Origin of the sequence: Legionella nautarum (genome assembly GCF_001467895.1) — a bacterium.
Lineage (GTDB): Bacteria > Pseudomonadota > Gammaproteobacteria > Legionellales > Legionellaceae > Tatlockia > Tatlockia nautarum.
This window is the reverse complement of record NZ_LNYO01000024.1, coordinates 230,687-346,029: the sequence shown is the minus strand read 5'-3', so window position 1 is coordinate 346,029 and position 115,343 is coordinate 230,687. Positions and strand designations below refer to the sequence as shown.

Genomic DNA, 115,343 nt, shown 5'->3' with positions numbered 1-115,343 from the left:
GCCTTTTTCTTGCTTATATAGTTTGTGCTCCAATTCACTTAAAAGGCTAAGGTATTCCTCTGACAATAAATCATTATTAGCGGTTGAGGAAATCTCCTGTTCTAGCTCGGATAATCGAGTAATTAAACTATTAATTTCTTTTTCTAATAATGCAAATTCAATTTTTTTTTGTGAAATTTTCAACTTATTCTGTAAATTAATTTCATCATAAATTCGGATAGTTAGCGTAGCAATAAAATAAATGACACAAAAAATGGTGATAAAAGATAAGGCATGTGGCATGAGCAAACCTAAGGCTAAAACACCGATATAGGGATTGATGCCATCGATCAATCCGCATAATAATGAAGAAAGAAACGATAGAATTTTAAGTTGAGTCGAGGGCCTGCATATTTGGTCTCGGATTAGTTCAATATCTTCTCGAGATAACTCTGATAAATTGCGGATCTCAGCTAGCAAGATTTTATTAGTATCAAGCATTTCATTTTGAAGGTTTGTTTTATAACGAAACCAAATGCGGTTTAGTATCGATAGAATGCCTATCATCAGCCCCAGAGGCATAATAAGATGGCGAATGTCGGCAAGATCGAGTAAAAAAATTAAGGTAAGAGTACTAGTCACTCCCCGTAAAGCATTGCGTAAACTTTTTAAGGAGTCGCGGATATAGGGCCAACTAGTCGCAATCAAGCGTTTTAACGCGTTGTCATCTCCCTTATCAAAATAAGTGGCTAGCAGTGCGAAACTAATTAGACTTGTGGCAGCCAATAGACCAATTGCTATACCAGCGGGCGAGCTGAGCCACTCTTGCATTTCATGGGCTGAAAATTCACTATCTGCAAAAAATAGGTCAAAACAGTACCTAATCATGGCAAAAGATAGCCTATAACTGTCTAGGCCGATATAAAGAGAATAAAGATAAATATATTTGTGACGCTTTTTTGTTTTTGGAAGCATTTAGCGAAGATTAATCACAAAAATAAATAATGGTGGACTATACTGAGGCAGATAGTAATAATCAATAACAAATTTAGTCTATTAATTTAGGCTCTTAAAGCTTCCGAAGGAGAAGTATCTATCTCCGGCCAAATTTCCCCGCGACAGGTTTCTATAATCTTATCGAACTCTCCTTTAATATAATGGCCAGCCTTTTTATAGATACCATGAAGCTGTTTTTCTCCGTCTGCAAGGGCTTTTAATAATTCGGTTAAATTATCCCCGAGTCCATATTTGTCTAATTTTTGTAATTTCTTCTGTATTACTTCTGCCAACTTTACTTTATCCGGAGAGAAAAATGGTGGTATTTTAATAGGACTAATGGTAGATAAAATAGTATGCACGGTTCCCCAAAACTCACTTCTTTTTTGATAGGCAGAGAAGCGCTGAGCCATTGTATAGGCAAGAGTAGATTCTCCAAAACTGGGTGATGATAGGCGATTGATAGATGAAATCAATTTCTTATAGGTATAAGGATGATTTGAAAGCCTGTAGTGTGAGTCTGCCTGCTGATTAAAAATGAAGACCTCGTCGGTTCTATTATCTAATTGTAATAGCATTCCTCTAACTATCCGTTTTGCTTGCCTAAGTTTTTCGTAAGTAGGAATCTCAGGATTATTTTTTAAATCTTTGAGAGACTTATTAACCTCCTTTAGATAAGCTATTTGACTTTCATGAAGATAAAGATTGTAGCCAATGTTCTCTTTAAACAAGTTCATTGCCTCATCAATAAATTGATTAGGACCGACACTTAATTTTTTTAATTGGCGCGCCATATAGCTTCTTGGCTCCGTCTGCGATAAGTAACTTGATGCAGTGCAAATCGTTTTTTGTAAAAGTTGAGTTGCAGCTTCCCGTGAATTACTCGCTTTAGCTTGTGCAAGCCTATCTTGTAATAATCTGATAACCGCTCTCGTTTCCATAGTATTTTCTTGGCGGTGATGAATATTATAATTAATAATCGCTAAGATAGAGTGTTGTAGAAAACTAAAATCATCGCTTACTAGCGTTTCTCCTAGCTTTGGATAAGGAAAGAGTAGTTTCTTGCGGGGCTCTGGTATCTTGCCGTCTTTAATCCCACAACTTTTACAAAATGCCTCATAGAATTGAGGGTGGGTTTCTTTTAACTTTTCAAGATCGGCCAGTACTGGAGGCAGCTCTTGATTTAGCGAATTATTATAAAACCAATCAGCTAAATGGGGGTAGATTTGTTCAAATAATTCCCAATGCTCTTGATTAACAAATAATTCTAAATTTCGGACATAGCGTCTATGCTCAGTTAAAACTCGTCTTGTATTAAGTTCAGTACCTTTAGAGTAAAACCACCAGTGCTTTTGCATTTCCACATATTCTGTAAACCGCTCTTCTGGCGTTAGCAATTTTGCTTTACGCTCAGTATAATTCGTCCAGCTATGCATGACCTTATAATTAGGTACTGGTGCATCCACTGGTAAACTACCTGTTTCTTTAGTGAAGCGGAAAAAATCATCATGCACTAATCTAGGTACATGGTTTGTATTTTCATTTTCTGTGAGATACATAGCTGTACCATGCCAACCGGGATAAATTTTAGTTGACATTTTGGTCTTTCGAGCATTAGAAATGACGTATCTATCCCTATCTTGAGGGTCAAAGCCGGGCTTAAATTCATGTAGCATCGTTGCTGATTCAAATTTTGCGACATTAGGTGGGATAGTATAGGAGTTTGGATCTTCTAAACGTCCGGGTCCTGCAACATGCTCGACTAGAAACATATTCACATCGATATCGGGATACATGGTATTTAATAAATGAGCAAGTCGCATGCAGGCATCCGCTCCGCGACTATAACCATGCAAATTAATGGCTTTTGGAGCCTCGCCATTTTTCCTAATTTGTTCTTCAATATAGAAAATGGCCTCAAGCAATAATTCATCCATGCCTTCGCCTGCAAGACAACCTTGCAATTGATGCATAAGATCTCTAACTTTTTGGAGTAATTTTCCTGGTATAGGGATTTTTTCGTCTGTTTGTGGGTTATAAATGTATCGTCCTGGGCTAGGATTCTTTTTTGCTTCTTCTGCGTTTGCGGCCACTGAACCCACGCCATCGAATAAACGAGCAGGCGTTTTTTCCTCGGATACCTTTTGATAAAAATGAGTCAAAGCATCTTGATAACAGCTTCTATGACAGGCTGTGCCTAGAAAGAAAAAACTAATTACGTTCTTTGGCATGATGTATCACATTAATTTTCGACTTAATCTAATAATACACGATGAACATTAATGTTATATTATGTATAAAAATTAAACCAAAAAAGATTGGCCAGATCTTTCGTTTCCAGGCTTTTGGAGCAGAAAATTAGGGGTAAATGATTAAAAAGAATGATTTAATTTTGTGCATTATTGTTTTTTTTCACTACAATTAAACCAAATGAGGATGAGTAGTTAAAATCAAGGTAATGGATTATCGATGATTAAATTATTATTCCTTTGGGCTTCCTTAATTTGTTCCTCAGGTTTTGCACAAGGGCGAGAAATTGCAATAACTATTGATGACCTACCGCTTGTCGCTTCAAAAATGAATACCATGAACGATAAGCTATTAGCGATGGAGCGTTTTACCCGTATTGTAGAGGCATTTACAAAGTACAAAGTGCCTGCTACTGGTTTTGTGATTGCTGGGTCCATTGAGAAAGGACAGTGGGTTTTTTTAAATCAATTTCGCCAAGCTGGCCTCACGCTTGGTAACCATACTTATTCGCACTATAATCTTGATGAAATTAGTGCAGAAAAGTACATTGCTGATATTGACCGTGCCGATAAAATTTTAGAACCTGTCATTTCAAAGCCTAAATATTTTCGTTATCCCTATCTCGCCGAAGGTAGTCCGGCTACCCAAGAAAAAGTCAGCGCTTATCTTAATGAACACAATTATCTTATTGCGCCAGTCACCATCAATAGCAGAGATTATGATTTCAATGCTTTAATTTATAAAGTTCCCCTTCATTTGCGCGAAAAATATATTAAAGGAATTAAACCATTCTATTTAATTTTTATTTGGCAGCAAACGTTGCAAGCAGAAAAAAGAGCACAAGAAGAAGGGCAAGGAACAAAGCAAATATTATTGCTCCATGCCAATCTAATCAATAGCTATCTATTAAAAGATGTTTTGGAGCTGTATCAACGCAATGGCTATAAATTTATTAGTTTGAAGGAGGCTTTGGAAGATCCTGCGCCCCTGCTTACCGTACCTACCAGGGAAGAGAAGAGAAAAATGAAGTTGGAAAATAATCCCACACTCTTTAATCCACATTATAGGCAGTGAAAAATGGATATTAACCTGTTGAAAAAGAAGCTTTTGCTCCTTTGAGCTTGAGGAGTTCTCCCGAATTTAGAAATGATTGCCTAACGTCTATAATCCAGGTTCGAGCAGCACAGCCTCTCCAACCTCTCCAACTGCTGCTACCTTAATCGTTCTCCTCGATATAACCACATAAGCTAAAGGAACAATAAACAACGAAAACAACGTTCCTACCATCATTCCTCCTATAATAACCAAGCCCAATTGCTGGCGACTTTCACCGCCTGCGCCGGAGGCGAGGGCTAAAGGTAGCGCGCCCAAAATCATCGCTAGGGTAGTCATCAGGATAGGGCGTAAGCGTATTTTTGCGCTTTCTACTACGGCATCTCTTTTAGTTCGTCCCAACCTAATTTGATGATTAGCAAATTCTGTAATCATAATTCCATGTTTGGTAATCAGACCGATCAAAGTAACCATACCAATGTTACTGTAGATTGATAAATTTTCACCAAATAAATAGAGTGCAGTGATCGCCCCGACTAAGCAAAGTGGAACACTAAAAAGGACGATAAGGGGGTCAATAAAACTTTCAAATTGCGCGGCCAGTACCAGATATATGAACAATAAGGCGAGCAAAAAAGCATATAAGCTGCTGTCAGATGATTCAATATAATCCCTAACTGCGCCAATAAAACGATATTGAATATCATCAGGAAGTTTTTCTTTAAAAAGAGCTTTAACATCTTTGATCACTTCATTGAGGCGCGCGCCTGGGGTTAATTCTGCACTAATGTTCGCTGCACGCAAACGATTGAGATGTGGAAGACTATCAGGGCCTATGGTGTTATTAATTTGAATAAGAGTGGATAAAGGAATCATTCGGCCTCGACCACTTTGTACATAAAGTTTATTCAATACTGACACATCTCTTCGATCGGATTGCTGTAGTTGTAAAATCACTTTGTAGGATTGGCCATCAAAATTAAAATTCACAGGATTAGAGCCGCCCAGCATCGTCGAAAGCAATTCGGCGACATCGGCTAAATTAACATCTAAATCTGCTGCTAACTGGCGATCTATTTCAATATCGACTTGCTCGCTATCCAGGGCTAAATTATTTTTCACATGTCTTAAACGAGGATCGTCCGCTAAGATTTTTACAATTTCACTACTGATGTCATTGAGTTTTAAATAAGAAATATTGCCTAAAAGTGCGACGCTAAATTGACTGTTGTTTCCACCTCGATGGCCAAAAGGATTAGGGCTTACAGGGAATGCACTAACGCCGGTGATTTTTTGCATTTTATCGCTAAGTTCATTAGAGATTTCTTTTTGTGAGCGCTTTCGTTTATCCCAAGGAACTAATTTTAATAAGGTAAACGCCGAGGTGGGTTTGACTGAGGTGAGGTAAGTTGCTTTTTCTGGAATGGTTTCATAAATCGCTTCAAGCTTACGACTATAGTGATCAGTGTAGCTGGTACTGGAGTTAGTAGGCGATGAAATAGGGCCGATAATATAGGATTGATCTTCAATCGGAGCGAGCTCTGCACCTAAATGGAAATAGCAAAAAAGGCCGATCAGGCAAGAGAATAATAAGATAGTCGACAAACGCAGAGGATGATTAAGCGCAAAATTTAAACTCTGCTGATAACTAGCGCTTAATTTATCAAATTGTCGATCGAGCCAACGACTATAACGACCATCTTCCGGTTTTAATAATTTAGAGCACATCATTGGCGACAAACTGAGGGCAACAATCCCTGAAATAATGACGCTGAGCGCAAGGGTAGTACCGAATTGTAAAAATAATTTTCCAGTAAAACCAGCGACAAATCCCATGGGAGCATAAACTGCAGCGAGGGTAATGGTCATTGCTAGTATCACAAAAACAATTTCATTGGAGCCTCGGATGGCTGCCTGAAGCGGATTCAGACCGTTTTGCATATGCCGGTGACAGTTTTCAAGTACCACAATCGCGTCGTCGACAACTAAACCGATTGCTAAAACCATAGCTAAAAGAGTAAGGGTATTGAGTTCAAATCCAAGCCAATACATGGGCCAAAAAGCGCTTACTAAACAAATCGGGATAGTAATAATCGGAATAACAGCAGCACGCAGATTCCCTAAAAATAAAAAAACCACGAGGCCAACAAACAGGATGGCTTCAATAAATGTTTTATACACCTCATGAATGGATTGTTTGATATAACGCGTTGAATCAAAAACAAATTGGATATTAAAACCAGGAGGGAGGGTTTGTTTTAAGGAATTAATTGTCTTATGCACTGCTGCAGCCACTTCAACTGGATTAGCTGTCGATTGAGCAAGGATAGCGAGGCCGACGGCGGGTTTGCCATTAATTCGCAGTAAGTTATCCTCATTTTCGCTGCCGACTGTGATCCTGGCGATTTCGCCCAGGCGAATAAGCTGATTATTGCGTTGAGCAATGACTAAATCTGAAAAATGCTTGGCATCTTGTAAACGAGCATGAGTGACTACCGTATAATAGCGGTTAGTACTTTTGATTTGTCCACTAGGGACGTCAATATTCTGCTGCATCAGGGCAGATTTTACTTCCGCAACGGTAACCTGATGAGCCGCCATTCTGACTGGTTCTAGAGCGATCTTAACCGCATAATCTCGACCCCCGTGGTAGGTTACTTCCCCCACTCCTTTAATTTCTTGCAGAATAGGTTTGATATTACGTGTCACATAATCGGTAATATCGAGCGGTGTTTTTGATTTATCATTAAAACCAATGACCGCTACAGGATTGGCGTCCGCATCATTTTTGCTAACAGTAGGGGGATGGCTATCCTTAGGTAACTTTGCTTGCAACGCAGAAAGTTTATTGCGAATATCATTGACCGCTTCATTAATATCCACACCGAGTTGAAAATCGATATTGATGCGGCTCTTGCCCAGAAGACTAGTAGAACGAAGGGTATCAATGCCTGAAATACCGGAAATGGTGTTTTCAATGGGGATAGTGATTTCTTTTTCCATGAGTTCAGGGCTTGCTCCGTCAAAATCGGTAGCAATGTGAACAACGGGTTTATCAATATTGGGTAAATGCCTGAGAGGGAGTTTGCTGAAGTTAATTAAACCGGCGATAATCAAAATGAGAGTTAGAACTACTGTAAAAACAGGACGTTGAATACAGCGTTCAGGAAAATTTACCATAAGCCTTATCCTTGATGAATATCAATCACGCGGCTACCTTCTTTTAGCTTGTGTTGACCACGAATGATGACGATATCTTCAGGATTTAGCCCGCTACAAATTTCGGTCATTGAAGCATGATGAGCCCCTGTTTTGACGCGCACAGCGACTGCTTTTTTGCCGCGTAAAACAAAAATTTTCTGACCATTAATAGTGGGGATTAGACTTTCTTCAGGGACAAGTAGTCGTTTCTTTTTTTCGCCAAATTGATGGCTTACCCTTACAAATAAACCAGTCGATAATAGGCGTTCTACATTGTCGATTAGCGCTTCCACAGCGATAGTACGTGTTTCTTTATCGATGGCAGGGGCGACGTAATTAACGATACCGACATAGGTTTTATTAGGGAAAGCATCTGAACGGATGCTGACTTTTTGTCCAAGATGAAGTTTGGGCAAATAACGTTCTGGTAAATTATATTCAACGCGCAATTTTTGATTAGCAACCAAGTGAAGTAGTGGTTGGCCGATTTTCACATATTGACCGGCACTCACTTGTCTTGAGCCCAAGGTGCCTGAAAAAGGAGCGCGTAGGCTTAGTTTCTCAAGTTGAGCTTGCTTAACTTTGACCGTATTTTCTTTTTCTTGTAAATCAGCCAAGGTCTTATCCAGAGCCTGTTCAGAGGCGAGGCTTCGCTTTGCTAATTCTTTGGTGCGAATATAATTGGTTTCACTCAAAGTGAGATTAGCTTTCGCACTCGCTAATTCACTTTTCAAGACAGTATCATCTAATTGAATGAGTAAGGTTCCTTTTTTAACATAAGCGCCAGGTGTGAAATGAATGGCTGCAATTTGACCTGCAAGTTCGGAGCTAATGTCGATGTTATCTGTGCTCGCTAGACTGCCAATCGTTTCAAATTTCTCAGCAAGAATTTTTTCAGTAACAGGCGCAGTTTCTACGGTAATCGCTTTAGGTTCATTCGTATTTTTGTTGGTCACTTTATGATGACTGGCGAAGATATAACAGAGCGCTGTAAAAATTATGAGTGTCGAAAGCAAGACTTTAGATCGGTATTTCATGCAATAAGCACCCAAGTATTGAAGACCGGAAGATTATAATTCACTTTGGATAAAGATTCAAAAGCTCTCCAGTAAGCGAATAACAGTTAGCTTACCATTATTTCATGAATAATTCGGTGAAAATAGTCTATTCTAAATTGAAAGGATGTTCTCATCAAAGGAATGAACGATGATAAGGAAATATCGCTTAGCCGCCCTAATAGTTATTTTTCTATCCGGGCTATTGATGTCGCAAGCACAGGCAACAGGAACTACTATATCGGGACCTGATAGCTCTACTTACAGTACAGACCCTAAAATCCAAAAACTTTTACAGGATGAAGCTAACAATTTAAAGGCCGATTTCCCTTACCGCATCAATTTATTTAAACAAGGTCAGATTGATAAAAATAGTGCCGGAATAAGAATTGCAGAAACAGCAAAACAGTTGCTTTCTAATGAAACAGGCTTGCTGTTTTACTACGAAGTAGTCACCGACGCGATGCGAGTTCCGCATTGGCATGCTAATGCGACAGAGATAGGTACCGTTCTCGAAGGCAAAATGCGGGTCACCATCTGGGAAGGCTCAGGTAAAACTAAAATGTACACAGTGGAGAAAAACGGCACATGGATTATTCCCAAGGCTAAACTCCACTCCTTAGAAAATGTGGGTCAAGACAAGATGAAATTTCTTGTTGTTTACGATTCGCCAATCGCTGCAGATAGAGATTTTTTAACTGCTTGGGCTTCATTGCCTGATACAATACTAGCACGGGCTGTTGGTCTTACCGAAAGTGATATTGCTAGTATTAAAAAAACGACTGTTAATAAATTAAGTGCCTTTGATCCGGCAGCTACACCTGATAAGGCTGAGGTCTATAGTGTGTTAGCGAATAATTTTAAAACAACTAAACCGGTTTATCAGTCAGCACTGGGTTCTATCACAAGAATCGACCCTAAAATTAACGCTAACATGAAGAACATGGCTTTACAAAGAACGATCATGAAGCCTAAAGTCTTACGTATTCCTCATTGGTATACCTCCGGTGATGTGTTGTTATTTGTATTAAGAGGCGATGCGTTTTTCACTATGATGAATGATGATGGAAAAGTATTTCACACGCTTATTCATCGAGGTGATTTAATTTCAATTCCTATCGGGAATTTTCATAGCTTTTTGAATGTTGGTAATGACGACTTAGAAGTTTATGAAGGTTTCAATCGTGTTGATGACATCAATGAAATCACTTTAATGAATGGGGTACAACATTTTAATTTAGGTACAATCGTAGGCGCTACGGGATTAAGTAAAGATGTGATTCAAAAGATAAATCAGGATAAACCTGAAGCTTATATGGTGAAATTTTAGGAACTAGCGTAGGTTGGGTCAAGGCCCATAGCAGTAAGGCTAAGAGAATTTACCTAACTCCGTTCGGGCTCTGAGGGATCCCCACAACATTAAATAGACTGTTCAATTCATTGATCGCTTTGTTTATCCCGTTCGCACAGAGGAAGCGCGCAGCGCTGTCTCGAAGTGCCGCAAAAGCCCCCCTTCGAGAGCCTCAGGGCAGGCCTTCGAGTACCTCAAGCCTTCGAGACGCACGCCTGCGTGCTCCTCAGGTTGAAGGGAATAAAATGAATACAAATTCCTTAGATGGGGATAAAACAGAGTCCAAATGGTTAGAATATAAGATCAAATTATAAGCTAGGCACGGCTTTAGCCTGACGGCCAACCCCAAACTTTTTCACTCTAGGCCTTATCTCTAGCCAACCAATCGCTCAACACCTCAATAATTTTACGTGCCTGATCTTCACTAGAAATATTAAACTTTGATTTCATCCAATATTGATTGTTTCGCTTTTGATAGCGTCTGATTGAATATTTCACCGGTCCAAAATCATTTTTGCTGTTATCCCAATCTTGGTAACGATACATAATTGTCGTCCAAGCACCTTTCGATAAAACATGTTTTCCCAATTCTTTAGTTGTTTCCGTACTACCATCTTCGCTGTAAGCGATAGTTAAATCATCGATTGATTCGCTCATAATAGATATTCCAAAAGGTAACTTAATCGATGGATTGTAGTTTGCCGTTAACAAATGTCAAGGTGACTGGCGATTGATAATCACCGGCTTGATAGATCCATACCTGTGGTTTTTGGTTAGACTGGATTGGCTCATTGATGTAGCTATTGTTGACTACAGAAGGATTGCCACAAGAGCCATAAACTTTAGAAACAGGATCACCGACTTGGATACTAGTTCCGCCGCAAACGGAAAAGGCGTTCGTTCCAGAGCCATTAATATTAACAGATTTGACCTTACCATCAACGACATTCACTTGCAGTTGTGCGCCGGTGTTGGTACCTGTTGGTATTTGCCATACGCCATAAAAAGCGGTTGGGGCACCTGCATTGTTATACATCAGTTGTTGTACAGGTACCCTTTGCATAACGGGTTGACTCGATTGTTGTTGGCTGATCGGTTGGCCGCAAGCAGAGATGACTTGGTCTGGAGTCATGCCAATGCTTATGTAGCCGCGGTTTTGTGGGCAATAATAGGATTGTACACCAGCCATTGCATTCAATGAGAAAGTAATCACTCCCAAAGTTACCACTAATCGGCTACTCATGAGCTCATCTCAAATAATTCCAACTTGATTCTAGTATAGCTCTCTCTTCATTTTTTTGCTGTTAATTTGTTGTTAAAAAGAGAAAGTTTTTCTCAAGCTGATTAGTAAATTTCATCAAGAAATAATAATTAGTCAACTTGATAAATATTTACCAATCAGCAAGGCTTAAATAAGTCTTATCGGTAGTGAAGCACTCATGAATAAAGTAATTACTTTCAAGAGGATAAGGATAATAAAGGGCGAGAAATCAAAGCCGGAAATATCGGGTATTAGAGAGCGTCCGAATGCTAATAAAGGATCGCTAATCTTCCTCATCACTTCCACAACGGGATGGTGCCAGGTGGGGTTAACCCAACTCATGATGACCCGTATTAAGATAATGTAAAAAAGTAGATTGCAGGGTTGTACAATAAGGTCGGCAAAAACAAATAATAATAAATAGCCCAAAGGCATCATCGCTTTATAAAGCAAGAAGCTAAGTAGAGTAAATTTAATGATTTCAACAATCACGATGACTATAAAACAAGGCCAGTCATAGCGAGAAGGTTTGGTTTTTTTTGCAGGGAATAAGCTTTCCAGTGGTTTGACCAGCGGATCCGTGAACGTTTTTACCATTTGGTAAATTGGATGGAGGGGGGAAATTTTGCAAAAACGCAAAAACACACGTGCCCATAACAACAATAGTAATAAGCCAAAAATGAGTGATACTAAAAAATGACCAACAGCTATAAATCCTGACATGTTATCCTCACAATAAATAGTTAACGCAGAGTGGGTGAAGCACCGAGCTCTCTAGCACGCTCATAAGCTGCTTCCATTGCTTTTAAGACTAGTTCAGAAAATCCCTGTTGCTGAAGTATATCGATTGCAGCCGCTGTTGTCCCTGCAGGCGAGGTAACCTTTTTTCGCAATTCGCTGATTTCAAGCTTGGTGTGTGTTGCTAAATTTAGAGCCCCCGTCATTGTTTGTAAAGCGAAGGTTTTTGCTATTTCTTCACTAAGACCTAAGTGCTGTGCCGCGTTAATCATTGCCTCCAAAAAGAGAAAAACATAGGCTGGGCCACTGCCGGATAGGGCGGTAAAGATATCAATCTCTTTTTCCTCAGTTGCCCAAGAAACGATTCCCGAGCGTTGAAACAGTTGCTCAGCATCCTGTTTCTGCTTTTGACTGACAAAAGGGTTAGCAATTAATGGAGTGGCTCCTTTACCCACCGTAATTGCTATATTAGGCATTGAACGAATGATAGCTTGATTGGGGCGGCAATGCTGTTCTAACCAGCTCAAACTGAGACCTGCTGCGACTGAGATAAGTAGGCAAGACTTGGGCAGTTCTGCCTTAATTTCAGCTAAAACATCCGCCATTTTAGCGGGTTTAACGGCCAATATAACGAGATCAGCTTCTTGAAGCCCTGTTAAATTATTCGCATTGGTGATAATGCCTTCCGGAGTTTTTCCTGTTTTCAACGAAGGGGAACTCGCTCTAATCTGAACGCTTTCATCTTGGGTAGCTAAGCTCCCAGCGATGGCTTTTGCCATATTTCCAAAACCAATAAAATGGATTTTCATTGTTCTAACCTTATTGTCTCTCGCCAAAAATGGCTCTACCAATGCGAACCATTGTACTTCCTGCACGAATAGCCGCAACCAAATCGTCGGTCATGCCCATCGATAAACTGTCCATCGATAAATTAAGTTCTTGATTCAATTGGTTAAATAATTTTGTTAAACGCAGCAAACTCTCATACTGTTGTTGCTCATCGGACCGCGGTTTGGGAATAGTCATTAAGCCACGCAAATTTAAGCGGGGTAGTTCCGTGACCAGCAAAGCTAATTGTTTAAGTTGCTCAGGAGCAAGGCCAGATTTACTGTCTTCTTCATCGAGATTAACTTGGAGGCAAATATTGAGCGCAGGTAAATGATCGGGTCGGTGTTGTGATAGAAGTTTTGCAATTTTTTCTCGATCAATACTATGTACCCAACTAAAGGTTTCAGCAATCGCTTGCGTTTTATTACTTTGGATGGGTCCTATAAAGTGCCAGCATAGAGATAGATTTTTTAATGCGTGAATTTTGGTTTGGGCTTCTTGGAGATAATTTTCTCCGATGTTACGAATGCCTGCTGTATATGCCTCTTGAATTGCACTCGCAGGTTGCCCTTTGCTGACTGCTAATAATTGAATTTCTTCGGGAGAACGCTGGCAGGCTTCTGCTGTAGCTGCAATAAGTTGGCGAATTTTTTCGATGCGTTCGGTAATTGTCATAATAAGCTAATCTATTAGAGTTTGCCTGTAATTATCTTTTATTGATCCGTTCGGGCCGAGCTTGTCTGCCATTGTTTTACTTAGCCCGTTCGGGCCGAGCTTGTTTGCTATCGTTTTACTTAGCCCGTTCGGGCTGGGCTTACCTGTCATTGTTTTTACTTAGCCCGTTCGGGCTGAGGAGGCCGTAAGGCCGTCTCGAAGCCTCGCCCGAACGGTTACAAGGTTAAATAAGATTTAGCTTAATGGTGAGGGTATCTAATCAAGCATTCTTTTGTAATTCAATGAGCTGCGCAATACCGCCCTCGGCCAAGGCTAACATGCTATTTAATTGTTCCCGTGTAAAACTTCTGTCTTCAGCAGTACCTTGAACTTCAATGAAATGACCTTCTTCGTTCATCACCACATTCATATCCGTTTCAGCAAGCACATCTTCAGCATAATCTAAATCCAATACCGGTTGACCCCGATAAACACCTACTGAAACTGCTGCTACATAATTAAAAGCAGGCGCTTTGCGTATTTTTTCTCTGGCAACCATCCAATTCAAAGCATCTTTCATAGCAATACATGCCCCCGTTATGGCGGCAGTGCGTGTACCCCCATCCGCTTGGATGACATCACAATCGATGGTTAAAGTGATTTCACCTAAAGCTTTCAGGTCGATACAGGTGCGCAAGGAGCGGCCAATTAGGCGTTGAATTTCCAGCGTACGACCACCTTGTTTTCCTTTGCTTGCTTCTCGTTCCGTGCGACTGTGGGTGGCACGAGGTAGCATACCGTATTCAGCTGTAACCCAACCTTGATTTTTGCCTTTAAGAAAACGGGGTACCCCATCGATTACAGAAACATTACAGACCACGCGAGTTTGACCAAATTCGATGAGTACCGAGCCTTCGGCATGAGCAGTAAAATTTCGTGTGATTTTAATAGGGCGTAATTGATTCGGTTCACGGTTACTAGGGCGCATGTGATAATCCTCGGTAAAATGAGCAAGTATAAACCTTTCATTTTCTTCATGCATCCTTTTGCCTTATCAAAACTTGCATTTGTACAAATTTAGTTTATAGTCGCGCCATCTTAGACTAGTTAGTATCATTATGACTCATAGCATGACAGCCTTTGCCAGAGTTCAAAAACAACTGGATACGGGTATATTTTGTTGGGAAATCAGATCAGTAAATCATCGATATCTGGATGTGTCTTTTCGACTTCCCGATGCGTTTCGATTTTTAGAAACTTCGTTGCGCGCAATGCTGCGTGATCACTTAAGTCGTGGTAAATTAGAGTGCCAACTCAAATTTCAAGATATGACTAGTGATAATCAAGTGATGCATATTAATGAAAATTTAGTGAATGGCTTGATTGATGCAGGCAATAAACTATCTGCTGCAAAGCATTTAGCTAATGATTTGACATTGAACGCTGTTCTTACCTGGCCTGGCGTTATCCAAGTTACTCAACCAGATATTGAAATTCTAGGTCGACATGCGGAACAATTATTCGGCGAAGCACTTATTCAGTTGGTTGCTGTGAGAAAAACTGAAGGGCAGGCATTACGATCCCTTGTGCAAAACCGTTTACTAAGCTTAGGCACCGAAGTTAAGAACGCGCAGCTCCATATTGTTTCTAATACTGAGCAAGCTCGAGATAAATTATTAACCCGCCTAAGGTCGCTGCAATTAGAAGTGGATAGTACTCGTATTGAGCAGGAACTTGCTTTGCAACTTGCTCGATTAGATGTAAGTGAAGAATTAGATCGCTTAGAAACCCATATTGCCGAGGTGGCGAAAGTGTTAAAAAGTTCTGAAGCTGCTGGTCGGCGATTGGATTTTTTAATGCAAGAGCTAAATAGAGAAGCAAATACGTTAAGCTCCAAATCGGATTCTGTGGCTTTAACTCAGAGTGCTGTAGAGATGAAAGTGCTAATCGAACAAATGCGTGAACAAATTCAAAATATAGAGTGAAAAGATGGGTGATTCATATCCAGGTAACTTAATTATTGTTGCGGCTCCATCGGGTGGCGGCAAAACGAGTTTAGTTAAAAAATTAGTAAGGACTTTGCCTGATATCGAGGTATCTATCTCCCATACCACGCGTAAGATGCGTCCTGGTGAAAAAGACGGGGTAGATTATTTTTTTATTAGTGAACAGCAATTTCTCGATATGATTGCTGTGAATGCATTTATTGAGCATGCCCAAGTGTTTAACCATCATTATGGTACTTCGGTAGCGCAAATCAATGCACGCTTAATAGCCGGCATTGATGTGGTGTTAGATATTGATTGGCAGGGCGCCCAGCAGATTAGAACCATTTTCCCTGAGGCAATTTCAGTATTTGTTCTTCCACCTTCTTTGACTATTTTGCAGCAACGTCTGCTTGATAGGCGTCAAGATGATGAAGAAGTCATTGGCAATCGTATGCAACGTGCACAAGACGAATTAAGTCATTTTTCTGAATTTGATTATCTGATAGTTAATGATGATTTCGAAAAAGCGTCTTTAGAATTGCAAGCAATCGTGGTTGCAAACCGCCTGCGCATGAAACGTCAACAGGTAGAGCAAGGAAAATTACTTTCTTTCCTGCTTGCATCGCAGTAAAATAGAATGTTTTAGCCAGTTTTTCGCTAGGAATTAAATCTTAGCGCTTGGTTATTTCAGTGACAATGAGCAATTCACCTAGAGTTTGCTCTTTATTTTGGAGGCTTAATAATGGCGCGTGTAACCGTAGAAGATTGTTTAGAACATGTAGCAAACCGTTTTGAATTAGTTATGGTGGCTACCAAGCGCGCGCGTGATATAGCTGTGCGTGGGGAACAACCCTTGGTTGAGTGGGAAAATGATAAACCTACTGTAGTCGCTCTACGAGAGATTGCCGAAGGTTTAATAACTCCAGAGATCTTGGATAAGGATTAAGCCCCTCTCTCCCTCGATTTACTATATTACTATAAAAGGCTCGCGTTAAAACGCTTGAAAAACGCTGTTTTGGACATATTTAGTTTTTATTGGAATATAATCATCTGTTTGACTGGGGGCTTTAGCCTAGGTGAAGTTAGTGGTAGTGGAATGTGGGGAGTGCGGCGTGAGCTACTTTAAGGAGCTGGACGAAGAGCTTAAATGCTACCTTGAGCAACCGCTTATTGAAAAATGTTACCAAGCCTATTTGGTCGCTGAAAAAGCACATCATGGTCAGATGCGTCGCTCTGGTGAGCCCTATATCACTCATCCAGTGGCGGCAGCGCTTATCCTTGCACGTATGCGCCTTGATTATCAAACCATTATGGCAACCTTACTCCATGATGTGGTTGAAGATACTTCCATTAGCAAAGATGATTTAACCCAGCAATTTGGCGAAGATGTTACTGCTCTCGTTGATGGAGTAACAAAGTTAACCAAAATCAAATTCGAATCGCGTGCCGAAGCGCAGGCAGAGAATTTTCGCAAGATGGTGTTGGCAATGGTGAAAGATATTCGGGTCATCATCGTCAAACTTGCCGATCGCTTTCATAATATGCATACCCTGGGTGCGATGCCTGCCGTGAAGCGAAGACGCATTGCAATTGAAACTTTGGAAATCTATGCACCCATCGCCAACCGCTTAGGCATGCATGCCATATATACTGGTCTTGAGGATCTTGGATTTCAAGCCCTTTACCCTATGCGTTACCGTGCGATTAAATCGGCAGTTGAAAAATCGCGGGGCAACCGTCGAGAATTAACGCAAAAAATCGAACAAGATTTGCAAGAAGCCTTGCATGAACTCAACATACCCTACGAACATGTTTTTGGTCGACAGAAGCATCTATACAGTATTTACCGCAAAATGCGCCAAAAAAAAGCGTCGTTCACTGAAATTACCGACGTCTTTGCTTTTCGCGTGATCACTGAAGATATTGATTCCTGTTACCGGGTTATGGGGGCTTTGCATCGAACTTATAAGCCTGTGCCTCAGCGTTTTAAGGACTATATTGGAATTCCAAAAGCAAACGGTTATCAATCCTTACATACTACTTTGTTTGGTCCTTTTGGTGTTCCATTGGAAGTACAAATTAGGACCCGCGATATGGATAAAGTGGCTGAAAATGGAGTTGCGGCTCATTGGATTTACAAATCCTCGGGCCTCGAAGTCAACGAAGCACAACTACGTGCTCGAGAATGGGTACAACGCTTACTTGAAATGCAACGAAGTACCGGAAGCTCCTTAGAGTTTATCGAAAATGTGAAAATAGACCTGTTCCCAGACGAAGTGTATGTATTTACTCCCAAAGGCCACATCATGGAGCTGCCGAAGGGGGCTACGCCAGTGGATTTTGCTTATACCGTCCATTCAGGGGTAGGAAACAGTTGCGTGGCTGTAAAAGTGAATCGTCGATTAGTTCCTCTGAGTATACCGCTGACTAATGGTCAAACAGTAGAAATTATCACTGCACCGGGGGCCCATCCTAATCCAGCTTGGTTGAATTTTGTGGTCACTGGTAAAGCCCGTTCAAACATTCGTCATTTTCTTAAAAGCCAGCAGCATGCCGAATCGATTGTGTTGGGTAAACGCTTATTGGAGCAATCGCTGACGGAATTAACTAGCGATTATGCGAAAGTACCGCCCGAAACTTTGCAGGCATTGCTTCATGATTTAAGTTATAAATCGGCAGATGAATTGCTTTATGCGATTGGCATAGGGAACCAGATGCCCATGGTGATTGCTAAACGATTAGTGAGCACCCAGGATATGGCTGAGCTTGATAAAACAGCAAGGAGTCGTCCTTTAGCAATTAAAGGAACTGAAGGAATGGTGGTGCATTTTGCCGATTGCTGTCAACCTATTCCTGGTGATAATATTGTCGGCCGCTTCCAACAAGGGCGCGGAATTATTGTGCATGCTAGTGATTGTTCCAATATAAATCAAGGGCGCAGCCACCCTGACCAATTGATTTCTTTGCGTTGGGATGAACAGGTTGAGGGTGAATATTGGGTTGATATCACCGTTGAGGTGGCGAATCAACGCGGTGTGCTTGCTGCATTGGCTACCGCTATTTCTGAAGCAGAATCCAACATTGGGAATATCAATGTTGATCCTAGGGATGGACGTCATAATGCGGTGACTTTTTCCATAAGTGTACGCGACAGATCCCACTTGGCGCGGGTGATGCGTCGTTTGCGTGCCAATAAAGTAGTAATGCGCCTTTATCGTAAAAAGCAGGGAGATTAATCGATGCAACCTATTCATACTGATTTGGCACCGGCAGCAATTGGCACTTATAGCCAAGCAATCCGCTGCGATAATACTGTGTATTTATCAGGGCAAATACCTCTGGATCCTAAAACGATGCAACTCTGTAGCGATGAAATTCGTATGCAGATTAATCAGGTATTTGATAATTTAGCTGCCGTTTGTGAAGCAGCCGGTGGTAGTTTAGCGGATTTAGTTAGAATCACTGTTTATCTTACTGATCTCAATCATTTTCCATTAATTAATGAAGCAATGACCCGTTATTTTGCTGAGCCTTATCCAGCTCGGGCGGCAATAGGAGTCTCTGCTCTGCCCCGTGGTGCTCAAATTGAAATCGATGGAATTATGGTGCTTAAAGCAGCAAATCGAGGCTAGGCCATGAGTGATAAACAATACGCCCAAACTGGGCGTTTCATGTTTATTATTGCTTGGTTAATATTTTTTGTTCTGTTGTTTATATTTTTTCGCTATTACAATCAAGAGGAAAAAGGCTCCTATCAAGTTGAGCATGGAACAGTGACAATTACTCCCGATGCTCAGGGGCATTACCGTATTGATGGATATATCAATGATTCTCCTGTTAAGTTTATAGTGGACACAGGAGCTAGTTTGGTGGCAATTCCGCAAACGCTAGCCACGGAACTGAATTTGCAGGGTCGTTATCAAGTTAATCTGCAAACCGCTGGTGGCGAAGTGACAGGTTCACTAACACGATTACAACAACTGACTTTTGCGGGGTTTACCTTCAGTAATGTAAAAGCAGTGATTGTACCTTCCGAGGGGGATCTTGTTTTATTGGGTATGAATGTATTGTCCCAATTTAATCTATCACAACAAGATAAACGTTTAGTTATAAAGAAATAAGAAGGTTGTATGAGTATAGTTTCCCTCCACAATGTCACCTTAAACTTGGCTGGTAATCGCTTACTCGATCAAGTTGATTGGCAAATTCAGCCGCAGGACCGCATTGCACTAGTGGGACGCAATGGAGCTGGAAAATCAACCTTATTGCGCTTACTGCAGGGAGAGTTAGTCGCGGATCAGGGGCAAGTCAATAAAATCAATGGGTTGCGGGTCGCTGGTTTAATGCAAGAAGTACCCCTTAATGCCAATCAAGAATCGGTGTATCATTTTTTAGTCAAGAGTTTAGGGGCGGTTGGTGACGTCCTTACAGAATTTCATCGTCTATCAAAATCAAATGATTTAGCGGCTTTAGCTCAATGTCAACAGCAAATGGATAATTTGCATGGCTGGGATTTGCTACCCCGTGTGGAAATGATGGCAAGTCGTTTAGGGGTCGATGCTGATGCTGAAATGAGTCGCCTCTCCGGTGGTATGAAGCGTCGAGCGCTTTTGGCTGCAGCACTGATTGCTGCTCCCGACTTGTTGATTCTTGATGAGCCGACTAACCACTTGGATGTCAACGCCATTGAATGGTTGGAATCTTATCTCAAATCGTACACGGGTAGTTTGTTAGTGGTGACGCACGACCGTGAGTTTTTAAATCAAGTGGCAAATCGGATTGTCGAGATCGACCGTGGGAAACTTTATTCTTACGACTGTGATTATGAGACTTATTTGGATAGACGGGAAGCGATGCGTCTCAGTGAGCAAAAGCATAATGAATTATTCGACAAACGTCTTGCAGAAGAAGAAGTTTGGATAAGAACGGGAATAAAAGCGCGTCGCACACGTAATGAAGGTCGAGTTCGTGCATTAAAAGCCATGCGTGAACAATATAAAGCCCGACGTGAACAATTAGGCAAAGTACAGTCTTTAACCCTGGATGTCACGCGCTCCGGTGCGATTGTGATTGACGCTAAAAATCTTAATTATCGCATCGCCGATAAAACCCTATTGAGCAATTTTTCACTGTTATTGACCCGCGGTGATAAGATTGGCATTATCGGCCCGAATGGCTGCGGCAAAACAACCTTAATCCGTTTATTACTCGGCGAACTTAAGCCTGACTCGGGAACAGTCAAGCAGGGGACTGCGCTGGAAGTCGCGTATTTCGATCAATTACGTCGTCGGTTGGATGAGCAACAAACCGTCATGGACAATGTCGGTGATGGTGCCGATTATGTCACTATCAATGGCAAGCAAAAGCATGTGGCCTCTTATTTGCGCGAATTTTTATTCCCACCGGAGCGTTTTAATCAAACTGTGGCAACACTCTCTGGGGGCGAAAGAAATCGCTTATTACTGGCTAAATTATTTGCAAAACCAGTCAATCTTTTGGTGATGGACGAACCGACGAATGATTTAGACATCGAAACTTTGGAGTTACTTGAGACAATGCTCATGGAATACCCAGGTACTTTATTATTAATTAGCCACGATAGAGCATTTATTAACCAAGTTGTTACTTCTGTCTTGGTTTATGAGAAAGAGGGGCAGTTTAATGAATACGTTGGTGGCTATGATGATTATCGTGCTCAGAAAAAACAGCAGCGCGAACAAGTCCCTACGCCTAAACCTGCCAAAAAATCAGGTGGCTCAACTAAATTAAGTTTCAACGAACAGCGAGAGTTAGCGCAATTACCGCAAAAAATTGAAATTTTAGAAGAAAAAATTTCTGCTTTACAGCAAAAGATGGCTGAGCCTGAATTTTATCAACAAGACGCTCAGGCAATTAGCACCTACAACCAGCAGCTAGCAGGGGACGAAGAAGAATTAGCAACCCTTTATGCACGCTGGGAAGCTTTAGAGGAAAGAGGGTAACCTTATGGACGATATGTTAAAGGTAGCCTTAGTTGTGTTACTGAGTTCGATTGTCGTCTTTTTTTCGAAAGAATTTAGCGATCTTTTCAAAAAAATCTTTGCTATCGCGGGTATGAAACTCCTTTTACCCTTGCTTCTAGTCACAGCGTTAATAGTTAATTTTGAACCTTGGATTTACATGCTGCTTACTCATATCCAAGGATTTTTATGGGCTTTAAGCACAAAATTAGCAAGCTGGATGCCTTTCCAGCGTGGCGCGAATTATGTGGCGAATATTTTGGTTTTAATGGCGTTTAGTTTTCTTCCAGTGATGGGATTGCAGTATTGGGTAAAAAGAAAAAGCTATCACAGTTTTCCGTATGAGGGTTTAACTATTACGGTACTATGGCTATTTTTTGCGGTGTTGCTGACCATTGCTCCGCACTATTATTAAACCGATAAAAACTGTTGATCAAAATTGGCTAAGAACTCTTTTTTTAATTCTAAAAATTCCTCATCGCTTTGATTATTGACAGTGCTTATTGGCGGTGCTTTAAATACATCAAAAATATAACGACTATAAGAATGCTTACGATAGCCTGAATCTTCAACGGCTGATTTCACTTCTTGCATTAATTGAGTGGGTGAAACCCCGCTATTGATTGATTGCAGGATATTTTCTGTGCGCTTAATACCATTTGTTCCATGATACCAATGAGTAAAACGGTTAAGGAGACGATGTCCTGGCGCTTCAGTTGCTCTCCAATTTAGATAATCCACTGTTGCTCTACTCACCATTTCAACTTGAAGAAGATTAACCACCTCAAGCTGACCTTTCATAGTTGCTCTGGCTAATGCTTCTGCTTTTTGAGCATGACTAACGCCGCTTTTTAGAAGGAGAGCGACGATCTGGAAGTGGCCTTCCTCTGCAGCGCTTATCAACGCGGTATTATTCTCATCATCAGTGGCGTTTACATTGGCTCCCTTTTCCAAGAGAAGCTCAACCAATTTTAAATTACCTCCTTGAGCGGCGTGCATCAGTGCTGTCTTCTTTCCTCTAAAGGGAGTATTGATATCGGTCCCTTTTTCCAAAAGAAATTTGATTTCCTTAAGGTATTGAACATAAATATTTACATAAAAATGTTCAGCCATTGCGTTGATTTTTCCAATATGAGCAATCAAGTGCCTTAGAGCGGCTTCCTTGCTATCATTGATAGCTTCAATCTTAGCGCCGTGGTTATTCAGTATTTCAATAAGATCAAAATACCGATTAGCTTCCTCGCTAGTTTCCGATAAATCATCCCTATGCAAAACAGCAATTGTTAGGAGTGTTTCTAAAGTAGAAGAGATGGTATCGGAATTAAAATTAACACCAGCCAAAAGGGGCAGGACCATGCTTGGTCTTGTTAACGCTGTGTCTAATAGGCGTTCTTCAAAAATATTGGAGCCAATCGCATCCTCATGGGCAGTATTTTCCACAAAAAATCTAACCATCTCAGACCTCTTCCAGCTAACAGCCATGAACAAAGCCATAGTCCTTAGATCAATGTTAGTTTCTTCAAAAATGATTTTAAACATTTCCACTTGGTCAAGACTAACCGCAGCCATCAATGCAGTCTGATGGTCGTATGTGACATGATTGGCATTGGCACCTTTTTTCAGCAGAAGCCCAACAATCTCAACATGGCCATTGCTAGCGCCTAGCATCAACGCTGTTTCCCCATTTACCCCCCGTGCTACATTAACATCAGCCCCTTTTTCCAGAAGGAAGTCGACCATGTCATAATCACCATTTCCAACTGCTATCATCAATGCCGTTTCACCTTGGTGCTCGATAGGATCGAGTTCAGCACCGTGGTTAAGAAGCACTTCGATAATATCAAAATGGCCCTGACGAGCTGCAGATTTTAAGGCTCGATTCTTTTCTATAGTCCATCCTTTACTCTTGGCTGTAACGTTGTCTTCATCGATTTTTGCCAGAATTTCATTGACTAGTTCGAGATGACCATGCTGAGCTGCAATGACCAAAGCTGTTCTGTTCGCATTATCGCGACTATCTATAAGCAATTGGTCAGCTTTTCTAAATTCAGGCAATTGATTGCATATAGCTGCCCAATGATTCTGAGTGCGTCCCTCCGAATCGCAGGTCTTATCCTTCTCTTTCCATTTGTTATAACGAGTTACAACCACCCAATGATAAAAAGAGTCTAATATACTCTGACTTTTATTACGTATGGCCCAGTTGATAATACGATTAAGCCAACTCTCCAAGTAACCGGAAAATACCCAGAAATACGATGTACTCCATAGAGAGGTGTTTTCTTCACGTCTAAATACCATTCGCCAAAAAGCAATATCATGAGAAAGGGTGTAAAGTTTCCGTGAAACTAATTTTAAACTGTTCAATATGTCGCGGGGGTGCAGATGAGAAATTACTTTAATTAAGAGTTCATCTGGAAGTGTTAGAATTTTTGCTTCTTCATTAGTGTCTTCTTGTTCAGTTTTTTCGTACACAAAAATAGCTTAGGTTTGAAGGATGAATGCAAATAGTATATTGAAAGGTCATAAAAGTCAAAAAAAAACCAGCAAAAAAGTTGTTAAATTCTTACAATATACAATAAATATAAGTGCAACAGAAATATAAGTGCAACAGGGAACAACTATTAAACCGATAAAAACTGTTGATCAAAATTGGCTAAGAACTCTTTTTTTAATTCTAAAAAGTCTTCATCACTTTGATTATTGACAGTGCTTGTTGGAGGCGCTTTAAATACATCAAAAATATAACGACTATAAGAATGCTTGCGATGACTTGAATCTTCAACGGCTGATTTCACTTCTTGCATTAATTGAGTGGGTGAAACCCCGCTATTGATTGATTGCAGGATATTTTCTGTGCGCTTAATACCATTTGTTCCGTGATACCAATGATTGAAACGGTTAAGAAGACGATGTCCTGGCGCTTCAGTTGCTCTCCACTGTAGATAGTCCACTGTTGCTCTTTTTACCATTTCAACTCGAAGAAGATTAACCACCTCAAGCTGACCTTTCATAGTTGCTCTGGCTAATGCTTCTGCTTTTTGAGCATGACTAACGCCGCTTTTTAGAAGGAGAGAGACGATCTGGAAGTGGCCTTCCTCAGCAGCACATATCAATGCGGTATTATTCTCATCATCGGTGGCGTTGACATTGGCGCCCTTTTCCAAGAGAAGTTCAACCGCTTTCAAATGACCTCCTTGAGCGGCGTGCATCAGTGCTGTCTTCTTTCCTCTGGATGGAGTATTGACATTGGCACCGTAGTCTAGGAGAAATGAAAGGATTTTCAGCCCTCCTTTCTTAGCGACTAAGCTTAACGCGGTTTCACCGTATTCATCAGTGGCATTAGCATCGGTACCTTGTATCAAAAGAAATTTGATTGCCCTATGGTAGCGATAATATAAATCGTATGAGTAATCGACCTTAAATTTGGTATTTTGTTCAGACGTTGTTTTCAGTCTTTCAAGATGAGTAATCAAGTGGATAAGTGCGGTTTCTTTATCATTGATAGCTTGAATCTTGCCACCATGGCTGCTAAGGATTTCAATTATCTCAATATATCCAGGATTAACTTCAGTTGTCGAAGGATCATTCACACACAAAACGGCGATTGTCAGGAGTGTATCTAAAGTAGTATGGATTTTATCTGAACTAAGAACAGGCAAAAGGGCCTTGAACTTGGTTGAATTCCCTCCCAAAGTTGTGCTTAATAGGAGTGCTTCAAAAATATCGTAACTAATCGCATCCTTCAGGGTACTATTTTCCGCAAAGAAGCTAACAATCTGAAGTCTCCACTGTACAAATGCGTCTATTAAAGCCATACCCTTTACATAACTATCGTTCGTGTTTTCAAAGAGGATCTTAATCATTTCCATTTGGTTATTTATAACCGCAAGGTACAATACAGTTTGTCTCTGTGCGGAGATGATATTGGCATTGGCACCATTTTTCAGCAGCAGCCGAACTATCTCAAGATAACGTCTGTCAACAGCCACCGTTAACGCAGTTAGTCCATCGTTCGTGCTCACATTAACATCAGCCCCTTTTTTCAGAAGGAAGTCGACCATATCATAATGACCGTTTGCAACTGCTATCATCAATGCTGTTCCCCTTGGGCATTCAATGGCATTGAGTTCAGCACCATGGTTAAGAAGTACTTCGATAATGTCAAAATGGCCTTTATCAGTTGCATATATCAAAGCTAAATTCGTTTCTGCAGTCCATTTTTCTGTAGTCCATCCGTAACAGACACTATCTTTGGCATCGATTTTAGCCAGAATTTCGTTGACTAGGTCAAGATGACCATGCTGAGCTGCAATTACCAAGTCTGTTCTGTCCTTACTATCGCGAATTCCTATAAGCATGCTGTCAGCTTTTTGGTATTCAGCCAATTGATTGCATATAGCAGCCCAATGGCTTTGAGTGCGCCCATTTCTATCGTTAATATCTCCCTTCTTTTTCCATGCCTGATAACGAGTAACAATCACCTGTTGATAAAAAGAGTCTAATAGGCTCTGACTTTTATTACGTATAGCCCAGTTGATAATAAGATTAAGCCAACTCTCCAAGAAACCGGATCCTCGGGTTCTGCTGTCTGTTAGATAGCGTTCTTCACGGAAATAAGTGGAAGAATGTTGTCTAAACTCCATTCGCCAAAACGCAATATCATGAGAAAGGGTGTAAAATTTCCGAGAGACTAATCTTAGAGTGTTCAGTATTACTTTAGGATGAAGATAAGAAATCACTCCAGTCAGTAGTTCATCTGGAAGTGTTAGAATTTTTGCTTCTTCATTAGTGTCTTCTTGTTCAGTTTTTTCGTACACAAAAATAGCTTAGGTTTGAAGGATGGATGCAAATAGTATTTTGAATGGTCATAAAAGTCAAAAAAAAACCATCAAACAATTGTTAATCACAGAATATACAATAAATATCACTAATGCGTTTGCATCTCTCCTAAATGGAAAGGATACTGATAACGGCAACGCTTAAACGAATGATAAACATATTGCGGATCTTCCGAGTAACTATAGTGGGTCGCATCATAAGCACAACAGGGTATCGAACTCATAAAACAACCGCGCTTGGCATTCCAAACGAAACCAGTCGAACTGGTAGAGAGCGTTCTCCCATCAAAGCAAACATAACGTGGGCGATCCGGTTTATTACCGATGATGCAACCTTGTGCATATAAAAAGCTTGGAAAAAGTAAAAAGCAAAGGGAAAAAATTCTGTTCATGCTACGGCCCTGTAGCTCTGTTATACTATACAAATTATACGAACTTTTTTTCATTTCAAAGACTTTTCTTAAAAAACCTGAAGGAAATTTAAGGTAGAGTTAAGAAATAAAGTTTAAAATTAATTATAATTATTGCTATTTGTGAATTTGGAGTACGCACATGCCAAAAAATAACGAGTTTCTTGCCGCATTAAACGACCCTTTATTGGCAACGCGACCAAATGTTATTCTCGCATTAAATGAATTAATAGAATCCCTTGCTGCTAACAATGATGATACTTTTAGAGCTGCAGTGATTAAGCACTATCAGGTTTGGAATGGTTTAGGAGGAGGGTCTCGATTCCAAGTACGTAAGGATGAAACCAATGATCCTAATTTTCTGCAAAACCAGGGAGCTAACAATTTTGTTGCTTTAGCACAGTTTGTGGCTGAAAAGCGCGTGCTTTTTACTCTCAGAGAGGCGAATGAGGCACAGCTTGAAGCGATTTTAGATCCAACAAATAACCATCCTGCCGTCCGCGAAAAACTTTTCGGGCGTGACGGGGTAGCTATTTTTGGCGCTCCACCGCTAACAATACACCCTGCACCAGCTCCTAGTACATGGACATGGGATCCGAATACTGCGACAGTAATTGACGGCCTTGCGATTCCTCGAATTAAAAAAGAAGCACAACGTCAATTGTTAATAAAAAAAATCGCTGCGTGTAATGATAGAAACCTAATTGAAAATCTACTAAGAAGCGCTGATGATCCAACTTTTAAACAAGCAGCCAGAGCGGTTTGCGGCGTTCCACCAGGACATCCTCATTTTACTGATTCTATGGCTCGTTCTGATCTTGCTGGTGCAATAGAAGACTCTGCTGTTAAAAAAGCGGTGGCTTTAGATATTAAATCCTTAGATTTAGACGAACCTCAAAATAAAAAAATTGCTCGGAGTATTCTTGTCAACGGTAAAGATTTTAAAGGTATAATGCCCTCATCTGCCGCTCAATTTCTTGCTGATAGTGATGTTGATGAGCTGAAAGGTCAGCTCGGTACTCGTTATTTAATCTCTGTCTATTCTAATTTACAAGCAAAATATCTCGATGATTTAAAGGCTATTGCCAGTGCTGCGAATGTTGTAACCCTTCGAGGAACAATTTCAGGAATGCCTGAAAATGGTACTTATCTAGATCATGCAGTAACAGATGATACTTTTGCGGCTATTCGTCAAGCTGCAGCAAATCAAGCTTTGAAGTTAAGCATTGATACTTGTGAAGATGAGGCGGTACTTAATGAATTAATATCAGTACAAGACAATAATGAATTAAAGCAAAAATTAGCGACTGCAGAGTCTCTTGGTTTTTCAGGTGTTATAGGAGCTCCATTCCGTGAAGCTTTTACTAATCCGAAGGTTGAAGATATCGTCGCTCGTGCCCATATCCGAAAAAATGTAACCATTTTACCAACAAAAACCGATGAAAAGAATGAGCGCTTAGATGTGCTTGGGTTGCTTATCTCTGATCCTTCAAAATTTTCTGCTAATTATCTCAATCATCTTGCAGACCAGCAGCCTCCCTCTGTACAACAAGCGCTACAAGCCTATTTTGCAGATAAAGGCAAGGTGTATGAGGCCTGTGATGAGGCTTTAATTACTTACTTAGAACAAAAGCTTCCTTTATTGGGTGACATTGCTCTGACAAGCTTAATGAATGCACATAATGGTCTTCCCGATATAATAGCTCCTGTTCATCGATTACTAGGATTTCCTCCTACAAACACTGCATTACAAAATATAATAACAAATCCTGATAGAGGTATAGGATTACGAATTCGTGCTTATGCTGCTGCTGAGCAAGAGATAGGAAGATCGAAGCAACCAATTGATTTAACTAAAGCCACTGGAGATGCTGAGCATACAAAGTTGCTAGATAAAATTAATAATCCAAAAAGCGCTGATCTTGATGACTTAATTAAGGATTCCATCTTTCCAGATAAAGGGAGGGAAAGAGTTAGAGCTAGTTTAGTCGAATCTCTAATTCGCAATTTCCCTAATGATAGAATTCCTAAAGCCCCTGCGCCCAATCCATTAGAAATCTTAGCTAAAGCAGCGAGTATTGATGAGTGTAAAGCAGCACTTAGCACGCTTGGAGTAGCTGATTATAGCTGGGTAAACACTGAAACAATGGAGCAGATCCAAAAAGCGGCCTGCACGCAGCTCATCAAACTAGATCTGGATTGGCGTTTATCGTTCTCTGGTGATCGACATCAAAACTTACTGAAGTTAGTAGATAGCCTGCCCTTGGACAAACAACGTGCCTTGCTCGCAAATCCTAAAGCACTAGTTGCTTTAAGTGAAGCGAAAGAAGATAAAGAAGTTTTTCGTATCCTAGATAGTAAACTTGTTGATGCTCGTTTAGTTGATGCCTTGGTTGAAGAAAATAAATATTTAACTGCTATTGCTAGCATTCCAAATAGTGTATTGGCTCATGTACTAGTCAATATACAGCCAGCTTTAACTGAAGCTCAAGTTGCTCAAGTAACTGACTATATTTTGAGGTTTGATCAGCCGACTGATTTTGATGCAACTAACTATAATGCTCGAGTCAAATATATCATTTACAACGTAATGGGTTTGGTTAAACCAGCTAATAATGCAGAAATTAAAAAAATAAAGGATGCTTTTAGAACTAATCCTCAAACTCAGCGGGAAATTGAAGCTCAATATAACTACAATAAGCATGTATCAGCAGCCTATCGCAATGCTCCAACTGCAAAAGATAAAGCAGTCTATGCGATGATAGCTGCACTGCATAAAACTGCTGAATTATCAGCAGCAACAACTCCAGCTACTCCAGGAGAGCCAAAATTACTTTATGCGGCTTTGAATGGCACTTACAGAGAGTTTATTGAGAAGATTAATAAGAAGCCGCCCCCTAGCTATGCAGCGAAATTTACCCCTCCTTTAGATAAGCAAATCACGCCAAAACGTTTTTCCGAGATTAAAATTGCCGGAAGAAAACAAACTCTACTGAACCCAAGAGACTATCAGGCAGAGCTTGATGCCCAATTGAGAAAACTGACAACAACTCAAATAAAGCAATTTACCGACATAAAATTAAAGTCTCCTCTGCCGTTAAAGCGGCTCGCTATAGCTAAACCTTTGTATTGGCTTAATCCGGCGTTTCAGGCTGCTTCGAAAGAAAATGCAAAAAAGATGGGTAACCAGCTCCGCGAATTATCTGCAACTTGCGATACCATGGTAATCCATCTTAGAGACCAACTTAGACAAGCTCAAGAAGAGCTTGACAGTCTGCCTTCTAATCTGGAAATTCTAAATAACGGTGCTACCGCTGCTGAACAAGAGGCGATGACAAAGGCGACCAATAAAAACAGAGAACAAATAACTAATCTAAGAAATCAAATTAGAAAAGAACTAAACGAATACGAAAAATTACAGACCTTATTTAGAGGGGACCCTGCGCTTAAAGACAGCAAAAACGTAGCTCTAGTTATCAGACAAGGCATTTTAGCCACCCTCAAGCAAGCGGAAGAAGGTAAAACAGATATTCGAATAAAGGGTTATAAAAGCTACGCGAAGGATTATCCCAATGCTGACCGGGCAAAGCATTTTGATGCAACCTGGAAAAGTGAGGGTGCTCCCACTGCGGAGGATAAAAAACTTCAGCTACAGTCAGCAGTGTCTCCCGATTGTTTTGATTCGGTAGATATGGTTGAGCCAGGTAAATTCCGCGAATATACTGTTTATTATGAAACAATAAACCCGCGTACCGGAGCCCTCGTAGAAGTTAAAAGTTCTTACATAGAGGAGCGTGGGGCTGGTGATTTAAAGGGCGTAGTCGACAATAAAGGGGTTACTCAATACCAATCGGCAATGACCATAACCGCTAATAGTTTTCCTCCTCCGAGTGAGCCTGAAGCCAGAGTTCATCAAGCGATGGAAATGGCAACACGAATGATCGCTGCACGTGGAAAACCACCGACTCCCGGTGATCCAATTCTTTTAAAAGGCCCACTTGACCAAGTGAAATATGCATGGACGGCGTTAATGATAATCGGAAAAAATGATCCCAATATGAGATTTGATGAAAACTCAATCATGATAGATAACGCAGCATTTAATCCTGAAACAGAGTTTAAAACAGTCTTTGGAAAAAGAATACCTGGATTTGTGTTTGCTAGTGACTCTCTGTATAAAACGCAATTTGAAAAGCATCCTAGTGTCACTACCTTACTGAAGAACATAAAGAAAATAGATGAACTAAAATCAGATAATACAGAGCGCAAATCGAAGCAAGTAACTGAAAAAGATACGGCTTATTTGTCAAAATTTTATTCAGACAAACTAAAAGCAATTAAAGACAGTAACAAAGAGATAGATGATACTATCGGGCCAGCCCCGGTTGCTTAAAAGTGGAAAATGGATTTTTAAACAATTAAGAAGAATAAAATGAATAAAAATAATTTGCCTATTGGTGTCTTTGATTCAGGAATGGGTGGTTTGACTGTACTGCGTGCATTAAAGACTACCCTTGCAAAAGAGTCTTTTATTTATTTAGGCGACACGGCGCGACTACCCTACGGAACTAAAAGCCCTAATACTATCCAGCAATACGCGATTCAGATGGCACGTGTCCTCGTAGAGAGACAAATCAAAGCCTTGGTGATTGCCTGTAATACAGCAACCACGGCCGCCTTGCCGCATTTGCAAGCGATGCTCCCAGATATGCCAGTGATAGGCGTGGTGACACCTGGAGCCTCCGCAGTAGTTGCTGCCACTAAAAACCATCGCATTGTCGTATTAGCGACTGAAACCACGATTGCGTCGAATGCTTACCAGAGCTTAATTACAGCCCATTTACCGCAAGCAACGATAAATGCGCGTGCTTGCAGCCTTCTAGTCGCTTTGGCAGAAGAGGGAATGATTGGAAATGCGATTGCGCGTGAAACTTTAAAACATTATCTAGCGGATTTTGGTAGTGAAGATACCTTGCTTTTAGGTTGTACCCACTTCCCGGTTTTTAAACCCTTACTCGCAACGCTTTTGCCAAAAGGGGTTACTATCGTGGATTCGGCTGAAGCCACCGCGAAGGAACTACAAAAAGTGCTAGGAGAGGCTGATTTGTTTAGCAATGAGCAAGCCTCAGACAATCGAATCAATTATTTAGTGACTGATTCTGTCAAGCGCTTCCAAGCGGTAGGCGAAATCTTTTTAGGCGAACCCTTGCAGGTCCATCAAATAGAATTGGTCGACGCTCAAAGCCCTGCTTAGATTTTACGTAGGGTAGGCCTTGGTTTTATAATAGGACTACCTAAGGGTTTCCCTTCCTACGTACCGCAGTTTGTCCGGCTTGTGCGCGGGATCCAGAGCTCTCGGCATGAAATGATCGCTTGGATATCGCGGAAAAGCCGCGGGACGGAGACAGGAGGAGCCATTGGACCATCAATCCCGCCCCTAAACTATTCAACCAACTCCTTCTTCCCCCGTTTTTTATGCGCAATTTGCTTTCCACGCGCCGATTGATAACGAGCCTCCATTTCCACATCAATATAGCGATCGGTTGTTACACTAGAACTATGGCCGGCATCATCACGGACATGTTCGCGAGGGCGGATTTTTACATCCTCTGAAATACCGGTATGTCTTAACCAATGCACAGTAGCCGAGGCCAAATTATCTGCAGCTTCCACCTGTCCTTTTAGACGTAATTCTTCTGCCGCTAAATCAAAGCAAAGTTGAACTAGGCGTCGAATGGGGGCGGTATCACTCATTGGTCCTGTGCCTTTAATTTTCGGAATGAGCGGGGAATTATCAGAAGGAGAGGGTAGTGGGGTTAATCCTAAAAAACTTCGCCAACGCATCAAACTTTCTAACATGGCATCACTAACGGCAACTTGACGTTCCTTATTGCCCTTGCCCACGGTTGTAAACCACCAATACCCATTACTGTCTTTTGCAAAGTCATTCATAGTAGGAATCCACCGTTCACTGGCAGCAAGCTCAGAGATACGCAAATACATGCCAAACAACATACTCAACATGAAACGTGTACGTTCGTGTTTTTCAGGATTTTCTGCGGCCAATTTATCAGCTGCGCTTAAAACTGCATCCCATTGCGGCATACTAAGACGCCGAATCGGCGCATTTTGCTGGCGTTTGCGAATGAATTTACTTTTTTGACGGATTAAAGCGACGGGATTAGAGACAAGGTATTCTTCCGCAATTAAAAAATTAAATAAGGTGCTTAGGATTGCAAAAATTTCCTGTACTGTACCTTGAGATAAATTAAATTCTTCAATGGAGGCGCTGGTACCCTGTTTTCTCGCTGCCTTTTTCAAGGTAACAACAAAAGGACGCCATTCGACATTAGGTACGCGTTTGCCTTCTTTCTCGATAAACCGTGGGACCTTTTTTAAACTGATCCAGCTTTCTGGTGGGTTTTGGCAAAAACGAACAAATTGCTCGATATCCTCACGTTTAAGTGCGGTGAGACTTATTTTTTTTATATGCCAACACCATTGTAAAAGACGTTCTGTTTCGCGGCGATAACTATTGAAGGTACCGAGGCTACCCGTGTAGCTTTTAAGAAAATTGAGGCAATAATAAAAATCTTTATGAAAATTAGGATTAACTAAGATAACATTGTCCAGGTTTTTATGCAGATTATCGAGATTATCAAACAAGGGTAAAAGTTGTATTTTCATGGAAAAACAGGGGTAATAAAGAATAGCCTAATGCTAGCTTATTCTGTCTTGAGGCAGCAATCATAAAATTTATCGAAATAAGTTATTGACCTCCAGTACAGCTCCGAGTATTATTTGCGCTCTTGTCCTAGGGGACGGGTTTGAAAACGGGGTGTAGCGCAGTCTGGTAGCGCGCCTGCTTTGGGAGCAGGATGTCGGGAGTTCGAATCTCTCCACCCCGACCAATTTTTTTTGCGCCCGTAGCTCATCTGGATAGAGCATCGGCCTTCTAAGCCGAGGGTAGCAGGTTCGAATCCTGCCGGGCGTGCCAGCCTTTGAGCAAGATTCTCTTTACAATTAAGATAAAAATGGTGAGCGTAGCTCAGTTGGTAGAGCCCCGGGTTGTGATCCCGGTTGTCGTGGGTTCGAGTCCCATCGTTCACCCCAGACTTCGAAATTAATGCTAAAGATTTATTCTGAGTCTTTACAAGATAGACTTACTGTTTGATAATTCCACCCTAATTTGCGAAAGTGGCGGAACTGGTAGACGCGCTGGATTTAGGTTCCAGTGGGGTAACCCGTGAGAGTTCGAGTCTCTCCTTTCGCACCATTTCATGACAATATCCGAGAGGTGACTAGATGCAAGTTTCTGTTGAGACCTTGAAAGGTTTGGAACGTAAAGTAACAGTTTCGGTACCCACCGAAAAAGTCGAGGAAGAAGTGAGCCTTCGTCTCCATAATCTTGCTCGTAAAGTAAAAATGGATGGGTTTCGTCCTGGTAAAGTACCGTTTCATTTAGTGAAGAGCCGATTTTCCAATAGCGTGCGCGAGGAAGTTGCCAGAGAAATGGTGCAATCGACCTTATTTGAAGCATTGCAACAGAATGAGCTAGTGCCTGCTGGTTCACCAGCTGTTGAGCCTGAGCAAATTGAATCAGGTAAAGATTTCAAATACACCGCAATTTTTGAAATATTCCCAGAAGTAACCATCACTGAGTTAAATAAGGATGAAATTGAAGTAATCCATGCTGAACTCAAAGACAGTGATGTAGACCAAATGATTGAAAAATTGCGCGAGCAGAACAAAGAGTGGCAAGAGGTTTCACGAGCTGCCGCAAAAGATGACAAGGTTATCATTGATTTTGAAGGCTTCATTGATGATAAAGCCTTTGAAGGTGGTAAGGCCGAAGGTTATGAAATCGTTATTGGTTCAGGTGCAATGATTCCAGGCTTTGAAGATGGCTTAATTGGCGGTAAAAAGAATAAATCCTTTGATATCAAAGTTACTTTCCCAGAGAGCTATGGCCATCAAGAGTTGGCTGGCAAAGAAGCGACCTTTAAAATTACTATCCACCAAGTGTTGGAAGGAAAATTACCAGCACTAGATGATGCTTTTGCTGAGAAATTTAATATTAAAGAAGGCGGTATAGAGGCGCTGAAAAAAGATATTAAAGAAAATATGGAGCGGGAACTTGAGCGTCGTGTCAGTGCGATGAATCGTGAACGCATTTTTGATAAATTGCTAACGGTTAATCAATTCGATTTACCTAATGCATTAATCGACAAAGAAATCGAACATTTGAAGCATGATATGTATCACCGTCTCTTCGGTCATGAACATTCTGACAATGAGCAAATCCCAGATTTCCCACGGTCTTTATTCGAAGAGCAAGCAAAACGTCGCGTTCATTTAGGTTTACTGTTCTCAGAATATGTCAAAAAACACGAGCTTGTTGCTGATAAAGCAAGAGTAGATGCAATGATTGAAAAGTTTGCAAGTGCTTACGAGAATCCTGATGAGTTGCGTTCATGGTACCAAGGCAGCAAAGAGCGTTTGGCAGAAGTTGAAGCTTTAGTGATGGAAGAAGTTGTTGCCGAAAAGATGAGTGAAAATGCTAAACTTGTGAAGAAAGCAATGAATTATGAAGCTGTCATGAATCCTGCTAAGGAAAATGAAGCTAGCGCCAAGGAAACTAAAGGAGAATAATAGATGGGTTATTCAGAAAACTTGATTAGAAATGCCAGCGGCTTAGTACCTATGGTTATTGAGCAAACCTCAAGGGGTGAGCGCTCTTATGATATTTATTCAAGGCTTTTGAAAGAACGGATTATTTTTCTTTTAGGAGAAGTTGAAGATCATATGGCGAATTTAGTTGTCGCTCAGCTACTGTTTTTAGAGTCAGAAAATCCTGAGAAAGATATTTCCCTGTATATTAACTCACCAGGCGGTGTAGTTACTGCTGGGCTTGCGATCTATGACACAATGCAATTTATTAAGCCTGATGTTAGTACACTTTGTATTGGTCAAGCAGCGAGTGCTGCTGCTTTATTGCTTTGTGCAGGTGCTGATGGTAAGCGTTTTTGTTTGCCAAATTCACGGGTAATGATTCACCAACCTTTAGGGGGTTACCGTGGCCAGGCGACTGATATTGAAATTCATGCCCGTGAAACTTTAGCTGTTCGTGAACGTTTAAATAGTATTATGGCTAAACATACTAAAAAAACCTCCGATCAAATTATGCGAGATACTGAACGTGATAACTTTATGAGTGCAAACCAAGCTTGCGAATATGGTTTAATCGATAGGGTTCTCCATGATCGCGAAGCGATAGCTACAGCTGAATAGTCTATAATGAAATTGCCGAATTTGTTACAGTAGTTAACAAATCGGCAATTTCACTGGCGTTATTATTTCAATTGTCTAAAATTTTACTAGAGTATCTAGTTTGGGCTAGATAGCAGTAAGAAAGGGGTTTGTAGATGAGTAAAACCGGTAACGGCAATGGCGAAAAAGTTTTATATTGTTCATTTTGTGGAAAGAGTCAGCATGAAGTAAAAAAACTGATTGCAGGCCCTTCTGTTTTTGTTTGTGACGAATGTGTTGAGCTTTGTAATGACATTATCCGTGAAGAAACTCAGGAAACACCTGAAGAAGCTGAAACCCATTTACCAACACCTAAAGAAATTTCCAATTTCCTTGACGAATACGTTATTGGTCAGCCCCATGCTAAGAAAGTATTGTCGGTTGCTGTTTATAACCATTACAAACGCTTACATCACAAAACAGAAGATGGTATCGAATTAGGTAAGAGTAATATCCTCCTGATTGGTCCAACGGGTAGTGGTAAAACACTGTTGGCTCAAACCTTAGCTCGATTACTCAATGTCCCCTTTACCATGGCTGATGCAACAACCTTAACGGAAGCAGGCTATGTGGGTGAAGATGTTGAAAATATCATTCAAAAACTATTGCAAAAATGTGATTACGATGTTGATAAAGCCCAACAAGGTATTGTTTATATCGACGAAATCGATAAAATTTCACGTAAATCAGATAATCCCTCAATTACTCGTGATGTTTCAGGTGAGGGAGTGCAGCAGGCCCTACTGAAGTTAATAGAAGGAACCATTGCCTCCGTACCACCACAAGGCGGGCGTAAGCATCCACAACAAGAGTTTTTACAAGTGGATACCTCAAATATTCTATTTATTTGTGGAGGCGCTTTTGCTGGACTTGATAAAGTGATTCGTGAGCGGAGTGACAAATCAGGTATTGGTTTTTCTGCTCAATTGAAAAACCAAAAAAACCCTAAAGACTTGGAAAAAATCTTAGACCAACTGGAATCTGAAGATTTAGTGAAATATGGTTTGATTCCGGAGTTTGTAGGACGATTACCTGTAGTGACCACACTGCATGAATTAAATGAAGAAGCCTTAGTGGATATTCTTACGCGTCCTAAAAATGCACTGACCAAGCAATTTCATGCTCTCTTTAAAATGGAAAATGTGGAGCTTGAATTCCGTGACGATGCCCTTCTCATGATTGCTAAGAAAGCTTTAGAGAGAAAAATAGGTGCTCGAGGGTTACGTGCCATCCTTGAAAATATACTTTTAGACACCATGTATGAATTACCTTCTCTTGAAAGGGTTAAGAAAGTAGTGATTGATGAAACTGTCATTAATAATACTGGAAAACCTATCCTTATCTATGAGGGTGAGGAAAGCAAACAATCTGCTGCAGGTGGAAGGGAATAAGAAGTCATGTAGCAGCGCGTTATCGTTCTATTACTGGTTAGTATTTAACTGTTGTAGAGTTGACTTAAAGTTTTCTGTTTACTCTCCTTGAGGGAGTAAACAATTCAACTAAAAGGCTGTGCTGTTTCTCATAGGATTGTCGTTTGAATAAAAGGGCTCATTATGTCTAGCGAAAGCGAAAATGAAATCATGCCGTCTAAAAATGAAGTAATGTCACCTTTACCTGTATTACCTCTCCGGGATGTTGTAGTTTACCCGCACATGGTCATTCCTTTGTTTGTGGGACGTGAAAAATCCATCAAAGCCTTAGAAGCCGCTATGGTGGATAACAAACAAATTTTCTTAGTTGCTCAACGAAAATCCTCTAATGATGATCCGAGTTCCGAAGATGTTTTTAACATAGGGACCGTTTCAAGTGTCTTGCAATTGCTGAAACTTCCTGATGGTACAGTGAAAGTACTGGTAGAGGGGGAGCAACGTGCCAAAGTTATTCAGTACACCCAAGAAAATGGGTTTTTGGAAGCTCATCTAGAGCCGATTGAGGAAGTCAGCACCTCTTTAAAAGAGCAGGAAATCGAAATTCTAATGCGCTCATTGATGTCGCAATTTGAGCAATACATTAAACTTAACAAAAAAATACCACCAGAAGTATTAAGTTCTTTGGCAAGTATTGAAGAACCAGGCCGCCTAGCTGATACCATTGCGGCTCACCTGAGCTTAAAAGTTGATGATAAGCAGGATTTACTTGAAATTGTTGATGTCGGGACACGCCTAGAACGGCTGATGGCCGCTATTGAAGGCGAAATCGATCTCTTGCATGTTGAAAAACGTGTTCGTGGACGCGTAAAACGACAGATGGAAAAAAGTCAAAGAGAATACTATCTTAACGAACAAATGAAAGCGATCCAAAAAGAACTGGGTGAGCTTGGAGAAGAAGGTAACGAATTAGAGCAATTAGAAGCCTCCATTAATAAAGCAGGCATGCCAAAAGAAGCGAAAGAAAAATCGCTAGCAGAACTGCAAAAATTAAAAATGATGTCGCCGATGTCGGCTGAAGCAACTGTCATTCGCAATTATTTAGATTGGATGCTTGGTGTACCATGGAAGAGAAAAAATAAGATTCAATTTGATTTACGCAAGGCTGAAAAATTGCTCGACAAAGAGCATTATGGTCTTGAGAAGGTCAAAGAGCGCATTATTGAATATCTTGCAGTACAACAGCGTGTAAAACGCTTAAAAGGCCCTATTTTATGTTTAGTTGGACCACCTGGGGTGGGTAAAACATCTTTAGGACAATCAATTGCTAATGCGACAGGGAGAACCTTTATTCGCATTGCCTTAGGAGGCGTAAGAGATGAGGCCGAGATTCGTGGCCATCGACGTACCTATATTGGTTCTATGCCTGGAAAAATTATTCAAAAATTATCTAAAGCAGGGGTAAAAAATCCGCTTATCATGCTTGATGAAGTGGATAAAATGGCTATGGATTTCCGTGGCGATCCTGCTTCTGCTTTGTTGGAAGTTCTTGATCCCGAGCAAAATCATACCTTCAACGACCATTATCTCGAAGTGGATTATGATCTGAGTGATGTGATGTTTATTGCTACGGCAAACTCCTTAGAAATTCCGGCACCCTTGCTTGATCGCATGGAAGTTATCCGCCTGGCAGGCTATACGGAAGATGAAAAAATAAATATTGCTGAGAGTTATTTAGTACCAAAACAATTGGTTCTAAACGGGCTTAAACCTGAAGAAATCAGTATTGGCGAAAGTGCTATTCGCGAAATTGTACGTCACTATACACGTGAAGCAGGGGTGCGTAACCTTGAGCGTGATATAGCAAGTATTTGCCGAAAAGTGGTCAAAGAAATTTTAACAGGAAAACGGGTCAAAAAAGTCTCTGTAACTCGCACTAATATTGAAAAATATCTTGGTGTAAAAAAATTCCGTTATGGGCTTGCAGAAGAATTTGATCAGGTCGGTCAAGTTACGGGCCTTGCATGGACAAGTGTAGGAGGAGAATTGCTTACTATTGAGGCATCCATGATGCCAGGTAAGGGCAAAACTACTCATACCGGCCAATTAGGTGAAGTCATGCAGGAGTCTATCCAGGCGGCTATGACAGTGGTCAGAAGTCGGGCTAAATCCTTTAATTTACCCGATGATTTTTACGAGAAGAATGATTTCCATGTCCATGTTCCTGAGGGTGCAACGCCCAAAGATGGGCCTAGTGCTGGTATCGGTATGTGTACTGCACTGGTTTCGGTAGTCACACAAATACCCGTACGTGCAGATGTTGCCATGACCGGGGAAATAACCCTACGTGGTCAGGTTCTTCCTATCGGTGGTTTGAAAGAAAAGCTTCTTGCTGCACATCGTGGTGGAATCAAGCATGTTCTTATTCCTGAGGAAAATCGCAAAGACCTTGAAGAGATTCCAGATAATGTGTTGAAAAAGCTTGTCATACATCCTGTAAAAACGATTGAAGAAGTTTTAGAGCTAGCTTTACAGCATAACCCTATTGGAAAATCTTCCGAATCAGGTCCTTCAGAGATTATTTCGAGCGAAAGTTCTAAAAAAAATAAAAATAAGGATTTACACGCCCATTAATACCGGGTATATTTCACTCCGTTGCCCGCTACTGGCGGGCGATGCAAGGATGTGACTGCTTGACTGAGGTAAATGATTCTGTTTTAATCGCCTCGGCTAAAGGAAGAATAACTGATAGGGGAAATGATGAATAAGAGTGAATTGATTGAAGCAATTGCAAGTGGTTCTGGTCTAACTAAAGCAGACGCTAGCCGAGTTCTCGATACTTTTATGATGACCGTTACTGACGCTTTAAAGAAAGGTGATCAGGTTGTATTGCCAGGTTTCGGTTCTTTCTCCACCGGCAACCGCTCTGCGCGAACTGGTCGGAATCCGCAGACTGGTGCAACAATTGAAATTAAAGCTTCAAGAGTTGCTAAATTTAAAGCTGGTAAGGCTTTGAAAGAAGCTGTGCAAGAAGGCTAAAAATTTGGGTGCTTAGCTCAGCTGGGAGAGCATCGCCCTTACAAGGCGAGGGTCGCAGGTTCGATCCCTGCAGCACCCACCAAGAATAGGAGTGGTAGTTCAGTTGGTTAGAATACCGGCCTGTCACGCCGGGGGTCGCGGGTTCGAGCCCCGTCCACTCCGCCAGATAAACGCGCCGAATGGCGCGTTTTTTTTATCAGCCACGTGAAATCAAGCATTTCCTTGCGAATTTACCAAATATGGAATTTCGAACATGTTGCAGAAGTTGAACGAACGCATACAGGGTGTTATAGCCTGGGTAGTTATTATTCTGATTGCGGTTACTTTTACATTATTCGGAGTAGACTATTTCATGCAGTCTCATCAAACCTCGGATATCGAAGTTGATGTGAATGGGCATCCTATTAGCAAGCAGGCTTTTGAAATTAATTATCGCCGAGCTCGACAGCAACGCGATCCTTCGCAAATCACAGCTGAAAGTGAAGCTGCGCTCAAGAAGCAAGTTCTAACTGACATGATCACGAATGAAGTCAGTGTTCAAGCAGCAAAAAAAGCAGGTTTTGAAGTCAGCGAAAATCAGGCTAATGCTGCAATTCTCAGTATTCCGCAGTTCCAACAAGATGGGCATTTTTCTCAGGAGAGATACCAACAAGCCCTGAGTAATGCGATGTTTACGCCTGAATCTTTTCAAAATGAAGTAAGACAAGGCATGTTGCTAAATCAACAACGATTTGCATTCATAGGTAGTTCTTTTGTTTTACCCGCTGAAATTAAACGCTTTGTTAAACTTTATATGCAAACAAGGGATTACGATTATTTAGAAATTCCTACTAGCTTATTTAGCCAAAATACCCAAGTATCTGAAGCTGCAATCAATGATTATTACCAAAAGCATCAAAAGGAATTTTTAACTCCTGAAAAAGTGAGTATTGATTTTGTTCGTTTGTCCACGCAAGAGATGAAAAACAAAGTTCAGGTGAGCCCTGAAGATCTAAAACGTTATTATGATGAAAATCAAAGCAGTTTTCAGACTCCAGCTCAGTGGCAAGTAGCACATATTCTCTTTGCTATACCTGAAGATGCTTCGGAAGAGACGCAAAATCAGATCAAACAAAAAGCAGAAAAAACTTATCAAGCCTTGCAAAAGAACCCAGAGCGATTCGCAGAATTGGTCAAGACAAACTCAGACGATAAATTATCGCTGGCCAATGGTGGTTTGCTTCCTTGGCTAGTAGCTGGTCAATCAGGATTCGATAAGACCTTGGCTAATTTAACAGAACCAGGACAAATTTCTCCGCCGGCTAAATCGCCTCATGGATATGAACTCTTTAAACTGATAGCTTACAAGCCCGCAACAATGAAGCCTCTGAAAGAAGTACAAGCTAATATAAGAGAGCAATTAGTTTCTGATCTTACTCAGGCACAATATGCCCAAGCTTTAGAACAACTCGGTGACCTAAGTTATCAAAGTCCTGATTCATTAACTCCCGTTGCAGATGCTTTAAAACTACCTGTTGAACATTCTGAAGCTTTCTCACGTCAAGGTGGCGATACTGAGTTAACCAAGAATAAACAGATTGTTAATGCTGCATTTAGCCATGATGTTTTGCAACTTGGTAATAATAGTGAGCCGATACAGTTGGATAATGACAGCGTGGTCGTTTTACGAGTCAATCAACACCTTCCTGCCACGGAAAAACCCTTAGCAGAGGTCAAAGATTTTATTGCCAAAAAATTAGCTCTCATTGATGCTGAAAAACAAGCTAAACAGCTAGGTACTGAATTATTATCAAATAAGGAAGATGGTAATCTGCAAGAAAAATTAATGAAAGACAAGCAATTGCAGTGGCATGAAATCACAAAAGCAACCCGCGATACCGATAAAGCCGATACTGCGATTAACGATTTAGCGTTTAGCTTGCCTCGCACTAATAGTCGTAATGGTCGGAGTTTAACTAACGGCAATTATGTGATTGTGCGTTTAAAGAAAATTAATGACGGACAATTGAAATTATTAGATAAAGAACAGCAAGCAAGCATAGCCCAACAAATTGAAGCAAACTACGGTGTTATGGATTATGACTTGTACATTAACAATTTAGTCGCTGCTTCAAAAATTCAAAGCCCTTAATTAGCAGGGAGATTTACAATGGCTGATAAGTTTACTGACAATATGCTTACTCAATTCCAACTGAGTATGTTAAAAGATTACCAAAGATTAAACGCGGAAGGGAAGTCGATTGAAGAGATTTCTAAGTTTATACGTGACAAATTTGAATTTAATCTAATATATAATAATGAGAGTTCTTTATGGCGCCTACCTGAAGGAGAATGGCAAAAAGCTAGAACAGTACTTGATACCTTTTTAGCTGCTGTATTACCTAAAGAAGAAGCTCTTCCACCCCAATGGCTTTTCCCGCCAATTATGTTTACGGTGATCCAATTAAACGAATTTAGAGAGAGAAGAGACGATTATTATTATTGCTCTCTTGCAGATAGTATTTTCTATTGGTCTTTACTAGATAGTCTTACTTATGATCATCATCTTCATCATTTACATGATGCTGCTGCTAGTGTTGGTACTAATGATAATGGTTATGGTGATAGTCTTAATAATGTGAGTGATAAGGATAAAGCTAATTTATGGGCTTTTCTGCTTTTATTATTAATTAGTACTGTAGCGATTGTTTTGACCTTTATTGCCATTGCTTATCTATTTGTGGAATTTTTTGAGACGATGGAGCGCTTGTGGCATAACGAAGGCTTATGGCAGGCAATGATATCCATGTTGAGTGCCATAGCTTTTGGTACCGCATCAGGTTGGTTGACGGCTCTTTTTCTTGCTACACCCATAACTGCTTTGGCTGTTGCTGCAGGTGTAAATCCCGTCGGCATGGTTATTTTAGGTGTGATCTGTCTAACTTTTATTGGTGCTGGAGCAGGTTGTTTTATTACTAATAGCTTGCAAAATTACCTCGTAAAAATAAGAAACCCTGAAGCACTGGATCCCCAAGATCCCCATCGATTTACACTGACTAAAGCCGAAGAAGAAAATTTAATTGCTCAAAATCTTGATCCAATAAAAGTAAAATGTGCCATTGCTGCTCTTCGTCAGAAATTAGGTAAAAATGAACTGCCTTACTATATTACTCGTTTATTTAACAGTGACAAGCAAGAGATCATAGAGCAAGTTAGAGAATTACGCCGTGGTAAATTATCAGCAATTGAAATAGAAATTGGTGGTACTAAGCTGAATTTTGATTTGCGTCCTTTATCAGAAATGCAACATCAAGCTTCTAATCATAATGATTATTACCCAGCAGATGAAGAAGAATTGTCAGTAGAAACTTCACAACATGTACATGTTAGTCATAGACAGGATTTCTATCCACAAGATCCACAACGCTATCAACAACAGCCAAATGATGAGCCTCAATTCTATCCACATCAGCAAACTCCCTCTCAAATGCCTGCATACCACGAAGGATATCCTCCTCCTTACACTCCTCCATCTCGAGTGTATCCTCCTCCTTATATTCCTCAGGGATCTTATCCTCTTTATCAACCACAACAACCTGCTTATATCCCGAACCCACCGAGCATCCCAGGTAGTGGACTATAAAATCTGGCCTTAATAAGCTTTGCTTGTTAAGGCTTACTGAAGTTGTGACATTTAACGAAAATCTAAAAAAATTTGTAGCCTGGTTGCTTGCAACCAGGACTTCTCTGCCGCTTTGCGGATAACATCATTCTAAATCTGACATTGCAATAGCGTGATATCCAGCGTCGACATGGACTACTTCAGCGGTAATACCAGAGGCTAAATTTGAGCAAAGAAATGCGGCTGTATTACCTACTTCTTCTGCAGTGACATTGCGTTTCATTGGTGTAGTATTGGCATAGGCCGTTTGCATTTTACGAAAATCTTTAATGCCTGCAGCAGCGAGGGTTTTAATGGGCCCTGCGGAGATAGCATTAACGCGTATTCCACGTGGTCCTAAACTTGCTGCCAAATAGCGTACAGAAGCTTCTAGGCTCGCTTTGGCAATACCCATGACGTTATAGTTTGGTACTGCTTTTTCAGCGCCGTAATAACTCAGTGTGAGAATTGCCCCTTGGGTATCTTGCATTAGAGGTAAGGCTGCTTTAGCAAGCCCAATTAAACTATAGGCGCTGATATCATGAGCAATATGAAAACCTTCACGATGAACACAATCAACAAAATCACCACTGATTTGATCTGCTGGTGCAAAAGCAACGGAATGAATAAGAATATCTAATTTATTCCAGTGACGACCCAATTGTTCAAACACTGCTTGAATATCCAAATCGTTGGCTACATCACAAGGAAAGGTCAGAGTGGAATTAAACTCCGCTGCCATCGTTTCAACACGACTTTGCAACTTTTCATTTTGATAAGTAAAAGCCAATTCAGCACCTTGCTCATGAAATGCTTTGGCAATTCCGTAAGCAATAGAACGATTGCTTGCTAGTCCAACAATTAATGCTTTTTTCCCTTGTAAAAAACCCATCTTAATCTCCTCTAACCGTCTAAGTGTTTCGCAAGTAACTCGCGCATTTTCGCCTGGATCATATCAATAGCGATACGATTTTCTCCTCCTCTGGGAACGATGAGATCTGCATAACGACTCGAAGGCTCAATGAACTGTAGATACATTGGCCTGACTGTCGTCTCATACTGATGAACAACCGATTCAAAAGAACGTTGCCGCTCAACAACATCACGCTTTAAGCGACGGGTTAAGCAAACATCTAGAGGAGTTGACATAAAAATACGAATATCCATTATTTCGCGCAATTGCTTGTCAGTAAACAATAAAATACCTTCCAAGACGATAATTGCATGTTGGCCAACACGACGAGTTTCGGCCAAACGAAGGTGTTTAGAATGAGAATAGATAGGGATCTCAACGGATTCACCTTGCCGTAATTTACGTAAATGTTCGCAAAGGAGGGCATGATCAAATGCATCAGGATGATCGTAGTTAATTTTTTCTCGTTCACCGAAAGGAAGATGGCTATTATCCTTATAATAGGCATCCTCTGAGATGACAACAACTTGTTCAGAACCTAGTTCATTGACAATCGTATTTGCCAGAAGACTTTTTCCGGAGGCTGACGGACCAGAAATTCCGATAATAATTGCTTGTTTGTTCATGACGCCACTATTCAAAATTTTGTGCAAATGTTAAGGCTTTATGACAATAAATTCAATTTGTTTCTTTTAAGAAGGACATATAGGGCGCCTTCGCCACCATCTCGCGCTAAGGCGCTGTGAAAGGCTAATACTTGTGAAAATTGAGGTAGCCAGTGATTGACTAAATTTTTTAAGACGGGTGTCTCGCCTTGACGGCTTCCTTTCCCATGAATAATTAAAAGACTGCGATGAGCTAAAGCGGTTTGCTGCGTTATAAATTTAATTAAGGATTCTCTCGCAGCATCTGGTCTAAGACCATGCAAGTCTAATCTCGCCTCCCAGGGAATTAGCCCCATTCTGAGCTCACGCAGGCGTTTAGATGGGATACTATGGCTAGAATAGGATAAAATCGTATGTGCTTGGACTTCGTTACTGTAGTAATCCGAAAGATAAATCGTTGGTACATCTTGGCTTGGAATCGACTCTCTTTTACGGATTTTTGTTATCTTAGGAGTAGTGGATACTTGTATTTTATTCGTTTTGTGCAGCGGTTTTACACCACTCATCATTTTACGAAACAAGGCTTTGTCTTCGTCAGACAAAGAATCATCAGACATACGGATCTAAAATAGAAACAGGAATATTAAAATTATAATGTATTTATGAGGCTAAACGCAGATTTTGGGCAAAATAAACATATATTCCTAAGTCCAACTATAGCTCTAAGTCCCGCGACTTGTTCGGCGTTGTTGCATGGTTGAACTCTGTCCCTACGTCGAACTATAGCTCTAAGCCCCGCGATTTGTTCAGTGTTGTTGCATGGTCGAACTCTCTCTCTATGTCCCGCGATTTGTTCGCGGGGATCCAGAGAGCTAGGTATGAAATGAGATCGCCTAGATACCGCGAATAAGTCGCGGTAGGTAGGTACGAGAATAGGATCTGCAACAACGCTGATTCCTAAGCTCAACGCTTAGTCCAAGCTCAACGCTTCACCCGGGCCTCGGTTCAACCGACAGGCTACAATAAAGGAGGACAAAATCTCTAAGTTAGCGTACAATTTGTGATAATTATGTTCGTTACATTAACATCTTAAGTAGCCAATACTACAAGGTAATTTATGACAGACTCTTATGCGACAGTGACCACTCATTTTGAAACAATTATTGATTTTCTGCGTTTTGGTATAAGCCAAGCAGAGACTGCTAACCTTTATTATGGCCACGGGACTGATAATGCTTGGGATGATATGCTAGCCTTGATTCTGACAAGTCTGTCTTTACCTATTGATTGCGATCCTATGCTTTTACAAGCACGTTTGACTGCCGCAGAAAAGCAAACTCTGGCCTATCGCCTCTCGCGCCGAATTATCGATAAACTGCCTGTCCCTTATTTGACGAATGAAGCCTATTTCTGCGATTTACCGTTTTATGTGGATGAGCGTGTGCTAATTCCGCGTTCACCAATTGCTGAATTGATTAAACAGCAATTTTCTCCTTGGCTAGAAGCAGAGAGAGTAGAACGAATTTTGGATCTTTGCACTGGCAGTGCTTGTATTGCGATTGCCTGCAATTATGCTTTTCCTGATGCCCATGTTGATGCGGTGGATATTTCTTCAGAGGCCTTGGAAGTAGCTGAAATTAACCGAGAGCGCCACGGTGTACAAGAGGTATTAACGTTGATTCAATCGGATTGTTGGTCAGAGGTACCGAAGAAACATTACGATTTAATTGTGAGCAATCCTCCCTATGTTGGTGCGGAGGAAATGCTAACTTTGCCTGAAGAATACCTTCATGAGCCCCGCCTTGCTTTGGAAACAAAGAATAATGGCTTGGCAATTGTTGAAAAAATTCTTGCAAACGCCCATGATTATCTGACAGAGGATGGTATTTTAGTGGTTGAAGTGGGTAATAGCGATGAAGCATTGGTTAATGCTTTTCCGCAAATCCCTTTTACCTGGCTTGATTTTGAGCATGGTGGTCATGGCGTATTCTTACTAACTCGTCAACAATTGGCGGCACATTTTGCGTCTACAGGTAATTAAATGAGTGGAAACACGTTCGGAAAATTGTTTACTGTAACAACTTTTGGTGAAAGCCATGGTCCAGCTTTAGGTTGTATAGTGGATGGTTGTCCTCCGGGTTTAGCCTTATCCGCAGAAGATATTCAACCCTTCCTTGATAAAAGGAAACCTGGGCAATCAAAATACACAACACAAAGAAGGGAAGAAGATAAAGTTGAAATTCTTTCGGGTGTATTTGAAGGCTTAACAACAGGCACTCCCATCGCTTTATTAATTCAGAATAGTGATCAGCGCTCCAGTGATTATGAGGCGATAAAAACTATCTTTCGCCCAGGACATGCCGATTTTACCTATCATCATAAATATGGTCATCGCGACTATCGTGGCGGAGGGCGTTCCTCTGCTCGCGAAACAGCCGCGAGGGTTGCAGCGGGTGCCATTGCACGTCTTTATTTGCAGCGCGTTTTAGGGATAGAAATTATTGGTTATTTGCAGCAAATGGGACAACTTGTCCTTGATTTTGTTGATGAAAAAGAAATAAACAACAATTCTTTTTTTTGTCCCAACCAGCATCAAATTCAAGCACTGGCTGATTATATCGATCAATTACGTCGCCAAGGTGATTCGGTCGGGGCTCGTGTGACGGTAGTGGCCCGTGGAGTACCGGTTGGACTTGGTGATCCAGTTTTTGATAAATTGGATGCTATGCTGGCTTATGCCATGATGTCAATCAATGCGGTAAAAGGCGTAGAAATCGGCGCCGGATTCGCGGCGGTAAGCCAATTGGGCAGCGAACATCGTGACGAGATAACACAAAAGGGTTTTCTTAGTAATAATGCGGGTGGTGTACTTGGAGGCATTTCCACAGGACAAGATCTCAGGGTCAGTATGGCTTTAAAACCCACGTCGAGCATTATTAAACCTGGTCAATCAATGAATACAGAAGGTGAAGAAGTCACCATAGTAACAAAGGGACGTCACGATCCCTGTGTAGGTATCCGTGCTGTTCCTATAGCTGAAGCGATGATGGCTTTAGTGTTGATGGATCATTATTTGCGGGATAAAGCACAGAACAAATGACGTGCCTAACTTTTTCTGAAATGATAATAATTTGGTTCCTAATTTGAGGTAGTGATGAATAGAAGACTTAATATTGCAATTGTGGGTGCAACTGGTGCAGTGGGTGAAGCACTGCTTACTGTTTTGGAAGAGCGTGATTTTCCAGTTGATAAACTTTATCCTCTTGCAAGTCATCGTTCACTGGGTAAGACGGTTACTTTTAACAACCACGAATTAGAGGTAGTTGATCTCGAAACCTTTGACTTTAGCCAAGCAGACATTGCTTTATTTTCTGCTGGGGGCTCAGTTTCTAAAGAGTATGCCCCCATCGCAGCCAAGGCCGGCTGTATAGTTGTGGATAATACTTCCTACTTTCGTAATGAAAAAGATATTCCTCTAGTGGTACCCGAGGTCAATCCACATCGTATTGCTGAATACAAAAATCGCGGAATTATCGCGAATCCAAATTGTTCAACCATCCAAATGGTTGTCGCATTAAAACCACTGCATGATGCAGTCGGTATCAGCCGCATCAATGTGGCCACTTATCAAGCTGTTTCAGGAACGGGTAAGAAAGCAATCACTGAATTAGTGACCCAAACAGGCGAGTTACTGAATGGTCGACCTGCAAAAGCTGGAGTTTATTCTCAGCAAATTGCGTTTAACGTGTTACCCCACATCGATGAGTTTCAAGAGAATGGCTACACCCGTGAAGAAATGAAAATGGTGTGGGAAACAAAAAAAATTCTGGAAGATGAGACGATTCTTGTGAATCCTACGACAGTTCGTGTGCCTGTTCTTTATGGCCATTCTGAAGCGATTCACCTTGAGTTAAAAGCACCGATGTCGGCCGAAGAAGCCCGTAAGCTATTAGCGAAAGCTCCAGGTGTTAAATTGATCGATGATCCCTCTAAATTGCAATATCCAACACCTATTAGCCATGCAATCGGTCGTGATGAAGTATTTGTTGGGCGCATTAGAAAGGATATTTCTCACCCGAATGGCTTAAATTTATGGGTTGTTGCCGATAATATTCGTAAGGGAGCAGCGACAAATGCTGTACAAATTGCAGAAATTCTGCAACGTGAGTATTTATAATTTATAATTAAACGTATGAGCGAATCTAGTAGAAGAGACATTGATTTTCCTACCCGATTATCTGGTAATAATCGGGGTGGTTCTATATTGAAAGATGAAACCTGGGAAATGGAGAATCAACGGCGTGAAGCAGAAAAAAACGGTCATCGTAAATTGGGTGCAAAAGTTCATGATCGCGAGCATTATGAACCACAAACAGGACAAGATCAGGATTTTCAACAAACAATTCAGAGTCATCCTCTCTTAGATAATCCTTATTTTGACGGGATTGCTGATAATGAGAATCCAAGAGGAGATCCTGAGGCATTGATAAAAGCTCAAAATGCTAGAAATGAACAGCAGTTGCAACTCCAGAGAAAATTAGGGCTTCAGCCAAAATTGGGCTCAGTGCCTGAATACAAGCCTTAGGATCGCTAAATGACTATTGCCAATGATATCATCAGCTCCCGCATGCCTGATTTTGACCATTATCTTCGTCAAGGTGAATCCTTAGATGATATTGACGAATATGGTTTTACACCGCTTGTTGAATGCGCAATTGCTCGTCAAACCAATATCGCTGAGCAATTATTGCTGCGTGGTGTTGATGTCAATAAAGGGGATATGACAGGAAGGACACCACTTCATTGGGCTGCTGATAATAATGATATTGAGTTAGCGCGCTTATTGTTAGATCATGGAGCCAATCCCAATGCTTACACGACCTCTGGCCTCTCCATCTTAGTTTATCCTGTGTTAAGGGGAAATGATAATCTTAAGCATTTACTTTATCAGCATGGAGCAAGACTTGATTTTGCCTTGGATTTTATTAATGGCAAATTGATAGGGCATCGCTATGAGTTAACAGGCCATGTTGATATCGTTAATGCTCAAAATGAGTTTGTCGAGCTTAATTATGAAGGCTTCATGCTTGAATTCACTGTAGCGGTGGTCAGAGATTCTCTGAGGCGTTTTACGAGCAGTTATTCCACACGTCATTTGAGAGAGTATTTTCCTTTTATTTATCCCATCATGGATGCTTTCTCAGTCGCAGGCGAGTTATTAAAGTTACAACATAGTTTCTATTTGAATTTAAATGATAGGCATAAAGCGAAGCTTGCTAGTCTACTAGCACAATCACCTATGCTAATTTTACCAGCAGCGAGCCGAGGCCATGCACTTGGTTTTTTGCGTTATAAGGAATGGTGGGTAAAAATTGACCGGGGTGAAAATAGTTTAAAGGAGGGAACGGTTAATATTTACCGTATCTCTCGTCCCGAGGCCCTTAATCTTAACTTTTTACTAGAATTTCTTTATAAAAAGCAGCCTCGTACCTATTTTCATGAAACGATCAATAAAAAATTAGGTTTAACACCGGTCGCTAAAATGCCTATTTCTGCACAGATTACCGGTAACTGCTCTTGGGCAAATGTGCAAGCTATTGTGCCGGTCGGTTATGCCCTACAGCAACTCGATTTAACTGGCGAATTTTCTGCTCAAGCTGCTGTCGATCTTTATAATACCTGGGTTGAATGGGATAAAGACCGTGCACTGGATGAGTGTATTCAGCGGTTTTATTTAGCCAATTACGTACGTAAAGCAAGCTTTGCAGCCATGCTAGGTGCAATACTTTTTCAAGCTTGTGATTATAGCAATGCTCATCATGTTGAGCGTGCTGAGAAAATTCTTACCATCCTTACTTTGCCAGAATATTATTATATTTTAGATAGTTATTTAGAGGCTTATTGTGTTAAGCGCCTAACTCGTAGAGGAAATAACTTACTTAAATTGCTTGATGATTGTGGAGTTAATCCAAATATTGGTATTACGCCCATAGCTACTGGTTTAAAAGAAGCAGAGTAGAGGCCGCGAAGGAAGTAGGTTGGGCTTTGGCCAACCTACGTACCCATTCAAGATGCAACAACTTACTCTTTGTTCGCTGACTCTTTTTTCTTATTGGAATCAGGTTTTAAAGGTACTACGCGACCTGCCGATTGTTGACCAGGTTGCGATCTGCGTCGTTGTGGATTGCCACTTGTATTACGCTGTTGGTTTCCTGGGCGACGACGACGGTTAGGTTGATTTGACTGACGTTTTTCCCCACTCGCACTTTGGTTTGTTTGCCGCTGCGGTTGTTGAGTGCTACGCGAACTTCTCTCCTGCCGACTAGGTGTTGCAGTAATAGGCGTGGATGTAGTAGATGCTTCCGAAATACTGCCGAACAAGCTTGACCATAAGCGCTTTATGAAACTGTTGTGCTGTGTTTTTGCTGGTTGGTGTCCAGAAAAACCTTTCACTGCAGGCTCATCATGTTTTGTGGCTTCTTGATCTGCGCGAACCACATTAAGCTCTGGTTGCTGAATCAGCGTGTAGCTTGGTTTTTTATTCTTTCCGACATTGTCTTCTTTCAAGCGTATAATGTTGTATTGCGGTGGATGCATGTAAGGATTAGCAATAATCAGTACGTGCACATTATGACGTTTTTCGATATTTAGAATAAATTCTCTTTTTTCATTGATGATGAAAGTAGCTAATTCAACGGGCAATTGTACTTGCACTTCAGCGGTTTTCTCTTTTAAGGCTTCTTCTTCAATGAGCCTAGTGATGGATAAACCATGCGATTGAATATTCCTTACAGTACCGCGACCTTCACAGCGTGGGCATACCTCTTGGGCATTTTCACCAAGAGACAGACGTAGGCGCTGACGCGACATTTCAAGCAAGCCAAATCGAGATATACGACCCACTTGGATACGTGCTCTATCGGCTTTAAGGGCCTCTTTCAAGCGATTTTCAACATCACGTTGATTCTTGCTGGAGCTCATATCAATAAAATCAATAACAACTAGACCACCGAGGTCACGTAAACGTAATTGACGAGCAATTTCATCGGCAGCCTCAAGATTAGTGTTCAAGGCAGTTGTTTCGATATCTGAACCACTGGTTGCTTTGGCTGAGTTAATATCGATTGAAATTAAGGCTTCTGTGCGGTCGATCACTAAAGCGCCACCAGAAGGAAGCAAGACTTCACGTTGATAAGCGGTTTCTATCTGACTTTCAATTTGATAGAAATTAAATAACGGTATAGTGTTGTTGTAGAGTTTTAGGTTGGGTAGAAAATCGGGCTTTACCTGTTCGATGTATTGTTTTGCTTTCACATAAGAAATTTGGTCATCGATGATAATTTCACCAATGGATTTGCGCAGATTATCGCGAATTGAGCGAATAATAACGTCGCCTTCTTGATGAATCAGGCAAGGAGCAAGTTGAGTATTGTAAGCTTGACGAATGGCTTGCCATTGATTACACAGCATATCAAGGTCAGCCTGTAACTCCTCTATATTTTTACCCACACCAGCGGTGCGAATAATAAGGCCCATCCCATCGGGTAGCTGCAAAGCATTTAAAGTTTCTTTAAGCTCATCGCGATCATCTCCCTCGATGCGACGAGAAATGCCGCCAGAGTTTGGATTATTAGGCATCAAAACGAGGTAACAGCCTGCTAAGGTAATATAGGTGGTAAGTGCTGCCCCTTTGTTTCCTCGTTCTTCTTTATCAACTTGAATAAGTAATTCTTGGCCTTCACGAATTAAACTAGTAATGGGAGGTTTTTCATCACCAAAGTCATCAGGATGTTTACTTAGATATTCCGGAGCGATTTCTTTAAGTGGTAAGAAACCTTGGCGTTTGGCGCCATATTCAACAAAAACAGCATCTAAACTCGGTTCACGACGGGTTACTAATGCTTTATAAATATTTCCTTTCTTTTTAACTTCTGAAGGACATTCAATGTCCAAATCGTACAAATCATTATCTTTTACCAGCGCGACACGAACCTCTTCGGTTTGAGTCGCATTTATTAACATTTTTTCCATTATTTACCCCATAAAAGGGCGCTATACACTCAAGCAAAGATAGTATAAGGCTATCTATTTAGTGTTTTGAGGCTACGTTTTGCTTGAGCCAAATTTGGCTTGAAGCTTCAAGAGCTTAATATAGTAAGCAATAATCCGTATCTCATTTGTAACTATTGTCAATTATACTTAGGTAGCTGACAACAATCCCTCAATAACAAAAAATATCCACTTTAAGCAACACCCAAGACCATAAAAACAGACCACACGCATGGTACCGGTAAATATAGCGGCGCATACTGGGTAATATACATCGGAACTGACTGATTTCGTGATAAATAAGGTATATTGGTTGTTTCATGCATAGAAACCCCCTCTTGCTTAAAATCTGCAAAATAAGTGGCGGCTGATGTAAGGCATGTCTGACATGCGTGGGTATCTGATATGTTCGTTTTCAATTTGGCTCTGGTACTGGGTTGCTTCCTTATATCATATACTTAAGGGAAGCGCGTTTGGTTTGTTTTCTACTCTACTAATTATAGCTTCAAATAAAGGCTTTTCTTTGAATAAACTGTCACTCTAGACAAATACTAGGTTGCAGTGCTTGAAAATCTCTTATTTAAAGCTCATGCTAGCGAGCAAATAACAGAACCCCAACATTTGGTCGAATTGCTTTCGACCGATAAACTTTTTCTTTGTTTATGCGTTATAATTCGGTCGTGTGACAATTATCACACAATTCTGAATAGTAACAAAAAAAAACAGCTACAGCAAATAGGTTTGTACCATGAGTGATGTACGTTACACTGAAATTAATGCCGAAGAAGAAGGGCAGCGTCTTGATAATTACTTAATGCGAATTTTAAAAGGCGTCCCCAAAAGTCATATTTATCGCATAATACGCGCAGGTGAAGTCCGTATTAATAAAAAAAGAGCACAAGTCTCCTCGCGATTAGTTCAAGGAGATTGTGTACGTATTCCACCGGTGCGCATAGCTCAAGATAAAGAGATCCATGTGGGCGTAAAACTAGATCAGCGTCTGCGAGACAGTGTTATTTTTGAGGATAATAGCCTTTTAGTGATTAATAAACCGGCTGGAATTGCGGTTCATGGCGGTAGTGGTTTGAGTTTAGGGGTTATTGAAGCCTTACGTAAAACACGTGATGATTTGTCCTATCTTGAGCTTGTTCATCGTTTAGATAAAGAAACTTCGGGTTGTTTATTGCTGGCAAAAAAACGCAGTATGTTACGTGCGATTCAAGCCTTGTTAGAGGCTAGAGAAGTCAATAAAATGTATTGGGCTTTATTGCATCATCCTTGGCAAGGCAAGAAAACAATTATGGTTGACGCCGCACTTGAAAAAAACATTCTCAAGTCAGGTGAACGGATTGTTGCAGTGAGCGAAGAGGGTAAATCATCGCAGACGCGCTTTAAGTTACTCGAAAATTATCAACAGGCTTGTTGGGTCGAGGCAGCGCCCAAAACGGGGCGTACCCATCAAATCAGAGTGCATAGTGCTTATTTAGGGCATGCGATTGTAGGCGATGAAAAATATGGCAAATCGGAGCCAATTGAAGGTTTAGAAGCAAAATCGCGACTATATTTGCATGCTAGGGCAATTCAATTTAACCTGAACGGAAAAAATTATCTGTTCGAAGCAAACTTAGATAAAAGGTTTGCAGAAACACTGAAAAGATTACGTGCGAGGAGTTCGTTGACTCATGGGTAAACCATATCGTTTGGTGGTATTTGATTGGGAAGGGACCTTAGGCGACATCCTAGGACAAATTTTAAATAGTGTATCCACCGAAGCTAAACGGTTGCAATTTGGTAAATTAGATGAACAGCTAGCTCGTCAATCGGTAGGGCTTGGTTTGGTTCTCGCTTTGAAAAAATCATTCCCTCATTTGAATGAAGAACAACAAGAGCAGCTTTTGTTAGCCGTACATCAATCCTTAGTTTCCCGCACAACTGAAGTCTATTTGATTCCAGGCGCACGAGAAATTGCTGAGCGTTTGCAACGCGCAGGTATCGATCTAGGCATTGCTACTAATAAAGGGCACCAATCCTTACAGCGAGTTCTGCAAACCAGCGGGTTAGATCAATTGTTCAAGGTGACCCGTTCAGCCGGCCAGACTCCCGCAAAACCTTGTCCACAAATGCTGCAAGAGATTATGGACAGTTACGGCGTGAATGCAAAAGAGACTTTAATGGTGGGTGATTCAGTGAGTGATATCGAAATGGCAAAAAGCCTTGCTGTGGATGCAATTGGGGTGGATTTTTATCATCAGCAAGAGGCTGCACTCCTTAATGCAGGCGCTTTGGCCGTTTTTGATGATTATCAGCAACTTGCTGAATATTTACAATTGGATTAAAGGGGATTTTTGTGAGCAAATTAACCAATCTGCCCAATTTGTTGACTTTGATGCGTATCGCGTTGATACCCATTTTTATTATTGTTTTTTATCTTCCGTTCTCTTGGGCACATGGTTTCGCCGCTGCTATTTTTGCTTTGGCTAGTTTTACTGATTGGTTAGATGGTTATTTAGCCCGTAAACTTGAGCAAATGTCGCTCTTTGGGGCTTTTTTAGATCCTGTCGCGGATAAGCTATTAGTAGCGTGCAGCTTACTTCTTTTAGTCGGCGCGAAGAATGTGGAGTATATTACTATCCCAGCAATTGTTATTGTTGGGCGAGAAATTGTCATTTCGGCTTTGCGAGAATGGATGGCAGAAATTGGCAGCCGTGCAAGTGTTACAGTCAGTTATATTGGCAAGATAAAAACAACTCTACAAATGTCAGCGCTTTTCTTATTAATTGCTTTTTCACCTTCAGAGTCCTGGTGGGGTGTTTTTGGGTTCATTATGCTTTATGTGGCAGCAATTTTAACGATTTGGTCAATGATTATTTATCTTAGTATTGCATGGCCACAGTTGATGAAAAAAGGACATGCGCTAAGTTAATTTTTTTAATTTTTATTTGTTGACAGCAGGTTAAATTTCGGTAGAATTGCACCCCGTAGAGACGCGGGAATAGCTCAGTTGGTAGAGCACAACCTTGCCAAGGTTGGGGTCGCGAGTTCGAGTCTCGTTTCCCGCTCCAAATTAAAGCGACGACAGTCGCTTTTTTTTTAGCGAGTTAGTTTATAGGCTAGGCCCATAGAATTCATAGTTGTCTAGTAGCTCAAAACAATTAGATTGAATTGAGTGAATTACGACAGTTCGTTGGATGAGAGCTAAACTGTTGCTCTAATAGTTTGGCTGTGTGGCAGAGTGGTTATGCAGCGGCCTGCAAAGCCGTGTACGCCGGTTCGATTCCGGCCTCAGCCTCCAAGATTTGCCCAGGTGGCGAAACAGGTAGACGCAAGGGACTTAAAATCCCTCGGGAGTTAAATCCCGTGCCGGTTCGACTCCGGCCCTGGGCACCAATTACACATTTTGGAATTGACTGGAATTCTTATCCTAAAGGAATATCATTGTCCAACTTCGATTGTTGGTAAATGTCTGACATTTCATCATAAATCCCCTTTAATTCATCAACCTGTTGCTGAAAACGTTGTTTGTCGGATACTTCACATTGCTTAATCAATTGCTGTAGATCATAACTATTCCAGTAATAATTTTCATGAGCATATTTGCCATCATCACACTTAAAAACTTCTTTTAAAATTCTCAAGTCGTGAGGAATATTAAATGCATCTCTTGAATCCGTATAACTGAATAAGTAGTAAAAATTATCATACCCACCCCAGGTTATTGCTGATAAACATAAAGGACAAGGCTCATGTGTTGCAAAAAAAATACAATCCTTAGGGGATGGACGTTTAGATGCCGGCATTTCGTATAATTTCTTCATGGCATGTACTTCACCGTGCCAAAGAGGATTTTGAATTTCATTATTGGTTTCAGCAATGACCAGTGATAAATCATCTTTCCTTAAAATTGCAGCACCAAATAATTTATTTCCTTGTTGAACGCCAGCTTGAGTGAGCGGGACAATATCTTGTTTGGTAATCTCTAATAAGCGCTCAATGATTCGTTCATCCTTGTGGTGCATTTAGTTATCCTCCTGGTTAATATTATCTTTTAGCCATAAACTGACAAACCAACCTATCATCAAAGTAATAAACAGAGGGGTTAAGGCTATTTTAAAGTCATGAATTGTATTTATAGAGCTGGACGTATGATATTCACTTAATAACAAACCCACAAAATATTGCAAAAAGGAGCTGATTAAATAAGCTACCATAGCCATAAAACCAAAGGCCATTCCTTTAAGTGTTTCAGGCAAATACTGTCCGACAATGGAGAAACCAAGCACAGTCCCACCCAAAAAAAAGCCAAGAATAAATAAGAGAAAAAATGAGGTTTTGATGGTAAAGTCAGGCCCATAAAACACGAATCCACAAAAGAGCACCATGCCAGTTATAAAAAATTGGGCAGCTTTACTTGGTTTTTTTAAATAATCAGCCATCCAACCGGCAACCAGCGCTCCAATACCGCCTCCAAGTGGAAACATGGAATTCATCATGGCTGATGTATTCACGCTATGATGATAGGCTATTTGCGTCGGAATATTCCATAAGTCCGATAAAGTAAGTAAAACTCCAAAGCCCACGCTAAAATAAACTGTTCCAAGACAAAATTGTTTAATTTTGATTAATTGGCAAAAACTTTCAAAAAAATGTAACGATTTTGACAGCTCTTCAGAAGAAGTGTCTTTCGGGGCCTGATGAACAAAGATAATAATTAAAACGGCTATGACAACCATCAAGATGGCAAGGTATACCATCATTGGTCGAAAGCTCATAAACATGCCAGTCAACGCCAAGATAATAACTAACATTGCAGTTAAAATATTGGATGACATCTGAGTAATACCGGAAATTAAAGCAAATCGTTCTTCAGGAAACCAAGTATTCGCTAGGTAAATAGCGCCTATGTAAGAAGTAGATAATCCAAAGCCTGTGATAATTTTTGCGGTAATAGCCATACCAAAGCCCTGACTGGCCGCCATTAATATTAATCCAAGGGCAGAAATAAAAGCGGAGCCTGCCAGTGTTATTTTCGGGCCGATCAGATCAAACAAACGTCCAGTAAATAGCTGTGCAACACCATAACAGAGGAAAAAAGCTGTCCCAAGCAAACCTAATTGAGTATTACTTAGCCTCAATTGATTTTGGATGTCTGGAGATAACACGGAAAATAAAACTGAGATCATCACAGCAAATATAAAATAAATATCTCCTGTTCCCCAAACAAGTATCGATTGTTTCAGTGTTATTTTTTGTCTTCCTGACATAACTGGCGCTCCCTTCCTCAAAAACACGTACACCAACATTAAGCAACTTAGTAGATGATGTTATAGTAAAATAGAATGTTATATTATTCACTTGGCGCCCTTGTTGCTAAGGTTCATGAGAGCTAGTTTAAGGTGAGACAGATAGATAAGTATACATACCTCCCAAGGGAACTAATTTCAAGCCAGGTTGTTTTGTCTTCCAATAGGCAGTGTCATTAGAAATGTGTAATATTTTGTGGCAATGGAGTCGCCATAATCCTGGATTATCTGCAACAAATTCAATATCACGGGTTTCACCTGGGTTGATGTTGATTGTTGCTGCCGGCCATTGTGCCGATTCAGGAATAGCTCCCCCTTCTGTCCCTACTACTTTAAATGAATAACCATGCAAATGAATAGGATGGGCTGACATGGAAAGATTACCAAAACGAATACGTACTTTTTCGCCCATTTTAGCCTCCAACACTGGAAAGTTCGGCATAACGAGCCCATTAAAAGTAAACCAACTTGGATCCATAGTAAATACTATTGGGTTACTGTCATTTTCTGGTAATGTGAACATTTGTAAAAGAATGGCATAATCCTTATCTATTTTTTTATCTTTCGGTAGAGCAACAAACATTCCGCCCATCCCTTTCTGAACTTGTTTGATATCATTAAAACCTGAATGATACATGAACGTACCGTTTTGTTTGACTTTAAATTCATAAGTAAATGTTTTTCCAGGTGCTATTACTGGTTGTGTCGTTGCACCTGCACCATCTTCAGAATTGGGTACTATCAGACCATGCCAGTGTACAGACGTTGGTTCTGGTAGTTTATTTTCAACGATGATTCTAACTCGATCCCCTTCATTAACGACAATGGTTGGCCCAGGAATTGAGCCATTAAATCCATATCCTGTAATTTTTTTGGAAGGTATATTAAAAGGCATTTCCTTGAAATTCTTCAGACGGTTTTCAGGTTTAACGAAAGGTGTTGTTTTATCGATACCTTTATCGTAAATAGTACGGGTAACTACCATGGGCGTCAGATGGAAAACTTTTATACCGTTATCCATTTTATAAGGCAAGGTTTCAATTCCCGGTGAATTAACTGAAGAAGCGGATTTAGCGATTATCATATTGCTAAAGAGCATAAGAAATACAGCTGAATGCACGATTTTCATAATCATTAAGGATTCCTTGCAAAAGTTCAATTTTTAGATAAAGTTAAAAAAGTACAATGAATGAGTGTAGTCTAGTAAATTTAGACAAGTAAAGAGGCGAAAAATAGTACTTGCTTTAACCAACTCCCGCATTTTGATTTCTGTGCTTAATTAGATTTATTAGCTGTTTACTCATTTTTTCATTAAACACCCCTGCTATCCCAAATTATGGATATTTGTAAACGAGGTTTCGAACAACACCTAGGTATCTGGGATGCCTTTACTGATAAGACATTCAATGACCTCATTTAAAAAAGCCATTCGACACAAATTTTCATTCTTTAACAAATCATGTATTATGATAACCTTGATTAAAATTTAGCCTATATTGTGTCAAAATTGATTCTGGCTCCGAACTAAGCTATTTAAATTTATTTATGCAACACGTCATTATCGGTAATTTTGGTAATCATTCTTTAGCTGTTATGCAAGACTTGCTTGAAAGAGCTCTGCCTGAACTTCATTTTGTTTGTGTTGATACGGGTTGGACCGCTACTGCTTGGTCTGAACGCGTGTTGGCGTGTTCTAACTATGCACGTAATCAAGGGGTAAAGGTTCATTGGCTACGTGCTCAAACCAGTTTTCCTGACATGGTTAGGGATCGTAAACAGTTTCCCAGTCATAAGTTTCAATGGTGTGCTAGTTTTTTGAAAGGGTTAACCATTCTGAATTTTTTGGATGACTTTGATCCTGCTTGCGAAGCGCTCATTGTATCGGGTAAGCGACGATGTGATTCACGACGTTATGCCAATTTGCAAGAATTTGAGAAAGAGGATGAATTATATCAAGGTAGAACCATATGGCACCCGCTTTGGCAAATGAATAATCACGAATTTGCGGAGTTAATCAAAAGGACTGGGTTTAATCTTCTTCCGCACCAAAGTTTAGAGTGTAGCCCCTGTATCCACAGCCAAACACGAGAATTAGCTCATCTTGATGAGCAGTCTATAATGCGATTAGAAACCCTTGAGCAGGCGATTGGTCAATCAATGTATAAAGCCCCTATTCGTGTTCAATGTACAACCTCAGAGGATTCTGAGCGCTTAGATAGCTTAGATTTGCAGCAGTTTGATCGAGGATGTGGTGCTGCTTGGGGTTGTGGGGAATGAAAGGAGCGTAGTCTTGTAGGTTATCAGGTAGAAAATGACGATGATCGCGATAAAAAGTTTTAATATCACATCATAATTTCCAAAATTTAGTGTCTTAATAAGGTCAATATCCTTTTTAAGTTTTTGCAAGTCGATCCTGTGAGTGTTCTATTAAACAAACATAATGTGTCAATAATAAGCAAAACAGTCTATTGATATCTAGAATTATATCAGATTAAAGTTGTTATTCTTCTCTAGGAGAGCGACTCATCAAATTGGTCACTGCTTGTTGAGGAGTGATTTGCCCTTGTAAAAGAGCATTAACTTGCAAGCAAATAGGCATTTCAACTGCAAATTGTTCAGCTAAGTGGCATATTTGTGCCGCATTATGTTTGCCTTCTACAACTTGGCCGATTTGTTTCTCTGCGTCAATTAGATTGATGCCTTGGCCTAGCTGGATACCAAAGCGGCGGTTGCGGGATTGATTGTCGGTACAAGTGAGTACTAAATCGCCAAGACCAGCCAAACCCATAAACGTTTCTTCGCGTGCCCCCATTTTAGTACCCAAACGACTCATTTCAGCGATGCCTCGAGTAATTAAGGCTGCTTTTGCATTGGCACCATAGCCAAGGCCGTCACTAATACCACAGGCAATAGCTAATACATTTTTTACTGCTCCGCATAGTTGCACACCAATCACATCATTACTCAGATAGACACGTATATTGTCATGATGAAGTAAAGCTCTTATCGTTTTTTGATAACTTGGGTTATTTGAAGCCAAGGTGAGTGCGGTTGGTAAAAAGTTAGCTACTTCTTTGGCAAAAGAAGGACCGGAAATGACTGCCAAAGGGAAGTCTTCCCCCCATTGTTCCGCGACCAATTCACTAAGTAAGCGATGACTATCTGGGTCGACTCCCTTTGTGAGCCAAGCAATGCCGTGTTTGGGTTTAGCTAATTGTCGCAACAAATTTGCAAAAGCATGAGAAGGTACGGCGATGATTGTCTCAGTGGCTTCAGTGATGCATTGTTTTAGATCAGCAGTTGGGACGAGTAATTCTGGAAAAGGAATAGAGGGTAGATAACGTTGATTAGAACGTAGTTTAATCATTTCTTGAACATGCTGTGGGTTGTGCCCCCACAGCATCACTTGATTACCATTTTTAGCCAAATGGATAGCAACAGCAGTGCCCCAAGAACCGGCACCAAGTATGGCAACCGTCGATTTTGTCATGGTGTAAGTATGTAGTCCCACTTAGGGAATGGCCCTATTTGACTCATTTGAGAAAAATAACCATTCGTGAAAACATGGACACTCCTCGAGCTAGTGCTTCGTGGTTTAGTGTGTTGTTGATTCAGTCTCTTGTTGCTTCCCTTTTTGCTTCTCTTCAAGCTGCTGCATATAGAGTGCATCAAAGTTAATCGGCGCTAACACCAATTGTGGGAAGCTACCACGAATAACTTGAGCAGTGATCATTTCGCGTGCATAAGGGAAAAGGATATTTGGGCAGAAGCTACCTAGTAAATGATCGAGTTGGTCAGAGGGAGCGCCCTGAATAGTAAAGATACCTGCTTGTTTAACTTCAGCTAAAAATGCGACGGCATTTTGGTTTTTTACTGTAGCAGTCACTGTTAACACTACTTCATAGACTCCCTTCTCTAATTCAACATGCTGAGTATTTAAATCTAAAGATAACTCAGGCTCCCATTGTTGTTGGAAAACTGCGGGAGTATTAGGAGTCTCAAAAGAAGAATCTTTAACATAAATACGCTGGATCATAAATTGCGCTTCATCTTGTTGAGGAGCATTTACTGGTTCTGACATTTTTTTTCCTATTTTTGTAAAAGTTCATCTAATTGCCCTTGATTGTCTAGGGCGTACATATCATCACAGCCACCAATGTGTTGGCCGTTTATGAATATTTGTGGCACGGTATGTCTTCCACTTTTGGCTATCATTTCATCGCGTTTACTAGGGTCTTCATCGACACGAATATCGGTATATTGTACGCCTTTTTTTTCCAGTAGCGCTTTAGCTGAGCGGCAATAAGGGCAATAACCTGTGCTGTACATAATGACTGTTGCCATGTTTATTTTCCTTTCACGAGCGGTAATTCAGCAGTTTGCCAAGCGGCTATTCCACCTGCTAATACCATGGATTTTGAAAAGCCTTCTGCTTGTAATTTAGCTGCCAGTTGCGCAGATTGCAAACCGCGAGCACAAACTAGAATAAGTGTTTTCGCTTTATACTTATCCATGCGTTGTTGAGCAAAATCATCAGGAGTAGCACGAACTGCATCAATAATATGGCCCTTACGGAAAGCATCGACCTCACGCAAATCGACTACCATCGCATCTTCATGGTTGATTAAATTCACTGCTGCTTGAGGGGAGATTTCTTTTGCTCTTTTTCTCTGGGTGAGAAGTTCATTAATGAAAATTAATAATAAAATCACGACTAAGGCGAGCCAAAGTCCCCAATGATTAGTAATAAATTGGCCTAAGTGTCCCATATTTTACCTGGTAAGCTAGCTACAAAAAATGAATTATCCTTAGATTGGTGTTTCAACGCAAGTTATCAACCCCTTTACAGGAATATTTTTCCTGGATTAATTAATCATTCTCTGGGACAAGAAGGGATTGATAGTTTTTCTGGCAGCGTCACGGGTCTACCACAAGCATTGTTTAATTCTTCCTGGGTTAAACCGTAGGAATTGCTCAAATTAGCATTTGTAAAATTGGTGCATTGGAAGATCACTTGATTAAACCAGGCGTGCAATTCTATTATAAGTGCTCAGTTTTGGCTTTGTGAGCGCATACAATTTATTCCATTATCTCATCTTACCCATGATTCTCTTGCCATCGCTTGTAAACGTCTTATCCGTTCTTCAGTGGGTGGATGAGTAGAAAATAATTGGCTTAATTTTGCAGCACTTAACGGATTAACAATAAACATATGTGCAGTATTAGGATGTTCATCAGCGGCTTGAAACTGCCCTTGTTGATTGGCTTCCTCAAGTTTTGCTAGAGCACTTGCTAGCCATAAAGGATTCCCACAGAGTTTAGCGCCACTGGCATCGGCATCGTATTCACAGGAGCGTGATACAGCCATTTGAATTAGGCCCGCCGCCATCGGTCCTAGAACGGTCATTAACATAGCACCGATTGGATTAACGCGATCTTCTGAATCCGACGAACGCCCTAAAGAACTCCACATGAAAATATTAGCTAAAGAACTAATAGCTCCGGCAAGGGTTGCTGCTACAGCACTAATAAGGGTATCTCGATGAATGACATGTGACATTTCATGAGCAAGCACGCCAGCTAGTTCTTCCTCATTCATACGATTTAAGATGCCTGTAGTTACTGCGATACTCGCATGCTCGGGGTTTCGGCCTGTGGCAAAGGCATTGGGCACAGGGGTTTCTACAGAATAGACCTTGGGCATTGGAATTTGTGCTTTCTTAGTTAATTGAGCAATGATGTTGTAAACAGGGTGATTTTCATCCAAAGGTTGTGCTTGATAGGCGCGCAATACGATTTGATCAGAATACCAGTAAGCACTAAAATTCATAAAAACAGCTAAAGCAAGTGCTATAAGCAGCCCGGTATGTCCTCCTAACAGATTACCAATAATAAGAAGCAAGGCTGTTAGGGCTGCTAAAAGAACAAAGGTTTTTGCTTTGTTTTCCATAACCTACTCTTAGATTTAGAGCCTTATTGTATAAAAGTAGCCAGAAGCGAGGTTAATTGCAAGACGGCTTGCTAAGCCTTGGTTGATCCCCCCAACGTTTAACTTCCTTAGCCCTTCAACTCAAATTCATGCAGAACTTCCATCAGTGGTTGTCCAACCGTGGCGGAAGGTGGTTTAATGGCCAAAAGGGCCGCTAAAGTAGGAGCAATATCAGTGGTATTCACCCTGTGATAAATACGCTGTGCTTTAAATCTAGCATTAACGAATAATAAAGGGACGTAGCTATCATATTGCCAGGGTGTGCCATGAGCGACGCGTTGTTCGCTTTTATCAGCCAAGGCTTGATAAGGTGGCGGCACTAAATAAAGATCGCCAGAACGCTCAGGAAAAGCCATTTTATCCACTTTAGCACTTAACCAATCTCGTTCGATATTACTTAAAGGCAGTGAATAAGCTTGGAATATGCCCGGTTGTTGCCGCAAAATATCGGCCAGGTAAGCACTCACTTGATGAACTGATAATTGCTGTTTGTGAATTATCTGATGATTAAGATAAATATAGGGTAAGGAAATTGCTTGCAAACTATCGCTTGCTAATTGATATCGTTTAGCTAAAGTTTTTTCGATAAGACTTTGTAGTTGCCCTATTTTTAAGGAATGAGTTTGGTGAATTTGGTGGGCAGCAAGATAAGCTCTCGAATCACTAACCCCATGATCAGCCGTAAGTACGATCAAGGTATTTTCAAGTCCAACCTCTTGCTCAAGAGCCGCTAATAATTTTGCCAAGGTTTTGTCCAAGCGTAGTAAATTATCTTCTGATTCAAGGCTATTCGGCCCAAACTGATGTCCAATTCCATCAACAGCGGAAAAGCTAATGGCTAAATAGTCGGTTTTATTCTTAGTTTTACCCAACTTTTCCTCTGCCAATAAGCTGATGGCAAAATTAGCAGTCAACTCATCGGCGAAGGGACTAATGGATAAAAATTTAAAATACTCCGCACTGCCGGGATCCCCTAAATGATGAGGGAAGTTTTGTCCAAAGCCAGGAAAGCGATTGATGAAGCGTGGAGCTTTGGCAAAATGATAACTATCTACTGGTCGGCTTAGATTCCAAGTCTCATCTTTGGCTTCATAGCGTTTATTCCATGCACCCACCCATTGAGGATAGGATGAATAATAGTGCTGACTGGTAATAAAGCCACCATTTTCTTTATCAAACCAAAACGCTTTACCTGCATGACCTGCTAAGGTAATGGCAGAGCGGTCCTTTAAGGAGACAGCGAAGGCACGGCCTGCCTGTGCTAAAATTAGTTCGTCACTCAAAGTGGATGCTATTAGTTGGTGAGGAGAGCGCCCCTCCAATATTTTTTTTGTGCGGGAAGTTGCTAAGATTGCGCTTTTTTCATCTTCTACACAATTAATGCTTTTAGCTAATTTTTTATCATACCATTCATTACTAACAATGCCATGTAAGGCAGGGAATGAACCTGTTGCAATGGTTGCATGCCCAACACAGGTTACTGTATTGGCATGAGGATGATGGGCATTGTGATAGTCAAGCGCATGGGCCAATAAGTAATTAAAGCCATTTTTGCCAAACTCAGGGCGATATTGATTGATTAAATCACCGCGTAATTGATCGATAACCAGTTGAACAACAAGTTTAGGCGGTTTGGCGAATGATATAGAAGAGAAAAATAATGCGATTAAAAGCAGGCCTTTTTTCATTTTGATCTCTGCACAAAAAATTAATGATCGCATCCTAAATGAGTTTCTGCTGAGGGTAAATAGCAAAAAAAGCAATTATCTGATTTTAAACAATGCAGATCGATTTTATTTGTAGCTCTAATCTTGAGCAAAGGCTGCTTTTTTTAGTCTAATCATGAGGTTGCTAATTGATTAATTAGCCTAAAGAAAATTCATGACGAATCAATTTAATTAGTTTACACTGAGTGCGCGATGTATTTTAGCAACCTATTTCATGGAGTCTAAGGAGAGAAAAAGATGGGTGATTTTGTTATTAGACCGTACAGTGAACAACTAAATGGCGCCGTACCTAAAGAAGGGCAGCTTCGTAATTCAGGGTTTGTGCATGCTCTTGAAGATCTGAAAAGAAAACATGGGAATCTTCGTACTATTGAAGAATTACCTGCACACCGTAAATATCAAGCTCAATTTTTACATAGAGTAACTGAGCTATTTTGTGAAGCTGAAACGAAACAGTTAATGGAGCTGCTTTGTGAATCGGATCGTGCTGCAGTGAACGAAGTTACAGAACCAGAACAACAGCAAGAGTTATTAAAAGGGATCATCTTCGCCAGCCTGAGTACGCTGGTAACTGCTGAAATCTCAGAGGGCAGTAATGAAAGCATTTTCGATTCTAATCATGTGGAAGGAACCAGTGTAACCTACAAAGGTAGTTGCGGTGGTTATGTAGGCGGTGGAAGTGAATTATTCCGTGGATTACTCGCGAGTACTGGCCGTACTAAACTAAACGAGGTAAGCCCCGGTCGGATGCAAACATTTATGCAAACTGCGAAGAATTTTATTGAAGCTTATGTTTATCTTCCACACGAGCATTTGGATAAGCGATCCACTCTAGGATTTAGAGAAAAGCATGCATTTTCTGATATTCAAAATCTCGATGTCAGTGCCTATTTAAAGTTAAGTTCTAAAATAATCCTAGAGGCTTCGGATAAGATTGTAGACGAAAATGTGACTAAGCAGGCTGAAGACCTGAGAATTCGAAAGGAAGAAGAGTTGCTACGTGCCAAAGAGGAGCATGAAGCTCAATTGGCAAGAGTGAAAAAAGAAAAAGAAGCGGAGCTAGCAAAGAAAAAACTTGAACAAGCAAAAAATCCGGGGTCATGGAGCTTCGGTAATTTGCTTCCTACTTTTGGCGTTTATTCCGCTGCTCCTAAACCTGCTCCCGAAACTGCGCCGCCTGTTCATCCGAGCAATACGCAAGGAAATGGTGAGCCAGCGCCTACTAATACTGCTGGTCTAGGCTAATTGCTGACCGCGCCCATCCGTCAATCTTTGCTTTCTTAAAGGATGACGTATGGGCATTCGGATGCCTATTGGGCTAAGCTATTACGACTCTACGGGATAACCAACCATCGCCCATTCAGCAATTCCGCCATCGATGGAGTACAGTTCTTGATAACCCATATTGAGTAAACAATTTGCAGCATAGAGGGAACGTACCCCAGCTTTGCAATGTAAATAAATAGGTTTCTCACGCTCAGGGATTAGCGCTTCGATTTTAGCGGCTAATTCGTCTTTGGGAATATGCAAAGCACCTGGGATATGTAGGGATTGCCACTCATGTAATTCTCTGACATCAATCAAACATAGGTTGGGGTTGGTATCAAGTCGCTTTTTTAATTCGTGGACATCAATGGTATTGATTTTAGGTTCTATCATAATGATTCTCTCTGAGCATGGGTCTAGTAAGTGTGGAATGATGAATAAACCAATAAATTGCAGCAGTGATTACCCCGCCAAGCAGTGTAGCAAAAGCCCAAGTTCCAGCGGAGACCAAAGCAGGGCGTTGGCCCAATTGATAAAGGTTTCCAGCATCACGCGCAACAGCGCCGGCAAAAAGGACATGCAGAATTGCATTAATAAGTACTAATAAATAATGGAAAGTCTGAATCTGATTATTATATTGCTGAATAAAATCGGTTAGCATGTCCTATGCTCCCTTGAGTGTTTTTGATTGTCGCCATGATAACAGAAAAACGCCGCAAAGCACGCAGGCAATGGCTAGGTTCTGTAAAGAACTGGGTTTCTCATGAAAAATAACAAAGCCCCAAAATAAACCGGTTAAAGCGACTATTCCTCCCGTCAAGCTATAAAAAACGGGGCCGGCTAGCTTGACTAATTGAAAGAAAAGCAAGTAACCAATAGTGGAAAGAGCAATTTCTAAGAGTACAACTTGTTCAACAGGCGTAAAAGACAAACTAAGAGGATAGAAAGCTTGTTGCTGGATTACCAGTGGAGTGAGTAATAAAGAGGCAGTGAGTAACATGCCACTCGCTGATTGCAACACGTTTAAAGTCACTGGTTGTTTAGCGGTAATATAAATTGAGCAGAAGGCAAAGGCCAAAGGGCTGATTAAGGCAAGAAAAGTCCAACCTGAGAGCAAATCTTGGTTGATTGGGGAAATAATTAGCCAAATACCAGCCATACCTAGTAAAAGAGCAAGAATGCGCCAGCTATCGAAGCGTTCCTGGCCGGCAATTAAAGCCATTGGATAAACCAGCAGAGGTACGGTATTCACCAATACAGCAAGAAGTCCAGCAGGAATGTGGCTGGCAATGAAATACATATTTGTATTGGGGATGGCAATTCCTACTAAACCACAGACGAGAAAATAGCTCCAATACTGGGGTTTAAACAGGGGGCAGGATTGCTTATTGAGACAGAAGAGGGTTAATAATAAAGCCGGTCCGAGTGCTTGCCAAAACGCATAGCCTAAAGGGGGTACGCCATGAGTCATTGCGAATTTGGCGAGAGTGTATCCTGAACCCCAGATAAATCCTAGTGCGATTAAAATAATTAAAGCGGGTAAGGTTTTGGTGTTATTCACAATGTATTCTCAATTAGCTCCGCGAAGGATTATGACAGGAAGGCGGCTATTTAGTAAGTATTTTTACAGCTCAGCAAAAACCTAAGGCTACTTTAAGCGGCCTGTTCACGGGATCCAGAGATCTGGGTAGGGAAGATCGCTTGATATCGCAGGTATGTAGGCAGCAGGAATGAATTGTCAACAGATCCTATAATAAATGAATTCACAAAGTTTTATTTTATTCGATCCTTAACCTGAGTTAACATCCCTTTGATAAAGTTTGTTATTGGAGAAAATATGCATGTAGAGGATGTCCCTGTACCTCATTTAACTACAGCCCATAGTGGTCCCTTATGCCATGTGGAAAAAATTATATTAAAACAAATAGTTACTATTGAATCTTGGTTTCGCGAAAAATGGCAGGAAACGCCTCCACCGATTACTTCTTCTGTGGATTTACGCCATGCTGGATTTAAACTGGCCCCAGTTGATACTAATTTATTTCCTGCGGGATTTAACAATCTTAATCGTGATTTTCTACCCTTATGTATTCAGGCTGCTCAATCAGCGTTGATTGATTATATGCCCAAATGCAAACATATTTTGCTCTTACCTGAGAGCCATACTCGAAATCGATTCTATTTAAGCAGTTTATTGATACTGCGTGATATTTTTATGAAGGCGGGATTTGTAGTACGCATAGGAAGTTTAGATCCTGAAGTAACCGAAGAGACAGAAATGACTACGGAAGAGGGGCAAACTCTACTCGTTGAACCTTTACATCGTGACAAAGATAGAATAGGACTAGATAATTTTGATCCCTGTATGATCCTGCTTAACAATGATCTCTCTTCAGGTGTTCCCAAAATTCTAGAAAATTTGAAGCAACGCATAAGTCCTACTTCAAAATTAGGATGGGCTTCCAGGCTTAAATCCAACCATTTTCAATTTTTTGATGAGGTAGTTAGCGAATTTGCCCAGTTAGTGGATATGGATCCTTGGCTAATTAATCCCTATTTTAATGCGGTAGACGGGGTCGATTTTATGGCTCAAGAAGGAGTAGATAATTTAGCTGATCAGGTGGATAAATTATTAGCAATGATCAAAGATAAATATGCAACTTATGCTATTTCAGACAAACCCTTTGTCGTTGTTAAGGCTGATAATGGTACCTATGGTATGGGTGTCATGATGGTGCATGAAGGCGATGAGTTGCGCCAACTTAATCGCAAGCAACGTACGAAAATGGCAGCAAGTAAAGGAAGTCGTAAGGTGGAAAGGGTGATGATTCAGGAGGGGGTTTATACCTTTGAAACGATGCCTAATGGTGCGGTGGCTGAACCTGTGGTGTATATGATCGGCCAATTTGTCGTGGGCGGTTTTTATCGAGTACACCAAGGTCGCGGTATTGATGAAAATCTTAATGCGCCAGGTATGCATTTTGAACCACTTGCATTTGCACAAGCTTGTAATATGCCTCGTAACGATTTAGCAGTTGTGGATTGTCCTAACCGGTTTTATGCTTATGGAGTCATCGCGCGGCTAGCAGCACTTGCTGCGGCAAGAGAAATTGCAGCAGTTGGAGGCGAGTAATGAAACTAGCTGTACTGATGGATCCAATACATAAAATTAAGGCTTATAAGGATTCTACGGTTGCTATGCTTAAAAGTGCGCAGGCGATGGGTTGGTACTGTGTTTTTTTTACTCAAGACGACTTATACTGCCGGCAAGGTCATGCCTATGCCCGCGTGTTTTCAATCAAAATAGGTGATGTAAATACTAGCCAGTGGGCTGAGATTAAAGAGGAAGGCGAAAAAGCTTTAAATGAGTTCGATATTATATTGATGCGCAAGGATCCGCCTTTTGATATGGAGTACATTTATACAACTTACGCTTTACAACTTGCCGAACGAGAGGGGGTTTTAGTCGCAAATAAACCAAGCAGTTTACGCGATGCGAATGAGAAATTTTTTACCTTAAATTTTCCTCAATGTTGCCCGCAAACTTTGGTAAGCCGCGACCTAAAGCGTCTTCGTGCTTTTTGGCAAGAACAGCAAAATGTAATTTTTAAACCCCTCGAAGGTATGGGGGGGAGTTCTGTTTTTCATGTCAACGAGAATGCCGAAAACTTATCAGTTATTTTGGAAGTACTAACCGAAGGTCAAACTGTTAGCATCATGGCGCAGCAATATATTCCTGAAATTAGCAGTTTAGGTGATAAACGTATCTTATTAATCAATGGCGAGCCAGTTCCCTATGCTTTGGCCCGCATTCCTGCCAAAGGCGAACTGCGAGGTAATCTTGCTGCGGGTGCTCATGGTGAAGTGGTAGCTATTACCGACCGCGACCGCTGGCTATGTCAGCAGATTGCCCCGACCCTTAGATCGATGGGACTATACTTTGTTGGCATTGACGTTATAGGTAATTATTTGACTGAAATTAATGTGACTAGCCCAACTTGTATTTGCGAAATCGCCGCAGAAACCAAGATAGACATCGCAGGAGATTATCTACGTTGCTTAGCTGAGTTAGTTTCATCTTAACTATTATTAAAGGGATTGCTTTTATCTCAAGGTCCCGGCTTGTTAGCAGACGTTGATAAAGGAGTTTAAACTAGTGGTAGTGGGTGCAAACCCAACGATAAATAACGAACCTCGCTATGCAAGAATGCCGTAGTGCTAGGGATACTTTATGAGTCTGGATAGCTATCATAAAAAAAGGGATTTTAAAAAAACAACTGAACCGAAGGGAAAGGTTGATCACAGTAAATCCTCCCTTTTTGTGATCCAAAAACATGCAGCAAGTCATCTCCATTATGATTTTCGTTTGGAATTAGAAGGTGTTCTTAAAAGTTGGGCCGTTCCGAAAGGCCCCTGTCTTGATCCTAAAGTAAAGCGCTTGGCGATTCATGTTGAAGATCATCCTGTTGAATATGGAACCTTTGAAGGTATTATTCCCAAAGGAGAATATGGCGGTGGTACGGTGATGTTATGGGATCAAGGTCAGTGGCGTTCGCTCGATAACGATCCCGTTAAAGCTTATCAAAAAGGACATCTTCGTTTTGAATTAGATGCTAAAAAATTACAGGGTCGTTGGGATTTAATTCGCTTTAAAGAGAAAGAATGGTTTTTGATTAAATACAAGGATCAATTTGCTAAATCAGAAGAAGATTATGATATTACTAAAGAAGAATCACTCAGTGTGCTTCATCATCAATCCATGGAAGAAATTAGTCTTCAATATGATGAGGTTTGGACTAAAAAAGGTTATCAAACTAAGCTTATCAATTCCAAATTAAAAGCAAAGCTAGGTTCGCCTAGCCCATTTCCTAAAAAAATAGCTGTCCAATTAGCTACTTTAGTCGATAAAGCACCGCTAGGAGATGAGTGGTTGCATGAGGTAAAATTCGATGGTTATCGGATGATTGCTATGAAGATGGGAAAGCAAATACAGTTCATTTCTCGCAATGAAAAAGATTGGACTAATGAATTTAAAAGTTTGATTCCCGATATCCAAAAACTACCATTAACAAACGCTATTTTTGATGGCGAAATTGTCGTTTTGGATAAAAAAAGCCGCTCAAATTTCCAATTATTGCAAAATGCTCTCAAATCAGAAAAAAAAGTTCATTTTTATTATTATATTTTCGATCTCTTATACCTTGATAAATATGATCTACGCTCGTTAACACTCTTTGAACGCAAATCGATTTTGGCTTCTTTGTTGGAAGCAGCGCCTTCCTCTATTAAATATAGCAATCATATTGTGGGACAGGGTGATGAAATGTTGGAACGCTCTTGCGATTTTAATTTGGAAGGTATTGTATCAAAACGCGTTGATAGTCGTTATACGGGAAAGCGTAGTAAATCCTGGCTGAAAATTAAATGTACGAAGCGACAAGAATTTGTAGTGGGCGGATTTTCAAAACCTAAGCGTTCACGAGAATATTTTGGTTCACTTTACTTGGGCGTATTTAATGAGAAAGGCGAACTGATATTTACTGGCAATGTTGGAACTGGATTTACCACAGCGTCTTTAAAAGCGGTTTATGAAAAATTAAAACCGCTAATTAGTAAAAAAAATCCTTTTAATACTGTACCTCCAGAAGCAAAAGTTGCAACCTGGGTAGAACCTAAATTGATTGTTGAAGTTGAATTTTCACAGTGGACTCAAGATGGGAAATTAAGACATCCAAGTTTTAAAGGATTACGAATGGATAAAAAACCAAAAGAAGTAAAGGCAGAGAAAGAAAATTCAATAAAAACAATTAAACCTGACACATCCTCATCCGACACGTTGAAGCTGACTCATCCGGACAAGATCTTGTATAAAGAGGATAAAATTAGCAAGCAAGATCTTTATCATTACTATGATCAAATCAGTGATTATATCTTGCCATATATTAGTCATCGTCCCTTGACATTAGTGCGATGTCCTTCTGGTTATGAAGAGTGTTTTTATCAAAAACACATGGATAAATCCGCTAAAAAATTGCATACCATTCCTGTTGCAAATAAAAAAGGTAAAGTGGAGCAGTATATTTATTTGGATAATAAAGCGGGTTTGCTTAATTTAGTGCAAATGGGTGTATTAGAAATTCATCCTTGGGGTTCTAAAATCGAGCAACTTGAGTACCCTGATATGCTTATTTTTGATTTAGATCCCGGGCCTGGGGTTGAGTGGAAAATGGTTGTTGAGGCAGCTTTTGATATCAGAGAGCAATTAAGCCAGTATCAGCTCAGATCGTTCGTAAAAACCACGGGAGGAAAAGGGCTTCATATCGTAATACCAATAAAGCCTGAATATCATTGGGATGAAGTGAAAAAATTTACTCGTATTTTTGCTGAATATTTGGAAACAAGAAGTCCAGAAAGATACATTAGCAAAATGGCAAAGGCCAAGCGAAAAGGAAAAATTTTTGTTGATTATTTGCGGAATCAGCAGGACGCCACAGCTATTGCCCCTTTTTCAACTCGCGCCAGATTGCACGCTCCAGTAGCTACTCCTCTTCGTTGGGATGAGCTGAGTGATAATTTTGCAGATACCTTTTATACCATTCGTACCTTACCCCAACGTCTAGTAAAATTGAAATCGGATCCATGGAAAGAGTTTTGGACTATTCGTCAATTTCTAAGGTTGGATGAGCTAGAATAAGTACCTTTCTACGCCCCAGGACTATTTCGCGGGCTCAAAAGATTTCGGTACGAAAAGATCGCCCAAATACTTGAACAAGCCCCGTTAATTAAACAGGGAGACTAAAATTCCAACAACAGGTGGCAGCAGCATTCAGGCAATAGGACTAAATAGTTAACACATCCCAGTATTGATATATATAACATTCTATGATTAGATCCTTTACCGTTTTTACCTCTAAAAACCGTTTATGGTTTGCGGCCTGAAATATCGCGTAGGGATACATTATGAAATTATTGCGTTTATTGCCTCGATTAGGTCTGAGTTTAATTTGTTTGAGTTTTTTCACTGTATCAGAGGCGGGTGTCCCTTTATGGACCTTTACGCCAGTTCCTCAGTTCCCGCCCAAAATTAACTTAAGTCCCACAGGAACGGCCACCATTAAGTACCTCGTAACTAATCAATCAAAAAAATCACATACTTTAGTGATGCAAGCGATCCCTGGTATTACCCAGATTAGCTCAGGCTTTGGGGTCTGTGGTAGCTCTTTTAGCTTGGGTTATCAACAATCCTGTACCTTAGTCTTGCAAGTCGATGGCAGCGATATAGCGGATACTGTAACGGGAGGCCCTGTGGTATGCAGTCAAGGCAACCCTTTACAATGTTATCAACCTAATGCAGCAGATATTTTGAATATCACTAGGGGGGAAGCGACAAGACTCTACGTTAATGGCAGTAACCTTGTAAATGGTAACGGAACTAGCTGGGCTACTGCGTTTAATAATTTGCAGTCCGCGCTAGAAGCGGCTCAATTTTCAACGATTGCTGTTGAAATCTGGGTAGCAACAGGAGTATATAAACCTTCAAAAATATATGCTCCCCAAGGAGTTGTTGGGGGTTCTTATGGAATCGCCACACCTAAACTCAGAACATTTAACTTACCAAGTAATACAGCCATTTTTGGAGGGTTTCTGGGGAATGAAACCAGGCGCGAAGAAAGAAATGGCTTGCTGAATCCGACTATTTTATGCGGTGATATGACTTCAAATTGCCTCACTCCCTATACGCCTGCCAGCGATAATGATCGTGTTTGGCATGTGCTTATAGCTGGTGATGATCTTTTGCCGGGCACTGGCGTTAAAAATGTTAAGCTGGATAGCCTGATCGTCAGAGGTGGGTATGCAAATGGTCCAGATAGCGGAGTTTTAGGAGTCAACAATGTACTCCTGAGTTTAAACTATGCTCATGATGCCGGTGGCGGCCTTTTGGCACGGTATGGCTCAACCGTTAATCTCAATAGAGTAGTCTTTGAACTAAATGCTTCTAATGGTTCTAGAGCAACGGTGACAGAGCTCTTGTTAGGAGAGCTGCTTGTATTAGTATCGGGGGGAGGAGCTGTAGCAGCAACAGAGCCTGGGACTTTAATTACTGTAAGTAATTCCAGATTTTTAAATAATATATCCTTATTTCCAGGGGCTAGTGGTGGCGCATTGACAGCGATGATTGGTGCTTCATATACCATTAATGCAAGTCAATTTGACAATAATGCTGCCTTTCGTAATGGTGGAGCTATTCGGGCTAAAGATGCTGCAAACCTCAGTATTACCTCCAGTAGTTTCACTAATAATGCATTGATAGGCCCTGTTCCAGATGCTAGCGGCGGAGCTATCGGTATTATCAATAGTAATTTATCAGTTTCTAACTCCAGTTTTACACAAAATAAGACTACTGCTACAGGTTTTGGGGGAGGAGCCATTTTTTTCCACACGCCTTTTAATGATGGCACGCCTCATTTTTTAACTGTTACAAGCTCAAAGTTTACCAATAATTTGGGCGCAGCATTTGGTGGCGGCGGTATTAATGTTTTCGGAATACTTCCCAATTCAGGCACGCAGGCTCTGATTAGTAATTCTGAGTTTACCAGCAACTTTGGAGGTGTTGGCGGAGCAATATATTTGGACTCAATACCAACAACAGTCATGCAATGTACTTTTTTTGCTAATAAGGCGCAATTGGAAGGTGGGGCAATTTTTGATTCTAATTTTGGGAATTCTATATTTGGGGTTCCCTTAAGCCCACAATCACAAATAATAAATAACATTTTTTCAAATAATGCCATTGTAGGTGTACCAGCAGGTATTACTTCGCCTGTATTTTTCTTTAATCTAGTAGCGAATGGCTTTACCAATAATGCTTCCTCAGTAAGCTCTATGGCGCCTGGAGGAGGTGCAATTGCTGTTGAGTTTTCTGGAAACGCAAAGATTTCTTCTAATGCTTTTACGGCAAATACTGCATTAGGAGCATCGCCAGCAGATCCTAATCGAGGAGGGGCGATATTAGTAGGGGGGGTAGTAGGAATACCTGTGGCTACCGAGCTGGCCAATGCTTGTCTTGCTGCAAATTTATTTACCGGCAATAAAGCGGATATAAATGATGATGTTTCAGTCTACAACCCAGCAAATATCCCAGGCGGAGTAGCAGTCAGTTTATGTCCAGTTCCCGTTAAAGCAGCCTAATATCATTCTTGCGAAAGCCTGTTCTACCTTTTTTGTGTGAACAGGTTCGCAAATTAACGCGGTTGAATTTGGTGGGCCAGGCCCTTCACTCTGATCCTTATCTCAGGCATAAATATTTATGATTTTGAGAAGGACTAGAGACCTTAATTTTCAAGGTAAAATGGCCTGTATTTTCAATAACATTTGAGAACGGTAATAATGATAAACCCAATAGAAAAACATTGGTCTCGAGTAGAGTACCTTCATGAACATGTAAAGAATCCCAATATCCATATAAAAGGAACACATAGTTACTATAGCAATGCCTGGTCAGGAAATTTTGAAGAGACGGTGGTGAGATATCTCTATGGGGATGAATTCAGTTTAAAAACCTGGCAACCACAATGGGAAATTGACCAGCTATACATAGGTGATTATGTTTGTATCGCAGCCGAAGCGATTATTATGTTAGGAGGGAATCATAATCATCGAGTCGATTGGTTTTGTTTATATCCTTTTGATGATAATTATGTCAATGCTTATCAAGGGAAGGGTGATACCATCATTAATGACGGGGTTTGGCTCGGTATGCGCTCAATAATTATGCCTGGCATTACAATTGGGGAAGGAGCAATTATTGCTTCTAATAGCATCGTTACAAAAGATGTTGAACCTTACAGTATTGTGGCGGGCAGTCCGGCAATACCAGTTAAAAAACGGTTTGAAGACAACGTGATTCAAAGAATTCTCAACTTAGGTATTTATTCCTGGGATAAAGAAAAATTTAACTCCCTGAAACAGTATATTTGCAATAATGATATAGATATTCTTGAAGAACAAAGCAGAAACTACGATGCCAAAAACCCGAAAATTAAACAGTAATTATTATAGGTGAGTTAGTTATAACAATAAATTAGTTAACTTTCTCAATGTTAAAGAATTATTGTACGCTAAGGTTACAACAAAAACGAGTAAGGTCGCTCCTATCAAAGGTTAGGCAGCCCAAGCCCAACGGTTTTAAAAGGGCTTAATTCAACAATCTCTTCTGTTTATTGCCCTTAAAATAGAGTAATATCTTGGTGCTAGTTTGATTCTAGTGTGCAAAAAATATCTAACAATAAGGTTGTAAAAATGAAGAAATTACTTTCTATCTCTGCGATTACTCTTATTCTCACTAGTTGTGCATCAATTCCACCTGATCCGCAAGCAGCTCGTATCATTGCTTCGCCTAATCCTGTACCTAAAGGATGCAAATATTTAGGTCAAGTGGTCGGTAACCAGGGTAATTTCTTTACCGGAGGATTTACTTCTAATCGTAACCTAGAAGAAGGTGCGATGAATGATCTTAAGAATAAAGCAGTGAAATTGGGTGCAAATTATATTCAACTTGTAACTAATCGAGCAGGAGTCACCGGATCAATGAGTGGTTCATTTGATCGTCACGGCGGTTTCATGAGTGGCGGTTCTCAGCAAACTAATGTAACTAATTTAGGTAATGCCTATCTTTGCCCGAAGAAATTAATTGGATTAGAATAATCTCATTGAGAGACCAGTATATTCCTGGATTCCCGCTAAAGCGGGAGTCCGTTTAATTAGTTTAGCTCCCCTCTATTTTTACTGCTAAAGCAGCTAATACTCGCGGTACCATCGAGTAAAAACTAGCGGTCATCACTAATTCAATCATTTCAGCTTGGCTAAAATGCTTTGCTGCCTCTGCATGGATATCGTCACTGACCTGGCCTTCTACTATCGCTTCCGTTAGGTCTAAGGCAGCTTTTTCTTTTGCGTTAAATGCCTTAGATGAACGCCACATAGCTAATTCAGCAATTTGATGTTCGTCGACTCCTGCGGTACTTGCCATCTTTCGGTGTTGATACCATTCGTAAGCCGAATTCTGTAACTGTGCAGTTCTCAAAATCATTAATTCTCTAAGCGGGCGTGCTGTCTTAGCTGAGAGTCGTATGCTATAGGCAAATTCTAACCAAGCATTTAACATTTCAGGTTGATTAGCTAAAATTCGATAAAGATTAATTGGTTTTCCACCAAGTTCTGTAATGCGTTCGGCAGTTAGCTCATTAATTTCTGCAAAGCTGTATCGATCAGTCATGCCCTACCTCAGCTGAATAGTTGTTTTTTCTAGAAAAATTATAGGAATATTACCCCTAGTGGAGTCAAGTGAAAGCGCTTTTTTCTTTTCTTTTTTTACTCATCGAATAAATTGGACAAGGTAAGATAAGACAACTAAACTTATATTGTGCGTTGCAGCATAAGGAGAGTGCCATGCAAAATAAAATGAAAGATAGTTATCAACGATTCCAAATGCCTATGCAGGAATTGATTCAGTTAAATATTAAGGCTGTGCAAAGTTTGACCTATATTAAGCCTCATGAATGGGCACGGTTACGACAGCCACAAGATTTTTTTGAAAAGCAAGTTAATGTTTTTATCGAAAATGGTCATAAAGCGCTTGATTATTTAGAAGAGGCTACAGAAATTTTAGAAAAAAATTGGTTCTCTGCTGCAGCAGAATTTCGAGAAAATGCTGAGCGGAACATGCGGGAAGCTAAATCAGCCATGAGCAAGAAATCAAAAACGACTAAGAGAAAAGCGAACTGATTCTTAGATCTTATTTAAGGAAACTAATATGAACATTGAACATAATAAATCCAAACCAAATCGACATCGTTCTCATCGAGACGAAATTACTGAGCAAGCTGATCATGTCTATCAAGAGGCTAAAAAATTAGGTGGTCAAATTTATGATGAAGGCAGAAATCAATTTGATCATTTACATGGAAATATAAAAGAGCATTCCGATAAAGTTGTGCAAAAGGTTCATGAAAGCCCTCTATCAGCTTTAGCGGTTGCTGCGGGAATTGGTTTTATCTTAGGCCGTCTATTGCGAAAATAACGTGAGTACTCATCTAACCTCGCAAAAAAATCGAGAGAGCTTAAGTTGAATTAGTTTCGACTTAATCTGACACACCACATGAAAAAGTGAGAGTTTCCGGTTTTGATAGAAGTGCGAACTTTAAATCAAAACAAAAGGAAAACTCTCATGTTAGATAATAACGTTAAAATCATTAAACACAAAGTTGGCCTGATTAACTTGGCAGAGGAATTGGGTAACGTCTCAAAAGCCTGTAAGGTAATGGGCTTGTCACGCGATACTTTTTATCGCTATAAATCAGCTGTAGAGGCCGGCGGTGTTGAAGCTCTATTCGATAGAACAAGAAGAAAACCAAATCATAAGAATCGTGTTGAAGAAGCGATTGAATTGGTGGTTAAGGATTATGCGGTAGAATATCCTGCTCATGGCCAATTAAGAACCATCAATGAATTGCGTAAAAAAGGTATTTTCGTTTCTCCCAGTGGTGTTCGAAGTGTTTGGTTGCGTCATCAATTAGCCAGTTTTAAAGACCGAAGACTAAGGCAAATTCACCGCAGACAAATGGTATTTGTGAACGATTCCACAAAACGATTTTACAGGAATTTTATCAAGTAACGTTCCGAAAGAAGATCTATGATGGGATTGACGAATTACAAAAAGATCTGGACGAATGGATTTATTCTTATAATAATGAACGCACTTATCAAGGCAAAATGTGCTGTGGACGAACTCCTATGCAAACATTGATTGATGGCAAACAAATCTGGAAGGAAAAATTTATAGACTAAATTTGACCTGACAGACACTTCTGAAAAACCGGCAACTGTCAGATCAAGTTTGAACTACTACAGATAATCTATCCTAATAATTAAAATAGCCATTTTTTAAATCGGTTTCAAAATCATTAGGCCAGTCACTACGGTATAACTCATATTGTTTTTTTATAGAATTCTTTTCTATGGTTATCCATACTTGGGCACCGACAATTTGGTTTGGGTCGTAACTTGAGCCATTCTTTATCGTTATTTTAAATTCATTATCAGAATACCCGTTCCTAAACAAAATGTTTCTAAAGTCTTCTTTTATTACATCCTCTTCACCATACATTATTTATTCCTTAAACTGTCACTTAAAATCATTATAGACTTTAATAGATAAATTTAGCGTAATAGGTAATCCCCCCATTTTTAACCGAAGTTAAAAATGGGGGGATTACCGTTATAAATTCCGGTAATTGGTCGTTTGAATTACAAAGAATTTTGTCCAAAATGAATTTGTTGTATCCACGTTATTCCCTATTAGAAAATGTTTTGCTACAATTAAAATCTATTAGATAAACTTATTTAAGTTAAAAAAAATATCTTTTTCCTATTTGGAGATCTAATGCAGTTAGATACGGTAACCCTACAATGCTTTTTGGCTGTCGCGGAAACCCAAAGTTTCACAAAGGCCGCGTCTCGTGTTGGCCGTACTCAATCGGCAATTAGCCAGCAAATTGCTAAACTTGAAAATTTAGTGGAAAAACAGCTAATTACACGAGGAAAAGAGCTGTCATTAACCCAAGATGGCGAGATTTTTTTAGGTTATGCCAAACGCATTTATGAACTCCATCGTGAATCGCTTGACCGCTTTAAAATGCCGGAACTGCAGGGCGAAATTTGCTTCGGCCTACCAGAAGACTTTGCATCAATGATGCTTTCGGATGTATTAGTCGAATTTTCAAGGCTTCACCCCAGGGTCATTCTCAATGTGGAGTGCGATTTAACACTCAATTTGATTGAACGGTTCCATCAGAACGAATTTGAATTGATATTGGTAAAAACCAATCAAAAAAACCAGTTAACTCAAGGAGTCAATGTATGGAATGAACCTGTTGAGTGGGTGGGAAAAAAAGAGCTTTTACCCGTTCTCAACGAAAACGTAGTCATTCCTCTAGTTCTTTCACCAATCCCTTGCGTTTATCGAGGGAATGTAATTGAGTCACTTAATAAACACCATTTAAAATGGCGCCTGGCATTCAGTAGCCCCAGTTATGCAGGCAAAATGGCAGCAGTTCGCGCGGGACTAGGCATTACAGCCATTCAACGCAGTATGATTCCTGATTACCTTGATAAACTAAACGATTGTTTTTTACCTTCTTTAAAAGATATTCATGTATCTTTGCTGAAAAGAGGGGAAGAAAATAAAGCAATTGACTCGCTAGAGTTTTTTATTATGGATAAATTAAAACATAAATAAATGACCTCAGAACGACAAAAATTTTAATAAGGATAAAATGAGTAACGCAATAGTTTGGTTCAGACTGGATTTAAGATTAGCTGACAACCCAGCTCTTTTTGAGGCATGCTCAAAACACAAAAAAGTGACTCCAGTCTTCATATTAGATGGAAAAAATAGTGTCCTCGGCGAGGCACAAGCTTGGTGGCTTCATCACAGCCTTGTGGCTTTAAAGGACTCGCTCGCCAATAAGCTAGGATTAAAATTAATTTTTCGCAAGGGAAATCCTCTCGACCATATTTTAAACTTAGTTAATAGTTTTTCGATAGACGCCGTTTATTGGAATCGCTGCTACGAACCAAGCAGTATTGACCGGGATAAAAAAATCAAAACAACACTGCAAAAAAGCGGTATTGATGCCTTAAGTTTTAATGCAAATTTATTAAATGAACCTTGGACTATAAGCAATAAAACTGGCGATTTTTTTAAAGTATTTACCCCTTATTGGAAAACTTGCCGGCAGGCTCTTGTTTCACAACCAGTCAAGGATCCCCCCCATCATGCTACTTCGATTGATGCAAGCAGTGATGAACTAGATGAATGGAACCTCCTTTCACCTCTCAATTGGGCCTCTCAATTTCCTGCCTTTTGGACGCCTGGTGAGGCCGGCGCCCAACAACGATTGAATGATTTTATCACTCATCATCTTCACTGTTATAAAAATAATCGCGACTTTCCCGCAAAACAAGCAACTTCTCACCTATCACCTCATTTACACTTTGGTGAAATCAGTCCTTGGGCTATTTTGAGAGCCGTTGAATACGCCAAACTCGATCCACATTGTGATTGGGCAGGAGCCGAACACTTTTTATCAGAACTCGGATGGCGTGAATTTTCATACTATCTTCTCTATCATTTCCCAAATCTACCTTGCAAGAATTTTAAAGCCGAATTTGATCATTTTCCTTGGAATAACGATGAATCACTACTAACAAAATGGCAAAAAGGGATGACCGGATATCCTCTAGTGGATGCCGGTATGAGAGAGCTATGGGCAACCGGTTACATGCATAATCGCGTGCGAATGATTGCAGCATCTTTTCTCACTAAAGGCTTATTTATTGATTGGCGATTGGGCGCTGATTGGTTTTTAGATACTTTAGTTGATGCTGATTTAGCGAACAATAGTGCCAGTTGGCAATGGGTAGCAGGTAGTGGCGCCGATGCGGCACCCTACTTTCGCATTTTTAATCCCGTACTGCAAAGCCAAAAATTTGATCCCGAAGGAGTCTATATACGCCGCTGGATTCCTGAACTTGCTTCCTTAAATAACGAGGAAATTCATGCACCTTGGGAATCCAAGAATGCAGCATCAATTTACAACAGCATCAACTATCCTGAGCCCATTATTAATCACAGCCAAGCACGCTCGCAAGCCCTGCAGTTTTACAGTCAATTAAAGACAAGGAATAGCCCATGAGTCCTTATTTTTTCATTTTTGGCTTTGGTTACACCGCTCAAGCTCTCGCACCCAAACTGATTCAGCAAGGCTTTAAGGTGGTGGGAACTTCTCGCACTCCCAATCAGCAAGAACGAAATAATTCAGACATCAAACTGATTGATTTTGACTGCCCCAGCATTGAGAACCACCTAGCCTTAGCGACACATCTGTTAATTTCTATTCCTCCAACCCCTACCCTGAGTGATATCGTATTAATTAAATACAGTGAATTAATTAAACAGCAAGCTCCTAACCTTAGATGGCTTGGCTATCTTTCATCAACAGGGGTTTATGGAAACCATGAAGGCAATTGGGTCACAGAGGATAGCGAATGCATTCCCCATACACCAACCGGAATTGCTCGCTTAAAAGCAGAGCATGCTTGGTTTTCATTTGCCCAACAACATCAATTGCCACTGCATGTCTTTAGACTATCAGGTATTTATGGACCGCGGAGAAACGTAATTGAACGCTTGATGCAAGGTAAAAATCAAACTGTTTTTAAAGAAAATCAGGTATTTTGTCGAGTCCACCTGGATGACATTGTTACTACTCTTCTTGCTTCAATTCAATTACCTAAACCTTTATCAATTTATAATGTTTCTGACGATGAACCTGCGCCTGCGCATGTGGTTGACCGCTACGCAACCAACCTCCTTCATCGAGAGCCTCTCCCTTTGATTCCTTTTTTAGAAGCCCGTTTATCTCCCATGGAACAAGAGTTTTATACCAATAACCGTCGAGTTTCTAATTTAAAAATCAAAAAAGAGTTAGGGGTTGTTTTAAAATACCCCTCTTACAGAGAAGGATTAACCCAAATTTGGAGAAATGATTTTGCCCCCCAATAAACTAATGAAATTAATATTCTGGGTTGTGCTTTTTGAAAGCATAGGCTTTTTACTGAGTTTAATAACTCAGGCGAATATTTATCCTTGGTACCAGCATCTTAATAAATCGTCCCTCACTCCGCCTGGATTTATTTTTTCAATTGTTTGGACCTTATTGTATGCACTTCTTGCAGTCATTGCTTGGATTTTATCAGACCATAGTAAAGCGTCTTCTAAAAAAGTTACTGTGCTTTTCGCATTACAGATGCTGATGAATTGGATTTGGACACCCCTGTTTTTTGGGCTGCACTGGTTAATGCTAAGTTCAGTCTGGCTTATTAGCTTAACCTGCTTAAATGTAATCTTAATCATCGAGGCTAAAAAAACACACCAAACAATCGTTTGGTTATTAATTCCTTATCTACTTTGGTTGATGTTTGCCTCCTATCTCAATGTGGTTATTGCTTTAATGAATTAAAGGAAGCAAACCTACTAATTGCAGAAGCTTTTGGGTTGATTGCTAAGTAAATATCTTAATGATTTGGAAGCATAAATTTAAATACCAAAAAAAGGATGTCTAAAGTAGCAAGAAGAATAATTGCTGTAAAAGTTAAGATCATTCCACGCACTCTAAATTTGAAATGCTTCTTATTAAAAATAAATGCATAAGCATGAAAAAGTCTTCCTAATATAAGAATACAAGCCAGAATACTCAGAATTATCAAATTCACTTGATTTGCTTCCGCGCAAAGCATCAATATTAGAGATAGTGGAACATACTCAGCAAAATTTGCTTGCGCTCTTATTATCCTTTCTAAGTGCTCATTTCCCCCTGAACCCATTGAGACTCTGTATTGATGCCGAAGCTTTATAATTTTCATAGAAATAATTATATAGAGGAATGATAACAAAGAAGCTGTAAGCATAGTAATTGGATACATTTTTTCCCTTTTATTCAAACTAATTTTTTTCTATCATGAATGCACTATTTTTTATCTCTGAATACAACTTATAATTTATTGAGTATATTTGTATTGAGAGGACATAATCCATTTTGAAAACGGATACAATATTTCTTATATCTGTCCATTGAGCAACTAAATAGTGCTCTACTCTACAAGTAAATCTGGAACGCTTATTTACCTGTAAATCTCTCGGAAAACATGGCCTTTACAAGATGTCTCTATTAAAATAAATTAACAACAAAACGGTTAAAAAGGAATTATTTTTGAAAAAAAGGATCGCTGTGATTGGCTCGGGGATATCTGGTTTAATGAGTTCTTATATTTTAAGCGAAGACCATGATGTTTCATTATTTGAAGCAAACAATTATCTTGGCGGCCATACACATACTATCTCTGTGGAAACGGCAGAGTCAGTCTACTCGATCGATACAGGCTTTATCGTTTTTAACAAAAGAACATACCCCAACTTTTGCAAATTGCTCGAAAAGTTAAATGTACCAATCCAATCCAGTGAAATGAGTTTTAGTTATCGTTCTGATAAGCGGGGACTCGAATACAATGGACATAATTTAAATACACTTTTTTCAGATCGCCGAAACCTGATTAAATTAGACTTTTATCACTTAATCAAAGACATTCTTTTATTTAATTATCATGCAAAAAAATTTTTAGCCCGAAATAACGGTCTTGAAATAACCATGACCGACTTCATCAGAGTAAACAAGTACTCGGAACAATTTAGAGACTGTTATCTTGTTCCAATGATGGCTGCAATTTGGTCTAAAAATAAAGAGGATACTCTAAACTGCTCGGCTTCCTTTATATTACAATTTTATAATAATCATGGACTTCTTGATTTGTTCAACCGACCTACGTGGAAAGTGATTAAGCAAGGTTCGAAAATTTATGTCAACCCGATGCTTAAAAAGCTCAAAGATCAAATCTACTTAAATTCCAAAGTAGAAAGAATAAAACGAGAACATAATAAAATTAAGATAGTAGTTAATTCTCAAGAGCAGGTTTTTGATGCTGTCGTATGCGCAACTCACAGCGATCAAGCATTAACTATGCTCGAAAAACCTACTCCTCAAGAAATCCAGATTTTGTCGGCAATAAAATATACTGAGAATGAGGTGATACTTCATAGGGATAGAAATATAATGCCAAAAAATAAAAAAGCTTGGGCAAGTTGGAATTACCTTGATATTCAAAGTACAGCACCGACAATTACTTACTATATGAATCGATTGCAGTCAATTCATTCTAACCAGGATTTTTTTGTATCGGTTAATCTTGTAAATGAAATTGCTGAAAATCAAATCATCCAATCATTTAAATATGCGCATCCCTGTTTGAATGTATCTGCTTTAAAAGCTCAAAAGCAAATTAATTTAATTAATGGGATGAATAATACTTACTATGCTGGGAGTTATTGGGGTTATGGATTTCATGAAGATGGCGTCAATAGTGCGATAAATACCTGTAAGCTGTTGAGAACCTAGATGATGAACCATCTCATTTTTACCGGTCATGTACGACACCGCCGCTTTTTTCCAAAACGGCATCAGTTTTCATATGGATTATTTATGTTTTGCTTTGATCTGGCCGCCATAAATACCACTTTTAGAGACATAAAGCACGTTTCCCTAGAGAAGTTTAATTGGTTTTCATTTAGACAAAAAAATTATCTTTGTGAGTCCTCTGTTCCTCTTGATGAATATGCCCGCCAATTGGTTATGAATCGGTACAGTACTTACCCAAAGGGCAAAATCTATTTATTAACCCAACTTAGTTGTCTAGGGTATTGCTTTAACCCGATCAGTCTTTATTTTATCTTCGATGAAGCGAATCAAACTTTAGAGTATTTAATTTTGGAAGTCACCAATACCCCCTGGGGGGAACGGCATAATTATGTTCTTAAGCATTCGGCTAAACATAAAAATGAAATCTATACTTATCAGTTTCAAAAAGAACTGCATGTATCCCCCTTCATGTCCATGAATTATACTTATCAACTGAATTTAAAAGTAAATTCACAAAAAATATTGGTTCATATGGAAAATTATTGTGAGGGAAAAAAAGATTTTGATGCAACATTAACTTTAAGAGCTCAAGAACAGTCATCAATGAAATCAATCTTCCGACACTACCCTCTGATAACTTATAAAATGGCAACGGCGATTTATTGGCAAGCATTAAAATTATGGATTAAAGGGATTCCATTTCATGCTCATCCAAACTAAAACAAAGGGATATAGAATGGATCAAAATAATTATTTATCCAGTCTGGGTGTAAAGTTCTACAAAAAAATTTTTTTCAATTTATTAAATAGCATTTCTCATGGAACTATCAAAGTTTATGATCATGGGAGCAGCTATGTATTTGGTCATGAACAAGAAAAAAATGATTTAATAGTTACCATCACTATAAACAATCCCGGCACTTATAGAGCAATCGTGCTAGGAGGCTCAGTTGGTGCTGGAAAAAGCTACATTGATGGAGATTGGGATACTGACAATCTCCAAAATTTAATCACGATTTTTATTAAAAATGACTCAATCTTCGAGAATATTGAAAGTCCCATAGCTCGCTTTTTTAGTTTAATAAGAACAATAAGTTATAAATTAAAAATTAACTCGATTCGTCGCGCTAAAAAAAATATTTTAGCCCATTACGATTTAGGAAATGATTTCTTTAAATTAATCCTTGACCCTTTAATGATGTATTCATGTGCTCTTTATAAGCCCTCGGACATCAGTTTAGAGGAGGCTTCAAAAAAAAAATTACATGCTATTTGTAGCGCCTTGCAACTAAAATCCAGTGATCATCTCTTGGAAATAGGCGCAGGTTGGGGTGCATTAGCATGTTATGCAGCGCAAGAATATGGGTGTAGGGTCACCACCACGACCATTTCAGAAAAACAATACCTCTATGTTCAAGAAAAAATCAATCAATTAGGCTTAAACCATCAGATTAACTTATTAAAAGATGATTACAGAAAGCTTTCCGGACAATATGACAAAGTAGTTTCTATCGAGATGATTGAGGCTGTTGGACACAGGTATTTGGATACTTTTTTCCGCCAATGCCATCAACTACTTAAACCTGAAGGTTTATTTTTCTTACAGGCGATTGTAATTAATGATCAAGCCTATGAAGCGGCAAAAGATGAGGTCGATTTTATCAAGAAATATATTTTCCCTGGTGGCTGCTTGCCCTCTGTGCTTTCCATAAATAAATCCATTGCGAAACAAACAACACTGAAATTGTTGTCATTTGAAGACATAGGCCAACATTATGTTTTTACTTTGAATGATTGGCACAAAAAATTAATAGTAAACAAACAGGAAGTTCTTGCACTAGGATTTACTGAGTCTTTTATCCGAACCTGGGAATTCTATTTTTGTTATTGTGCTGCAGGTTTTCAGACCTATTATATCAGCAATATCCATGCCTTATGGCAAAAGAGACGATGAATACCTTACATTATATAACTCATGCGATTGCTTACTATGTAGCCTGGTTTGCATGCATCACACTAGCTGCCCGCGGCCATGCATGGATAAGCTCTCTTATCGTCATAGCCTGTGTTCTGTTGCAATTATACTGGCAATATCATACAGGAAGAACCCTACGAGGGCTGGGGCTTTTATTAGCGATTATCGTCTCTATCAGTACTCTAATCGATAGTGCCCTTGTTTATAAGGGAATCGTTATTTATTCAGCAAACCCTTTTTCACCCTATTTTACTTCTCCTTGGATGATAACAATATGGGTCAGTTTTACGGTTGTTTTATATGCGACATTAAATAGCCTATTTGATCGCCTGCTTTTGCTTGGATTTTTGTCCTGTGCGGGCTTTGCCGTTGCATTTCGCATTGGAGGAAGCCTGGGTGCTGCTTTTTTTCCTCATGGCAGCAATATCACCTCCCTTTTTATCGGGATAATTTGGTCTATCACATTGCCATTTTGTGTGTATTGTTATCAAAAGATAAAGGATAATAACTAATGTACTCCATCAGCGTAGTAGTAATTTATCTTTGTTTACAAATGAGTATTATGTGGGGATTATATCGTATTCTAAAAAACCCTTCCGTTGTTGATGTTTCCTGGTCCTTGGGCTTAATGGTTTCAGGCTTGATTTATTTAAGTTTAGCCCCCTTTAATTTTCGTACTCTGATTATTAGTTTTCTTCTCATTCTGTGGGCTTTACGCCTTGCATTCTATCTCGGTTACACACGAATCAGAAAAGGACATGTTGACAAGCGTTATGTCGAACTCAGTACCAATTGGAAAATAAATCCCTCCCTTGGTTTTTTTATTAACTTTCAACTTCAAGGACTTTTAATCCTAATTATTTCAAGTGTATTTTTTCTGATTGGCAAATCAGGAAGAACTCATATTAGCTTGCTAGATTGCCTAGCATTTTGCATTATTGTAGCTGCAATCACCGGAGAGACATTGGCTGATTTGCAGCTACAACGCTTTAAGAAGCAACACCGAAAAGAGGTATGTAACGTAGGCTTATGGCGCTATTCACGCCATCCGAATTATTTTTTTGATTGGCTATGTTGGATGGGATTCGCATTATTGGCGGTGCAATCCAAAATGGGGGGCTTAGGTTTCCTTTCACCGTTGATGCTTTATATTATTTTTAACCACATGACAGGCCCACTGACAGAGAAAGGATCAGTGCAATCAAGAGGAAAAAAATACATCCAATATCAAAAGGAAACTTCGATGTTTTTCCCCTTGCCTAAGAAAAAAATCGATTCTGAATAAAAACTGCAAATAAACTACTCAGTCCACATAAGACCATCCCCCAAATAAAATCAATTAGGGTTATCCTCAAAGGCCAGCTTGCAAAAAGTGAATAATTAGTAAAATCATAAATCCCATAAGTCACAAGACCGAGCACTACCCCTCCGCCTAAAGCCAGCATGTAATTGCCATTTGCATTGGGAAGGACAAAATAAAGAATACCTAATGTGATACATACATAAACTACTGCTGCAGCCCACCAAATAGGAGCCATGCCCTCCCCTGATTTCCGTAGCAACGTACCAATGTTATGTGCATAAATATTTTTGGCAATAAGACCTAACCAAATCATATCCAATACAAAGACAAAAATTATCGTTAAGAAAAAAAGGCCCGCAAGTTTCATGATAGTTCTCCATAAATATCAACAACTAATTTTCGGTTAAGGCCTACCCTAATAAAGGCTGAAAAAAAAGAATTCGACTAATGACTACTATCTTTAGTTTGTTTAGCCTTTGAATAAAGAGGGATATAATCAAAAGGTTGGGGCCAGCTCGAGGAACCACATTCATCGTAGGTATTATCAACACAGAGATAAAATTCATTTGCCCCGTATTCAGCTGCTCTAGAAATAGCTTCGTCAACGGTATGGAAATGACATAGTTCTTTTCCTTTATGAATAAATTCATCGGAGTCTTTGGCTATGATTTCAACTATGTATTCATAAAGTTCAATTCGCGAGTAAATTAAAGCGATTGATTTAGAACTACTCTTAACTTTATTGATTAAATTTTCTCGATTTGGGTTTGTCATGATTTTCTAATCCTTATGAAACTACATTGGTATAATTATAGTTGCAATTTTGCAATAAATTCATAACAGATCATTAGCCATCATTTGACCATTCATTTGAGACCATAGACTACTTATTTGCTTATTAACACTTGAAGTCAAGAACACTCTCATTCATATTAGACTTTCACTCTATTAAGGTGCACAAATATGGCTCGGTATTTAATTATTGCGGCAAGTAGTGCAATTGGTCAGTCAGTGGTTGAACTTCTAAAAGCCCAAGGAAATGAAGTTCTGACTACAGCGCAAAGCAAAGACAAAATAACCCCGGATTATATCCTAGATGCAGCTGATTTTAGCGCTGTCGATAAGGTTTTTGAGCAGGCCGGCTCCCTTGACGGAGTCGTTAATTGCGCAGGTTCTCTATTTCTTAAAAGTGCCCATATGACAAGTTTTGAAGAATTTCAAAAGACGATCAATGCTTCTTTGACCACGTCGTTTGCGATTGTTCGTGCTGCAGGAAAGAGAATGAGTCATGGAGGTTCCGTGGTTCTTATTGCCTCCGCAGCAGCCTTAACAGGATTGGCTAATCACGAGGCGATTGCTGCTGCTAAAGCAGGGGTTATTGGTTTAGCACAAGCGGCAGCGGCGACTTATGCCTCTTCTAATTTACGTATCAACGTAGTAGCACCGGGAATGGTTAAAACGCCTTTGACTGATTCCTTACTTAAAAATCAATTGGTTGCTAAAGCATCTACTGCTCTCCATGCTTTGGGGCGAATTGGTGAGCCATCGGATATAGCACGGGCTATCTTATTTTTTCTTAATCCTGAGAACAATTGGATAACAGGACAAGTGCTTTCAGTGGATGGTGGCTTAAGCTCTGTTCGCCCTAAGCTTAAAGTATAATTTATTTTCTTTTTGGACGTGCCATGACGAAATTGTGTTTTCTTTTGGGCGACCAACTCAGTGAGTCACTTTCCTCGCTGAAAGCAATCGATAAACACGAGGATGTCGTTTTTCTTTGCGAAGTGAGGGAAGAAGCCACCTATGTTGCACATCATCCTAAAAAAATTGCTTTTCTATTTTCTGCGATGCGTCATTTTGCAAAACGATTAAAAGGACTTGGCTATCGAGTACGCTATACAAAATACAATGATGTTGATAACGCCCATTGCTTTGAGAAGGAACTCTGTCGGGCCATACATGAAGAAAAAATTTCAGAGGTACATGTCACTTACCCTGGTGAGTGGCGTGTTCTACAAAAAATGGTCACATTAAAACAAGAACTATTGATACCTCTTTTTATTCATGAAGACACTCGGTTTTTATCCTCCCTTGACGAGTTTAAATATTGGGCAAAAGATAGAAAGCAATTGCGCATGGAGTATTTTTACCGAATGATGCGTCAGAAGCATTCTATTCTCATGGAGAACCAAAATAAGCCAGTAGGAGGGTCTTGGAACTATGATAAGCAAAATCGAAAAAATGCAAATCATATTGAAACCTTTCCTAGTCGTTTAGTACATCCCCTAGATGAGGTGACCTCAGAGGTTTTAAGCTTGGTGGAAAAGGAGTTTTCCAATCACTTTGGCGAATTGCAGCCGTTTAATTTTGCAGTGACTCGTGATCAAGCTCTTTGTGAAGCCAATTACTTTATAGGGCATTGTTTAGTGTATTTTGGTGATTACCAAGACGCCATGCGCTCCAATGAAGTCAATTTATATCATTCGAAATTATCTTTTTACTTGAATGCAGGACTTTTACTGCCTTTGGAATTATGCCGCATGGCAGAAGAGGCTTTTAAACAAAAACGAGCGCCCTTGAATGCTGTCGAAGGCTTTATTCGTCAAATTTTAGGATGGCGTGAGTATGTACGTGGCATCTACTGGCTTTTCATGCCTGAATATGGAAACAGAAATTATTTTAACGCATCTAAGCCTTTACCCTCGCTCTTTTGGGGGAAAGATACGCAGATGTTTTGTGTGAAAGAAGTAGTGCAACAGACGCAAACCGAAGCTTATTCTCATCATATTCAACGTTTAATGATTACCGGGAATTTTGCGCTTTTGGCAGGCCTTGATCCCAAAGAAGTTTGTGAGTGGTATTTAGCTGTGTATGCTGATGCCTACGAATGGGTGGAGTTGCCAAATACACTGGGGATGGCCCTGTATGCCGATGGCGGGTTGATGGCGAGTAAGCCATACACTGCCAGTGGAAAATACATTCAAAAAATGAGCAATTTTTGTAAGTCATGTCGTTATAATCCAAGTGATCTGATAGGTGAAAATGCCTGTCCCTTTAATTCCCTGTATTGGAATTTTATTGGTCAACACCAGCACAGGCTTAAAAACAATCCGCGTCTTCATTATGCTTACTTGAATTGGGATAAAATGGATCAGGAAAAGAAAAAAGCAATTTTCGTTAAGGCAACTCAAGTGCTCGCTGCATTAGATGCTGGAGAACTGTAAAAAGCAATCTGAAATGAAATTAACATAGAACAAAACTAGACTCACCCACCCTTAGTTGTATAAAAATGACTTAAATATTGAGTTTTTAAAGAGCACATTGATATAAAATATGCTAATCTTAATCGATTGGTTGATGTGTTTGAGGCCTTTATGCTAGTAGAAATCCTGTCTCGCATCCAATTTGGTTTTAGTATTGGTTTTCATATTTTATTTCCCACTTTAAATTTAGGGCTTGCCGTATTTCTTGTCATTATGGAAGCAACCTGGTTGAAAACAAAAAATCCAATTTATCTGCAAATCTGCAAGCTTTGGACTAAAGTTTTTGCTTTGACTTTTGGAATGGGAGTCGTGTCTGGAATCGTTTTAGCTTACCAAATCGGCACTAATTTTGGACCATTTATCACTCAATTTGGAAATGTCTTAGGCGCTTTATTTGCTTACGAAACTTTAACTGCTTTTTTTCTTGAGGCTGGTTTTTTAGGCGTAATGCTCTTCGGTTGGAAAAGAGTTCCACCAAAACTCCATTTTATTGCTACACTTCTGGTGGCCCTTGGTACGACAGTATCTGCATTTTGGATCATAGCAGCGAATTCGTGGATGCAAACTCCTAGTGGTTATCAGTTGATTGATGGCAAATACATCGTCGATAACTGGTGGGCCGTAGTGTTTAATCCAAGTTTCATTCCGCGTTTTATTCACATGCTATTAGCTTCTTATGTGACCACCAGTTTTGTCATTATGGCAGTTTCTGGATATTATTTACTAAGAGAAAAGTGTTATGTTATTGCCAAAAAGACCTTATCGTTCAGTGTATGGGCGGCGCTGATTTTAGTTCCTTTGCAAATAGGTGTTGGGGATGTAGTAGGGATTAATGTGCATCATTACCAACCTTTAAAAACAGCAGCCATCGAAGGGCTTTGGCACACGCAAAAAGGCGCTCCCCTTGTGTTATTTGCCATTCCATCGCAAGAAAAGCAAAAAAACTTTTATGAAATTGCAGTGCCAAAACTAGCAAGCCTCATTAATACTCATCAGTGGAATGGCGAACTCGTAGGTTTAAGTTCGGTACCGGCAGTTGAGCAACCACGCATGCTTCCTGTATTTTTTTCATTTCGTATTATGGTTGGCATAGGAATTCTGATGCTGTTTACCGCTATCGTAGGGACGTTGTTATATTTGAAAGGCACACTTTTTAAACATCACTGGTTTCATCGTTGGTGTCTTGCAATGGCTCCATTAGGATTCGTTGCAAGTATTTCAGGATGGTTAACTGCTGAAATTGGCCGACAACCTTGGGTTGTCTATTATCTTTTAAAGACTAAAGAAGCAGTATCACCAATAGGCTTTGAAGAGGTGGGGATTTCTTTCACGTTGCTTATTATTGCTTATGGCGTTGTTTTTGGATTTTATCTCTATTATTTACTTAAGCTAATCGCCTATGGACCCAAAAAATTGGCAGAAGATGAAATCGAGCATCATGCATTCCAGTACATGACCGACATTCCCGAAGAGAAGAAATAATGAGCTGGCTCACGCTTATTCAGTCTGACCTTAAGTTTGAGCCCAGGATCTTATCTTAACAAATTATAACTTGGCTTTTTGAATGACTTTTTTAAAAGAGTTAGTCTGGCTAGTGTATACGTTTTTTTTTAATCAATAAAACCAAAATTAAGGATTACGCGGTCTAAGCACCTTCGAAGTTTAATACAAAGAAAATTCACTGCCATTATCCATTTCTTTTTTGTTATCGCTTGAATTTTCAGCAGTTGATGGAGAAAAAAGGCTGTGCTCAAGTAAACTGGAGTGAACAGGCTCATAAAATCCCCTATGCGAATTCATGGCTGAATTTTCAAAAGAGGTCAGATTTTGCCCTTTCTCAGCTTGTCCATTGGGCAGGTCGAATTCTTTCAATATTTCTATTAACTCTTCTTCCTCTTCTAAATTATTACCTGCTACGGCGTCTGAATCGGTTTGTTTTAGGTAATTTTCACCCTGAAGTATTTCTAATAATTCTTCTCTCTCTTCAGAGTTATTCTCTGAGATCAATTCTAAATTATTTTGCTTTAAAGAATTTTCACTCTCAAAAAATCCAATATGATTCCCTTGAGTCGAGTAGATTGAGCCTTGCGGCTTAGGCATTTGACTGAATAAGCTCCCCCAAGGAATATTTTCTTGTGTTGATTGATAAAATTTAATAGGTTTATCTCTAACTTCTTGTTGTGCTAAAACACCAGACGCTTGTACAGGTAACTCCTCCCCTACTTTTATTCGTTTTATTTTGCGCTTTTTTTCTGTGTAGGATCTGTAAGCTGCATTTTCTTGCTTCCTGTTCGCTTCAATTTCAGCTTGACTCAGTGTCGCTTTAACCCGGTCATATGTCTCATTATAGCCTTCTTGGTAGGCCGGAGGCTTTTTATTAAAATATTCTCTTTTTTGGTAGCCCAATCTAGCTGCTCTTCTTCCGGCATCTACACCCCGACGATACTGTTCCCTGTCTTCCGGGATGGGAAATCGCCTAAATAGATTCTGTTTTTTACTAGTTCTTTCTTTGGGGGCTTTATTTCTTTTCAAATCTATTCTCTCTTAATAATTACTTTGCAAACCTCCAATTATAAAAAATGAAGATTAAGAAAGTATTAATTTTATTCTCTTTTGATTGAATCAGCTCTGCACAGGACAATTTTTATGAAGAAGATGAATACATAAGAAATAACTCACTGATTTTAAAATAATTTCATATAATTCTTTTCGCCAAAAAAGAGGATTATATGAATAAAATCAGCGAGTTGAAGAGCATATTAGGTGAAAATCTTCCTTGGAACAAGGCAAGGTTAGATTGTTTTGTAAAAATGTTACTCGCTTTATTTGTAGTTCGGACAGTCAATTTAAGCGAAATAGCCGTAGCGTTTTCTTCTAAAGCAGAATTGAGTTCTCGCTATAAACGACTTCAACGGTTTTTCGCACAATTTAAAATTGATTATACGATTTTTGCACGATTAATCTTTAAATTGTTTTTCTCGAACACACAAAAAATTTATTTAACAATAGATAGAACCAATTGGTATTGGGGCAAACAAAAAATTAATATTTTTATGTTAGGGGTTGCGTATGAAGGGATTTCTATTCCTTTGTTTTGGAGTTGCCTTCCTAAAGCAGGAAGCTCGAATATAAAAGAACAAAAAGCGTTGATAAATCGCTTTTTAAAATGCTTTGGTTCCTCCCAAATCATAGGCCTATTAGGTGATCGTGAATATGGAAGTGGCGGTCTATTTAACTGGTTGAATAAAAATAATATTCCTTTTTATATTAGGATTAAAGAAGGCTCAATGGTCCATATAAAGAAGAAAAAATTATTCACTGTCAAGAAAATTTTCAGAGAATTAAACCCTAAAGAACATAGAGTATTTGATATGGCAGTGGAACTATTTGGACAACGGGTTTTCATTGCAGGTTCACGCTCAGAAAAAGGTGAATTAATGATTGTTGCAACTAATCGACTTCCCAAAAATGCAATCTCCATCTATCTTAGACGATGGGAAATAGAATGTCTTTTCCATGCTTTAAAAGGACGAGGATTTCGCTTTGAAGAAACACATATGACAACCTTAGAGCGAGTCGAAAAATTAATGGCCTTATTAGCACTTGGAATGTGTTGGGCACATAAAATAGGCGAATGGAAAGCGCGTAAAAAATCCATTAAAATTAACCGCCATCGTGAGAGTAATCGTCCTCAAAATTCTTTCTTTCGTTATGGCCTCGATTTCATTCGTGATTTACTTATCAATCCTTGTAATAAAATATCTCAATTTAGAGTATGTATATCCGAATTGTTTAGCTTTAATGCGCAACAGGGGCCTGTCTCATAAAAATTGTCCTGTGCAGAGTTGAATCAGCCCGATTTCATTGAGGCTTAAAATCCAATCACCCTTTTCAAATAGCTTCCTGCGGAGATGGGATATTTATATTAACCTTAAGCTTTTCTTAAGGGAAAAAGGATAAAATATGCCTCATTGCGTATTTTTCGAGTAGACAAATTGCAAACCAAAATTGAACAGATATGTTTAGAAAGAAATTTAAGCCCTCTCGTATTTAATAACCCTGAAAAATTAACAGCGGCTAGCGTTGCAGATCTTACCGATTGGGCCTATGAACATATTTACTCTATTCCTTATGTGCATAAAAGTCCAAACGAGGAACATCACGGAATAGCTCGTTTTTCTCATGGAATTCAGCATGTTAGCCGCGTTGCTCTTTACATTCCTGTATTAGCTAATTTATTTGCCCGATATAACAAAGAAATAATCGATGAAGATGATCTTTATTTACTGCAAATTGCAGCCCTCTTCCATGATTCAGCACGAAAACATGACGGTAGGGATTGCTGGGATAAAGAAAGTGCCACTTTGTTATTTGCTTTTCTGGTAAATCGTTTGGGGATTAAGGAACAAAAAGCAAAACAAATAGCTGAAGCAGTTGCTAATAAAGATGCCGAAGAAAACAATCCTTATTTTGAATTGAATATTGAGACGGGAGAATGGTTAGAATCACAGGCTAGACCGAAGAATATTTATCAAAACTTAATCCATGATGCGGATTGCCTGGATATTATCCGTGCCCGAAATGTTTTTGATGCTGCTTACCTTGATTTTTATAAAAAAATTGCAAAAGAAAATGATATGGCTTTTGAGGAAATGGCCACGCTTATTAATGAAGTTCGTAGTTTAATCGCTCTGCAGGGCGATGCCAGGGCAAAAACGTATCCACTTATCAAAAAGCAATTGGAAGGGCCAGGCATTTTTAACAAAAATAAGGCTATGATAAATAGAAAATACCCTTCATTCCCACTGCTGCAAAAATTGCATACTCATTTACTCGACAAGGAAGAATTATCATCGCTTAAGTTTTATATGGATAAGTGCTTTGATGAAAATGCCGGTTTAACTGAAGAAAATTTATCCGCTGCCCTCAACGAAGGCAAACTGCTGATAAGGGGAATTGGAGCGCCTTCAACTAAGTTGGATGAACGAAAAGGAACCTATGCTGAACAAGAGATATACAAGACACTAAGACGGCCAACAGTCTCAACAAGAGCTAATAATCCTGCTAAGCGCCTTGAAAAAAATGGCAATCCTAATCGTTCTACAATCTTGCTTATTCGTGGCGGTAATGTCTATGCCAGCACTGGATTTTTAATACTTAATCCAACACTGGAAGCGATGACCAGTATTTCGAATAGAGATAGTGATTCAGGACGCGGAAAGAAGAAAAATTTTATTTATAAAACTATGTCCACAACAGAAAAAGAAAATAAAATTAAACAGTTAGTTAGAAAACAAAAAATGGGGGGTGAAGCACCTCATGGTAGTGCCCTTCTCGCCTATAACGAAATAACTTATAAAATCACAGAAGTCGATGCCATTTATTTTACCCGTGATCCTGTACTCTATAACGATATGAGTGAATTTATTGATCAGCCGGATAGAGCTATTTTAGAAGCGATTTATTTACAACAAGCTTATTTCAAGCAAACTGGCAAAACATTACCTATCTATGAATATTCAGGTCAACATCATTTTTGTAAACAAGCACCTCATTATACGGAAGATGACATTTTTCATTTATGGGTAGATCTAGCTCGACGCTATTTATCTGAACATATCGATGAATGCTATGCAATTCCTGATGGCACGGTATGTCTTTTATACGGAAAAACACGTGCTAAAGTTCCACCTTATGGTGATATTCAATCCTTAGATCAATATTATTCAGAAGACTTAAAAAATAAAATTAGATTAGCAATAGAAAAGGAGAAAACTAAAAATTTTAAGGAGTCAATTGAGAAAGACATTCAGCTCATCAGGAACGGGGAAAAAAGGATTTTGGAAAGAAAATTTGGAGAAAAGCCTATCACATTTCTAAGACTCGTTAATATTCCCGGAATGGCGAATTGTGTTAAACAAGAAATCCATCAGCAATTAAATGATTATCTGTCTCAGCAATTTCTAGAAGATAAAAAAGATTTTGATATTGTCGATTTTTACCTTAATCAATATAAATCGCTAGAAGCAACAGAAGAAGGATTATACGATAATATTCCTGTCCTTAAAGCTTATTTTCTTGCCCAGTTGACGGATCATCAAGATACCATCACGGTAATCGATAAATTTATCCATGAAAAAACAAGAGATTTGTTTAAAACACTTAAAGAGCTTTCTCAAAGCGATGATCCTCAGGCCTATGCAAATTTTTATAGTAACACCAGGAAAATGCATCAAATAAAATACTTAATAGTTTTTTTAATTTGTACGCAACAAGATGCTTATGTTGCAAAAATTCAACAAGAATTAAGTAAAATGCCTATTACAAGAGAAATACTAGCTTCTTTTAAGGAGGTTCATGAATTTCACAGATCTCGTCGTCAATTAGATCAATTAGGCCTACTCAATAGCAGCCATATAGATTTCATGCGCGATATTGAAAATCATCACAAAAAAGATTACCGGTATTGGCCTAGAGAGGTTGATGATAAAGGAAATGAGCATATAAAACCACCAGCTAATTCAACCTGGAAGCCTGCAGAAAAGCATGATTTGTTTCAGAAAGGCGCTCCTTTTATGAGTGATAATCTTTATAGCAATAAACAGAACTTCCTCACTTATGCCTTTTTATTAAGAGAAAAAAATAAGGCATTTATAGCTATTAGGAAAGAAACATTTATTGATACAACACCCGCCCACGATGCTGCATCATCAGAAGAATTATTGCATGATACATGCACTACTAACGATACTGCCTTATTAGAAGACCCATCGCAAGAAATTGTTGCTAAGAGAAAGCCTATCACTCAATCGAACTCTAACCTTGCTACTTCATCTAGCTCATCTACTTCCAGCGCAAATCAAAAACTAATCGCGCAAGACTTTGGGCTTGTAAGGATTTGTAGACTATTTGAAACTAGTTTAGGTGGGGTAGAATTTTTTTCTTCTGTGGCTCTAGTTTTTGATAATGAAGATAACGCACTTTCTTTCAGAAAGTCACTATGGAATAAATGCGAGCAAGAAAAAATCGATTCAATTAATGTTGTCTACTCTAATTTCAATAAACTACTCTATCCAACACAATGCATTTTTAAAGTTGTTGTGTGCGCGAATAGCGATATCGACTTTCAGATAAGAAAAAATGAGCTTAATTCTGGCGATATTCTACTTAAAGAATTGGAAACCATAGTCGATCTAACAGGCGTTCCCCAACACGATACCGATTATTATGGACGAATGAAAAACCAAGCTACAACTGTGAGCGATAATTTAATTAAATTTTCAATACTTTACCAAGAACCAGTTCTTATAAAAGCTGATATTTCTGCTCCATCTCCTGCAGAAACTTTGCCTTAACTCAACTTAAATCCAAAGGCAGCTTCCATAACGATCATTTTGACGAAGGTTTTCAAGCTGTGACAATGCCAAACATCATTGGCCTAAGCCTTTGCAGCTTCAAGAAGTTTGCCCGATGTTATTCACGGTCTAAAATTCGTTAATGATATTAACAAAAATAATTCGGTCAATGAGGTGCAAGCCGCCTAATTTTTTTTTGACCATATACAATTTCTGAACGTAGCCAATTTCAAGAAAATATCACTCCAACACCAGCATGAATTAATTCCCTTCAGGAATCAGGTCTAGAGAAATTTTCGTTGTACAAAAATTGTATTATTTATTTATAATTAAGTTTTCTTGGTAAGGAGAAGAGCAATGACCAATATTCTTTTTAATGCAATCGATAACAACGATTTAGATACAATCAGAAAAATAAAGGATGAAAAGCTAGTCAACGTTAATGCAGTAAGTGAAGGAGGATTTACAGCCTTAGGGCTAGCTTTTTCTTTGCAGAATGATGAGGCAGTTAAATTATTACTTGATTTTGAAGGGATAGATGTAAATCAACCGACTTATTTTATTGATAAAGATAGGGGATTAAATCGTGCGAGACCGCTATTCATTAGTGTAATGAATGATAAACCAGAGCTATTGGAAGCCTTACTAGAAAAAAATGCTGACCCTAATTTAGCGAACCATAACAAATTAACCCCTTTGATGTATGCTTTTTTCATGAATCGTACTGAATGCGCATCACGCTTATTAAAGAAAAGCAATTTTGGGCTTAAAGATAAATACGGGCTTACATTTATCGATTATGATATTGCCCGTCAAGCAGCAGAAAAAGAAGGTGATCAAAGTTTATATGAATACGAAAAAACGCATCAGGTTCCCCATCCTGCTTTGATTGAACGATGTAAAAAGGTGCTGTCCCAAGCGTTACAATCTCACTCCCAACCTAATCGAGCACAAGCTCGCCCAATCTCAACTGAAACTGAGAAAACCAAGCCGCATCAACACCCAGGTGTTACCTCTCATATCGCTAAAAAGAAACCGACCAACCAGACAAAAGGGTTGACCGCTAAGGTGAAAGAGCAGATGAAAAGCTTAGAAGAACAATTAAAATCAAAAGATGAACTCATCGAAAGCCTAAGAGAAGAAATAGAAAGGCTCAAATCACTTTTAGCGCAAGAACAAACGCCATCAACTTCGCAGAATTATCGATATAAATCTAATACGAATGAGTACGTGGTTACGACCCATGAGACTGTTGAAGAGGCTAAAAGAGAAGAGCAAGATTATAAACAAAATCAACAGAGTGAACACGGATTTTTTGATAAAACAAGAATCCGTTTCTTATTGAACAATGATGATAACAACACTCCAAAGTCAGGGGTTCAGCAAACATTTTGACAAAAAGACCGGCCCCGTTTATTTTTAATTCAATTTCATTTTTTTCAAGAGATACAATTGGATATTGTGTACAGAGGTCATGAACTATCGAATAAATTATTAAAAGCTATTTACTGCTTAATAATAGGCTATGTTAAGGTTTGGTTAATCTTAAAGTTGTACAATATAATGCTAACTTGATTAACCATAGACCAGAAATGAGAGAAAAAAGCATACATGAAATTCAAAAATTAGGAAATGAAGCTTATAACCCTATAGGCCTTCAGCATTATGATGCAGGGCGCCATGAATGGAATGGAATCGGTATAAGCGGCGACAGTGGTTCATACAAAGTTAAAATGGCTATTACAAGCCTGAAAAAAGGTAAAATTGATCCAATATTTGCGCTAATCAAAGATATTGATAAATATGTTAGTTATTATGAAAAGCAATTACCAAATTTTTTTGAAGCACTTTATAGCTATACAAATTTCCTTTACGCACGCTATGGAAACAATATACCTTCTTATCATCCTGCTCCTGAACTAATTTTAAAATCGCATATTAGAGGAATTAGTAGGTTAAAGGAAATTTCTGCCTCATTAAAAGAAAAAATGGTTTTTAGCCCTACTAGGGAATTTGAAAAAACACTAGAAAAAAATGACTCAGAAACAGGTGTTAGTCCACAGAGTCCTACTTTGGCTAGTAATCCAGAGCTTTTAAAAATGATTAAGAATCATGCGGGTACATACCAAATGAATTCTTCTCCACAATCAGAATCAGCTTCTTTCAATGAAATACAGCGCCTCTTTCTTGAAGCCTACTATGAAGTGCAAATAGCTTCTACAAACACCTTGCGACCTATTAAGACATTAAGAGAAAAAACTGGTGTTCCACTCATTAAAAAGGGAATGTCTCAGTTGAAAGAGGGTAATCTTGACCCATTACTTTCTTTACTTAGGCAGATTGATGCTGAAGTAGATGAAGCTGCTAAATTCGTTGCAAGCGATGATTATGAACAAGCTTCCAGAATGATAAAGCTGCATACTCTAGGGGAGTTGGAGCAAATTAATCAATCGTGAATTCAACGCTTAAAAGAAATTTCTGCCTTATTAAAAGAAAGGCTCGTTTACCCCTCTTTACACTTTTTAGAAGTTCGTGATGCTAATAAGCAAAAAGATCCCTTAGCGCCTAATCCAGCACACCACTTCTTTCAAAGAATTAATAATTCGGGTGACGGTGCCAACCACTACATTTTGCAAAATATCATGGCGTATGCAGGCTTCTTTAATATGCATCCAGCTAAGCCTTCTGATGAAAATGAGAAACCGGTTGAGAACGAAAAAACTGAATCAAGCCCTTAGCTAGGTTAATTATACCCTTGACCTTGGGGATAAGCTAAACCAGCTAAAGAAGAGTCCTTAGATAATTCCAATGAGTTGGCTGTTATTTTGAACCTCAAATAACCTCAATCCGAATTATGCGATTAACTCTTCATTATCAAATTCTTTTATAAAATCGATAAAAATCTGTAATTTTTTTGGCAGATTTTTCCTATTTGGAAACAGTAAGTAAACATAGGATTTAGGTTGTTCTATTGTGGGGAGTAAATTGATTAATCTTCCCTGTTCCATTTCTTTTTTTACGAAAATAGAGGGAACCCTACCAATTCCTGCCCCTAGCAATAGCAAATGGATTTGTGCGCGTAAACTATCTACTTCAATGATACTGTTTGGAGCAAATTTAATGACTTTTCCCTTTTGGTAAAAGGGCCAATGAATTTTGCTCAGGCCAAGATCCCTGTTTATCGAGGTAATGCACTTGTGCTTTTCAAGATCTTCGAATTGAGTTGGGATTTGTTGATTTTCAAAATAAGAAGGTGCTGCACATAAAACCATGCGCAGTGACATGATTGTGCGCATACGAAAATTTGAATTAGGTAAGGAGTGTGCGACACGTAGAGCCAAATCAAAATTTTTCTCCACCAAATCTTCAGTCGAACTGGTTAAAGAAAGGACGATTTTGATGTTGGGGTATTTTTGATTAAATTGATAAATTAATTTGGGTAGAAATTCACTGCCAAATGAGATAGGTGCAGTGATTCTCAATGTGCCTTGCAAAGCATAAAAGTCTTGTTTCAGTTGATCAACCGCTTCATTATAACTTTCTTCAATATCTCTGCAATTTAAAAAAAACTCTTTGCCTGATTCTGTAAGCGCTATTGATCGCGTAGTGCGATAAAGTAACTGGATACCCAGTGAAGCCTCAAGTTGGCTTACATTTCTGCTCAATTGTGCTTTAGAAATTCCTATCATTTTTGCAGCATTTGAAAAACCGCCTGCTTTAACAACGGCTACAAAAGATAATGCATTATGAATCACTGTTACCCCACTCAGCATATTGTTTCATAAATGAAACAGTATGGTATCAAAAATTAGCATTGTTTTCTAATTGAAACAAATTGATAATTGCAACGCTGAAAAAAAATTCAAACAAGTTTTTTTCAATCACCGATATTGTTGGAGCATTATAATGAAATATAAATTAGCCTCTCTTTTATTAATGATGGGTATTTCTTTCAATTCAATTGCAGAAAGTATTAAGGAAAGTATTGATACTAAAAATGCGCCTGCCCCAATAGGTACTTATTCTCAAGCAATAAAATTTGGTAATAGCATTTATATTTCTGGACAAATTGCAGTTGATCCTGCAACCGGAGAACTCGTACAGGGAAATTTTACTAATCAAATCAGACAAGCATTTACCAATATCTCTGAAATTAGTAAAGCGGCAGGAGGAAGTATTGATGATATTGTCAAACTGACTATTTATCTCACTGAGCTGAAGAATTTTGCTGAGGTCAATGAAGTTATGAAAGAATTTTTCCAGCAACCCTATCCTGCCCGAGCTGTTATAGAAATTAAAGCCTTACCCAAGAATGCGTTAGTCGAAATAGAAGCTGTGATGGGAAAAACTGTTTAGTTCAAAACCTTAATTGCTAAACTTGATGTGAAGACTTTAAGACGCACGTCATGCGTGCTCTTCAGGCTGAACGGAGCTGTTAGGTCGTCTCAAAGCTTTGCAAATCCTGATGGGAGACTTCGAGACGGCGTAAACGCCTCCTCAGTGCGAACGGTGTCAGATAAAATATCGAAAAATCTCCCTAACCTGACTCCGTTCGCACTTTAGATACAATATAGAAAAATCCGCTTAACCTGACTCCGTTCGCACTGAGGAAGCGCGCAGCGCTGTCTCGAAGTGTCGCTAAAGGCCACCTTCGCCCGTCTCGAATCCTTGTCAACTTTGCTCAGATAGTTTAACTCCAACGGATTAAATAGAGTTGGCGACAAACCTGACATTTTTTTGCCAGCCCTTCTCCGCACCACGCGGATGCGTTGGCTATTAACGATAGCAAAAAATCAGTATCTTCAGATGGGAGGGCTAGATATAATGTCAGTTAAAAACGTGGAACTTGCCAATGAACTTAGAAAATTGCATCACAGAAATACTTGCTAATACTCCCGATGAATTACTTGGCTTAAATACTCATCAGTTAGGCATCAAGGCTAAATTAACCACAGCGGGAAAAGAAATTAATTTATCCTTGCAAGCCGGTTTCCCCACTAAACCCTTTGAAACTGCTCTGTTGTCTGTATTGCAAAATGCTTTGCATCAAGCACTGCCTGAGTATCAAATTAAACTAAATCTGGAATCTTTTATCAAAGCTCATCGTACACAATTAATTGGCAAAGGTCTTCGGGGCGTAAAAAATACGATTGCTGTCGCCTCAGGCAAAGGGGGAGTTGGTAAGTCGACCGTAGCAGTGAATTTAGCGATAGCGCTTGCAAAAGCAGGTGCCAAAGTGGGGATTCTTGATGCTGATATTTATGGACCTAGCATTCCCCTCATGCTAGGTAAAACTAAGCCCGTAGAAGTCAGTGGAGAGCATTACTTGCCAGTTTCCGCTCATGGCATACAAGCGATGTCGATTGGCTATTTAACCGACAGTGAGCAAGCATTGATTTGGCGTGGGCCGATGCTTGCTAAATCACTCATCCAGATGCTTGATCTTACTTTATGGGATGACTTAGATTATTTGATTATTGATTTACCACCTGGGACGGGTGATATCCAATTAAGTCTTGTACAAAAAATTCCTTTGACCGCTGCAGTCGTGGTCACTACCCCACAAAATGTAGCGACTTTAGATGCGCAAAAGGCAATTAAAATGTTTGAAAGGACAAATATTGAAGTACTAGGTCTAGTGGAAAATATGTCTTTACATCGCTGCAGTCAATGTGGGCATCAAGAAGCGATTTTTGGCGCGGGCGGTGGACAAACTTTGAGTGATAATTTTCATGTTCAACTACTTGGCCAATTGCCTTTAGATAGCCAAATCCGTAGCCAATGCGACGAAGGAAACCCAACTGCGGCTAATCTTGATAGCGATTTAGCACAATCGTTTATGCAAACCGCGATGCGAACTGCAATTGCTCTAGCAAAAAAACCATTGAATTATGCCGACAAATTTCCCAATATTGTTGTTGAGCAATAAATATTCAACTTGCTTTGTTTATAATCTTTAATAAACCTTTTATTTTCGTGTTAAAATAAAATTTTAAAAAGAGTATCCACCAATGTCTGAAAATTATACAGCCGAAGCGATTGAGGTGTTAAGTGGTCTAGAACCTGTTCAACGTCGTCCCGGGATGTACACGGACACGAGCCGGCCTAATCATTTAGCCCAAGAGGTCATTGATAACAGTGTTGATGAAGTGATTGCAGGCTTTGCAAGCCAAATTACCGTGACGCTTCATGAAGATGGCTCAGTCGAAGTAGAAGATAATGGTCGAGGCATGCCAGTTGATCTCCATCCACAACTGGGTTTAAGCGGGGTTGAAGTGATCATGACTCGTCTGCACGCAGGCGGAAAGTTTTCAGATAAAAACTACAGCTTTTCTGGCGGATTGCATGGTGTTGGAGTGTCTGTAGTCAATGCTCTGTCCGAGCGCGTTGATGTGACGATTAAGCGTAATGCCATCATTTACCATATGGCCTTTGCTAATGGCGACAAGCAACAAGAACTTAATGAAACCGGCGTCACCAAAAAACGCGATACGGGAACAATCATTCGCTTTTGGCCTAACGCTAAGTATTTTGACACGACCAAAATATCAGTTAAACAACTCACTCATGTATTACGAGCGAAAGCAGTACTTTGCCCTGGTTTGTCGATGACTTTTATCAACAAAATCAATAATGAGCAACTGCATTGGTGCTATGAAAGAGGTCTAGCAGACTATTTACGTCAATCACTCCCTTCAGATTATTTTCCTGAAGAACCTTTTACCGGTGAGTTTTCAAGCCAAGAAGCCACGGTCGATTGGGCCCTCGCCTGGGCACCGACTCCCAATGGTAATTTGAGCGAAAGTTATGTGAATTTAATCCCCACTGTGCAAGGCGGGACTCATGTGAATGGCTTACGTGCAGGATTGTACGATGCCTTGTCAGCCTTTTGCGAATTACGCAATTTACTCCCCCGCGGTGTTAAATTAACTGCTGATGATCTCTGGGAACCCTGCCAGTACGTATTATCGGTCAAAATGAAAGAACCTCAGTTTGCAGGCCAAACGAAGGAACGCTTAAGTTCTCGACAAACAGCAGCCTTTGTCAGTAATGTGGTAAAAGATACCTTCGCGCTCTGGCTTAATCAACATCGCAGCCAAGGCGAAGCCATTGCCGCCTTTGCGATTGAGCGCGCGCAAAAACGTCTGCGCCAAGCGAAACAAGTCGCTCGTAAGCGGGTTAGCCAAGGCCCCGCTTTACCCGGAAAATTGGCTGATTGTCTTCAACAAGATTTAAGTCAAGCCGAATTGTTTCTTGTTGAAGGGGATTCAGCAGGCGGTTCAGCGAAACAAGCGCGTAATAAGGATTTCCAAGCTATCTTGCCCTTGCGCGGAAAAATCCTGAACTCCTGGGAAATTGAATCCTCTCAAGTCCTTGCTTCGCAAGAAATTCATGATATTTCTGTTGCCGTCGGTATTGATCCAGGCTCGGATGATTTAAGTGGTTTAAGGTATGGAAAATTATGCATCCTCGCCGATGCTGATTCTGACGGAGCTCATATTGCTACATTGCTCTGTGCTTTATTTTTGCGACATTTTAAACCACTGGTGCAAGCCGGCCATGTTTTTGTTGCCATGCCGCCCTTGTATCGCATCGATGCTGGCAAAATTGTACATTATGCCTTGGATGATGAAGAAAAAGAAAAAATAGTCGCCCACCTCACACAAACTCAGCGAGGAAAAATCAATGTTCAACGCTTCAAAGGACTGGGCGAAATGAATCCGATACAATTGCGCGAAACCACAATGGATCCCAACACAAGACGTCTCGTGCAATTGACTCTTGATGATGAAGAAGGAACGATGGCTATCATGGATATGATGCTCGCTAAAAAACGAGCAGCGGACCGTAAAACTTGGTTGGAGTTGAAAGGGAATTTAGCAGAAATATGACTACCTTTTTCCCATCCCTACGTCCCGCGGCTTGTCCGCCGGATCTAGGGCTCTTGATCTTGCCTAGATCGATGGCTCCCGCGGACAAGCCGCGGGACGCAGGCGGAAGAGGTTTTTATTCTTAAGGCAGCGCCATTCTAGGCTCAACATTTCTCAAGGAGGACTTATGGAGTACCTGCAATTAGGTCAATCAGATCTAAGAGTCTCTAAACTTTGTCTCGGATGCATGAGTTATGGCGATCCGACTAGCGGCCATTACTCCTGGGTTCTTAATGAAAAAGATTCACGTCCCTTTATCAAACAAGCTCTGGATTTGGGAATTAATTTTTTCGACACAGCCAATATGTACTCTTTTGGAGCAAGTGAGCGTGTTCTGGGGAAAGCACTTAAGGATTTTACGCAGCGTAGTGAGGTCGTTATTGCTACGAAAATTTTTTTCCCGATGATCAAAGATGATCCGAATAGCGGCGGTCTTTCAAGAAAATCTATTCTCTATGAGGTTGATCAAAGCCTAAAGCGACTAGGTACCGATTATATTGATCTCTATCAAATCCATCGCTGGGATTATAAAACACCTATTGAAGAAACACTGGAGGCGCTGGATGAGGTAGTCAAATCGGGAAAGGCTAGATACATTGGCGCCTCTTCCATGTTTGCCTGGCAATTTGCTAAATGCCTTTATCTCGCTGATCAACATCATTGGCAGCGATTTATTTCCATGCAGCCTCATTATAATCTGATTTATCGTGAAGAGGAGCGTGAAATGTTTCCACTCTGCCAGGAAGAAAAGATTGCTATCTTACCTTGGAGCCCTCTTGCGCGCGGACGACTAGCTCGCTCTTTAGAAAGCCAAGCCACTATACGCTCGCAAAACGATCATGTGGGAAAAAAACTCTATGATCACTGCTGCGAAGCAGATAATCAAGTCATCAAACAGGTCAATCGTATTGCCCAGCAAAGAGAAATCCCCCCTTCCCAAGTAGCGCTCGCCTGGCTTTTAAACAATCCCGCCGTAAGCGCACCGATCATTGGTGCTACAATACCTCATCATCTTGAGGATGCGGTGCAAGCACTCGGCATAAAATTAACAAAAGAAGAAAAACGCTTACTTGAAGCCTCTTATATGCCTCATGAAATTGCGGGTTTTTCTAAAGATTAGGGGATAACAACCTTATGGCCAAGCAATTCAATAATGCTTTGCACGAACTCATTATCATCGAAAATGAGGCACGAAATTTTGGTTTTGATTGGCCGCATGAAGAGATGATTATTGAGCAAGCTCTTTCAGAATGTGATGAAATTCGAGAAGCCCTTGCTAACCATGAGCCCTCGCATCGTGTTCAAGAAGAAATTGGTGATTTGCTTCATACAGCGATCTCATTATGCCTATTTGCAGGTTTCGATCCTGAACAAACACTAGCGAAAGTCGCTACCAAATTCGGAGCTAGGATGGAGGCTTTAAAAGCCATTGCGAAGGATCAAGGTTTAACGAGTTTGAAAGGTCAATCTACCGAATTTATGATGGAATTGTGGCAGAAGGCGAAATTAGCTAGAGGCTGAACATTAAACCACCCTAGGCCCTTCCCCAATTCACCAGAGGTGCAAGGTTAGAATAATCATCTGTCCACAACCAACGACTGCCTTCTTCAGCAGCAAAACGCCATCCTGAGGTCTGCATTAATTCCATAGCCAAGCGTTGATTAGTAGTCAATAACGCCCATTCGGCAGGAAATTTTCCTTCTAAATAATTTTCTGACTGCTGTTTGTGCAAGACAATCAATTCCAACTCTCGACTCGCTGTAATAATAATGGGAAGAAGATGTAAATGACGATTAGAGATATTCACCAAAATTACCCCCTCGTCTCTAATTTTCTGTTGATATAATTTAAAGGCTTCCAAGGTTAATAAATGCGTGGGAATCGCATCAGAAGTAAAGGCATCGACAACTAAAAGATCCAAATGAGTATCGGGATTATTTTGCAAAACAATCCGGCCATCGCCCTCAATGACTGATATTTTCGGCGGACAATCATGTAAATAAGTAAAATAGTTATTATTGCTAGCGATATTAATGACTTGCCGATCAATATCAATAACCTTGAGCCTATCCTTATCACGAAATTGACAAGCCATCATTCCCGTACCTAAGCCGATTAAGTTAACATTCAGAGCAGGACGCGTCTTTTGTAAATACTGCACCACTGACAGCACGGGGTTATAATAAGCCGACCCAGAATTGTCCTGTTTATCGTCTACGAATTGAAAACCGTGCAAGATATTCTGACTCACTAGCACATGAGCCCCGTTCACTGAAAGCACTTGCTTCACACCATAAAAATTACGCTGCTGGGTCAGCGTTTCCATTGATTTAAACCAAGGGCTAAATAGAAAGACAAATAAAATCGCCATGCCCCCAAACAGATTTAGTCTGTTTTGAGGCCAAATCACAAGAAGACTTAAGGCCAAAATTTCGAGAATATGGTTGGACTTCAACCAAAGTTGGTTGGGTAAAAAATAATTTATTAGCAACAAGGCCAGTAGAATAAAAATATTGCTGCCTATTCCAGTCGATTTAGGTAAAGAAATACAAAGCATTGCGACGGCAAAAATCAAAGGATATTCGTAGGTCCCTGAAAAAAGTCGTGGTGCCAATAAACCATTAAATAAACCAGCTAAAGCCCCTCCCAAAGCAATACAAAAATAAAAACTGGTTAACTGGTTAGTCGATGGTCTTATTCTTACCAATTCACCATGGCATAGCAGAGCGAGCATAAAAAAGCTCGCTAAATGAAACAAGATAAGCTGCCAAGTAAGTAGCAAATGAATACCAACAATAAAACCTAGTACGGGGAAAATAATAAAGAACAAGGTATTTCTCATCACCCATTCATGCGAAATAATCGGTTTTTGCGCAAAACTAATGATAAAAGACAATAAATAAATCGCTAAAGGAATAACCCAAAATAAGGGCGTCGCGGCAATATCCGTCGAGATATAAAAAGAAACAGCTAACATTAAACTACAAGGGATAAAACTGTAGCTAATCCAACGTAGTCGAATTATCCAAGATAATTGACTTTTTTCACCGCCCGACTCTGATAATTTCCGTCTGGGAATAATGAGTAATAGCATAAATAAAAAGATCGCATAAATCGCAAAACCCAACTTCCAATAATCAAATTGCAGTTTTAAACCCACATAACGTTCAATCCCAAACGGATAAGTCAATAGAGCCAATAAACTGCCGATATTTGAAACGGCATACAAAAAATAAGGATCGCTCGCGTACTTAGCGCGAGTCTGGCTGTAAGCAAATTGCAATAAGGGCGCTGAAGCACCAATGACAATTAGAGGTAAGCCAAGATGGGTGATTAGATAATTTAAAATTGCCAAATCAGGCGAGTCACTAGTGAACGAGGGGGCAAATGACAAAGGCAAAGCCATTAAACTTAGCAAAACCAATAAGCCATGTAAAACAAGCCAAACCCACCAACGAGCAAAACGACTTAGTAACCAAACATAACCATAGGCGAGTAAAAGCAGGAGTTGAAAAAACAACATGCATACCGTCCATACGGCAGGAGTTCCACCATAGATAGGGAGCAATAATTTCGCAACGAGAGGCTGAATAACAAATAATAAGAAGGCACTTAAAAATAAGTTAATTGAAAATAAAAGCTGTATCACCGATTCGCCCTGACATTATCCGATTTGTTAAATCTTGAAAGGGTAAATTGTGTCTGATCTTGGAAAACTAAGGAAGTTTTTTTGTAAAAATCTGTTCGCTTGATTTGGGAGTAGATGAGCAACATAGAACGAGGGATCCGGTCAAAGCCCGTTAATACGCCCTAAGTTTTGTCAACAAACGGAACTTATGCTTTTAATCCGTTCATGCTGAGGAACTTATGCTAATCCGTTCATGCTGAGGAGGCGCGTTAGCGCCGTCTCGAAGCATAATTTTTTAATGCACTCCAATCTTTAGAAATAAGCGCTTCTTTTTTTCTACGACTCCATCCCTTAATCCGTAGTTCGGCTGACAGAGCTTCTTCCCGTGTATTAAAGGATTGAGAATACATTAATCTTACAGGTAAGCGTGTACTCGTATAACAATTTGGAATTATCTTATGGTGATGTTGATGAAGACGCTGTTCAAGATTATCAGTATGACCTGTGTAATAGCTATGATCATTACATTGAAGAATGTATACAAAAAACATTTTGGGCTCCTTTTTGTAGTGTTGGACTATAATGCTTCGAGACGGCGCTAACGCGCCTCCTCAGCATGAACGGATTAAAACATATAAGCTTGTCTCCATGAAAGGATTAAAAAGCACATAAGCTCCTCAGCATGAACGGATTAGAACATATAAGCTCCTCAGCATGAACGGAATAAAAACATATAAGTTCCATTTGTCAACAAAACTTTAAGCCAATTGGTAATAGGTTCAATCGCTCTGAGTCACTTCATTTCATCCACAATAACAGCACTCTTACTATAATTATTAATAAGCTTGCATTTCTAGGATGAACAATGCCAAAACATTACCGCATTGAATGCATGACCAGGGACGAAGTCAAACTTGCTATTGAGTGGGCGGCTAGAGAAGGATGGAATCCAGGTTTGCACGATGCCGACTATTTTTACCAAACCGATCCCAGCGGTTTTTTTGCTGGAAAATTAGACGGAAAAATCATTGCCGTAGGTTCGGCAGTTAGGTATGACGAATTTTTTGCCTTTTGCGGTTTGTATATTGTCGATGAGCATTACCGCGGGCAAGACTACGGATTAGAACTCACTCAAAAACGCCTCGCTTATATTGGCTCGCGAAATGCCGGCATCGACGGGGTTGTGACTATGCTTGATAAATACGAGCGGCTTGGCTATAAAATTGCCCACTCTAATGCACGTTATAGCGGTAAGGTAATTAAAACAAGCGCTAGGTCCTCTGCAATTTTTCCACTCACAAAAAACCATTTTGCTTCGTTGGTCGACTATGACAGCCACCATTTTCCAGCGCCCAGAGCTCATTTTCTCAAATGTTGGATTAATCAACCCAAAGGAGCAAGTTTAGGTTATTTTCAGGACAAACAATTATGCGGCTATGGTGTACTGAGGCCTTGTCGAAAAGGTTTTAAAATAGGTCCTTTGTTTGCCAATAATGAAAAAATTGCCGATGAACTATTCCTTGCTTTAGTCAATCATGCCCAAGAGGGCCCTATTTTTTTAGATATCCCAGAAAATAATAGTCACGCTCTCGCTCTTGTTAAGCGTTATCAATTGGAAAAAGTCTTTGAAACTGCACGCATGTATTTAAAGGGTGAACCTAAGCTTCCTATAGATGAGATCTATGGAATTACTACTTTTGAATTGGGATAAATCATGTCACGGATGCTAGTTGGATATGGTGAAAATAAACCTGAATCTCAATGGCCAAATGGCGCAAAAATGGCTATCAATTTTGTTATCAATTATGAAGAGGGTGCGGAATTAACTCCTCTCAATGGGGATAAAACTGCTGAGATCTATGGCGGTGAGTTTCCCCTAGTGCAAAAACCAGAAGGTATGCGCAGTCTAAGTATGGAGTCGCTTTTTGAGTACGGAAGCAGAGCGGGTTTATGGCGCTTAATTCGCTTATTTGATGCGAATAAAATTCCTATCACTTTTTTTGTCACTGGCTTAGCGCTGTCACTCAATCAACCATTTTCTACTTATCTTCGCTCAGCAAATCATGAAATTGCGGGGCATGGGTGGCGATGGATCGATTATGAACCTCTTTCAGCAAAAGAAGAAAAAAAACAAATCCAGTACTGCGTAAAAACGATCAAAGAACTTACCGGTCAACAAATAGAGGGTTGGTACACCGGTCGTCACAGTCAACGCACACGTGAATTATTAATAGAAATTGGTGGTTTTCTTTATGATTCAGACAGCTATGCCGATGATTACCCCTATTTTGTGGGCGATCACTTAATTATTCCTTATACTTTAGACTGCAATGATTTTCGCTTCGGAACCTCGCCCGGCTTTGCTAACGGCGATGACTTCTTTCAGCATTTAAAAAATACTTTTGATTATTTATATCATGAGAATCGGCAAACAATGATGTCGATTGGTTTACATCCCCGCTTCAGCGGCCATCCCGGCCGCTGTATGGGGGTCAAGCAATTTATTGATTATATTAAAAAATTCCCAGACCTTTGGCTAACCCGCCGCATCGATATTGCCAGGCATTGGCTTAAAAGTCATTCAGCATAATCCTTACGCTTAGAAAAAGGCTTGGTTTAAAAGAGATGATACAGTTATTTAAACACTACCTTTGTTTCGGCAGCATGCGCTTTCTGCCAATTCTCTATTACGGCTTTTAAGTGATAGTTTGGCACTAAATCCTCAACCGTCGTTCTTTCCCTCGTTTTGGGATCACTTGGATTTGCTTCTAGCCAAGCAACAATCTCACTGCGCTCATAGCTATCTCCGTTTGGAGTCATCACGGGATCTTCCATAATCTCGCCGCAAATCGGGCACTCAAAAGCGAGAGGACTTTCTTCTTTTTGAGAAATTTCTTTCTCAGGAATTTTTTCTTTCTCTTTTTCTTTTTCTTTCTCTTTTTCCTTTTCTTTTCCAGCACCAGCAGCCTGTTCGCGCAATTTTTGTTGT

The 115,343-nt window shown here is 39.9% G+C and carries 100 protein-coding genes, 9 tRNA genes and 1 pseudogene (2 of these 110 running past the window's edge); 70 read left to right on the top strand and 40 right to left on the bottom strand.

The window, feature by feature from the left end:
* Both Lnau_RS13375 and Lnau_RS13370 read right to left on the bottom strand, forming a co-directional pair.
* Positions 1-867: the 5' portion of a hypothetical protein gene (locus tag Lnau_RS13375; protein ID WP_058505641.1), read on the bottom strand. Its footprint begins 423 nt before the window's first position; 867 of the gene's 1,290 nt are visible here — the first part of the coding sequence; the start codon lies at positions 865-867; the stop codon falls past the left edge of the window.
* A 173-nt stretch (positions 868-1,040) separates the two neighbouring features.
* Positions 1,041-3,206 (bottom strand): DUF5621 domain-containing protein, encoded by a 2,166-nt coding sequence (locus Lnau_RS13370; protein ID WP_058505640.1) that lies wholly within the window; start codon positions 3,204-3,206, stop codon positions 1,041-1,043.
* 238 nt (positions 3,207-3,444) lie between these two features.
* Here Lnau_RS13370 and Lnau_RS13365 point away from each other — a divergent pair, with 238 nt between their 5' ends.
* Positions 3,445-4,299: a polysaccharide deacetylase family protein gene (locus tag Lnau_RS13365; protein WP_058505639.1), complete on the top strand. Its 855-nt coding sequence runs from the start codon at positions 3,445-3,447 to the stop codon at positions 4,297-4,299.
* 87 nt (positions 4,300-4,386) lie between these two features.
* On the opposite strand, the gene Lnau_RS13360 is transcribed toward Lnau_RS13365, so the two are convergent.
* Positions 4,387-7,458, bottom strand: a complete 3,072-nt coding sequence (locus Lnau_RS13360) for an efflux RND transporter permease subunit (protein WP_058505638.1) — start codon at positions 7,456-7,458, stop codon at positions 4,387-4,389.
* Positions 7,459-7,463: 5 nt separating this feature from the next.
* Positions 7,464-8,516, bottom strand: coding sequence for an efflux RND transporter periplasmic adaptor subunit (locus tag Lnau_RS13355; RefSeq protein ID WP_058505637.1), 1,053 nt, complete (start codon positions 8,514-8,516; stop codon positions 7,464-7,466).
* A gap of 169 nt (positions 8,517-8,685) precedes the next feature.
* Here Lnau_RS13355 and Lnau_RS13350 point away from each other — a divergent pair, with 169 nt between their 5' ends.
* Positions 8,686-9,864: a cupin domain-containing protein gene (locus Lnau_RS13350; protein ID WP_058505636.1), complete on the top strand. Its 1,179-nt coding sequence runs from the start codon at positions 8,686-8,688 to the stop codon at positions 9,862-9,864.
* Positions 9,865-10,245: 381 nt separating this feature from the next.
* Here the strand turns inward: Lnau_RS13350 and Lnau_RS13345 are convergent, their stop codons facing one another.
* The 6 genes from Lnau_RS13345 to rph form a co-directional block, all read right to left on the bottom strand.
* Positions 10,246-10,542 (bottom strand): hypothetical protein, encoded by a 297-nt coding sequence (locus tag Lnau_RS13345; RefSeq protein WP_058505635.1) that lies wholly within the window; start codon positions 10,540-10,542, stop codon positions 10,246-10,248.
* 22 nt (positions 10,543-10,564) lie between these two features.
* The gene (locus tag Lnau_RS13340) at positions 10,565-11,128 is read right to left on the bottom strand and encodes a DUF2845 domain-containing protein (protein WP_058505634.1); all 564 of its coding nucleotides are present in this window, start codon (positions 11,126-11,128) and stop codon (positions 10,565-10,567) included.
* A 165-nt stretch (positions 11,129-11,293) separates the two neighbouring features.
* Complete coding sequence (locus Lnau_RS13335) at positions 11,294-11,869, bottom strand: YggT family protein (RefSeq protein ID WP_058505633.1); 576 nt, start codon at positions 11,867-11,869, stop codon at positions 11,294-11,296.
* Positions 11,870-11,889: 20 nt separating this feature from the next.
* The gene (proC, locus tag Lnau_RS13330; protein ID WP_058505632.1) at positions 11,890-12,693 is read right to left on the bottom strand and encodes a pyrroline-5-carboxylate reductase; all 804 of its coding nucleotides are present in this window, start codon (positions 12,691-12,693) and stop codon (positions 11,890-11,892) included.
* Between the two features lie 10 nt (positions 12,694-12,703).
* A complete protein-coding gene (locus Lnau_RS13325; RefSeq protein ID WP_058505631.1) occupies positions 12,704-13,387 on the bottom strand; it encodes a YggS family pyridoxal phosphate-dependent enzyme in 684 nt (227 codons plus the stop codon).
* Between the two features lie 259 nt (positions 13,388-13,646).
* On the bottom strand, positions 13,647-14,354 hold the full coding sequence (gene rph / locus Lnau_RS13320; RefSeq protein ID WP_058506010.1) for a ribonuclease PH: 708 nt from the start codon (positions 14,352-14,354) through the stop codon (positions 13,647-13,649).
* A gap of 130 nt (positions 14,355-14,484) precedes the next feature.
* Between rph and Lnau_RS13315 the strand changes: the two genes are divergently transcribed.
* The 8 genes from Lnau_RS13315 (at position 14,485) to Lnau_RS13280 (ending at position 21,768) form a co-directional block, all read left to right on the top strand.
* A complete protein-coding gene (locus Lnau_RS13315) occupies positions 14,485-15,351 on the top strand; it encodes a YicC/YloC family endoribonuclease (RefSeq protein WP_058505630.1) in 867 nt (288 codons plus the stop codon).
* A gap of 4 nt (positions 15,352-15,355) precedes the next feature.
* Entirely contained in the window at positions 15,356-15,985 is a 630-nt protein-coding gene (gene gmk / locus Lnau_RS13310; RefSeq protein ID WP_058505629.1) for a guanylate kinase, read from the top strand.
* A 111-nt stretch (positions 15,986-16,096) separates the two neighbouring features.
* A complete protein-coding gene (rpoZ, locus tag Lnau_RS13305) occupies positions 16,097-16,300 on the top strand; it encodes a DNA-directed RNA polymerase subunit omega (protein WP_058505628.1) in 204 nt (67 codons plus the stop codon).
* A gap of 166 nt (positions 16,301-16,466) precedes the next feature.
* On the top strand, positions 16,467-18,590 hold the full coding sequence (spoT, locus tag Lnau_RS13300; RefSeq protein WP_058505627.1) for a bifunctional GTP diphosphokinase/guanosine-3',5'-bis pyrophosphate 3'-pyrophosphohydrolase: 2,124 nt from the start codon (positions 16,467-16,469) through the stop codon (positions 18,588-18,590).
* A 3-nt stretch (positions 18,591-18,593) separates the two neighbouring features.
* Positions 18,594-18,986, top strand: coding sequence for a RidA family protein (locus Lnau_RS13295; RefSeq protein ID WP_058505626.1), 393 nt, complete (start codon positions 18,594-18,596; stop codon positions 18,984-18,986).
* Positions 18,987-18,989: 3 nt separating this feature from the next.
* Positions 18,990-19,475 (top strand): retropepsin-like aspartic protease family protein, encoded by a 486-nt coding sequence (locus tag Lnau_RS13290; RefSeq protein ID WP_058505625.1) that lies wholly within the window; start codon positions 18,990-18,992, stop codon positions 19,473-19,475.
* A gap of 9 nt (positions 19,476-19,484) precedes the next feature.
* Positions 19,485-21,335, top strand: coding sequence for an ATP-binding cassette domain-containing protein (locus tag Lnau_RS13285; RefSeq protein WP_058505624.1), 1,851 nt, complete (start codon positions 19,485-19,487; stop codon positions 21,333-21,335).
* A 4-nt stretch (positions 21,336-21,339) separates the two neighbouring features.
* Entirely contained in the window at positions 21,340-21,768 is a 429-nt protein-coding gene (locus Lnau_RS13280) for a hypothetical protein (RefSeq protein ID WP_058505623.1), read from the top strand.
* Here Lnau_RS13280 and Lnau_RS13275 read toward each other — a convergent pair.
* The 3 genes from Lnau_RS13275 to Lnau_RS13265 form a co-directional block, all read right to left on the bottom strand.
* Entirely contained in the window at positions 21,765-23,828 is a 2,064-nt protein-coding gene (locus Lnau_RS13275; RefSeq protein ID WP_058505622.1) for an ankyrin repeat domain-containing protein, read from the bottom strand. The two genes, Lnau_RS13280 and Lnau_RS13275, sit on opposite strands and share 4 nt — an antisense overlap.
* Positions 23,829-23,977: 149 nt before the next feature.
* Positions 23,978-26,173, bottom strand: a complete 2,196-nt coding sequence (locus Lnau_RS13270; protein WP_058505621.1) for an ankyrin repeat domain-containing protein — start codon at positions 26,171-26,173, stop codon at positions 23,978-23,980.
* A gap of 110 nt (positions 26,174-26,283) precedes the next feature.
* Positions 26,284-26,586 carry a hypothetical protein gene (locus tag Lnau_RS13265; RefSeq protein WP_058505620.1) on the bottom strand — a complete coding sequence of 101 codons (303 nt, stop codon included), beginning with the start codon at positions 26,584-26,586 and terminating at the stop codon, positions 26,284-26,286.
* A 160-nt stretch (positions 26,587-26,746) separates the two neighbouring features.
* On the opposite strand from Lnau_RS13265, the gene Lnau_RS13260 reads away from it, so the two are divergent.
* Positions 26,747-30,997, top strand: coding sequence for a hypothetical protein (locus Lnau_RS13260; RefSeq protein ID WP_058505619.1), 4,251 nt, complete (start codon positions 26,747-26,749; stop codon positions 30,995-30,997).
* 39 nt (positions 30,998-31,036) lie between these two features.
* Positions 31,037-31,858 carry a glutamate racemase gene (murI, locus tag Lnau_RS13255; protein WP_058505618.1) on the top strand — a complete coding sequence of 274 codons (822 nt, stop codon included), beginning with the start codon at positions 31,037-31,039 and terminating at the stop codon, positions 31,856-31,858.
* A 188-nt stretch (positions 31,859-32,046) separates the two neighbouring features.
* On the opposite strand, the gene Lnau_RS13250 is transcribed toward murI, so the two are convergent.
* Positions 32,047-33,291 carry a tyrosine-type recombinase/integrase gene (locus Lnau_RS13250; RefSeq protein ID WP_058505617.1) on the bottom strand — a complete coding sequence of 415 codons (1,245 nt, stop codon included), beginning with the start codon at positions 33,289-33,291 and terminating at the stop codon, positions 32,047-32,049.
* A 147-nt stretch (positions 33,292-33,438) separates the two neighbouring features.
* On the opposite strand from Lnau_RS13250, the gene Lnau_RS13245 reads away from it, so the two are divergent.
* The 13 genes from Lnau_RS13245 (at position 33,439) to Lnau_RS13185 (ending at position 43,941) form a co-directional block, all read left to right on the top strand.
* Positions 33,439-33,515: transfer RNA gene (locus Lnau_RS13245), tRNA-Pro, on the top strand.
* Positions 33,516-33,524: 9 nt separating this feature from the next.
* Positions 33,525-33,601 (top strand) — tRNA-Arg (locus Lnau_RS13240).
* A 40-nt stretch (positions 33,602-33,641) separates the two neighbouring features.
* Positions 33,642-33,717, top strand: a tRNA-His gene (locus Lnau_RS13235).
* 78 nt (positions 33,718-33,795) lie between these two features.
* Positions 33,796-33,880, top strand: a tRNA-Leu gene (locus Lnau_RS13230).
* A 29-nt stretch (positions 33,881-33,909) separates the two neighbouring features.
* Complete coding sequence (gene tig / locus Lnau_RS13225) at positions 33,910-35,256, top strand: trigger factor (protein WP_058505616.1); 1,347 nt, start codon at positions 33,910-33,912, stop codon at positions 35,254-35,256.
* Between the two features lie 3 nt (positions 35,257-35,259).
* A complete protein-coding gene (clpP, locus tag Lnau_RS13220) occupies positions 35,260-35,895 on the top strand; it encodes an ATP-dependent Clp endopeptidase proteolytic subunit ClpP (protein ID WP_058505615.1) in 636 nt (211 codons plus the stop codon).
* Positions 35,896-36,029: 134 nt separating this feature from the next.
* Positions 36,030-37,304 carry an ATP-dependent Clp protease ATP-binding subunit ClpX gene (clpX, locus tag Lnau_RS13215; protein WP_058505614.1) on the top strand — a complete coding sequence of 425 codons (1,275 nt, stop codon included), beginning with the start codon at positions 36,030-36,032 and terminating at the stop codon, positions 37,302-37,304.
* Between the two features lie 162 nt (positions 37,305-37,466).
* Complete coding sequence (lon, locus tag Lnau_RS13210; protein ID WP_058505613.1) at positions 37,467-39,914, top strand: endopeptidase La; 2,448 nt, start codon at positions 37,467-37,469, stop codon at positions 39,912-39,914.
* Positions 39,915-40,040: 126 nt separating this feature from the next.
* Positions 40,041-40,319 (top strand): HU family DNA-binding protein, encoded by a 279-nt coding sequence (locus tag Lnau_RS13205; protein WP_058505612.1) that lies wholly within the window; start codon positions 40,041-40,043, stop codon positions 40,317-40,319.
* 6 nt (positions 40,320-40,325) lie between these two features.
* A tRNA-Val gene (locus Lnau_RS13200) sits at positions 40,326-40,401 on the top strand.
* Positions 40,402-40,407: 6 nt separating this feature from the next.
* A tRNA-Asp gene (locus Lnau_RS13195) sits at positions 40,408-40,484 on the top strand.
* 88 nt (positions 40,485-40,572) lie between these two features.
* Positions 40,573-42,450 carry a SurA N-terminal domain-containing protein gene (locus tag Lnau_RS13190; RefSeq protein WP_058505611.1) on the top strand — a complete coding sequence of 626 codons (1,878 nt, stop codon included), beginning with the start codon at positions 40,573-40,575 and terminating at the stop codon, positions 42,448-42,450.
* 18 nt (positions 42,451-42,468) lie between these two features.
* Positions 42,469-43,941 (top strand): hypothetical protein, encoded by a 1,473-nt coding sequence (locus Lnau_RS13185; protein ID WP_058505610.1) that lies wholly within the window; start codon positions 42,469-42,471, stop codon positions 43,939-43,941.
* 124 nt (positions 43,942-44,065) lie between these two features.
* On the opposite strand, the gene Lnau_RS13180 is transcribed toward Lnau_RS13185, so the two are convergent.
* Genes Lnau_RS13180 through Lnau_RS13170 form a run of 3 tightly spaced genes read right to left on the bottom strand, consistent with a single transcriptional unit; the run spans position 44,066 to position 46,094 of the window.
* Positions 44,066-44,851, bottom strand: coding sequence for an enoyl-ACP reductase FabI (locus Lnau_RS13180; protein WP_058505609.1), 786 nt, complete (start codon positions 44,849-44,851; stop codon positions 44,066-44,068).
* A gap of 11 nt (positions 44,852-44,862) precedes the next feature.
* The gene (gene udk, locus Lnau_RS13175; RefSeq protein ID WP_058505608.1) at positions 44,863-45,498 is read right to left on the bottom strand and encodes a uridine kinase; all 636 of its coding nucleotides are present in this window, start codon (positions 45,496-45,498) and stop codon (positions 44,863-44,865) included.
* Positions 45,499-45,536: 38 nt separating this feature from the next.
* Positions 45,537-46,094 (bottom strand): Smr/MutS family protein, encoded by a 558-nt coding sequence (locus Lnau_RS13170; RefSeq protein WP_058505607.1) that lies wholly within the window; start codon positions 46,092-46,094, stop codon positions 45,537-45,539.
* Positions 46,095-46,594: 500 nt separating this feature from the next.
* Here Lnau_RS13170 and prmB point away from each other — a divergent pair, with 500 nt between their 5' ends.
* The 5 genes from prmB to ankH are packed head-to-tail and all read left to right on the top strand — an operon-like array spanning position 46,595 to position 51,496.
* Positions 46,595-47,518: a 50S ribosomal protein L3 N(5)-glutamine methyltransferase gene (gene prmB / locus Lnau_RS13165; RefSeq protein WP_058505606.1), complete on the top strand. Its 924-nt coding sequence runs from the start codon at positions 46,595-46,597 to the stop codon at positions 47,516-47,518.
* Positions 47,519-48,577, top strand: a complete 1,059-nt coding sequence (aroC, locus tag Lnau_RS13160; protein WP_058505605.1) for a chorismate synthase — start codon at positions 47,519-47,521, stop codon at positions 48,575-48,577.
* Between the two features lie 54 nt (positions 48,578-48,631).
* Positions 48,632-49,654 carry an aspartate-semialdehyde dehydrogenase gene (locus Lnau_RS13155; protein WP_058505604.1) on the top strand — a complete coding sequence of 341 codons (1,023 nt, stop codon included), beginning with the start codon at positions 48,632-48,634 and terminating at the stop codon, positions 49,652-49,654.
* Positions 49,655-49,669: 15 nt separating this feature from the next.
* Positions 49,670-50,062 carry a hypothetical protein gene (locus Lnau_RS13150; protein WP_058505603.1) on the top strand — a complete coding sequence of 131 codons (393 nt, stop codon included), beginning with the start codon at positions 49,670-49,672 and terminating at the stop codon, positions 50,060-50,062.
* Positions 50,063-50,071: 9 nt separating this feature from the next.
* Positions 50,072-51,496, top strand: coding sequence for a Dot/Icm T4SS effector AnkH/LegA3 (gene ankH, locus Lnau_RS13145; RefSeq protein WP_058505602.1), 1,425 nt, complete (start codon positions 50,072-50,074; stop codon positions 51,494-51,496).
* Positions 51,497-51,558: 62 nt separating this feature from the next.
* Here ankH and Lnau_RS13140 read toward each other — a convergent pair whose 3' ends face one another.
* Positions 51,559-53,508 (bottom strand): Rne/Rng family ribonuclease, encoded by a 1,950-nt coding sequence (locus Lnau_RS13140; RefSeq protein ID WP_058505601.1) that lies wholly within the window; start codon positions 53,506-53,508, stop codon positions 51,559-51,561.
* Positions 53,509-54,274: 766 nt separating this feature from the next.
* Between Lnau_RS13140 and Lnau_RS13135 the strand changes: the two genes are divergently transcribed.
* From Lnau_RS13135 to Lnau_RS13110, 6 genes are all read left to right on the top strand, one after another.
* The gene (locus Lnau_RS13135; RefSeq protein WP_058505600.1) at positions 54,275-55,216 is read left to right on the top strand and encodes an RluA family pseudouridine synthase; all 942 of its coding nucleotides are present in this window, start codon (positions 54,275-54,277) and stop codon (positions 55,214-55,216) included.
* Positions 55,209-55,862 carry an HAD family hydrolase gene (locus tag Lnau_RS13130; RefSeq protein WP_058505599.1) on the top strand — a complete coding sequence of 218 codons (654 nt, stop codon included), beginning with the start codon at positions 55,209-55,211 and terminating at the stop codon, positions 55,860-55,862. The genes Lnau_RS13135 and Lnau_RS13130 overlap by 8 nt, the downstream gene beginning before the upstream one ends.
* An 11-nt stretch (positions 55,863-55,873) precedes the next feature.
* The gene (pgsA, locus tag Lnau_RS13125; protein ID WP_058505598.1) at positions 55,874-56,449 is read left to right on the top strand and encodes a CDP-diacylglycerol--glycerol-3-phosphate 3-phosphatidyltransferase; all 576 of its coding nucleotides are present in this window, start codon (positions 55,874-55,876) and stop codon (positions 56,447-56,449) included.
* Between the two features lie 63 nt (positions 56,450-56,512).
* Positions 56,513-56,588, top strand: a tRNA-Gly gene (locus Lnau_RS13120).
* 156 nt (positions 56,589-56,744) lie between these two features.
* Positions 56,745-56,818, top strand: a tRNA-Cys gene (locus Lnau_RS13115).
* Positions 56,819-56,824: 6 nt separating this feature from the next.
* Positions 56,825-56,913, top strand: a tRNA-Leu gene (locus Lnau_RS13110).
* A 29-nt stretch (positions 56,914-56,942) separates the two neighbouring features.
* On the opposite strand, the gene Lnau_RS13105 is transcribed toward Lnau_RS13110, so the two are convergent.
* The 3 genes from Lnau_RS13105 to Lnau_RS13095 form a co-directional block, all read right to left on the bottom strand.
* The gene (locus Lnau_RS13105; protein ID WP_058505597.1) at positions 56,943-57,542 is read right to left on the bottom strand and encodes a nucleoside deaminase; all 600 of its coding nucleotides are present in this window, start codon (positions 57,540-57,542) and stop codon (positions 56,943-56,945) included.
* The gene (locus Lnau_RS13100; RefSeq protein WP_058505596.1) at positions 57,543-58,787 is read right to left on the bottom strand and encodes an MFS transporter; all 1,245 of its coding nucleotides are present in this window, start codon (positions 58,785-58,787) and stop codon (positions 57,543-57,545) included. It lies immediately after the preceding gene.
* 127 nt (positions 58,788-58,914) lie between these two features.
* A complete protein-coding gene (locus Lnau_RS13095; protein ID WP_058505595.1) occupies positions 58,915-59,961 on the bottom strand; it encodes a multicopper oxidase family protein in 1,047 nt (348 codons plus the stop codon).
* Between the two features lie 410 nt (positions 59,962-60,371).
* Between Lnau_RS13095 and Lnau_RS13090 the strand changes: the two genes are divergently transcribed.
* A complete protein-coding gene (locus Lnau_RS13090; protein WP_058505594.1) occupies positions 60,372-61,103 on the top strand; it encodes a phosphoadenosine phosphosulfate reductase domain-containing protein in 732 nt (243 codons plus the stop codon).
* Positions 61,104-61,326: 223 nt separating this feature from the next.
* Here the strand turns inward: Lnau_RS13090 and Lnau_RS13085 are convergent, their stop codons facing one another.
* The 6 genes from Lnau_RS13085 to Lnau_RS13055 form a co-directional block, all read right to left on the bottom strand.
* The gene (locus Lnau_RS13085; RefSeq protein ID WP_058505593.1) at positions 61,327-62,316 is read right to left on the bottom strand and encodes an NAD(P)H-dependent glycerol-3-phosphate dehydrogenase; all 990 of its coding nucleotides are present in this window, start codon (positions 62,314-62,316) and stop codon (positions 61,327-61,329) included.
* A gap of 105 nt (positions 62,317-62,421) precedes the next feature.
* Positions 62,422-62,907, bottom strand: a complete 486-nt coding sequence (secB, locus tag Lnau_RS13080; RefSeq protein ID WP_058505592.1) for a protein-export chaperone SecB — start codon at positions 62,905-62,907, stop codon at positions 62,422-62,424.
* An 8-nt stretch (positions 62,908-62,915) separates the two neighbouring features.
* Positions 62,916-63,170: a glutaredoxin 3 gene (gene grxC / locus Lnau_RS13075; protein ID WP_058505591.1), complete on the bottom strand. Its 255-nt coding sequence runs from the start codon at positions 63,168-63,170 to the stop codon at positions 62,916-62,918.
* Between the two features lie 2 nt (positions 63,171-63,172).
* A complete protein-coding gene (locus Lnau_RS13070) occupies positions 63,173-63,595 on the bottom strand; it encodes a rhodanese-like domain-containing protein (protein WP_058505590.1) in 423 nt (140 codons plus the stop codon).
* A gap of 323 nt (positions 63,596-63,918) precedes the next feature.
* Complete coding sequence (gene htpX / locus Lnau_RS13060; protein WP_058505588.1) at positions 63,919-64,776, bottom strand: zinc metalloprotease HtpX; 858 nt, start codon at positions 64,774-64,776, stop codon at positions 63,919-63,921.
* Between the two features lie 107 nt (positions 64,777-64,883).
* A complete protein-coding gene (locus Lnau_RS13055) occupies positions 64,884-66,503 on the bottom strand; it encodes an alkaline phosphatase family protein (protein ID WP_058505587.1) in 1,620 nt (539 codons plus the stop codon).
* A 276-nt stretch (positions 66,504-66,779) separates the two neighbouring features.
* On the opposite strand from Lnau_RS13055, the gene Lnau_RS13050 reads away from it, so the two are divergent.
* Positions 66,780-67,787 (top strand): hypothetical protein, encoded by a 1,008-nt coding sequence (locus Lnau_RS13050; protein ID WP_058505586.1) that lies wholly within the window; start codon positions 66,780-66,782, stop codon positions 67,785-67,787.
* An 81-nt stretch (positions 67,788-67,868) separates the two neighbouring features.
* On the opposite strand, the gene Lnau_RS13045 is transcribed toward Lnau_RS13050, so the two are convergent.
* The 3 genes from Lnau_RS13045 to Lnau_RS13035 are packed head-to-tail and all read right to left on the bottom strand — an operon-like array spanning position 67,869 to position 69,369.
* A complete protein-coding gene (locus tag Lnau_RS13045) occupies positions 67,869-68,201 on the bottom strand; it encodes a rhodanese-like domain-containing protein (RefSeq protein WP_058505585.1) in 333 nt (110 codons plus the stop codon).
* A complete protein-coding gene (locus Lnau_RS13040; protein ID WP_058505584.1) occupies positions 68,188-68,469 on the bottom strand; it encodes a hypothetical protein in 282 nt (93 codons plus the stop codon). The genes Lnau_RS13045 and Lnau_RS13040 overlap by 14 nt, the downstream gene beginning before the upstream one ends.
* A gap of 3 nt (positions 68,470-68,472) precedes the next feature.
* Positions 68,473-69,369, bottom strand: coding sequence for a DMT family transporter (locus Lnau_RS13035; RefSeq protein WP_058505583.1), 897 nt, complete (start codon positions 69,367-69,369; stop codon positions 68,473-68,475).
* A gap of 276 nt (positions 69,370-69,645) precedes the next feature.
* Between Lnau_RS13035 and gshA the strand changes: the two genes are divergently transcribed.
* From gshA to Lnau_RS13005, 6 genes are all read left to right on the top strand, one after another.
* Positions 69,646-70,941 (top strand): glutamate--cysteine ligase, encoded by a 1,296-nt coding sequence (gene gshA, locus Lnau_RS13030; protein WP_058505582.1) that lies wholly within the window; start codon positions 69,646-69,648, stop codon positions 70,939-70,941.
* Positions 70,941-71,891: a glutathione synthase gene (gene gshB, locus Lnau_RS13025; RefSeq protein WP_058505581.1), complete on the top strand. Its 951-nt coding sequence runs from the start codon at positions 70,941-70,943 to the stop codon at positions 71,889-71,891. The genes gshA and gshB overlap by 1 nt, the downstream gene beginning before the upstream one ends.
* 148 nt (positions 71,892-72,039) lie before the next feature.
* The gene (ligD, locus tag Lnau_RS13020; RefSeq protein WP_058505580.1) at positions 72,040-74,502 is read left to right on the top strand and encodes a DNA ligase D; all 2,463 of its coding nucleotides are present in this window, start codon (positions 72,040-72,042) and stop codon (positions 74,500-74,502) included.
* A 266-nt stretch (positions 74,503-74,768) separates the two neighbouring features.
* The gene (locus Lnau_RS13015) at positions 74,769-76,997 is read left to right on the top strand and encodes a hypothetical protein (RefSeq protein ID WP_058505579.1); all 2,229 of its coding nucleotides are present in this window, start codon (positions 74,769-74,771) and stop codon (positions 76,995-76,997) included.
* A 198-nt stretch (positions 76,998-77,195) separates the two neighbouring features.
* Positions 77,196-77,858, top strand: a complete 663-nt coding sequence (locus Lnau_RS13010; RefSeq protein WP_058505578.1) for a CatB-related O-acetyltransferase — start codon at positions 77,196-77,198, stop codon at positions 77,856-77,858.
* A 249-nt stretch (positions 77,859-78,107) separates the two neighbouring features.
* Positions 78,108-78,512 carry a DUF4156 domain-containing protein gene (locus Lnau_RS13005; protein WP_058505577.1) on the top strand — a complete coding sequence of 135 codons (405 nt, stop codon included), beginning with the start codon at positions 78,108-78,110 and terminating at the stop codon, positions 78,510-78,512.
* A 61-nt stretch (positions 78,513-78,573) separates the two neighbouring features.
* Here Lnau_RS13005 and Lnau_RS13000 read toward each other — a convergent pair whose 3' ends face one another.
* Positions 78,574-79,083 (bottom strand): carboxymuconolactone decarboxylase family protein, encoded by a 510-nt coding sequence (locus Lnau_RS13000; RefSeq protein ID WP_058505576.1) that lies wholly within the window; start codon positions 79,081-79,083, stop codon positions 78,574-78,576.
* A gap of 173 nt (positions 79,084-79,256) precedes the next feature.
* On the opposite strand from Lnau_RS13000, the gene Lnau_RS12995 reads away from it, so the two are divergent.
* The 3 genes and pseudogenes from Lnau_RS12995 to Lnau_RS12985 all read left to right on the top strand — a co-directional run bounded on the left by Lnau_RS12995 (position 79,257) and on the right by Lnau_RS12985 (position 80,721).
* Positions 79,257-79,592 (top strand): hypothetical protein, encoded by a 336-nt coding sequence (locus Lnau_RS12995; RefSeq protein ID WP_058505575.1) that lies wholly within the window; start codon positions 79,257-79,259, stop codon positions 79,590-79,592.
* A gap of 28 nt (positions 79,593-79,620) precedes the next feature.
* Positions 79,621-79,887, top strand: a complete 267-nt coding sequence (locus tag Lnau_RS12990) for a glycine zipper domain-containing protein (RefSeq protein ID WP_058505574.1) — start codon at positions 79,621-79,623, stop codon at positions 79,885-79,887.
* 147 nt (positions 79,888-80,034) lie between these two features.
* Positions 80,035-80,721: pseudogene (locus Lnau_RS12985) on the top strand (helix-turn-helix domain-containing protein).
* 6 nt (positions 80,722-80,727) lie between these two features.
* Here Lnau_RS12985 and Lnau_RS12980 read toward each other — a convergent pair.
* Entirely contained in the window at positions 80,728-80,973 is a 246-nt protein-coding gene (locus Lnau_RS12980) for a hypothetical protein (RefSeq protein WP_058505573.1), read from the bottom strand.
* 276 nt (positions 80,974-81,249) lie between these two features.
* Between Lnau_RS12980 and Lnau_RS12975 the strand changes: the two genes are divergently transcribed.
* From Lnau_RS12975 to Lnau_RS12960, 4 genes are read left to right on the top strand one after another with little or no spacing between them, the layout of a single operon-like run.
* Complete coding sequence (locus tag Lnau_RS12975; RefSeq protein WP_058505572.1) at positions 81,250-82,104, top strand: LysR family transcriptional regulator; 855 nt, start codon at positions 81,250-81,252, stop codon at positions 82,102-82,104.
* A 37-nt stretch (positions 82,105-82,141) separates the two neighbouring features.
* Entirely contained in the window at positions 82,142-83,563 is a 1,422-nt protein-coding gene (locus Lnau_RS12970) for a cryptochrome/photolyase family protein (protein WP_058505571.1), read from the top strand.
* Complete coding sequence (locus tag Lnau_RS12965) at positions 83,560-84,432, top strand: SDR family oxidoreductase (protein ID WP_058505570.1); 873 nt, start codon at positions 83,560-83,562, stop codon at positions 84,430-84,432. Before Lnau_RS12970 ends, Lnau_RS12965 begins: the two co-directional genes overlap by 4 nt.
* The gene (locus tag Lnau_RS12960; protein WP_238585979.1) at positions 84,419-84,889 is read left to right on the top strand and encodes a TspO/MBR family protein; all 471 of its coding nucleotides are present in this window, start codon (positions 84,419-84,421) and stop codon (positions 84,887-84,889) included. The genes Lnau_RS12965 and Lnau_RS12960 overlap by 14 nt, the downstream gene beginning before the upstream one ends.
* 55 nt (positions 84,890-84,944) lie before the next feature.
* Here the strand turns inward: Lnau_RS12960 and Lnau_RS12955 are convergent, their stop codons facing one another.
* Complete coding sequence (locus Lnau_RS12955) at positions 84,945-85,352, bottom strand: MAPEG family protein (RefSeq protein ID WP_058505568.1); 408 nt, start codon at positions 85,350-85,352, stop codon at positions 84,945-84,947.
* A 287-nt stretch (positions 85,353-85,639) separates the two neighbouring features.
* On the opposite strand from Lnau_RS12955, the gene Lnau_RS12950 reads away from it, so the two are divergent.
* The 5 genes from Lnau_RS12950 to Lnau_RS12930 are packed head-to-tail and all read left to right on the top strand — an operon-like array spanning position 85,640 to position 90,159.
* The gene (locus Lnau_RS12950; protein ID WP_058505567.1) at positions 85,640-86,878 is read left to right on the top strand and encodes an NAD(P)/FAD-dependent oxidoreductase; all 1,239 of its coding nucleotides are present in this window, start codon (positions 85,640-85,642) and stop codon (positions 86,876-86,878) included.
* Positions 86,879-87,619, top strand: a complete 741-nt coding sequence (locus Lnau_RS12945) for a DUF1365 domain-containing protein (protein ID WP_058505566.1) — start codon at positions 86,879-86,881, stop codon at positions 87,617-87,619.
* A 16-nt stretch (positions 87,620-87,635) separates the two neighbouring features.
* Positions 87,636-88,853, top strand: coding sequence for an SAM-dependent methyltransferase (locus Lnau_RS12940; protein WP_058506009.1), 1,218 nt, complete (start codon positions 87,636-87,638; stop codon positions 88,851-88,853).
* Positions 88,850-89,386: a DUF2878 family protein gene (locus tag Lnau_RS12935; protein WP_058505565.1), complete on the top strand. Its 537-nt coding sequence runs from the start codon at positions 88,850-88,852 to the stop codon at positions 89,384-89,386. The genes Lnau_RS12940 and Lnau_RS12935 overlap by 4 nt, the downstream gene beginning before the upstream one ends.
* Entirely contained in the window at positions 89,386-90,159 is a 774-nt protein-coding gene (locus Lnau_RS12930; RefSeq protein ID WP_058505564.1) for a DUF1295 domain-containing protein, read from the top strand. The genes Lnau_RS12935 and Lnau_RS12930 overlap by 1 nt, the downstream gene beginning before the upstream one ends.
* Here Lnau_RS12930 and Lnau_RS12925 read toward each other — a convergent pair.
* Together Lnau_RS12925 and Lnau_RS12920 are read right to left on the bottom strand one after the other, a co-directional pair.
* Entirely contained in the window at positions 90,134-90,544 is a 411-nt protein-coding gene (locus tag Lnau_RS12925) for a DUF2177 family protein (protein ID WP_058505563.1), read from the bottom strand. The two genes, Lnau_RS12930 and Lnau_RS12925, sit on opposite strands and share 26 nt — an antisense overlap.
* Positions 90,545-90,621: 77 nt before the next feature.
* Entirely contained in the window at positions 90,622-90,951 is a 330-nt protein-coding gene (locus tag Lnau_RS12920) for a hypothetical protein (RefSeq protein ID WP_058505562.1), read from the bottom strand.
* Positions 90,952-91,140: 189 nt separating this feature from the next.
* On the opposite strand from Lnau_RS12920, the gene Lnau_RS12915 reads away from it, so the two are divergent.
* The 3 genes from Lnau_RS12915 to Lnau_RS12905 all read left to right on the top strand — a co-directional run bounded on the left by Lnau_RS12915 (position 91,141) and on the right by Lnau_RS12905 (position 94,922).
* On the top strand, positions 91,141-91,839 hold the full coding sequence (locus Lnau_RS12915; protein WP_058505561.1) for an SDR family NAD(P)-dependent oxidoreductase: 699 nt from the start codon (positions 91,141-91,143) through the stop codon (positions 91,837-91,839).
* 23 nt (positions 91,840-91,862) lie between these two features.
* Positions 91,863-93,401, top strand: coding sequence for a cryptochrome/photolyase family protein (locus Lnau_RS12910; RefSeq protein ID WP_058505560.1), 1,539 nt, complete (start codon positions 91,863-91,865; stop codon positions 93,399-93,401).
* A gap of 150 nt (positions 93,402-93,551) precedes the next feature.
* Positions 93,552-94,922 carry a cytochrome ubiquinol oxidase subunit I gene (locus tag Lnau_RS12905; protein WP_058505559.1) on the top strand — a complete coding sequence of 457 codons (1,371 nt, stop codon included), beginning with the start codon at positions 93,552-93,554 and terminating at the stop codon, positions 94,920-94,922.
* A gap of 180 nt (positions 94,923-95,102) precedes the next feature.
* On the opposite strand, the gene Lnau_RS12900 is transcribed toward Lnau_RS12905, so the two are convergent.
* On the bottom strand, positions 95,103-95,972 hold the full coding sequence (locus tag Lnau_RS12900) for a hypothetical protein (RefSeq protein ID WP_058505558.1): 870 nt from the start codon (positions 95,970-95,972) through the stop codon (positions 95,103-95,105).
* 197 nt (positions 95,973-96,169) lie between these two features.
* Between Lnau_RS12900 and Lnau_RS12895 the strand changes: the two genes are divergently transcribed.
* From Lnau_RS12895 to Lnau_RS12880, 4 genes are all read left to right on the top strand, one after another.
* The gene (locus Lnau_RS12895; RefSeq protein ID WP_058505557.1) at positions 96,170-97,267 is read left to right on the top strand and encodes an IS4 family transposase; all 1,098 of its coding nucleotides are present in this window, start codon (positions 96,170-96,172) and stop codon (positions 97,265-97,267) included.
* A gap of 537 nt (positions 97,268-97,804) precedes the next feature.
* Entirely contained in the window at positions 97,805-100,795 is a 2,991-nt protein-coding gene (locus Lnau_RS12890) for a hypothetical protein (protein WP_133134867.1), read from the top strand.
* A gap of 357 nt (positions 100,796-101,152) precedes the next feature.
* A complete protein-coding gene (locus Lnau_RS12885; RefSeq protein WP_058505555.1) occupies positions 101,153-102,190 on the top strand; it encodes an ankyrin repeat domain-containing protein in 1,038 nt (345 codons plus the stop codon).
* Positions 102,191-102,387: 197 nt separating this feature from the next.
* Complete coding sequence (locus Lnau_RS12880; RefSeq protein WP_058505554.1) at positions 102,388-103,251, top strand: hypothetical protein; 864 nt, start codon at positions 102,388-102,390, stop codon at positions 103,249-103,251.
* Between the two features lie 396 nt (positions 103,252-103,647).
* Here Lnau_RS12880 and Lnau_RS12875 read toward each other — a convergent pair whose 3' ends face one another.
* On the bottom strand, positions 103,648-104,568 hold the full coding sequence (locus Lnau_RS12875) for a LysR family transcriptional regulator (RefSeq protein WP_058505553.1): 921 nt from the start codon (positions 104,566-104,568) through the stop codon (positions 103,648-103,650).
* Positions 104,569-104,701: 133 nt separating this feature from the next.
* On the opposite strand from Lnau_RS12875, the gene Lnau_RS12870 reads away from it, so the two are divergent.
* The 5 genes from Lnau_RS12870 (at position 104,702) to Lnau_RS12850 (ending at position 110,247) form a co-directional block, all read left to right on the top strand.
* The gene (locus Lnau_RS12870; protein WP_083503842.1) at positions 104,702-105,151 is read left to right on the top strand and encodes a RidA family protein; all 450 of its coding nucleotides are present in this window, start codon (positions 104,702-104,704) and stop codon (positions 105,149-105,151) included.
* Positions 105,152-105,647: 496 nt separating this feature from the next.
* Positions 105,648-106,724 carry an iron-sulfur cluster carrier protein ApbC gene (gene apbC, locus Lnau_RS12865; RefSeq protein ID WP_058505552.1) on the top strand — a complete coding sequence of 359 codons (1,077 nt, stop codon included), beginning with the start codon at positions 105,648-105,650 and terminating at the stop codon, positions 106,722-106,724.
* 82 nt (positions 106,725-106,806) lie between these two features.
* Complete coding sequence (gene parE, locus Lnau_RS12860; RefSeq protein WP_058505551.1) at positions 106,807-108,687, top strand: DNA topoisomerase IV subunit B; 1,881 nt, start codon at positions 106,807-106,809, stop codon at positions 108,685-108,687.
* Positions 108,688-108,853: 166 nt separating this feature from the next.
* Entirely contained in the window at positions 108,854-109,846 is a 993-nt protein-coding gene (locus Lnau_RS12855) for an aldo/keto reductase (protein ID WP_058505550.1), read from the top strand.
* A gap of 14 nt (positions 109,847-109,860) precedes the next feature.
* Positions 109,861-110,247 (top strand): MazG nucleotide pyrophosphohydrolase domain-containing protein, encoded by a 387-nt coding sequence (locus tag Lnau_RS12850; protein WP_058505549.1) that lies wholly within the window; start codon positions 109,861-109,863, stop codon positions 110,245-110,247.
* A 13-nt stretch (positions 110,248-110,260) separates the two neighbouring features.
* Here the strand turns inward: Lnau_RS12850 and Lnau_RS12845 are convergent, their stop codons facing one another.
* Both Lnau_RS12845 and Lnau_RS12840 read right to left on the bottom strand, forming a co-directional pair.
* On the bottom strand, positions 110,261-112,375 hold the full coding sequence (locus Lnau_RS12845; RefSeq protein ID WP_058505548.1) for a fused MFS/spermidine synthase: 2,115 nt from the start codon (positions 112,373-112,375) through the stop codon (positions 110,261-110,263).
* Positions 112,376-112,623: 248 nt separating this feature from the next.
* On the bottom strand, positions 112,624-112,905 hold the full coding sequence (locus Lnau_RS12840) for a GIY-YIG nuclease family protein (RefSeq protein ID WP_058505547.1): 282 nt from the start codon (positions 112,903-112,905) through the stop codon (positions 112,624-112,626).
* 314 nt (positions 112,906-113,219) lie between these two features.
* Between Lnau_RS12840 and Lnau_RS12835 the strand changes: the two genes are divergently transcribed.
* On the top strand, positions 113,220-114,065 hold the full coding sequence (locus tag Lnau_RS12835; RefSeq protein ID WP_058505546.1) for a GNAT family N-acetyltransferase: 846 nt from the start codon (positions 113,220-113,222) through the stop codon (positions 114,063-114,065).
* Between the two features lie 3 nt (positions 114,066-114,068).
* Positions 114,069-114,944 (top strand): polysaccharide deacetylase family protein, encoded by an 876-nt coding sequence (locus Lnau_RS12830; RefSeq protein ID WP_058505545.1) that lies wholly within the window; start codon positions 114,069-114,071, stop codon positions 114,942-114,944.
* A 44-nt stretch (positions 114,945-114,988) separates the two neighbouring features.
* Here Lnau_RS12830 and Lnau_RS12825 read toward each other — a convergent pair whose 3' ends face one another.
* On the bottom strand, positions 114,989-115,343 hold the final stretch of the coding sequence (locus Lnau_RS12825) for a U-box domain-containing protein (protein WP_058505544.1). 1,634 nt of this gene lie beyond the right edge of the window; only the last 355 of its 1,989 coding nucleotides appear in the window; its start codon lies off the right edge, out of view; it ends in the stop codon at positions 114,989-114,991.

Excerpts from the sequence above, each read along its gene's own strand:
- Lnau_RS13370 (WP_058505640.1), bottom strand. The coding sequence starts at position 3,206 with ATGCCAAAGAACGTAATTAGTTTTTTCTTTCTAGGCACAGCCTGTCAT.
- Lnau_RS13365 (WP_058505639.1), top strand. The coding sequence starts at position 3,445 with ATGATTAAATTATTATTCCTTTGGGCTTCCTTAATTTGTTCCTCAGGT.
- Lnau_RS13360 (WP_058505638.1), bottom strand. The coding sequence starts at position 7,458 with ATGGTAAATTTTCCTGAACGCTGTATTCAACGTCCTGTTTTTACAGTA.
- Lnau_RS13355 (WP_058505637.1), bottom strand. The coding sequence starts at position 8,516 with ATGAAATACCGATCTAAAGTCTTGCTTTCGACACTCATAATTTTTACA.
- Lnau_RS13350 (WP_058505636.1), top strand. The coding sequence starts at position 8,686 with ATGATAAGGAAATATCGCTTAGCCGCCCTAATAGTTATTTTTCTATCC.
- Lnau_RS13345 (WP_058505635.1), bottom strand. The coding sequence starts at position 10,542 with ATGAGCGAATCAATCGATGATTTAACTATCGCTTACAGCGAAGATGGT.
- Lnau_RS13340 (WP_058505634.1), bottom strand. The coding sequence starts at position 11,128 with ATGAGTAGCCGATTAGTGGTAACTTTGGGAGTGATTACTTTCTCATTG.
- Lnau_RS13335 (WP_058505633.1), bottom strand. The coding sequence starts at position 11,869 with ATGTCAGGATTTATAGCTGTTGGTCATTTTTTAGTATCACTCATTTTT.
- proC (WP_058505632.1), bottom strand. The coding sequence starts at position 12,693 with ATGAAAATCCATTTTATTGGTTTTGGAAATATGGCAAAAGCCATCGCT.
- Lnau_RS13325 (WP_058505631.1), bottom strand. The coding sequence starts at position 13,387 with ATGACAATTACCGAACGCATCGAAAAAATTCGCCAACTTATTGCAGCT.
- rph (WP_058506010.1), bottom strand. The coding sequence starts at position 14,354 with ATGCGCCCTAGTAACCGTGAACCGAATCAATTACGCCCTATTAAAATC.
- Lnau_RS13315 (WP_058505630.1), top strand. The coding sequence starts at position 14,485 with ATGACTCATAGCATGACAGCCTTTGCCAGAGTTCAAAAACAACTGGAT.
- gmk (WP_058505629.1), top strand. The coding sequence starts at position 15,356 with ATGGGTGATTCATATCCAGGTAACTTAATTATTGTTGCGGCTCCATCG.
- rpoZ (WP_058505628.1), top strand. The coding sequence starts at position 16,097 with ATGGCGCGTGTAACCGTAGAAGATTGTTTAGAACATGTAGCAAACCGT.
- Lnau_RS13295 (WP_058505626.1), top strand. The coding sequence starts at position 18,594 with ATGCAACCTATTCATACTGATTTGGCACCGGCAGCAATTGGCACTTAT.
- Lnau_RS13290 (WP_058505625.1), top strand. The coding sequence starts at position 18,990 with ATGAGTGATAAACAATACGCCCAAACTGGGCGTTTCATGTTTATTATT.
- Lnau_RS13285 (WP_058505624.1), top strand. The coding sequence starts at position 19,485 with ATGAGTATAGTTTCCCTCCACAATGTCACCTTAAACTTGGCTGGTAAT.
- Lnau_RS13280 (WP_058505623.1), top strand. The coding sequence starts at position 21,340 with ATGGACGATATGTTAAAGGTAGCCTTAGTTGTGTTACTGAGTTCGATT.
- Lnau_RS13265 (WP_058505620.1), bottom strand. The coding sequence starts at position 26,586 with ATGAACAGAATTTTTTCCCTTTGCTTTTTACTTTTTCCAAGCTTTTTA.
- Lnau_RS13260 (WP_058505619.1), top strand. The coding sequence starts at position 26,747 with ATGCCAAAAAATAACGAGTTTCTTGCCGCATTAAACGACCCTTTATTG.
- murI (WP_058505618.1), top strand. The coding sequence starts at position 31,037 with ATGAATAAAAATAATTTGCCTATTGGTGTCTTTGATTCAGGAATGGGT.
- Lnau_RS13250 (WP_058505617.1), bottom strand. The coding sequence starts at position 33,291 with ATGAAAATACAACTTTTACCCTTGTTTGATAATCTCGATAATCTGCAT.
- tig (WP_058505616.1), top strand. The coding sequence starts at position 33,910 with ATGCAAGTTTCTGTTGAGACCTTGAAAGGTTTGGAACGTAAAGTAACA.
- clpP (WP_058505615.1), top strand. The coding sequence starts at position 35,260 with ATGGGTTATTCAGAAAACTTGATTAGAAATGCCAGCGGCTTAGTACCT.
- clpX (WP_058505614.1), top strand. The coding sequence starts at position 36,030 with ATGAGTAAAACCGGTAACGGCAATGGCGAAAAAGTTTTATATTGTTCA.
- lon (WP_058505613.1), top strand. The coding sequence starts at position 37,467 with ATGTCTAGCGAAAGCGAAAATGAAATCATGCCGTCTAAAAATGAAGTA.
- Lnau_RS13205 (WP_058505612.1), top strand. The coding sequence starts at position 40,041 with ATGAATAAGAGTGAATTGATTGAAGCAATTGCAAGTGGTTCTGGTCTA.
- Lnau_RS13190 (WP_058505611.1), top strand. The coding sequence starts at position 40,573 with ATGTTGCAGAAGTTGAACGAACGCATACAGGGTGTTATAGCCTGGGTA.
- Lnau_RS13185 (WP_058505610.1), top strand. The coding sequence starts at position 42,469 with ATGGCTGATAAGTTTACTGACAATATGCTTACTCAATTCCAACTGAGT.
- Lnau_RS13180 (WP_058505609.1), bottom strand. The coding sequence starts at position 44,851 with ATGGGTTTTTTACAAGGGAAAAAAGCATTAATTGTTGGACTAGCAAGC.
- udk (WP_058505608.1), bottom strand. The coding sequence starts at position 45,498 with ATGAACAAACAAGCAATTATTATCGGAATTTCTGGTCCGTCAGCCTCC.
- Lnau_RS13170 (WP_058505607.1), bottom strand. The coding sequence starts at position 46,094 with ATGTCTGATGATTCTTTGTCTGACGAAGACAAAGCCTTGTTTCGTAAA.
- prmB (WP_058505606.1), top strand. The coding sequence starts at position 46,595 with ATGACAGACTCTTATGCGACAGTGACCACTCATTTTGAAACAATTATT.
- aroC (WP_058505605.1), top strand. The coding sequence starts at position 47,519 with ATGAGTGGAAACACGTTCGGAAAATTGTTTACTGTAACAACTTTTGGT.
- Lnau_RS13155 (WP_058505604.1), top strand. The coding sequence starts at position 48,632 with ATGAATAGAAGACTTAATATTGCAATTGTGGGTGCAACTGGTGCAGTG.
- Lnau_RS13150 (WP_058505603.1), top strand. The coding sequence starts at position 49,670 with ATGAGCGAATCTAGTAGAAGAGACATTGATTTTCCTACCCGATTATCT.
- ankH (WP_058505602.1), top strand. The coding sequence starts at position 50,072 with ATGACTATTGCCAATGATATCATCAGCTCCCGCATGCCTGATTTTGAC.
- Lnau_RS13140 (WP_058505601.1), bottom strand. The coding sequence starts at position 53,508 with ATGGAAAAAATGTTAATAAATGCGACTCAAACCGAAGAGGTTCGTGTC.
- Lnau_RS13135 (WP_058505600.1), top strand. The coding sequence starts at position 54,275 with ATGAGTGATGTACGTTACACTGAAATTAATGCCGAAGAAGAAGGGCAG.
- Lnau_RS13130 (WP_058505599.1), top strand. The coding sequence starts at position 55,209 with ATGGGTAAACCATATCGTTTGGTGGTATTTGATTGGGAAGGGACCTTA.
- Lnau_RS13105 (WP_058505597.1), bottom strand. The coding sequence starts at position 57,542 with ATGCACCACAAGGATGAACGAATCATTGAGCGCTTATTAGAGATTACC.
- Lnau_RS13100 (WP_058505596.1), bottom strand. The coding sequence starts at position 58,787 with ATGTCAGGAAGACAAAAAATAACACTGAAACAATCGATACTTGTTTGG.
- Lnau_RS13095 (WP_058505595.1), bottom strand. The coding sequence starts at position 59,961 with ATGATTATGAAAATCGTGCATTCAGCTGTATTTCTTATGCTCTTTAGC.
- Lnau_RS13090 (WP_058505594.1), top strand. The coding sequence starts at position 60,372 with ATGCAACACGTCATTATCGGTAATTTTGGTAATCATTCTTTAGCTGTT.
- Lnau_RS13085 (WP_058505593.1), bottom strand. The coding sequence starts at position 62,316 with ATGACAAAATCGACGGTTGCCATACTTGGTGCCGGTTCTTGGGGCACT.
- secB (WP_058505592.1), bottom strand. The coding sequence starts at position 62,907 with ATGTCAGAACCAGTAAATGCTCCTCAACAAGATGAAGCGCAATTTATG.
- grxC (WP_058505591.1), bottom strand. The coding sequence starts at position 63,170 with ATGGCAACAGTCATTATGTACAGCACAGGTTATTGCCCTTATTGCCGC.
- Lnau_RS13070 (WP_058505590.1), bottom strand. The coding sequence starts at position 63,595 with ATGGGACACTTAGGCCAATTTATTACTAATCATTGGGGACTTTGGCTC.
- htpX (WP_058505588.1), bottom strand. The coding sequence starts at position 64,776 with ATGGAAAACAAAGCAAAAACCTTTGTTCTTTTAGCAGCCCTAACAGCC.
- Lnau_RS13055 (WP_058505587.1), bottom strand. The coding sequence starts at position 66,503 with ATGAAAAAAGGCCTGCTTTTAATCGCATTATTTTTCTCTTCTATATCA.
- Lnau_RS13050 (WP_058505586.1), top strand. The coding sequence starts at position 66,780 with ATGGGTGATTTTGTTATTAGACCGTACAGTGAACAACTAAATGGCGCC.
- Lnau_RS13045 (WP_058505585.1), bottom strand. The coding sequence starts at position 68,201 with ATGATAGAACCTAAAATCAATACCATTGATGTCCACGAATTAAAAAAG.
- Lnau_RS13040 (WP_058505584.1), bottom strand. The coding sequence starts at position 68,469 with ATGCTAACCGATTTTATTCAGCAATATAATAATCAGATTCAGACTTTC.
- gshA (WP_058505582.1), top strand. The coding sequence starts at position 69,646 with ATGCATGTAGAGGATGTCCCTGTACCTCATTTAACTACAGCCCATAGT.
- gshB (WP_058505581.1), top strand. The coding sequence starts at position 70,941 with ATGAAACTAGCTGTACTGATGGATCCAATACATAAAATTAAGGCTTAT.
- ligD (WP_058505580.1), top strand. The coding sequence starts at position 72,040 with ATGAGTCTGGATAGCTATCATAAAAAAAGGGATTTTAAAAAAACAACT.
- Lnau_RS13015 (WP_058505579.1), top strand. The coding sequence starts at position 74,769 with ATGAAATTATTGCGTTTATTGCCTCGATTAGGTCTGAGTTTAATTTGT.
- Lnau_RS13010 (WP_058505578.1), top strand. The coding sequence starts at position 77,196 with ATGATAAACCCAATAGAAAAACATTGGTCTCGAGTAGAGTACCTTCAT.
- Lnau_RS13005 (WP_058505577.1), top strand. The coding sequence starts at position 78,108 with ATGAAGAAATTACTTTCTATCTCTGCGATTACTCTTATTCTCACTAGT.
- Lnau_RS13000 (WP_058505576.1), bottom strand. The coding sequence starts at position 79,083 with ATGACTGATCGATACAGCTTTGCAGAAATTAATGAGCTAACTGCCGAA.
- Lnau_RS12995 (WP_058505575.1), top strand. The coding sequence starts at position 79,257 with ATGCAAAATAAAATGAAAGATAGTTATCAACGATTCCAAATGCCTATG.
- Lnau_RS12990 (WP_058505574.1), top strand. The coding sequence starts at position 79,621 with ATGAACATTGAACATAATAAATCCAAACCAAATCGACATCGTTCTCAT.
- Lnau_RS12980 (WP_058505573.1), bottom strand. The coding sequence starts at position 80,973 with ATGTATGGTGAAGAGGATGTAATAAAAGAAGACTTTAGAAACATTTTG.
- Lnau_RS12975 (WP_058505572.1), top strand. The coding sequence starts at position 81,250 with ATGCAGTTAGATACGGTAACCCTACAATGCTTTTTGGCTGTCGCGGAA.
- Lnau_RS12970 (WP_058505571.1), top strand. The coding sequence starts at position 82,142 with ATGAGTAACGCAATAGTTTGGTTCAGACTGGATTTAAGATTAGCTGAC.
- Lnau_RS12965 (WP_058505570.1), top strand. The coding sequence starts at position 83,560 with ATGAGTCCTTATTTTTTCATTTTTGGCTTTGGTTACACCGCTCAAGCT.
- Lnau_RS12955 (WP_058505568.1), bottom strand. The coding sequence starts at position 85,352 with ATGTATCCAATTACTATGCTTACAGCTTCTTTGTTATCATTCCTCTAT.
- Lnau_RS12945 (WP_058505566.1), top strand. The coding sequence starts at position 86,879 with ATGATGAACCATCTCATTTTTACCGGTCATGTACGACACCGCCGCTTT.
- Lnau_RS12940 (WP_058506009.1), top strand. The coding sequence starts at position 87,636 with ATGGATCAAAATAATTATTTATCCAGTCTGGGTGTAAAGTTCTACAAA.
- Lnau_RS12935 (WP_058505565.1), top strand. The coding sequence starts at position 88,850 with ATGAATACCTTACATTATATAACTCATGCGATTGCTTACTATGTAGCC.
- Lnau_RS12930 (WP_058505564.1), top strand. The coding sequence starts at position 89,386 with ATGTACTCCATCAGCGTAGTAGTAATTTATCTTTGTTTACAAATGAGT.
- Lnau_RS12925 (WP_058505563.1), bottom strand. The coding sequence starts at position 90,544 with ATGAAACTTGCGGGCCTTTTTTTCTTAACGATAATTTTTGTCTTTGTA.
- Lnau_RS12920 (WP_058505562.1), bottom strand. The coding sequence starts at position 90,951 with ATGACAAACCCAAATCGAGAAAATTTAATCAATAAAGTTAAGAGTAGT.
- Lnau_RS12915 (WP_058505561.1), top strand. The coding sequence starts at position 91,141 with ATGGCTCGGTATTTAATTATTGCGGCAAGTAGTGCAATTGGTCAGTCA.
- Lnau_RS12910 (WP_058505560.1), top strand. The coding sequence starts at position 91,863 with ATGACGAAATTGTGTTTTCTTTTGGGCGACCAACTCAGTGAGTCACTT.
- Lnau_RS12905 (WP_058505559.1), top strand. The coding sequence starts at position 93,552 with ATGCTAGTAGAAATCCTGTCTCGCATCCAATTTGGTTTTAGTATTGGT.
- Lnau_RS12895 (WP_058505557.1), top strand. The coding sequence starts at position 96,170 with ATGAATAAAATCAGCGAGTTGAAGAGCATATTAGGTGAAAATCTTCCT.
- Lnau_RS12885 (WP_058505555.1), top strand. The coding sequence starts at position 101,153 with ATGACCAATATTCTTTTTAATGCAATCGATAACAACGATTTAGATACA.
- Lnau_RS12880 (WP_058505554.1), top strand. The coding sequence starts at position 102,388 with ATGAGAGAAAAAAGCATACATGAAATTCAAAAATTAGGAAATGAAGCT.
- Lnau_RS12875 (WP_058505553.1), bottom strand. The coding sequence starts at position 104,568 with ATGCTGAGTGGGGTAACAGTGATTCATAATGCATTATCTTTTGTAGCC.
- Lnau_RS12870 (WP_083503842.1), top strand. The coding sequence starts at position 104,702 with ATGAAATATAAATTAGCCTCTCTTTTATTAATGATGGGTATTTCTTTC.
- apbC (WP_058505552.1), top strand. The coding sequence starts at position 105,648 with ATGAACTTAGAAAATTGCATCACAGAAATACTTGCTAATACTCCCGAT.
- parE (WP_058505551.1), top strand. The coding sequence starts at position 106,807 with ATGTCTGAAAATTATACAGCCGAAGCGATTGAGGTGTTAAGTGGTCTA.
- Lnau_RS12855 (WP_058505550.1), top strand. The coding sequence starts at position 108,854 with ATGGAGTACCTGCAATTAGGTCAATCAGATCTAAGAGTCTCTAAACTT.
- Lnau_RS12850 (WP_058505549.1), top strand. The coding sequence starts at position 109,861 with ATGGCCAAGCAATTCAATAATGCTTTGCACGAACTCATTATCATCGAA.
- Lnau_RS12840 (WP_058505547.1), bottom strand. The coding sequence starts at position 112,905 with ATGTTTTTTGTATACATTCTTCAATGTAATGATCATAGCTATTACACA.
- Lnau_RS12835 (WP_058505546.1), top strand. The coding sequence starts at position 113,220 with ATGCCAAAACATTACCGCATTGAATGCATGACCAGGGACGAAGTCAAA.
- Lnau_RS12830 (WP_058505545.1), top strand. The coding sequence starts at position 114,069 with ATGTCACGGATGCTAGTTGGATATGGTGAAAATAAACCTGAATCTCAA.